Below are 113,464 nucleotides of genomic sequence, written 5' to 3' on the forward strand. Positions count from 1 at the left end.
TTCCAGTTTGTAGGGTACCTATGAGGATTGGAAACCTGTTGGTATCCACCGCCCCGCCGGTCGCGTTGGCGATGTTTGTAGGGTACCTATGAGGATTGGAAACCCACGAATGCCGTGGCGATCTGGGGCGCTGAGTCCGTAGGTTACCTATGAGATGGGAAACTGTCCATCGAGGCGTTTGAGACAAGCTCTTTAATCTACAGTACCATAGATTCCAGTGTACGCGGCGAGGAAGCCTGCCAAAACGGCGCCACCCTCCCGTGTGGAGGGGGCGTGTTTACGCGTTATGGAACGTCCTTTCGATAGCGAGTTTGCATCGCTTCGATTTCCGCTTGCATCTCGGCACGCAACGCGGCGGGCTCCAAGACCTCCACATTCGCGCCGTATTGGAGCAAGAAACGTTGAAACTCGCGGTTCCAGTGAGTGCGCACCCACACCTCGTAACTTCCATCCTCCCAGTCTTTGGTGGCCAGTACCCTTTCCCCATGTATCTCCTCCCGGGCGTAGCGGGCCGCCTCTGCATCAAATCGGAGATGAATGTCCCATTGCTCTCCAGATTGGTCAATTCCCCAGGCTGAGTCGAGAAACTTCCGCAGGGAAAAGTCTCGCCGACGGGTGAACGTCTGACGAAGGCATTCGGCGCTTTCGATTCGGATTACCTTGAAGGTGCGAAAGGCCTGACGCAGGTGGCAGTAGCCGACAATGTAGAGCGAGTTCTGATGAGGAATGAGTGCGTACGGATCGACCAGACGGGTCTCACTCGCGGATGCGTCGATCTTGCGGTACACCAGGCGGAGTGTCTGGTTACGTCGAATCGCCTGTAGAATCTCAAACATCACCGAATCCTGGCGAGAGGCCGCATCCACAACATCGATAGCTGTGGCAGAGGAGTGATGGACGCTGGGAAACGCCTGGTGGAGCAGTTTCTCCATCGCTCGTTGATATGCGCTCACAAGCGGGTGCACACGCCCGTTCACGAGGGAACCAGCGAGCAGGGAAGGCATGATTTCCAGAACCATCCGCTCGGTGTCGTTCAAAGGCATCGGCATGCGGCGTAGATCCTGAAGGATGAAATAGCCGCCGCCTGGCTCGGATTCAACGCGTATACCTATGTCTTCCAGGGTGCGGATGTCGCGGCGGATGGTCCGCACTGAGGTATGAAAATGCTCGGCCAGACGCACCGCCGTGTACTCCTTTGGGTGCTGCCAAATCAGGTGGACAAGGTCAAACAATCGCCCAGCCAAGCGGGTGCCCTTCGAATGGGACATGGCATTCACCTTGTATGGGAATATACCAAATCTATACAAGATGATAGATTCAAACCAACCTGGCGTCAAGCTGGAAGCTTATCATACTCGTATAGGCTGGGGGACTAGGCGTCTTTGTTTGGGCGATCCGCCCACAATGATTACCACAGCCACGCTCCCAGCTTCCAGGTGGCGCGGGTAGGGGTGACGACCTCGGGTAGTCGGCGCAAATCGAAATGCCCCACCAGGTCAGCGGGACGCACGTCTTCCACGGTATCCGTGATACCGGCCCAATAGGCTAACTGGCCGATAACGCGCTCCGACGTAACCCCGGCCTCGCGCAGGGCGGCTAGAGTGAGGGACTTATGGCGCTTGGATAAGCGCTGCCCGTGGCCGTCCGTCACAAGGGGGACGTGGGCAAACCAGGGTTTTGGCAGCCCAAGGGCTTCGTACAGCCAAACCTGGCGCGGCGTCGAATCGATGAGGTCGGCGCCGCGTAGGACGTGGGTGATACCCATGGCCGCGTCGTCCACCACCACCGCCAGCTGGTAGGCGGTGATGCCGTCCGCGCGCTGGATGATAAAGTCGCCGCCCCAGCCGGGTGGAAAGTGCTGCTGGCCGAGGACCAGGTCTGCGAACTCGACGGGTTCATCCGGGACGCGAAAGCGTAGGGACGGCCGTTTCCGGCGCGCCTTTTCCTCCCGCTCCTCCGGGGTCAAATCGCGGCAGGTGCCCGGATACACGGGACCCTCCGCAGCCAGACCATGCGGAGCCGAGGCCGCGCGGAGGAGGTCGGATCGACTGCAGTAACATGGGTAAACCCGGCCGTCACGGACCAGGGTCCTGATGGCGTCGTCATACTTCTCTTGGCGATCCCGCTGGCGATATGGCCCAAAGGGACCGCCGACGTCTGGGCCCTCGTCCCAGTCCAGGCCCAGCCAGCGGAGATCAGTCAGGAGGGCGGTGACGAACTCTTCGCGCGACCTCGGTCCATCCACGTCCTCGATGCGCAGGATAAACTGACCGCCCAGCTGGCGAATCTGCAGCCAGGCGAGCAGCGCCACCCACGCGTTTCCCAGGTGCATCCGTCCGGAGGGGGTGGGCGCAAAACGGCCCCGGGGCGGCTGGGGATGGGTGGGCTTGAGATGCTGGGTTTTATTCGAGGAGAAAAGACATAACTCTTGTAAAACTCGGCTCATCGGTCTGCCCTTGTCCGTTCTGATTTGTTAGACTGGTCTTAGGCACCAACCTTGGGGTCACTCCCTGCCTGCGCTGTGGGAGGGGGTGAGGCCGTGAGCACAGCCAGTGCGCTGTCGTTGATGATTCAGTTTGGGTCATTCATCGTGGCGCTCATTTCGCTTGTCCTGGCCGTGGTTCTTGCCCTGAAAGACAAGTAACCGCCCCCATGTGGTTGAACGCCGTGGGGCGGTTACTTGCACGCTACTTAGCGGGCGGGGACGCCTGAGGCGTAGTGCCCGAGGGTCGAAGGTTGCCGCCTTCGACTCTCTTTTCATATTTAGTGTAACATAGCCGGATTATACGTCAACCGACAAGGAGGCCAAAACCGTGTCCGTTTACGACTTCTCGGTGGAACGCATCGACGGGGCCACCCTGTCGCTGCGGATTTACGCCGCGTGAACTGGAACCGGACGTGGTGGCCGAGCTAGAGAAACCGCTCTCCTCATCTGACTCGGTGTGACTCCATGAGCCTTCCGCTTCCCAGCCCTGTCCTTGCCCGAAGGTCGCTAACACATCCACCCTCGCCGGGGCATACTCTGGTTATCCAGTTTGCTGTCGACAGGGGGCCCAAGGCGCATGGACCTTCACGTGGGCGACTTGGTCTTTACGCGCGGTGGTTTTTCTCGCCTGGATAAGCCGATGATGTGGTTGACGCGCAATCCGTACACGCACGTGGCGGGGGCGGTGGGGCCGAGGAAGTTGTTGGAGGCGCGTATGTTCCATACCACCGGGTACGTCGAGCTGACCGCGTTTCGGAACATGGTGGACGTGTTTCACTGCCCGCACCTGTCTGCACGTCAACGGCGCATCGTGGCCGAGTACGTGGAAGACGAGATTGGCACTCGCTACGACTACCTGATGCTGCTGTGGCAGGTGTTTCGGTTGCTCACCGGCTACGTACCCCCGTACTTAAAAAATCCGCGCCGCATCTGTTCTACCCTGTGGGCGGACGCCTATAGGGAGGCTGGGATGGATTTATGTCCGGGCGTTCCCTATCCGACCCCAGGCGAACTCGCCGCCTCCCCCTTATTGACGAAGATTGGGGAATACTAATACGCTTGTTCTATATCCGACATAGGGCAGACACTTTTGCTGTCAGTGTCTGTGGATGAAGAGGGGGGCGCCAGGGTGCGCACAATTCGTTGGGGAATTCTTGGCACCGCCAAGATTGCCGAAGGAGCCTTGATTCCGGCGTTGCATCGAGCAGAAGGGGCCGAGCTGGTGGCGGTCGCCAGCCGTCGCCCGGAGAAGGCGATGGCGTACGCCGAGCGCAATCAGATTGAGAAGGCGTACGGATCGTACGAAGAATTGTTGCAGGATGCGAGGATTGACGCGGTCTACATTCCGCTGCCCAACCACCTGCACGCGCAGTGGGCCATCCGTGCGATGGAGGCGGGCAAGCACGTTTTGTGTGAAAAGCCGGCCGCCCTCAACCAGGCGCAGGCGAAAGAGATGGTGCAGGCCGCGGAGGAATGCGGCGTGGTCTTCATGGAAGCCTTTATGTATCAGTTCCACCCGCAGTGGGCACGGGTGCGGGAACTGGTGGAGCAGGGGGCGATTGGCCGACTGCAGGTCATCAGCGCGAGTTTCTCGTTTGCCTTGCGTAATCCGCAGGATATCCGCTGGTATGCGGAGGGCGGCGGGGCACTGTACGACGTGGGCTGCTATTGTGTCCACGCGATTCGAACCTTTGCGGGCGATGTGCTGCCGTCATCGGTGCAGGCGGTGGCGGATTTGGACGAGCGTAGGGTGGACAGGACAGTGGCTGCGGCGCTGGCTTTCCCAGGCGGGTTGACGGCGCACCTTGACGCCTCGTTTACTGCGGCAGACAGGCAGCGCGTCGAGTTGGCGGGGGACGAGGGCAGCTTAGTTGTCACCTGGCCGTTTCGCCCGGACAAGGGCAATCCGTCCATCGTCTGGCGCAACCGGTCGGACGAGCGCGTGGAGCGGTTCCCGGTGGACGATATGTATCGGCTGGAGGTGGAGCACTTTGGCGCTTGCGTGCGGGGTGAGGAGACGCTGCGCCAAACTCCGGATCAAACCCTGCGCAACATGGCGATTCTCGACGCGATTTATCAGGCCGTGGGCCGGGATACCCGAGTAAAGGACGCTTGATGGGACACACGGCAGCCCGCGTCGCCTCATCAGCGGCGTGTTCCGACCGCCTCACCGGACCGCGGTTGCTTCCGCGCTGGCGGGATGCGGAAACGGACGGGCTGGGCGAGGCATAGGCTAAGGTGCAGCAACCATGGTGAGGACTGGGTGTGACGCGTCTACAGCGGACCATCCGTCGGGCTTGTGCGCCGCTCATGTCGGCCGATGCTCGGCTCATCGTCCGCTTATACTCGATAGACAATCCGTGTACAAGACGCGTGCGACGGCAAAGGAGGGACAGGACGGGAGGTAGGCTGCGCCTTGCCGAAACAGCGATGAAATCGATTCTCCTTGGGATTTGCGCATCGTTCTTTTTCGCCTTGACGTTTGTCTTCAACCGGGTGATGGCGGATGCGGGCGGGAGCTGGGTATGGAGCGCCTCGCTGCGCTACTTTTTTATGATCCCGCCCCTTGTGGCGGTGGTGGCGCTGCGGCGGGGGCTGCGGCCGTTATGGCGCGAGACGGTCCTGCATCCGTGGTTGTGGCTGTGGTGGAGTTTTGTCGGCTTTGGGCTGTTCTACGCGCCCTTGTGCTTTGCCGCCGCCTACAGCCCGGCTTGGCTGACCGCCGGAGCGTGGCAGTTCACCATTGTGGCCGGATCGCTCGTGGTACCGTTGTTCAAAGAGGTGGTCGAGACCCCGTTTGGTCCCGCACTGCGGCGTATGTGCATCCCGTTTCGCCACATGGGCATGTCCTTGGTCATCCTTTTCGGTATCGGGCTGATGGAGTGGTCACAGGCGACACGGGTCTCGGCTCGGGATTTATGGCTAGGCGCGCTGCCGATTATAATCGCAGCTTTTGCCTATCCGCTCGGCAACCGCAAGATGATGGAGGTGTGCGGCGGACGGCTGGACGCGTATCAGCGGACGCTGGGGATGACGGTGGCCAGTCTACCGTTGTGGCTGGTCCTGTCCGCTTGGCAATGGAGCCACGCGGGTGGGCCCAGCGTCGGTCAATGTCTGCAGTCGCTGGTGGTCGCCCTGTCATCCGGGGTCGTGGCCACGGTGCTGTTCTTTTCGGCCACCGATTTGGCCGAGGGAAACCCGCGGCAGTTGGCCACTGTGGAGGCGACGCAATCGGGTGAGGTGGTCTTTGCCCTGATTGGCGAACTGCTGCTCATTCCCGGCACACATGTGTCGGCCCAGGGGCTTTTGGGGCTTGGCTTGGTCGTCGTGGGCATGGTGCTGCACAGTTGGTTCTCGGTGCGGCGGAAAGGCGCCAGACTAGCGGCGCAGGAGTCGGTGCAAGTGACGCAATAGAAGGAGTTGTCAGGGGGTCACCAACTTTTGTAAAACGCTGGGATGGCCCCTGCCCTTGAAGACAAGTAAACCCCCAATTGGGTTTCGCGCCAGCGGGGCGGTCACTTGTCCGTCTACAACGCGGATGGAGACGCCTGAGGTGTGGTGCTCGGGAGTCGAAGGTTGCCGCCTTCGGCTCTCTTTTTATGTTTCGTGTAGCATAGCCAAATCATACGTCAACCGCGTGACCGCTGGGCTAGTTTACGCCCTGAAATCAAATACTTCCAGATTATTCCCCCTATCCGAAAGCTTGATAAATTGTTCTGTCTAGCCATATAATGATGAATATCATATATTGATATAGAGATATCATTCTGTGATATGGAGGTGGTGCAAAAATCATCCGTGGAAACGGATCGTCCCGTCGTGGCTGCTCGGTACAGCCCGGGATCTCCGTGCGATCCGTAATGAATACGCTTGCAAATCGCTGTTGCTGGATTGAGGGCGTGTATGCCTCTTGGACGAAATCATTTTTTTAAAGGGGAACGGCATCATGAGTGAGACGCAAACGAATGGATTTTTGGTCATTGGCGGTGGGATTGGTGGCCTGAGCACGGCCTTAGCTTTGGCTCGTTCTGGCCATGAGGTATGGGTGTTCGAACGCGCCGAAGAGTTTCGAGAGATTGGGGCGGGTCTACAGCTCGGTCCAAATGCGGTGCGGGTGTTGGACTGGTTGGGGGTATACGATGCCTTGTGTGAGGTAGCCTTCTTCCCGCATCGGTTGGTGGCTTTGGACGCCATCGCGGAACGCGAACTCGGCGCGTTAGACTTGGGCGAATCGTTCCGAGCGCATTTTGGGTATCCCTACCTCGTGATTCATCGCTCCGACTTGTTGGATGTCCTGCTCCATGCCTGCCGGGAGTCGGGGCGCGTCCACCTGTTGGCTAATCATCTAGTGAGCACTGTGGAGAACGTCACTGACGGGGTTCGACTGGCGTGCCAGAATGGCAGTGAATTTACAGGCAAGGCCGTGATTGCAGCAGATGGATTGTGGTCAAAGACCCGGGCGCTCATTCAAGAGGACAGTCCGGTATGCAAGGGGTACGTGGCATACCGTGGCACACTCCCTACCTCGCAGGCCACTGAACACCCATGGCTGGATGACGTTGTGATGTGGATGGGTCCTGGTTTGCATTTCGTCCAATACCCGATTCGCCGTGGAGAACTGTACAACCAGGTGGCTGTTTTCGAGAGCCAGAAATTCCTGGCTGGGGAAGCAGAATGGGGCACGCCGGACGAGCTGTTTGACCACTTCCAGATGTGCTCGACTCGGGTTCAAGACTCGTTGCGCTACATTCATGTGGACAGGCATTGGATTATGTACGATCGCGATCCGATTTCCAATTGGACGGATGGTCGAATCACGCTGTTGGGGGACGCAGCCCATCCGATGTATCAGTACATGGCGCAAGGGGCTTGCCAAGCGATTGAGGACGCCGCGTGTCTTGCCCTTTCCCTGAAAGCGGTTGATATGGATATTGAGAAAGCGTTTGCGATCTATCAACAAGAGCGGATCCCGAGGACGGCACGGATTCAAACCAGCGTTCGCACCTGGGGAGACATTATTCACACGCACGACGCGACGGCTGCCTTACTTCGAAATACCATCATGAGCAACCGCTCTCCAGATGACTTTCAGTTTGTCGACTGGATTTACGGATACAACGCCTTGACTTCAGTGGCACCCGTGCCGCCGGCAAGGGTTGTCGGATAGCAGAAGCATCACTTCTCTCTGGAGATTAACGATGGTATGCCCCATAGTACAGGCGAAAACGACGGACTAGGAATCGAGAAACGAAATTGAGCTACGTGACTGTTCAATGGCGTTCGAGGCTGAACTCGAACGCCATTACCTTGAGGAGGGTATCTGGATAGTTGAGGGCCTATCTCGACCATGTCTTGGCGGGACTATACTTGCGATTTTCGACCAAATTGTTACGATTGGGTACAAAACCCCTATACGGCTTATCTCGCATGCCAGGCGGGATCGTCCGCAGGGTTATCAATATTGGAGAAGAACATGCGCGAATTACAGATTCAGTTGAATCGTTCGGTTGATCGGGCTATCGAAATTCTGGACGCGTTTACTCTGCAGCGCCCGGCGTTGACCTTGGATGAGGTGACGGCAGCCACTGGCTTACCGAAAGCTACCGTCTATCGCATACTCTATACGATGGAGCGCCGCGGCCTGGTGTTTTATGATTCCACCTCTGCTCGCTATCGTCTGGGTTTTAAGCTTTTGGAATACGGCGGTATCCTAACATCTACCCTAGATGTGCTGCAAGAATGCGAGGAACTGCTGGACGGTTTGCAGCGGGACACGCGCCAGTCGGTCATCATGTCGATGCGTCAGCAATGCGGTATGGTCTACATTTATCGGCGAGAGGTCACGGAAGGGCTGAAGTTCTCGTCCTTCGTCGGACAGCGCCGTCCTTTACTATATGGCGTCCTCGGCTGGGTCATGGCCGCCTACCTATCCGAGGAGGAGCTAAGAAACTGTATAGACGAATTCAATCAACAATGTACATCTTCCGTGGCGGGCGCGGAGACGGCAGAGGCCATGCACGCCCGGTTGGCGCAGATTCGGGCGGAAGGGGTCTACATCGAGTTCGATGAAACGATTGCGGGTGTGGCGGGCGTGGGCGCGCCTGTGTTTGACGCTCTGGGTCGGGTCAACTATGGTATAGCCGTGTTGGGACCGTCGGTTCAAATGTCCGAGACCACGGCGGACGTCCAGCGGCGGGTTCAGGAGACCGCGAAGGCCATTTCGCGCCGCCTTGGATACACGGGCTCTTACCCGCAGGCGGATCGTTCTAATTGAGCTTCGGACTTGATGGATATCGAAATGACTGTGCCGTAGGTTGCCGCACCAAAGGTGAAGGAGGTCTTTTTCATGCATTCCTGTGTCTATCGTGGTTGTACTATCCACCTCGTGCAGGGCGATATCACACAGCAGACGGTCGACGCCATCGTCAACGCGGCCAACCAGACGCTGCTCGGCGGCGGGGGTGTGGACGGAGCGATTCACCGGGCAGCCGGACATGAACTGCTGGCCGCATGCCGGCGGGTGCGGGACGAGGTCCTGCACGGGGCCCTGGCCGAAACCGCCCAGCCCGTGTTGACCCGGGGCTACCGTCTTCCGGCGAAGTATGTTATCCACGTAACCGGCCCGGTGTATAGCGCCGAGACGCATCCCGCCGAAAAACTGACGCTCACCTACTGGAATACCCTACGCCTGACCGCGCGCGCCTATCAGCCGCCGATTGGATCCATTGCGTTCCCTTCCATCAGCACAGGCGCCTTCGGTTTTCCCATTCAGGAGGCGGCTCCGGTGGCATTGAAGGCTCTGTTTTCCTTCCTGGATGGGGTGGACTTATCCCACGCGGCGCCGTCTCCTTTGGTCGATCCGCTCGTGCCCTCCATCTCTCTGGGCGCGCTGTCAGCGCGGACGCGCCTGCGCGAAATCCGCATGGTTTTATTCTCGGATGCAGATTTGCGCGTATACGCGGATGCCCTGCAGGATCTCGTCGAGCAAACGGATGGAACCTAGTGAGAACAATATGAACCGGATCGGACGACTCTTTGCTCTCCGCGTAGCAGCATCGGCATCCACCCCGGATTGAGCCGAATCTTTCCAGCCGCTGACGGATCCAGAGGCGTTTACTTTTCGTTGCCCATAATGTAAAGTCAACTGTATATACAGGTAGAGTGACAAGATCCCAACGGCGGGGCCGAGGCGGGATCGGCAAAAACGGGCAACGAGGTGATTGCCATGCTGGCTTCCGTAGAGGCCGGGTTGGTTGAAGAGATACAGACGCTCAAGCGGGACAAAAACGCGCTGATTCTGGCGCACAACTACCAGCGGCCTGAGGTCCAAGATGTCGCCGATGTCCTGGGGGATTCGCTGGCGTTGGCGCGGGCGGCGGTGAACACAGACGCGGACGTGATAGTGTTCTGTGGCGTCCACTTTATGGCCGAGACGGCGGCCGTCCTCAACCCGGATAAGACCGTTCTGCTGCCAGACTTAGAGGCGGGCTGCTCTCTGGCTGACAGCATCACGGCAGAGGAGCTGCGGGCCTGGAAGGCGGAGTACCCGGATGCCGTGGTCGTGGCTTACGTCAATACAACGGCGGAGGTCAAGGCGCTGTCGGATTACTGCTGCACGTCGTCCAATGCGGTGCAGGTGGTGGAGTCCATCCCGCGCGACAAAGAGATTCTGTTTTTGCCTGACATGTTCCTTGGCTCGTATGTGCAGAAGGTGACCGGTCGCGAGAATATGCACATCTGGATGGGTGAGTGCCACGTACACGCGGGCATTCGGCCGACGCAGGTCAGGACGGTGCTGCAGGAGCACCCGAAGGCCGAGTTGTTGGTGCACCCAGAGTGCGGCTGTTCCACATCCAATATGTACCTGGCCGCCGAGGGGACCCTGCCGAAGGACCGGACGCACATTCTGTCGACCGGGGGTATGCTGAAGTACAGTGTCAAATCGGATGCCGAGGAATTCATTGTGGCGACCGAGACGGGTATTTTGCACCAGATGCAAAAGCAGAACCCAGGCAAACGGTTTCTCGCCGCGAACCCGGACGCGGTGTGCCCATTCATGAAGATGATTACGCTGGAGAAGGTCCGGGATGCCCTGCGCGAGACCCGCCATGTGATTTCGGTGCCAGAGGACGTGGCCCGTCAGGCACGCACCGCGATTGAGCGCATGATTGCCATTGGCTGAGGAAAATAATTCGCATCGGCCGATGACTTCTAGAACACCTGCCGCCCCAATTCCCCGTGGAAAGGGGGCGGTTTTTTCTTTTGCGGCGACAGTAGAACCCCCAGTACCTTTCGTTGCAAAGGCTATGTCCGCGTTCTAGGCCACGTTTAACAATCTGTTCTGGCCATGACCAAGAGATTCTGATCTCCGGTCGCTCTAGGCCCGATAATGCCCTATCCTCACCGCTGCCTTGGCAGCACCCAGGCGTTTTCCGCCTTGTGAAACCCGATGTGTGGGTAGTAGGTCATTGCGCGTTCGGAAGACAGGAGAACGAGAGACACCTCTTCACCCAACTCACGCTGCACCGTCTGCAGCAAGCCCTTGCCGATGCCTTGTTTCTGGTAGTCCGCGTCCACGGCCAAGTCGGTGATAAAGCAATAAAAGCGAAAGTCGGTCAGCGCGCGGGCAATGCCCACGAGACGCCCGTTGTCCCGGGCGGATACAAGCAAGTCCGCGTGGTTGAGCATAAACTGAATCCGTTCCGTATCCTCGCACGGTCGCCGCAGTCCCGAAGTGCGATAGACGCAAACCGCTTCCTCAGCCGTAACCGGGGCGTTGACCTGATACTCGATGTGGGTCATGCCCGCTCACCTCCATTGCCTTGTGGTAGTCCGGAAAGGGGTCAGAACTCCCCGGCGCATTGCTTCGTCAGCGCCCAAAATGCTCCGGGGCTATCGCCCGGCCTAAACGGTCGCCACTGGCGACCAGGCCCCCTCACGTACCGAAAAACGTACGCTCGGATCGCATTTTGGGCTAGCCTCCTCGCACTGCTTGGGTCTTACCTGACCCCTTTCCGGACACATATTTAGAGTTGTCCGGAAAGGGGTCAGACCGTTAGCGATTCGCTGAACTGCCGGGATCGCTCCGCAGCCGCTTGGAGAGCCTTGCCCAGTACCTGGTGCACCTCGCCGGTTCGCATCACTTCCAAGCCGGCGAACGTCGTGCCCCCGGGCGACGTGACGCGGCGCCGCAGCTCGCCCGGACTGAGGCCCCACTCGGCGAGCGTACGCGCGGTACCGACCAGGGTCTGTAGCATCAGACGGCGGGCCAACTCGGCCTCAAACCCCATGTCCACGGCTGCTTCTTCCATAGCCTCGAGCAGGTAGCAAAGAAAGCCAGGTCCGCTGCCCGACACGGCCGTGGCCGCGTCCATAAGAGACTCGGGGATCTCGGCCACGTCGCCCAGCTGCTGCAACAGCAGGAGCACCGCTTGTTTATCCGCGTCCTGAATGCCCTCGCCAAAGGTCACGGTGGTCATGCCGGCCAACACGGAGACCGGAATGTTGGGCATGGTGCGGATGGGCCAGGCTTTCCCCTGGCTGTATTGGCGCAGGCGTTCAATCGGGATGCCGGCGGCAAACGAAAGCAGCAGTTGTCCGTGCAGGTGCGGAACCACCCCCTGCAGCGCTCGTTCTACGTCCACCGGTTTGGTCGCCACGATGATAAGCCTCGCCGTTGCCGCCTCGCTGGGTGAGGTGGCAATCCGCACCCCGTATTCCTGAGCAAGGTAAGCCAATCGTTCCTGCCGACTGCGGTTGGTGACCACAATCTGATGCGGCGCCACCGTGTGCGTCTCCGTCACGCCACGGATAAACGCCTCGGCCATCGATCCAGCCCCAATCATGAATATCTCTCCGCTCCACCTCTTCATGGCTCTCCCTCCGTTTCTCTGTATCCCGGCTCGGACGGCATCAAAAAAGCCCTCGCCGCCTGCCGGTTTGGCAGGGGCGAGAGCTGTTCTCCCGCGGTACCACCCTGATTCGCGCCACCCTATCCTCCATGTCCTTCAAACAGAAAGCCACAAACGCGGCTGCTTCCTGGACACGACCCGGATTTTGGCGGGCGCCTCATTGTCGCAGATATCGGTGCGATCCGGACACCTTCAGTCGGTGTCAGCTCGGAAGGTGGGTTCGTTCCGGTCCGTGACAGGACGGCTCACAGCCGCTGACCGTCCCTCTCTGCCGTCCGGTTGCCGAAACTACTGGCCTTCGTCGTTGCCGTAGCGATTCGATTGTGGATGATTATACACGCAGTTTTGACACATGGCAAGACGGTTTTGAGAGCACACTCGAAGGGGCCTTCGAGGCCTGGGAAAGGTCGTTCAACAAAGGGGGTTCAAGACTTTCTCGGGCGCATTCAAACGGGACGGGAAAAGCACATGCAAAATTTCATCGGCATGATTTGACTTTGGACGGATTTCATGGTAATCTACACACGTCGACGCGGGGTGGAGCAGTTGGCAGCTCGTCGGGCTCATAACCCGAAGGTCGCAGGTTCAAGTCCTGCCCCCGCAACCATAACAATTGCAAATCGGCCGTTTTGAGTTACGGCGTTCAAGGTCAAAATGGCGTTCGAGTTTAAGATGGAGCGGTCCAGGCGCGTAGGCGAGCTGGGCCGCTCATGTTTTTCTAGGCGACGTGGGTGTTTTGGGAAGCGTTTGCATTCTGGACCGCTTTTGCGTTACGGTTGTTTCGCTACAGGGATTTGGCCTTCAGGCCATGACCGGTGAGACGGGGTCAGAGGGGCCGTTGCAGGATGGCTGGTCTTCCGTCTCGTTCCACATGGCAAATCACCAGCTGCATCTCTCCATTCAGCATAATCGGGCGGCCGGCCAGCACGTCGCCGCGGGGCATGATGGATAGGGTCCAGCCCTTCGGGAGCCTTGCCTCCAGTTCTTCTAACTGCGGATCGTCCAATTCCGTGCCCGTCACGGGGGATATGTATCCTTCCGCATAGGAGTACCAGATTTGCCGAAGCGTCTCCAGGGTCTCCGAAACCTCAAGCACATGGGAAACCGGCAGCATTGGGATACCTCCAGGTGGATGTTTTCGCGGTGCCATGCAATCCAGCGATGCAATCCATAGAATGAAAACGCCAAGTCATGCTCGGAGAAGCATATCCTCAGTCTTGACCGCTTTTCAGTGATTCAATCAATTTGCCAATCGATATGTGGAAGAAAGTGCGAGATTGGGAGATTGGGAGGGGACGCGAAGCGCTTGCGGGCGAAGAAAAATCCGCGGCCTGTGTCTCTACCGCGGATTTTTACAGCGGGTTCTCGTCTGGGTCTTTTGCATCGACCAAATCACCATTCCTTCTTTTTGTCATTCGGATACAGCCGCCGCACAAGGTGCCAGCCGCCAATCGCCACGGAGGCGGTCAACAGTCCGTTGAGCAGCAGCACCACCCACCCCACGGTGGTTGAGGGCAAAGGCGACGTGATGGCTAGGAACAACGCTTCACCAACGACAAGTGCCAAAAACTTCGTCGGTATCCGGCGAACACCGGGCAAGTCCTTTAAGAGTTGGACGATAAGGAGAACGGCTGCGCTGGCGCCGCCGATGGTGTGAATCGAGTCTACGGAGAACAGCGACACATCGTACATACGCACCACCTTCTCGATTTGGTATCCCTCTTTCGTATCCCCTGAGCGGGGTAGAAAAGAGGGGCAAAAAACGCCCTGGTCAAAGACGCGGGCGTTTCTGCGCAGGCACCGACGAACGGTTGCGTCGATTTTTTTGAATTTGTAATTATTATAGATTGGGAATTTCGGATGTACAGCCATGCTGGAGTATGATTCATAGGGAATACCCCGGGTTTTCCCAACCGTTCTCGGTCCGCAGAAGGTGTGGCCAGGCAAGTGAAAAACGCCCCAGGGCAATCGCCCTATGAATCATAAGTGTGTCGATTTATCGACTCTGATGCCCATTGCACGGGTGTGGCTGCGCTAGAACTCCGCTTGCTTCTTCCTCGCAGAGGAGGGACACCAGGGTGCGGCCGTTCCGGGTGGAAATGCAAAAACGCGCACCCGCTTGGGAGGTATAGACTCCCATTACGGGTTCCCCACTGGTTAGGGCCAAATCGTTTTCCATCTTTGCCACCTCGTCCAAATCACCCCAGTCGCCCCGAATGAATCGCGAAAACGCCCATACCAGGTCATCCGTTGTAATCTTATCATGTGTCAGGACGGCCCGTGTCCAACGTATCCGTCCAGTCGGGAACAGCAACCTTACCCCTCCAACCCCTAGCAGTTCTACGCTTATCAGATAGGGATTCGCCGCGGGTTTTGGTTTCCCTGCCCGCAACCGCTCTGATTTGTATGGAATCGTCGGGGATTTTGTCCAAAGGATCCGTCCCACCGTGAGGAGTGGTAGACACTGCCGTTAAGCGGATGGGGTGATGTTATCGCCCGCAGCCAGCGCAGATTGATGGCGCGGTTGCAGCGCGATGACCGCCAGCGCCAGGCCGGTGATGAGTCCTATCATACTGACGACTTGCATCACCAAGCGAACGCCGACGGCGTGGACCGCAAAGCCCGCGGCGAGGGTGAGGCCGACGTTGAGCGCCTGCTGCGAGCTGGTAAGCAAGTTTTGCACGCGTCCGGCGAGTTCGCGGGGCAGCGCGGCCTGCTGGAAGGTTGCAAAGCCCGATCCGCAGATGGAAAAGCACACGCCGAGCAAAATGAGATTGATGGTGGCCATAAGGAAGGACGTCGAACACGCGTAGCTGAGATACGCGGCATTTGAAGGCCGAAGCGCCTGCGTCCGGGGCGGGTTCGCTCGATGTCCGGCGTTTCCGTCTGCATCTCCATCTGCGATCACCTACCCGATGGGGATTTACCGCAATTGTACCTCAAGCAGGGTCAATCCGCCTTCCCGCAGCCAGCCGTCCAGCGCCCGCGTAAAGGATGCCGCGTCCGCTGCGCGTCGGTATGAAACGCCAAAGCTTTCAGCGTAGAGACGAAAGTCCGGGTTGTCAAAGGCCACGGCAGTGACCGCGAGGCCCGCGTCCTGCTGCTTGCGTTCAATCAGGCTGTAGCGCTTATCGTTGAACACAATCGCCAGGAAATCCGTGCCCAGGCGTTTGGCCGTCTCCAACTCCTGCGAGTTCATCAGGAAGCCGCCGTCCCCGGACAGGATGACGACGGGGGCGTCCGGGCAGGCGAGCCGGGCGGCCACTCCACCAGGAAGCGCCCCTCCCATCGCCGCCAAGCCGTTGAAGATGAGCGTCCGCCCGGCCTGCTTCGGCTGGTACCAGCGCGCCGTCCATACTTTGTGCAAACCCACGTCCGAGATGACGACGGCGTTCTCGGGCAGGCGTTCCGTCAGGGTCCACATCACATGATGCGCCAAGGCTTCGTTGGGGCTGGGCGGGTTGGACAACGCGTCCAGTCGGCGGGCACGAATAGCCAGGTGGGTATGTGGATCCGGACGGTGCCCGACCATATCGGCGAGGGCACGCAGGGTATAGCGCAGGTCGCCCACCAAATCCAGCTCGACGGGGAAGTGGGCGTCCGTCTCCGCCGGCACGTTGTGGATGTGCAGCACGCGTCGGCGCCCGTCCGCGTTCCAGGTGGCGGGATCATACTCAACCAGGTCAAACCCGATGGCGATGACCAGGTCCGCCTCGTGGAGTGGGCGCAGCCCGGTCGGATACGGCTTGCCGCCGACGGTGAACAGGTTGAGCGGGTGGGCAAACGGCAGAATCCCTTTGGCCATGAACGTGTTGACGAGGGGGACGTTGGCCTCCTCCACCAGCTGCTGCACCTCGGCGGCGGCATGGTTGCGGATGACCCCGTTGCCGGCGAGGATGATGGGCCGCTCGGCGTTCATGATGAGCCGCGCCGCCTCGCGCAGACTGTAGCCGTCCGGGTACGGATCGGCAAAGCGGCCGATGGGCAAGGGCCTCCCCTCCACCTCGGCCCGGGCCACGTCTTCGGGCAGTTGCAGGTGAACGGCGCCAGGGTTATCCGAGGCGGCGAGGGAGAACGCCTTACGCACCACCTCGGGGATAATGCGGGGGGAGAGAATCTGCTGGTCGTACTTGGTGATACCTTTAAACAGTTGAATGGTGTCGACGTTTTGGTGCGACTCCTTATGCAAGCGCGTCCGCTCCGCTTGGCCGGTGATGGCGACCAGCGGAGAGCGGTCGAGGTGCGCGTTGGCGACGCCGGTGATGAGGTTGGTCGCGCCAGGCCCGAGCGTGGCCAGGCAGACGCCGGGGCGGCCGGTCAGGCGCCCGTACACATCAGCCATGAAGGCGGCCGCCTGTTCGTGGCGGGTCAGGATGAAACGGATGGAAGAACGGGTGAGCGAGTCCATCAAATCGATGTTTTCTTCGCCCGGGATGCCGAAGATGTATTCCACACCTTCCGCCTCCAGGCAACGGACAAGGAGATCGCTGGCTTTCACGGGTTGAACCTCCTGTAGTCGGGGTTTGCTGCCATAATCGTCTGCATTTATTGTACGCTGTTGCGACCGTTCGATAAAATATATCTATTCGATAGTATCGTTCTTGATTTGAGATGAAAGAACACTCGCCTCGGGACGGGAGGGAGTTTGTTGGACGTTCAACAGTTGCGCTACTTCGTCACGGCGGCCCGCCTCGGCCATGTCACGCAGGCAGCGAGGCGCCTGCACGTGGCCCAGTCGGCGGTGAGTCGGCAGATTCACCTGCTGGAGGAGGAAGTGGGGTCACCCTTGTTTGTGCGCGAAGGCAAGGGGGTGCGGCTGTCTCCGTTTGGACAGCGTTTCCTGCCGCAGGCGGAGCGCATCTTGCGTCAGGTGGAGGCGGCGTACGAGGAGGCCCGCCGTTTTCACGATCCGCACGCGGGCGTCATCCGGCTTGGTTTTCCGCACAGTGTCGGGGTGCATGTGGTCCCGCAGCTGTTGGCGGCGTATCGCCGGGTGGCGCCGGCGGTAACGTTTGACTTGGTGCAGGACAGGGTGCGGCGGCTGGTGGATGCGCTGCTTGAGGGGGCGCTTGATTTGGCCATTGTCGCGCCGTGGAAGCCGCTGTCCGGCGTGCCGGTGGAGGGGCGCCGGCTGTTCGAGGAGGAGCTGGTGGCGGTGCTGCCGCGGGACGCGCCGCTGACGCGGGGGACGGAGGAGGACGGGACGGCGCTGGATGGAATGATGCAGCCAGGGGTGGCGGAGGATGTGGGGCCTTTTCGGGACGCTGCTCGGGCTGAGGCCGAAGATGCAGCGCCGCCTAGGGCCGCGGGCACTGCACCGGGGCGGGGCCTGCACCTGGCTGTGTTGGCGGAGCAGCCGTTCATCCTGTTTAAGCAAGGCTATACCCTGCGCGAGTTGGTCTGGCAGGCCTGTGTGGAGGCGGGGTTTGTCCCGCGCGTGGCGTTTGAGGCGGAGGAAACGGATACCATCCGCGCCTTTGTCCGCGCGGGTCTAGGGGTCAGTGTGCTGCCGCCTCTGGGCGCGGGGGTCGATGCGGGTGTCGTTGAGCGGCCGATAGTGAGTCCGCCCATCCGCCGCACGGTCGGCATCGTTTGGTGGAAACAGACAGAATTATCCGCTGCGGCGCGGGCGTTCGCGGAGTTTACGGTAGCGTGGATGGGGGAGCAGGATGGGCGAGCGGATCGAGCGTAGTGGGGTAAGAATGGCTGAGTCATGGCGATATAGGTAGTAACATCCCTACGTCTGTTGCGTGCCCGTCCGCCATGCGAATAAATCCGTGCCAGTTCATACACGGCACACTCTTTCTGCTATAGGTTCCGCGGCTCGCGCCGATTCCAGGTTCCACGGTCTGCGTAGAAAAGGGAACATCGATTTTGAACGGTTTCACGATCCTGGATGTGCAGGAATCTATTGGGCCGATAACGAACTCCTCCTAGGCATTGCATGTCAACCGTATTCGACAAATTTCCCGACGGACGGTGAGTGAGCGAGTATGACGAAACGGAACAGTACCAGCGTGTCTGCGAGGTCTGTCAGCAGGGTACCGAGTCAACGCGCGAATGTGTGGCAACTGAAAGTGACGCAGAGCGATTGGCAGGCTCGGGTACGGGGATACCCCTACCGCGTAATCGAAATGTTGGGCTCTCAGAGTCTCGCAGAACTGGCTGCCGCGATTCTCGACAGCTTTGAATTTGAGCACGATCACGCTTACGGCTTCTACGACAACTTGAAAAGTTGGACGAGATCTACGCAAAAGTACGAGTTGTTCGCGGATGACGAGGAAAGCATGCTAGATCCGTTGTTCGACCAGGACGCCCTCAGTGTCCACGACACCAAAATATCCAGTGTCTTTCGCGAACCGAAGCAAAAGATGCTCTTTCTCTTCGATTATGGGGACGAGCACCGTTTCATCGTCCAGTTCCTTGGGACCGTTCCGGACGATGGTGAGTCCGTTTATCCCATCGTCGTGAAGTCGGTTGGCGATCCGTTGCCGCAATATCCAGATTGGGAGGATGAGGAGGATGAATGGAAGCCATGATTCGGCAGGCGCAGGCGGAGGATTTGCAGGACATATTGGACATTTACAATGACGCGATTGTCAACACCACGGCGGTCTATGATTACGCCCCGCGTACGCTGGAGAAACAGCGGGAATGGTACGAGCAAAAGGTTCAGGCGGGGTGGCCGGTGCTGGTGTTTGACGACGGCGGCATCGCGGGCTTTGCCACGTATGGCCCGTTTCGGGCTAGGCCGGCTTACAAGTACACAGTGGAACATTCGGTCTATGTACATAAAGACTGGCGTCACCGCGGGATTGCCAAGGCCTTGCTGGAGGTGTTGATACGAGTCGCCGATGAAGCGGGGTACAAAACCCTCATCGCGGGAATTGACTCCGAGAACTTGGCCAGCATTCGCTTGCATGAATCGCTTGGCTTCACACTGTGTGGCACCCTGCGCAATGTGGGCTTCAAGTTTGGGCGTTGGTTAGACCTGCAGTTTTATCAGCTGAATTTGCAGGGCCCGGAGAATCCGACAGAAGGCTGATGACACATAGGCGAGGGCAGTGAACCAGTGAAGGACTTACTCCAGACCGGCGAACACCGTGCTGACGTCCACAGACAGGTCCGGAAACCGGGTTGGGCTCACGGATTCGCCCGGCTTGTATTCTGCGGTCCAGCGTAGCGTTTGTCCATCATGCAGGTAGACGTTGATGATTTTTTCATCCGGCTCGACAATCCAGTACTCGGGCACGCGCATGCGCTGATATAGGTTCAACTTGCGGATTAAGTCTTGGGCCGCCGTGGACGGGGACAGAACTTCAATCACCCACACCGGTACACCCACAATTCGCTTATCACGTCCGTATTCGCCACACATGACGAATAAGTCGGGCTGGACAACGTGTCGGGTTTGCAGGCTCGGTTCAAAGCAAAGGTCCATCGGGGCGATGTATGCTTGGCAATTCGTATCGCGTAGATGGCTTCCGATTTCTAGAAACAGCTGCCCGAGAACGAGTTGGTGCTCGGGGGTCGGACTGGCCATCAGGTATGGCACCCCATCGACCAATTCCCATCGATCCGGTCCGTTCCACGTTAAATAATCGGCATACGTGTAGCGAATTGTACGGTCCCGTTCGGGTTTCGCCATAGTATTCACCCTTTCGCCGATGGGTCTTCTGAATATCAGTATACCTCTCCGAGGCGCGGACAGAAGGAAAACGCACGCTGGAAAACGAACGGCTTTTCGAGGCCTTACACGTTTGTTCCCAACTGCACCGTACGCGTACAGGCCGCAACCACGGCCGGATCGTGCGTGGCGATGACGATGGTTTTGCCGGCGCGGTTCAGGCTCTTGAGGATTTCCAAAGTGGCGTCCCGGTTGTCGGCGTCCAGTGAGCCTGTGGGTTCATCGGCGAGAATGAGGTCGCAGGGTTTCAGCAGAATTCGTGCCAGCGCCACTCTCTGCTGCTCCCCGCCGGAAAGTTCATAGACCTTGCTGTGGAGCGGAATCTGCAGCCCGACCTGCGCAAGCGCAGACTCTTTGAGCCTCTGTTTCTCTTTCCTGGGTTTCCTGGCGTACAAGAGCGGAATTTCGAGATTCGCGTCCACGCTCGCCTCATCTATCAAAGCGTAGTTCTGAAACAGGTAGCCGATGCGGGTCCGTAACAGGCGACTGGCATGACGGGAACCCACTGGTGGGCTTTGTTCACCAAACAACTTCACTAGACCCTTATCCGGTTTCTCCAGTAATCCCATGAGATTTAATACCGTGGTCTTTCCGGCTCCGCTCTTGCCCGTGATGGCCGTCATTTCCCCTTCTGCGATGGTCAGACTGTAATCATCCAGTACGGCACGGCTGCCGTAGTATTTGTGAACACGAACGAGTTCGCAAACAGGTTTCATGTTATCAAGTCCCTTCTTTCAAGCCCTGGGCGATGTTTTGCCGCTCCATGCGAATTAACATCCCTAGCGAAGCAATCAGCTCGATGCCGATGAGTATAGCCAGGACAACCACGATTGGAACGATTGCAGCGACACTCACTCGGTTCACCCCGGACGATCCGTTTGAAATCGCTCCCCAGGCCAACATCAAGCTGACGAGGGACTGTCCTAACCAGGAGCAGGAAAACAACAGGAGATACTCCTTGTACGTGCGGACGAACCCGGTTCCGAACAAGCGGCGCACGAGGAACTGTCGACCGTATTTCGTAAAGAAAATCACCAAGTTTTGCGCAACAAGAAAGAACGAACTGACCAGCAGGCCAAGGACAACGAGGAGTAGTACGTTCATCTCAACCTGGAGTCGGTAAATGCTCAACTGGATGGCCTGGTTGATGTCTACGAGACTCCGCAGTCGGTCATCCAGGCGTAGCTGGTGCAGTTTGGGCTCCAGGCTTTTTAAGGTCAGAGTCGGATTCCCTTGGATAAGCGGGACCTTGAGCGGGGAGGATTCGGTCCCATCGACGTAACCTAACCCATCCGTCGAGACGGTGTTTTTCAGTGTAGCCACTTGAATGATGGGATCGACGATCTCGTTGTGCTCCTGCGGGAAGACTTCCGGATCGAAACTGAAGATTTTCTGGTTGTTAGCCAACCAGACGATGCGAATCGCCTGATGCTTAACACGATAGGGAACAGGGAACGGCTTCTCGGCCTGATGGCTCGCCTGTCTCTCGCTTCGGAAATAGGCGAGAATGTTGTCCTGTTGGCTCCGGTATTTTTCCGGAACGAGCAAAATCCAATCGCTTGTCTGATCAGATATTCGCACGGGCTTACGATGCACGTCGTAGATTAGGAAACGGCGCAGGTAGTTGGGGTTAACCGTGATGGAACGGATAAAGCCGGGCGGCTCGGGCAAGCGCAGGACAGATTCCTCATACTCCTCCGCATTGATAAAGAGAGCTCCGCGTTGATTCAGGTAGGGATACAGCCATTGCGTCTCGACGTATTGGGCGCTGTCGTCTCCTTGGGCGGTGCCAAGGAAGTCATGTCCGACCGACATCGGATAGAATATACCGTAGCCACTCGCTTTTGGATTCGCTTGCCAACTGGAGAGCAGCGCCTGTTGGGAGCGGCGTAGCGCGTATTGATTCCAGGTGGAGAAGATTAAGAGAACCAAGGCGATGGACCAGCCCGCCTTCACTAAAGTATTCAAAACCAACACGCTGGTCGTGTGCTTGCGTTTTTTAATCGCATCGCTGATGCGGATTCTCGCGATGTACAGATAGGCAATGAGCGACGTTGCTGCAATCAGGGCATACATTTCGCATTGCGTGAGGATAATCTGGGCCAGAAATTGCACGGTGGTACCTGGAACTGCGAGGCCCGCCAACAAGCAGGCTGCCGATAAAATCAAGAAACAAAGTAAGACAAACCGTCCAACCAGAAGAAACCATATCCGGGCGTTCGATATTCCATGCATCTTCATGATGCCGATCCGTTTCGCGGCGTGAAAGCCGTAGTATATCAGCAGAATAACTGTGATAAACATGACCAGGAATCGAATCTCTTGGACATAATGCAACAAGCCGTAACCAGGTGTGCCGAATCCGCTCGGTCTGCTTACCGGTGCTTCTCCTGCAATGAAATCCCGCGCGGTGTACGGATGCGTTAGACGGCCATGAAAACGATGGTTCACCTCGGCCGCGAGTTGGTTGACAAACCTCTCATATTCACTCTGGGTTGCGGCTTCGACTGAAAACTGCCCAGCTAGCGGCAGGTAGGCTTCTGCCTCCCACAGCGGACGAATCTCGATGAGTACCGAGCCGCTGAACGTTTTTAAGGTTCCCACTTGATGCGCGTTGCCGGTGTGGGCAGAGGAGATAAACGCCTCGCCTTGCTCAGTTTCCGTTGAGGTTAGAAAACGGCCGCTTTCCAGGGTATAACTGGCGTAAAGGTTAGAGGGACCGGTAAGCAAGACATATTGGGTGACTTCCGGCTGATTCTGCCTAGTATAGCCGATACTGATGCGAAACAGGTTGACGCGAGACCGCTTGGCCGCTCGAACCAACAAGGGATAAACTTCTCGCCAACTGTTGGGGGAAGAGAAGAGAGGTGCGTCTGGAATCCAGAGTGGCCGGCTGATGCCAAGGTCTGCATTCTCCGCCTTTTCTATGGCGGACTGCTGAACTTGGGAGTACGTGAGTGCAAATGAAAATGCTGACGCGAGTAGAAAAAATAAGGCAAGGAGTTTTTTCAAAATGCTTTCGTCTCCCTTATTGGGCGAATGAAATCAATAAGGTCGCAGGTGTATGGCTGTGCATTCAAGGGCAATCACGACGGCCGCAAACACAACTCCGACAACTTGAAGCTGTCTGTCGTGAAGCAAGACCCACTCTGGCTTTCCTCCCTTGTCTCCAGCAAGCGTCAACTGCATGTAGCGAAATACCCCGTACGCGACCAACGGCACGGTGACAGTGAGCGCATGTCCATGACCAGAAGACAGGGTGAACATGGAATACGTCAGAATCACCATGGTCGCCGTCACACCGCTCATCTGGTTGAGAAACTCCAGTGAATATTGGGGAATCACGCGGCGTGCCATGATCCCGTACTTCTGCCACAGTACAAGCTCATACCGGCGCTTTCCGATGGCGAGAAACAGAGACAGCATCATGGCACAAATCAGAAACCACGAAGTCAATGGAACACCTATCGCAACGCCACCCCCGACTGCACGCAGAACAAATCCCGACGCAATGGCGAATATGTCCAACAGCGCTACATGTTTGAGACGCCAAGAATAGAGGACATTGACCAAAAAGTACGCTCCCAGCACCGCAAACAACCAGGGAGAGACCTTCCATCCGGTCGCGAAAGACAGTACAAGAAGGAAGCCCCCTACAAAAGCGGCAAAGTCCGGTCTTATCCGACCTGACGCAATAGGCCGACCCGCCTTGTCCGGGTTCAGCCGATCCACCGGAAGATCGAGAATGTCATTCAGGACATACACGCAGCCGGAGACCAGGCAGAAAAGCATAAAGCATACAATTTCAAGGCCGACCATGCGAACGCTGACGTGCGGGACGGTGAACAGAAGGGCTGCCCAGACAAACAGGTTTTTCATCCACTGAGCTGGTCGAAGCTCAATCGCCATGTCCCAAATCAGCTTCCGCCATGAACTCCACCCGGTAGACGCGGTAGCCGCTTCGGGCGTAAACTTTTCTGAATAGGCTCGGGCGTTGTTGAATCCATCGTTCATAGTGATTGTCACATCCCGTCATGAGATACTGGATACGCCTGTGGACCAAAATCGAAAGGAAGGTGTCGTAGTCCTTGGTTTCAATCGAGATCAGGGAGTTGCGCGCGCCCTCTCCAAAGAGGGCATAAGGAAAAGGCACGTCCTCTGTATAGCCAATCACCGCGGGCCTTTGCAGATGGTCTACCCAAGCGTATTCGGGGAACACGAGGCCGACGGTCCGCTCGTCCTCCGGGGTGCGCACCGCGCTGACGATGGTCCGGGATACCAAACTTGACTCGTGGGTTCCGCCTGCGTGTGAAAAGAGATAGACAACCCCGCCCACGTAAAGGCCGGCTACCGACAGCAATAGCAGGAAGTGAATCCCTCGACGAACGGTCTTCCAGGAGATGGCGCCGACGACCAGCATGCACGCCCAGGCCCCCCATGCCGCCATGAACAACGTGTACCTTGCCCACCAATTGGCTGGCTGCAAGAGAAAGATGAGACCTAGTGGAACCATCACAGTCCACAGCCGGAACCTGTTTCGCACCCTCCAGAGGAACGGTAGAATGACGAGACATGGAAACTCGGCAAAAGTCCATTGTGGCCCAAAGCCTCCAACGTACATGTCATACGAATAAAAATTGGGAATCGTTGTCCAGGAGATCCACACCTTGTCCAGCCAGCTTTTGTGTTGCAGGTCCTCTGGTGTATTCGGATTGATAATCATCTCCTGCATGGAACCCTGGCCAGGGAACACCACATGGTGTCGAAACGCCACTGTGAACGGATAGATAGGATTCCCGTAAGTTGCCCAAGTATGAACATACCAATAGCTTCCGAAGAGAACACACATGCCGGTGAACACGGCGATGTGTTTTGCCAACTGCGCACCATGCAAGCGGCCTTGACGAAGCCCTCGCAGGGCGAAGACCAACATCACCAACGCGCATGTCCCCACATAGAGCATGGCGGACGACTTTGTTCCCAATGTCAATCCCGCGCTCAAGCCGCAGAGACAGGTCCAACGCAGGTCGAAGGTATCGAGAAGGCGAAGGTAGAAGTAGAAGAACAGCAGAAATACGGAAGTGAAGGCCAGATCGGTATACGCCGTGGTCGATTGCAAGAAAACAGTGGGCCCCGCCAAAAACAGGACGCCACAGGCAATGGACGCAGGCCGCTCTATACCCATTTCCCGTGCACAGCCCATAGTCGCCAGAACACCCGCAACGGCAAACAGCCACGGGCCGAGGTGCACCCAGTGGTCAGTATCATCCACCAGGTAGAACCAAGTGTAGAGGAGTTCGGCATTCTTTGGGTACACGTTTGCCCACAGCGAAATGGGTGTGTCCTGCAGCCTCCCTGTATGGATCCAGTTAGCCACGGCGAGCAAGTGATAGCTTAATTCGTCCGATCCGTACGGAGGCAACAGCCAACCGACAAAACCGGACAGCGCGAGCAGGCCCAGCAAAAGCGCGCAGGACAGCCAACCGAGCCAGCCGAGGCTCATGATGCCGCTCTTCCAGGATGAAGGCTCAAGGCGCTGGGGAGGGTGGCCCGCACCGTGTCGTCGCCCATGATAGAGAAGGGGCAGTGACGACAGGACGCAAACCGCCAGCTCGATTGCCGAAACGGTTAACGTGTTCAAGGAACTAATCGCACCTGCGAGAAAGACGGACAGGTCTGCCTCCGCGACGAACAACAGCACCCACGTCAAGCCATTATCGCGCCGTGTGCTGAAACCAAAAAACTGGGCCTGCAACCGTGTGCCTATCAAAAGGCACGTCAGGCCCACCATCCAAGTGAGAACAGTCATTGTCGGCAGCTCCCAGCGACTAATGAGATTTCTCGGAAGTTTACTCTACATGTTTCCACCTGTTCGTGCAATAAAAAGCCTTCACGTGGGGGCCACCAATTATGTGTAATGGATATACCCATTTCCGTATACTGTCGCTGTACCTATGTTTTTGAGCTGAAGATGATACGTACCCTTAAGCATATCAGTGAAATAAATAAAAGTTGCGGAACTTGTATAGTTTCCAGATACTGTGTGCCAGCCAGTTGTTTTGCCTGATGAAGATACTAGTCTATATTCTACTTTCGCAGTTCCAGAATTCTGCCACTGTACGACATTCACTGTGATAGTCTCTGTTTTACTTGTGGTTACAGAGAACGGCGTATCATAGTAATTGTCCGGCTCCGTGCCGCCGAAATTAAAATTCGGAGAAACGCTATCATTGGGTAGGATTGATATTTTAGGATCGGCCGTTGACGTATCATGTACGGGTTGGGCCGAGCTCGAGAGTGTTGCCGCCGATGCAGTTGCCGGTAACGACATCACTACGCTCCCAGACATGGCCATAGCAACTCCAAAGATGATTGTTTTCTTCGCTTTCATCTTCATCACCCTATCTAACTTATTCCTTGGATGCAGCCAACAGTTCCAACAACCCGTAATTTGTACCATACATTTACACTTTAGAACACCTTTAACGCAAGTTTCACGTCCCTGATGGGGTGAGTATCCGTTGATTTCGCAGGGATTCTAGACGATAATAGCAGTCATACCATTGTATGCAAATTTTGGGGCTGGTGAAGCGCTTATTCAATAAGGAATAATGCAACTGACACTGACGAAAAAGCGATTTGAGGATTTTAGATCGTACCTTCACTTTCACTGCTCCCGTTTACGAACGTTTCCGTTCGTGAGCTCCAAAAATGCACGGGTACTGAATACTAGTCAAACTGCGCAAGGGTTGGCGCCCTATCAGGCTCAGGAAGTCCAAGACCGGATGGGGCGATAAAGAGCGCCGCAATTCCGATTCCGACAGCGGCTGCAATGGTTTTGATCTCCATCAATCGCCTCATTTAATCCCTCCCCTCACAATTCCATTTTTATAGAATACTTGTATAACTACAAGGGGGGATTTGGTATAATATAGATAAACTTTGGGTTAGTGTGGTGGGGAAGGGCTATGAATGTGGGGGAGAAAATTCGCGCTGCCCGCAAGGAACTTAAGATGACCCAGGCGGAATTGGCTGGTGAAGACTTATCCAAATCCATGATCAGTCATATTGAGACTGGCCGTGCCCAGCCGTCTATCAGGGTATTATCAATCATAGCAGAAAGACTTGGGAAGCCTCTCAGCTATTTCCTTGGGGATGTCGATGGTTCCGAAGAACTGAATAACATTCTTCATAACATTCTTCGAACCACACAAGCACTGATTGACGCCGGATGTCTTGCCGATGCGATTGCACGTGCCCAAGCGGGCCTGAAGCTTGCGCGCGAGAGTGGGGAATTGCGCAATACGTTCGGGCTGTTGATGTCCCTGGGCAAAGCTCTCTATAAGAGCAGGCGATTTATGGATGCCTATGACCAGTTCGAGGAAGCGTATGAGGCCAGCCTTCATGTGGGGAAGGCCTCCGAAATTGTAGAGGCTCTGTTTTGGCTGGGAAACACCTACTACAAACTCGGTGAACACCGGTCTGCATTTCGTTGCTACAGACGCCTTGTGGACCGTGCACAAACTTGTTCATCTTGTGCTGCACTGCGTCAGGAGGCGATGATTTACTTAGGCACGACGGCCTATTACCTCGGAAACCTTGAGGAGGCGTGCAAGTGGTATAAAACGGCCTTTGAAAGCTGCACTTCAGAAACACATCCTAAAATTCGTCTCAAGGCAGGTGTGGGTTTCGCCTGTTCTCTAAAGATGACTGGGCAGCTCGAAAAGGCATTGTCATTCATGGAGGACTTACACGAGATAAGTCTTCAAAATAGTAATTATTATCTTGGAAAAATCGAGCTTGACATCGGAATTTTTCTTCGTGATCTGAACCAGACGGAGGGAGCACTGAGCCACTTAAAACGGGCATACTTCATTTTTGACCAGACGAACGATCCAGTCTCCATGGCCTCCGTTGAAGAAGAAATTGCCTTACTGTATCTGAATCAAGGGGACGTCGCCCAGGCGGAAAGGCACTGTTTGGCGGGGATGGACCTCGTCCACGATTACGGTGCATCGTTCCAGCACGGAAGACTCTGTCGAGTCATGGGGAAGATTGAGTTATCGAAGGGTGACGCAGGTCGCGCATACGAATTTCTCCGTCTGGCAGCTGAGCGTTTCACAACTCTACACGCGACCCGGGATTTAAACGAGACATTGAGAATCATGGTTGAAGGCCTGCCCGAATCGATGGACTGAAGCATTCATGGCTGGCGCTGAATTGCCCCATCCCCATGCGACATCCCCTCATTTCCTACCCACACCACCCGTGGTAAAATAAACGCAATCGACGCTCTTGTGAGATTTACATATAGGGTACGGATTCAAGGGGGATGGGTGATGGCAGCGAAGCCACGGCGACGTTGGCCATGGGTGTTGCTTGTGGTGCTCGTGGTATTCATCATCTTGAACGTCGGGCTCAACCGGTTATATGAATACCGCTTGCACGAGGCGCTCGGCTATGGCGCGGTGTACGCGAAAAACATGTGGTTGGTGCTCGGTGCCCACTATGTCGGCGCCATCATATACATGTTCCTTATGCTGTGGGCGGCGCGGCCGCTGACGCGGTTGTGGCCGGGTTGGGGTCGACGGCTTATCGGCGCGCCCATCGCCGTTATCGGGTGGGCCATCGGCTATGGCATCGGATCGATCAATCCGACGGAGTGGTACCTGGCCTTCTCACACGTTCGCTTTGGCCGGGCCGATGCGCTGCTGCACATGGACTACTCGTTCTACGTCTACATCTGGCCGATTATCGTCGCGGTTTTGGGGCGGCTGGTAGGGACGCTCGTGCTGTTTGCCGCCATCCGCGCCGCCTGCCTGGCGGTGTTGTGGCTGCGCCAATATGTGGTCACGCGTGCGAGCGATCCGGTCGAGGTTTCGGTGCGCGGCCAGGCACGGGTGGTGCTCGGCATCCTCTCGGCCGTCTTTGTCGTGCTCGCCGCGCTGGCGTATTTGCAACGGTATGGGCTCATGCTCTCCAGCGGCAATCAGTCGTTCGTCTACGGGCCCGACTTTGTGGGCGCCCACCTGGTCATCCCGATTTTCACTTGGTTTCACGCCTTGACGCTGCTGCTCTTGGCCGCTGCGCTGGCGCTGGCCGCCCGCCGCATCGATACGGTGCTGCCGGCGGAGGACGGGTTTGTCCGCCCCGCCGGACGCGCCTGGAAACGGGTGGTGCAGGCGAGTGTTCTGACCGTTGGCGGCTATGTGTTCACCTGGATTGTGTCGGCGCTGGTCAACGGCCTCTACGTGCACCCGAACCAGAGCACGGCGGAGTTACCCTACATCCAGGACACCATCGATGCGACTCGCTACGGCATGAACATCGAGCGGGTCGACGCTAAACCGTTTCAGGCGGCGGCCAGTTTGACCAAGGCCGCCGTGGCCAAGGACAAGAACGCCCTCGACAACGTGCGCGTCAACGACCAAGGGCAGACGACCAGCATCTACAATCAGCTGCAGAGTTTCAAGAGCTACTTTACCTTCGCCAAGGCAACGGTGGACCGATACGACGGACATGAGGTCTACGTGGCCGCCCGGGAGCTGGATTCCTCCCAGTTGCCGGTGAAGACCTGGGTCAACACCACGCTTGTCTACACCCACGGTTATGGCCTGGCGGCGAGCCCGGTCAACCAGTTTGACCAGGATGGGTTGCCCACGATTCTCGCAGGCAACACCCCGCAGACCACGACGCCGCCGTTTCCGAAGATCACCCGGCCGCAGATCTACTTCGGCCTGCGCGGGCAGAATGTGATTGCTCCGTCCAAACAGCCCGAGTTCGATTATCCGGTCGGATCGACCGATAAGTCGTCCCATTATCAGGGCGGCTATGGCCTGCCCATCACCGGGAATCGGCTGCTGCTCACGATTGAGCAAGGGACGCTGAGATTCTTTACGAGTGACCAGCTGACGAACAAGTCGGAGTGGCTGTTTGACCGCAACATCTATAAGCGGGTGCAGGACATTGCGCCATTCTTACGCTACGATCACGATGCCTTCCCCTTTGTCGACAGCCACGGCCACATCCTCTGGATGCTTGACGCCTATACACAGGCGGACAACCTTCCGTACGCGCAGCCGTTCATGGGGGCGGATTACATCCGCAACTCAGTCAAGGTCGTAATCGACGCCTATACCGGGCAAGTCACCTTTTACGCTGTGGACACGTCCGATCCGCTCCTGCAAAGTTTGATGCGTGTCTACCCGCGGTTATTTACGACCCGGGTGCCGGCCGACGTGCGCGCCCACTTCCGCTACCCGCAGGACCTGTTCGCGGCTCAGGCGCAGGCGTTGACGCGCTATCACATGACCGACGCGTCCGCCTTTTACAACCGGGAGGACCAATGGCAGCTGGCGAAGCAGATATACCATCACAACCAGACGACCACGCGTCCCCCGGTCTACCAGATGATTCGCATGCCGGGTGAAACGCGGCCGCACTTTGTGCTGAGCGCCCTGTTCACGCCAAACGGCAAGGATAACCTGAACGGCTGGCTCATCGCTCACAACGAACCGGGCAGCTATGGCCGTTTGACGCTCTACCAGTTCCCGCAGTCGCAGCTGCAGTTTGGCCCGCTGCAGGCGGAAAACCAGATTGATTCGGACCCGTCCATCTCGCAGCAGTTGAGCCTCTGGAACCAGCAGGGGTCACACGTGGTTCGCGGGGACCTGCTCCTGGTGCCGGTGGGGGATTCGCTGGTGTATATTGAACCGGTATACCTGGTGGCCAACCGGCAAAACTCGCTGCCGCAGCTGGAGCGCGTGATTGTCGATTACAACAAGCAGGTGTACATGGGCACATCCCTGGCGGCGGCGATGGATAACCTGTTATCCGGGAGCGCAGGCACGACTCCGCAGCCGAATGCGCCTGGAGGAACCGGTGCCAACGGCGGTGGAACCGGCGGCGCAAGCGGCCACAGAGGGAACGGCAGCGGCGGCCAAGCGACCGGCGGCGGGGCCGGGAGCAGCGGTGCGGGCGGATCGACAGGCGGCGCCGGCGCAGGTGTAGGGGGCGCGGATGCGGCATCCTTGGCGCAGCAGGCCAATCAGTGGTTCCAGCGGTACACGCAGGATACGGCGAAGGGCGATTACGAGGCGGCAGGACGGGACCTCAAGGAGCTGGGCGCCGTGTTGGCGCGGTTGCAGGCGTTGACCCAAGGCGGCGGGGGCAGGAAGTAAGTGGCCTCTGTAAGGAACAGCGCCCTGGTCTCGGCACAGGGCAATCGTGCGGGGCAACGGCGACTGCACCATAGGGGGCTGTCTTCACTGTGGTGGGGACAGCCCCTGATGCTTTACAAAACGTGAACGAATTCGGACAACGTGGAGGTGCCCAAGCCGAATTGGCTGGGAAACGCCGTTTCATCCCCGATGTATCCGGTTTAACCGCGTTTTTTGGCCTGAAATCCCCGATTTTGCGGTTCGCCAATTCCCCTGCGTACGAGGTACAATCCAATTTGTGTCTATTTCGGATCCCGAACTTATTCATGCTCGAAATATCTCGACATTAACATCAGCGGATGATACGCGGGAGGAGGATGACTGTGAGTCGTTTCCCTGCCGCCGTGTGGGCGACTGCCTTCGCGGCGTTGATTGCGTTTATGGGTATTGGTGTGGTCGATCCCATCCTGAGTGAAATCGGTAAGGAGATGGGCGCGACCCAGTTTCAGGTGGAGTGGTTGTTCACCAGTTATATCGCAGTAATGGCCTTAGCGATGTTGATATCCGGCGTCTTGGCGACCCGGTTTGGCGGGCGCCGCGTGGTCTTGATTGGGTTGGCGATGGTGGTGGTGTTTGCGACGCTGTCCGGCTTGGCCCCCAACATCGGCGTTCTGGCTGTGGTGCGCGCAGGTTGGGGCCTCGGGAACGCCTTCTTTACCTCGACTGCCCTGTCCATCATCGTCGGTGCTTCTTCCGGCAGCATGGCGTCGGCCATCACGCTTTATGAAGCCGCGCTCGGCATTGGGATGGCATCAGGGCCGTTGCTCGGCGGCCTGCTCGGCAGCTTCAGTTGGCGGTACCCGTTTTTTGGCGCCGCGACCCTGATGGCCATTGCTTGGGTTTTGGCCTTTACACTTGTTACCGATCCGAAGCAAAAAGAGGCTCGGCGTACGGCGAAAGACCTCTTCCGCGCGCTTGGGCACAAGGCGGTTTTGTCCAATGCTTTGATTGGCCTGGCCTATAGCTTCAGCTTCTTTACCATCTTGGCGTACTCTCCCTTGACAATGAAGTGGCTGGGCGCGATGTCGCTGGGCTGGACGTACTTTGCTTGGGGGATTTTGGTTGGTATCTCATCTGTATTCGTCGTCAACTGGCTGCGGCCGTTGCTCGGGCCCATTCGCCTGCTGCAGTTGAACCTGGTTGGCTTGATTCTGGTGTTTGTCGCGGCTGGACTTATCCACGGCAACGGTATGCTGTACGTAGTCGTCATCTCTGGTTTCTTCTGTGGCATTTCCAACGCCATGTTTACGACCTTGGCGATGGAGGTTTCGCCATTCTCTCGCTCCATCTCGTCGGGCGCATATAACTTCCTGCGCTGGTCGGGGGCGGCGGTGTCGCCGATTCTCTCTGGCTGGGTGGGGGATCACTTCGGTGAGTCCATCCCGTTCTTCATTGCTGGTGCCCTGTTGCTCTTGGCGTTGGTAGGCCTGTTTGTGGTGCGCGGCTGGTTGGAAGCGGGGCTGCGGGAGAGCGGCCATGGCGACGAGGTGCACGGTCACGGGTCCGGCGGGGGTGCGGGCAGCGGCCAGGCTACGGCCGCACCCACTCGGTAAAACTCGGGCAACGCGTATCCCTTCCACTACGGTTATCCAGCATGCTTATGGTTCTCAGCACGGCCCCATCGCCGCCGGGCAAAGTTCACCCTGGCGGGATGGGGCCGTTAATGTATGTTATCGGCTGCCGAATCCCATTCGGACTGGCCGCCGTTAACCACAAACTTCCTCAGACGATGCGCACCTTGTAATCGCGCAGCCAGCGGTCAACCTGAATTAGGTAGTGGAACATCTGGGCGGTCCCAGCGATTTGTCCGAACCAGGGCCGGTGTTCGCCCTTCCTATAGCTGGACTCGGCCAATTCGCGAACGGCGGTTGCGTCAATCAGCGGTCGAATGGGCGCGTTCGCGTCCTCCAGCATGGCCAGGGCTAAAGAGCGAGTCGCCTCTAGGTAGCGTGGATTCGGATCGGACGGGTAAGGGCTCTTCTTGCGGGCCCGTACATCATCGGGCAGGTATCCGCGCATGGCTTCGCGCAGGACTCCTTTCACCTGACCGCCGGTCGTCTTGATCTCCCACGGGATGTTGAACACATACTGCACCAGTCGGTGATCGCAGAACGGTACGCGCACCTCAAGGCCCGTGGCCATGCTCATTCTGTCTTTGCGGTCGAGCAGGGTGGCGAGGAAGCGGGTGATGCTCAAGTACCCAATTTCACGTACCCGTGCCTGGCGCGCATCCTCGCCGGGAAGCCGTGGCACTTCGGCCAACGCGTCGCGGTACCTATCCGCCACGTACTCCGTAGGGCGGACTATCTTCTGCAACTCCGGCGACATGACGCGAATGCGTTCGTTCAGTTTCAAGGACCAGGGGAAGGTCTTGGCTGTAAGCGCGTCCTCCCGATGGAACCATGGGTAACCCCCGAACACTTCGTCTGCCGCCTCTCCGGATAGGGCCACGGTCGCGTTTTGCTTAATCGCCTTGCAGAACAGGTATAACGACGAATCGATGTCATACATGCCCGGCAGATCGCGAGCCGTAATCGGAGTGAACAGGTGTTGCAGCTGTTCCTCGATACCGAAGACCACCGGGTGATGGGTGCTGCCGATGAATTCGCTAACCCGGCGCGCCCACGGTGCGTCGAGGCCCGTTTGGAAGCTGTTGGCCTCAAAGTTTTCCGCCATGTCGACAAAGTCGATGGAATACGTGTTTAACGGCGGCAGTCCGCGGTTTCGATACGCCTCGGCAGCGATGGCCGAGACGGCGCTTGAATCGACTCCCCCGGATAAAAAGGTGCAAACCGGGACATCGGACACCAGTTGGCGATTGACGATATCGACCAACAGCTCACGGACCTTGGCCACGGTAGTCTCGACATCATCGGTATGCGGCTCTGCCGTCAGCTGCCAATACGGGTGAACGCGCACGTACCCTTTGTGGGCCAGCAGGTAGTGGCCAGGCCGCAGCTCCTGCACCCCGTGAAAGACACCGTGCCCTGGGGTGCGCCCCGGCCCCATCAGGAACACCTCAGCCAGCCCTTCCGCGTCGACGACCGGATCGACCAACGGATTGGCTAACAGTCCTTTCAGTTCCGAGGCAAACAGCACCCCCCGTCCGCGCTGGGCGTAAAACAGCGGCTTGACGCCGAGCCTATCGCGGGCCATAAACAGCGTCTTTTCGGTCTCATCCCAAATGGCGTACGCGAAGATGCCGTTCAGTTTCTCGAGCGCGTCGGGGCCCCAGGCAATGTACGAGACCAAGACGACCTCCGTATCGGAATAGGACTGACAAGGGTAACCCTCGGCAATCAGCTCGGCGCGGACTTCGTCGGTGTTATACAGCTCGCCGTTATAGGTGATGGTGTAGACCCTGTCCCCAAAACGGCGCGTCATCGGCTGCTTGCCGCCTTCCGGATCGACCACGATTAAGCGCCGGTGGGCAAACCCCGCCGATTTGCTCAGCCAGACGTCCGAGGCGTCTGGACCCCGACAGGCCAGCGTCTCTCCCATCGCGCGGATAGTCTCTAGTTCTTGGGTGAGGTCTCGTTCCCAGTCAACCCAACCTGCGATTCCACACATCAAAAGGCCTCCCCGTATCGTGTTGTATGGTCAGGGTAGCCTATGCAGGGGGGACCGAACCGGTGCAAACGCCCATAGTTATGGCGCCGCGTCTTTCGGCGTCGCGTCTGCCCCATCGTCGCTCGCTTCGAACAGGCCGCGCAGGAGCCACTCCACATCTTGCAGCCGGCGCTCTTGGGCGGTCTGGACAATGCGTTCGTAGACCGTCTTGTCAGGCAGTTGGGCGAACAGGTCGTGGCTTGGGCCGCCGCGGGCGTCGTCTGTGTTGACCTCGAACAGCCACAACTTTCCATGGCGATCCAGCCCGTAATCGACACCGATTTCATGAAACCAACGGTATGGGGCGATTGCCTTGCAGACGGCATGGCTGGTCTGGATGACGGACGCCTCTACGCGCTCCGCTCGAAGGGGTTTCTTTGTCTTCTGTCCCGCCAAGGCTGTGGACAAAGGCAGCACGCGGCCTTGGCTGATGGCTACGTTCGAGACAATTGCCCCCGGGCCGCTAACGCGGACCAAGCAGCCGCTGTATTGCCATTCCCCACTGGCCGTGCGCTGCATCAAGGCACGAATATCAAACAGGCGGGCATCCAGGGTTAAGACGGGCGCCTCGGCTTGGACGATACACTCCACGTTGCTGTACAGGGCTTGAAAGTGTTCCACAATGTGAGCGAGGCTTTCCGTTTGCAGGCTGGACCGACCTTGCGTCAACCAGGTATAGACCGTCTTTCCGGAGGCCTTGGAAGGGCGCTGGCGGCGCACACAGGAGATACCGCGTCCTCCAAAGCTCTGCACGGGTTTGATATAGACGCCTCTGTGGCGCTGTAGCATCCCTGATAGAGAGTCTGGGTGCGCTGGGTATGTCTCTGGCAGATGGCAGGGCAAATCCGCCTGTGTGAGGGCGAGATGCATTTGCCACTTGTCGAGCGTTTGCAAATCGGAATGAAGCACCGGACGTATCCGTTCCGATGAACCGACCGGTTCCGGTTCCTTGTTCATAAGGACGCCTCCTTTTTCCCAGGGTATGTGGCGGCCAGGAAAAAGGGACTTACCAATTCGTATCAACAGGTATACACTAGGGGAATGAGGGTATAGACTTCGGTCTGGGTTGGGGGGAACGACGAATGGCGTTACTCAACGTGACGGAAACGCTAGCGCGGATGTTGTTTGACGAGACCCTGGCTAGTGCCGGAAAATTGGTTTGTGATTGTCCGCGCTGTCGTGACGACATTTTGGCGTACGCGTTAAACCGCCTGCCGGCACATTACGTGACCAGCGATTTGGGAGAAGCGTACGTTAAGGCGCAATTCCTCAATTCACAAATGCAACTTGACCTATTACGGGAGTTGACCATTGCCGCCGATGTGGTCGGCAAGCATCCTCGTCACAATGCGGCTGACAATCTGCCTGTAGATGACCTGGTGTTGCCAGAGCCACGGTGGCAGAACGAGGCGGGCGAGGTGTGACAGAGAGTCGAGATGAGCATTTTATGGCGCTGGCCTTGGCCCAAGCGCGCGAAGCGCAAGCCCTCGGCGAGGTGCCGATTGGCGCGGTGGTCGTACGCCAGGACGAGGTGGTTGCAGCCGCCCATAACCTGCGGGAAACGTGGGCTGATCCGACCGCGCACGCGGAAGTGTTGGCGCTGCGGGCTGCCAGCCGTAGACTGGGCACCTGGCGGCTGGCGGAATGCGACCTTTACGTGACCCTGGAACCCTGTCTGATGTGCGCGGGGGCCATGATGCTGGCACGCGTGCGACGCCTCGTTTACGGAGCGAGCGATGCCAAGGGAGGAGCCATCGAATCAAAATTGGCCGTCCTGCAGCCGGGATTGTGGAACCACCATCCGGAAATTTCCTCTGGCATTTTAGCGGGGGAGTGTGGTATGATACTGAAGGATTTTTTCCGTAGACTCCGCGACCGAAGCGGGTCGGAGTGAGACGGATAAAGTCCCAATACGACGCACAAGGCAAGCATCGGCATGGAGAGATGTCCGAGTGGTTGAAGGAGCTCGCCTCGAAAGCGAGTAGCCCTGCAAGGGGCTCGTGGGTTCGAATCCCACTCTCTCCGCCAGAAGCTGTTGGCGAATTCCGGGTTGCCGCCACAGCCGAATCCAAAGGGGTGCAAACGGGCGCTGTGCCTGTTTGTACCTTTTCCTCCTTGATACGATTCATAATCGCAACAAAGACTGACCACAGGCAAAACACAGCGCGCCTTGCGGTCAGGAACCAAATTGGGTCCCATGCGGCGAAACCTTCCGAACCGTGTCAGGTCCTGGCGGAAGCAGCACTAAGGAAGTGCTTTCGGGCGACGTGGGCGCTCCTGATTTGGTTCCTGGTCGGAGGGCGTGCTTTTCGTTTGCCGCCAGGCGGTCGCCGAAACGCGGTCGGGCTTTGTCGGATGCGGTCGAGTGGCGAGAGGTTTTGTTAGGCCTGCAGGAATTTTTCCTTTTGGCGCGGAATAGCTACTCATGTTCAGCCTGCAGGAGGGGACTCCAATGAACGACGACATGGGGCGAGGACCGTTATGGACGGAGGCGCTGTCCAGCCTGGTGGACACGATGCCGGTATGGGCGCGCGCGTTGAACGCCGGCGTGCTCTATGTGGACGAGGACCTGCGCGTCTTTGTCTTGAATGAGCTGGCGCGCGAACTCTTGGAAGATAAAGTGGCAGTGGGGGCGGCTGCATCCCTGTCCGATTGCCTCCCTTCCGAACGGGACAGCTACCGATTGCTGCTGGATACGGCGGTAACCCGTGAGACCGTGCGGGATCGGGTTGTGGCTTGGGAGACGCACGGTAAAATCCGCCACGTTTTGGTGGACACCTACCCGCTGCAGAGCTACGGGGACAGGCCGGGCGGCATGTTGGTCATGATGAAGGACCTTGGCAACCTGACCAAACTGGAACAAAACATGCAGAAGACCGAGAAGCTCGCCACGGTTGGCAAGATTGCGGCGGGCATCGCCCACGAAATCCGCAATCCATTGACCACGGTGAAAGGGTTTCTGCAGATGTTGGGCGAGTGTTTAACCGCCAAGGGCCTGCAAGAGGAAACGGCGTATATTCAATTGATTATGGATGAGATTCACCGTGTCAATAATTTAGTGACTGAGCTGCTTTTATTAGCGAAACCGCGGCAGACGCAAAAAGAGCGATGCATGATTGTCAGCATCTTAAAAGACTTGGAACCGATGATTGCGGCGGACGCCCTATTACGCGGCGTAGAATTCACGCAAGATTTGGGTGTTTCGTTGAAGGATGCCTGGATCTGGGCCGACGCGGCCATGCTCAAACAATTGTTTATGAATCTCGCAAAAAACGCCCTTGAGGCAATGGAATCTGGCGGTCGGCTGGGAATCCGGGCAAAGGTCGAAGGGCAGTGGCTGCGCGTCGATGTGTCCGATACCGGGCCTGGGATTCCCTACTACCAGACGGATAAAATCTTCGACGCGTTTTTTACCACCAAGGACAAGGGGACCGGACTCGGGTTGCCCATCTGCCAGCGCATCGTGAACGACCATGGGGGGACTATCCGCGTGTTTTCGAAAGGGTTTGGCGCCACCTTTTCCGTCTTCCTCCCCATCCAGCAGGAGTTGTCAGAGAGTGAAGCGTCGGCCCCCGCGCTTGAGCAGGGGATAAGACGGCCGCTGCCGAAGTCGCAACAAGTCAGCGCGGGTAAAGGTGGTATGCGGATAAAAACGGCACAAGCGAGGTAGAACCCCTGTCGATTTGGGGTTTGTCCCCGCCCGCTACCTGTGCTACCTTTAAGGGGTTATCGCGGTAAACCAGGATTAGCTCACCACAGCGTCCCCATGGAGCGGAGGGTTGCGGGTTGTCGTACCAGGCTATTTATCGCGCGTGGCGGCCGCAGACGTTTTCCGACTTAGTCGGCCAACCGCATGTGCGGCAAACGTTGACCAATGCCATCCTGCGGGGGCAGGTGGCTCATGCCTACCTGTTCTGCGGTCCGCGTGGAACCGGAAAAACCAGTGCCGCCAAAGTGTTGGCCAAGGCGGTCAATTGTTCGAATCGACAAGGTGCTAATCCGTGCAACGCGTGTGAGGCGTGTCTGAGCATCAATCAGGGTGCCAATGTGGACGTCGAGGAGATTGACGCGGCGTCCAACCGCGGGGTTGACGAAATCCGCCAGCTGCGGGATAAGGTCCAGTACGCTCCGGCGAGCCTTGAAAAAAAAGTGTACATCGTCGACGAGGTGCACATGCTCACCACGGAGGCGTTCAACGCCTTGCTCAAGACGCTCGAAGAGCCGCCCGGACACACCTTGTTTGTCCTCGCCACCACAGAGCCGCACAAGATTCCCGCGACCATCATCTCGCGCTGCCAGCGGTTTGAGTTTCGCCGCATCGCGCCCGAGGCGATTGTGGAACGGTTGCGCGAGGTCTGTACGGCCGAGGGATGGCAGGCGGAGGAGGCCGCGTTGTGGCGGATTGCGCATGCGGCGGACGGGGGTCTACGCGACGCCCTGGGGTTGCTGGAACAGACGGCGGCGTTTGCAGAGAACGGCCAGATTCGCGCCGCCGATGCGGCGCACGTCATGGGCGGGGTCGACAGCGAAGGCTTGTTGCGCTTAGTAGCGGCGCTGGCCGCAGGGGATGTCGCACAGGTCTTATCCGACCTGGCGGCCTGGTACGCGTCAGGCAAGGACGCGGCTCGCATCGTCCACGACCTGCTGCAGACGCTGCGGGACGTGTTCGTGGTCAAGGTGTCTCCGGATGCCCTTGACATTGGGCCGCTTTTGCCCTTGTACCAGCAGGCGGCCGCCGATTGCCCCGAGGAGTGGCTGCTCTATGCCGTCGAGAAGCTGGGCGAGACGTATACCGGTTTGCGTTACGTGGAGCAGCCCCGGTTGGCACTGGAGACGTCGCTTTTGGCCGTAGCTGTCAGCGCCCAGGCACGAAGCCGCACAGCGATTCTGGACCCCATTCAGACCGCGCATCGACCCGGGGCTGCGGGCGGCGCGGCCCTGGCTTCGTCCGGTCTAGAAAACCGAGCTGGGTCAGCACCCGCCGCAGCGCCCAGTCATATGAACAAGAAGCCGGGAACTTCGGCTGAAATGGGCACCTCCACCGGCACAGCGGGAAAACCGGCGGCGGTCATGCCGGAAGGCAATCCGCCCGCGCCCAGCTCCCCTTCGGCTCCGACGCGGCGCCGAGCAGAGCTGGGAAAAAACCGCAAGATGCAGGTGCTGGCGCAGCTGGCAGACGCGGCGAACGCGGACGTCCTGGCGCGCGTACAACACGTTTGGCCCCAGGTCCTGGAACGGGTGCGCAGTCAGGAGATTCAAACCCACGCTTGGTTGATGGGTGGGGAACCTGTCTTGGCCACCGACGACACGGTCGTCATTGCCTTTGCCAGCCGCATTCACCGCGATGCGGTGATGAAGCCGCCCATTCGTGCCTCGATCGAGTCGGCGCTGTCGGAAGTGTCGAGCATTCCTTTGCGGTTTCTGGCGTTGCACCGGCCGGATTGGGAGGCGTTTGTGGCGGAACAAGGGGCGCCCGACAAGGGGACTCCTGTCGACGATGACCGGGAGGCTTTATTGGCCAAGGCGGTCGAGGTGTTCGGCGAAGATGTGGTAGAGATTATGGACGGAGAGTGATTGTGTGAAAAACATGAATCAGTTGATGCGCCAGGCGAAGAAGCTTCAGGATGAGATGATGAAGGCGCAGGCGGCCCTGGCCGAGCGGGAAGTCGAGGGCACGGCCGGCGGCGGGGCGGTCAAGGTCCGGATGAACGGACACAAACAGCCGCTGGCGGTGGAAATCACTCAAGAGGTGGTCAATCCGGACGACGTGGAAATGCTGCAAGACTTGGTCTTGGCCGCTCTGCAGGACGCGCTCAAGCAGGTGGATGAATTGACCGAGGCGGAGATGGGCAAATACACGCGTGGACTGAATCTCCCTGGACTGTTTTAAGCGATGCAGAGTTACCCCGCCCCCATCACACACCTGGTTGAGCAGTTTATGAAGCTGCCCGGCATTGGCCCGAAAACGGCCAGCCGGCTGGCTTTTCATGTCCTGACCATGGATATCCAAGACGTCGAGGAGTTTGCCGCCGCGCTGCGCGAGGTGAAGTTGGGCCTGCGCGAGTGTTCCGTATGTTGCAATATCACGGACGTCAATCCCTGCCGCATCTGCGCGGACACCTCGCGCGACAAGACTATCCTGTGCGTGGTTCAGGACGCCCGCGACGTGGCAGCCATGGAGCGGACACATGAGTACAACGGCAGGTACCACGTCCTGCACGGCGCCATTTCGCCCATGGAAGGGATAGGCCCCAACGACATCCGCATTCGCGAATTGGTGCAACGCCTGGCTGACTCGGAGGTACAGGAGGTCATTCTGGCGACCAATCCCAATGTTGAGGGAGAGGCCACCGCAATGTACATTTCCCGACTGCTCAAGCCGTTTTCCCTCAAGGTCACCCGCATTGCGCACGGGCTTCCCGTCGGTGGCGACCTGGAGTATGCCGATGAGGTGACTTTGGCCAAAGCGCTGGAGGGGCGCCGCCAGGTCTAGCCCGGCCTGCGGCGCAAAAGCCCTATCGCAGTGGCGTTCCGCTCACGGTTTTGACCCCAGGTTTGCGGCGAGTCATATTGTCCCACTCTCTTGCCTATGATCTAGTAATTTCGAAGGCAAGGAGATGGGAGCGGCATGAAGGAGAATACACACCACCCGGTAGCGCGTGGGTTTCGCCGCACGCGTCCGTTGACGGATGCGGACGGGCAGCTCGATGCCGGCACCCTCATCCACGAACTCGTGATGGCCAAACGGGAGATGGAGCTCGCCCAAAGCCAGTTCGATCACGTTGTCGATCCGTGCCTGATTGACCATACGGTGTTCCGCATGGGTGCGGCGGAACAGCACTTTCGCTACTTGTTGAATCTCGCTCGGGAGCAGCAGATTCACGTGGGTAGCCTGCAGTGGCTGTGGGCGGAGAGTGACACCTCGGGCCCGTAAGACGGACGCCTTGCCTTAGAGATGATGGGGAAAGGAGCAAGGTCCAGATGTCGCACACGCCGTTGTATCTGTGGGGAGCCCTGGGTGTGGTCGCTATCATTGTCTTGGCGCAGGCGGCGCGCCACCCCGCACAGGTCGTGGGCAAGCTGGTGCGCAGCGCTATTGCCGGGTGCCTGTTTATTCTCGCCATCAACTGGCTCGGCGGCTACATCCAGTTCCACCTGCCGTTCAATCCGTATACGGCCTTGACCGCCGGGTTGTTGGGGATTCCAGGCGTGTTGGCGTTGGTCGTGTTGCACTTATGGATGATTCCGACTTAGGTAGTTCGGAAAGGGGTCAGAACTCCGGGCTATCGCCGGCCTGAACGGTCGCCGCAGGGGGACCAGGCCCCACAGGGGACACAGGCTCCGGAGCTATCGCCCGCCCGAAACAGGTCTCCGAGCACAAATTTCCCGCAGCCGAGATGGGATGCTGCGGTTTTTTTGTGCGGCTCGCTCTGTGGTCAACGCGGCTCGACCTGGGGCCAACGCCGCTCTGTTCATGGCCAACGCGGCGGCCGGCGCAACTTCACCTGCGGCCAGCGCGGTAAGCCTACCGGCGGCGGTAAGTGCGGGCGTCGGCTGCAGCGGCCGGCTGAATCCGGCGGGCGAGCGGCATCAGACGCCGGCCGATGCCCGGGAGACTGGCCAGTTCGTCACTGCTTACGGCGCCCAGGCGAATCCCGGCCAACAGGTAGGCCACACCCCCGATAGGCAGCGCCACGATCAACTCTACCCACGCCAAAGCAATTGGATGTTCAGCCGCCACGGCCTGCCCCAAGGCATGGCCCAGCCACGCCCCGATGGCCAGGGCTAACGAGCAGACGACGGATGCGGCCAACGCCGGCAAGACTTTCTGCAGGACGGAGAACTGCACATTCCCATACTTTTTGACAGCCAGCACATTCAAGCAGGAAGAGAATAGGTACCCGATGGTCGATGCCACTGCAGCGCCGATGATGCCAAACGGAAGAATCAGCACGAGGTTGAACAGGGTCTTGATGGCGATGCCGACAAACATGTTGCGGACCGGGCGGTACATCTCCCCGATGCCTTGCAGCATGTACGTGGAAATCAGCTCGAGACCGCTGAGCACACTCATCAAGGACACACTGGCGATGATGACCCAGCCGTTGTGCGTGAGGTATAAGGCCATGTCAATCGGGCGCGCCAGCACCAGCAATACCGCCGCCGTCGGAAAGGTGATGAACATCATCGAGCGGATTGTGCCGAGAATGTGTCGTTCCACCGCCCGCGTATCGCCCACGGTGCGGGCATGGGCGATGGCCGGCATGACGGAAGCCCCAATCGCGTAGGCGAAGGACAGCGGAATGTTGATGAGCGGCAGGGCCTGCCGAGTCAGGATGCCAAACTGAGCAGCCGCCGTGTGAAACGTGGCCCCGCCCCACATGAGAAAGTTTTGTACCGTCAGGGAGTCGATTTGCCCGGAGATGGGCACTACGATCGCGCCCAGGCTGGCGGGCAGCGCGTATTGGTACAAGGCGCGCAGCGACTGTTTGCGCGATTCGTGCACCCGCCAGTCGCCGCGTTCCCTGTGAAAGCGACGACGTTGCGGAATCACGGCTGCGACCAGTAAAATCAGTCCGGCCAGCGCGCCGGTAAACGCCCCAAACGTGGCCGCCGCTGCCCCGCCGGCGATGTTGCCCGGATCCCACACGTCCACGACCAGCCAGGCCCCGACGACAATGGTGAGAACCCGTACCAGCTGCTCCACAGCCTGAGAATACGCGGATGGAGCCATGTTCTGAAACCCCTGCATGTACCCGCGCAGCGCGCTCAGGGTGGGGACCACCAACAGGCTCGGCGCCAGTGCCCGGACCGACCAGACCACCTGGTTCACGCCCACGTCCTGCGCCTTCAGCGCCACCAGCCGGGCGTACCACGGGGCGCCAAACCACATCAGGAAAAACGATACGACGCCGAACACCCCGACGACCAAGAGAGTGGTCGAAAACATCTGTTCCACGTCCTGATACCGCTTTTTGGCCCGCCGCTCCGAGATCAACCGGCCGAGGGCGGTGGGAAACCCGGAGGTCGAAACCACCAGGAGGATGTTGTAGAGCGAGTAGGCGACGGAGTAAATGCCCAAGCCTTCCGCCCCAATCAGGTAATTGAGCGGAATGTTATAGATAAGGCCCAAAAACTTCGCAATCGTGACGCACACCACCATGATGGCGGCGCCCCGGGCAAGGTTCGATGCGGCCGTGGGACACACCTCCAATTGCAAAGCAACTGCATTATAGCACAAGCCATCGGTGCCGACGGATGCGCGAAAACCACGTCGCTGCGGAAACACCGACAAGCTGCGGTTCATAAGGTGTATGGCAGACCGGAGGTGTCTCGCCATTGCATTTCAGCTGGCTCACAGTGGTCGTGATTGCGGTTGCGTCCAACCTTGATAACGCCGGCGTAGGCATCGCCTACGGCGTGCGCGGGATTCGCATCTCCTGGTTGGCCAACCTGGTCATTTCGCTGCTTTCCGGGGTGATGACGTACGCCGCCGGGCTGGCCGGACACGTGCTCAGCCGCTACCTGCCCGTACGCGTGGCGGCCGCCATTGGCGGCGGCATCATCATTCTTGTTGGGATGTGGATTTTGCTCGAACCCATCCGCAGTCACCGCGTGAAAAACGGTGGTCACACGATGGTCACACAAATCCTGCGCGATCCGGTCAAGGCGGATTTGGATAAGTCTCAGACCATCAGTCTGCGCGAGGCGTTGATTCTCGGGGTCGCCCTGGCCTTAAACGCGATTGCGGGCGGATTCGACGCGGGCATCTCCCAGATTGGGGTCTTGACGACCGCCGTCGCCGTGGCCATCGCCGGTTTTCTCCTGTTGGCCGTATCTGCGTGGGTGGGTAGACGATTTGCCGCCCAGTACCTAGGGGGATACGCGGCCTATCTGGCGGCGATTCTGCTGGTCGCCGTCGGGATTCATCAGATTTGGTAGCGTATATTTGAGCCTTGGGGTTCCCATAATGGTAGGAGTGGTTGCGAGAGACTCGAAAAAACCTTGCGCCAGGCATACAGGCGTCTTTGGGGGTCTGTCAGTCCAAGAGCGTAGTGCGAGGTTGGTGAGAGACGGTGTCAAACCAGAAAGCGCGGATTCGGCGCTGCATTGTCTGCGACCAGCCGCGCGAAATCGGCATTACCGTGTTTGGTCAGTTCATCTGTGGCGAGTGCGAGAAGGAGATAGTCTCAACAGACACCTCCGAACCCCGCTATCAGTATTACGTGCAGCGGTTGAAGCGGCTGCGCCTGGGCCAGGGTGACCCCCTGTCTTCCAAGGCGCAGCGCACCATTTTATGATTCGCGGACGATCCGCCAGTCACACGGCATCCGCTAGCGCTCAGCGTTGCGCGGCCTATTCGGCGCCTTGCAAGGCGAGCGGCGATTCGCGGCGGGCGACGCCCGACTTGTAGGCGGCCTCCGCGACGGCGCGGCTGACCGCTTTGACGACGTGGCGGTTAAAGACGCTCGGAATGATGTACTGCTCATTCAGCTGGTCGTCGCGCACGCAGCTGGCAATCGCCTGGGCCGCCGCCAGTTTCATCGCTTCGTTGATGTCGCTGGCGCGGGCGTCCAGGGCACCGCGGAAGATACCGGGGAAGCACAAAACGTTGTTGATTTGGTTGGGATAGTCTGAACGTCCGGTAGCGAGGATGCGCACGTAAGGTTCCGCTTCCTCCGGTGCAATCTCCGGGACCGGATTCGCCATGGCAAAGACAATCGGGTCTTTCGCCATCCGCTTGAGGTGTTCGACCTTGAGCACCCCCGGCCCGGAGACCCCGATGAACACGTCTGCCCCGGTAATCGCGTCGGACAAATCGCCCGTCCGGCGCTCGGGATTGGTGTGTTCCGCGTACCAGTTCCACATCGGGTTATCGTAGGTTCGCCCGGCTTCGATGATGCCGGCTCGGTCCACACCGATAATGTTTTGCACGCCGGCGGCCTGAATCATCTTCGTGCAGGCGATGCCCGCCGCGCCGATGCCGACTACCACCACTCGCAAATCTTCCATTTTCTTGCCGACCAACTTCACCGCGTTCAACAAGGCCGCCAAGAGCACGACCGCAGTGCCGTGCTGATCGTCGTGGAAGACTGGGATGTCCAGTTCTTCCCGCAGGCGGGACTCAATCTCAAAGCAGCGCGGCGAAGAAATGTCCTCCAGGTTGATGCCGCCGAAGCTGGGGGCAATCGCCTTCACCACGCGAATGATTTCCTCCGGGTCTTTGGTGTTCAGGCAGACGGGGAAGGCGTCCACATTGGCAAATTGCTTGAACAGCATCGCCTTGCCTTCCATGACTGGCATCGCGGCCTCGGGGCCGATGTCGCCCAGCCCCAACACGGCCGTGCCGTCACTGACCACGGCGACGGTGTTGCGTTTGATGGTGAGTTGAAACGCCTTCCCAGGGTCTTCTTGAATTGCGGTGCAGATGCGCGCCACATCCGGGGTATAAACGCGCGAGAGGTCGTCGCGGTTTTTTACGGGCACTTTGGCATGGACCTCAATCTTTCCACCCAGGTGCAACAGAAACGTGCGGTCGGACACGTTGATAATCGAGATGCCATCCTGCGCCGACAGTGCGCGAATGACGCGCTCGCGGTGAGCCTCATTGTGAACGTTGACCGTCACGTCGCGAATGACGTATTCTTTTCCAACGTGAATCACGTCGACGGCGATGATGTCGCCGCCCGCTTCACCGATGGCCGACGCAACCTGACTGAATCCAGAACTGGAGTGAATTTTCAGCCGCAGGATGAGGCTCAGACCCGCATTCTGCTGGATAGACATGCCCATACCTCACTTCCGTTTTCGCAAGATTGTTTGTGCTGACCCTTTCCGGACAGACTTCTAGGGTTGTGGGTAACATTGTATCATAAGAGAATGATGATGTTTGTCTAATTCCGCTGCGGTTACGAAGATATGACACGCTATAGGGGTCGTTCGGAAAGGGATGAGAATCACGAACCCCTTTCCGGACACTTATCGATGTGGTTAGGAGTGGATTGACATCGCAGAAACCCCGATTCTGGATGCGCTCATCCGCCATATTCAATACGAACGCGGCAGCTTGCATATCCCTGGCCACAAACAGGGGCGCGTCGGACTGGAGCGGTTTTTCTCGTTTCTCGACCGGGGGCTGGCGCTCGATTTGACCGAGCTGCCCGGACTCGACAACTTTCACCACGCCCAGGGATGCATCCTGCGTTCCCAGCAGTTGGCCGCCGCCGCGTACGGATCGGACACGTGCCTGTATAGCGTCAACGGATCGACCGCCGCGGTGATGGCCGCTATCAAGGCGGTGGCCGAGGAAGAGGACGTGGTGGTCATGGCGGGACCGTTTCACGCCAGCGCCTGGCGCGGATTGGTATGGTCGGGCGCGCGTCCGCGGTTGGGGCAGACCCGCTTTGACGCCCGGCGGCAGGTGACGCTGCCGCCGACCCCGGCCGAAGTGGGGCGTTGGCTGGACGAAGCCGGCGACGCGGTCAAGGCGGTCTTTCTGACCTCGCCCATCTATCAAGGGCTGGCGGCCGACGTGGCGGCCATCGCTGAGGTAGTGCACGCGCGCGGGCTGCCGTTGATTGTGGACGAGGCGCACGGCGCTCACTTCGGCTTGCCGGGGATGCCGCCCAACAGCGTGGCGGCGGGGGCAGATGTAGTCATTCACAGCGTGCACAAAATGCTGCCTGGATTGACCCAGACCGCCTGGGTGCACGTCCAAGGTGGGCGCGTTGACCCACATCGACTGGCCGAGGAGCTTTTGTTTCTGCACTCGACGAGCCCTTCTTATCTGCTCTTGGCGTCGATTGACGCGGCGCGGGCCTGGCGTGAGGAGGAAGGGGCGGCCGCCGCGGAGGCGACGCTGGCGCGCTTGGCGGAGTTCGGCCTGCTGCCGGATGACAGCCGCGCACAAGACGCCTTGACCGAGGACCGCTTTTGGGTCGATCCGCTCCGCCGCTGGCTCCCGACGGGTGAGATGGCGGCCAGCCGCCGTCTAGCAGACCACTTGGCCACGCGCGGGCTGTTTGTGGAGTACGCGGACGCGCAGGGAGTGCTGGCCGTCTTTGGCCTGGGCGTGCGTGAGCGCACCCTGGCCCGCTATTGCGAGGCGTTGGACGAGTGGCAGGCGGAGGAGGCTGCGGCGACTGGGGCCCATGTGGAGCCGTTCAATGCGCAGAGCGTGGCGCTGAGTGAACCGGTGCTCGTGCTGTCGCCACGCGCGGCCGCTGCCGCAGCCGGCACCACTGTGGCAGTGTCTCAGGCTGCCGGACGGATCGCCAAGGGACTCATCGTCCCGTATCCACCCGGGGTGCCGCTGATTTATCCCGGACAACGGATTGATGTGGAACACTGTGAGCGGCTGGCGGCACTTTTGGCATCCGGATACGATGTACAAGGGGTCACGGATGCGGGGGAAATTCCAGTGGTTTGCTGACGAGGAAGGAGCCCGTAGGATGGGGAGATTCATCAGTTTTGAAGGCATCGATGGGGCCGGCAAGACCACCCAGTGGCGGCGCTTGGTCCAGCGGCTGGAGGAGCTGGGATGGCCGGTCAAGGCGGTGCGGGAACCAGGCGGCACGCCGCTTGGGGAACGGATACGGGGACTCCTGCTGGACACTGACACATCCCCCAGCGCGGTGACCGAGGCTCTGTTGTACGCGGCCTCTCGGGCCGAGTTGGTGGCGCAGGTCATTCGCCCTGCTCTGGCGGAAGGGGTGACGGTCGTCTGTGACCGGTTTGTCGATGCCAGCCTCGCCTATCAGGGGGCTGGGCTTGGTCTCGGTGTGGATATGGTCGAACAGATGAACCGCGTGGCAACCGGCGGCTTGAAGCCGGATTGCACGTTTTTGTTCGACCTGCCGGTGGACGTCAGCCTGGAGCGTTTGGCCCAAGCAGGGCAGCCGGCGGATCGGATTGAACGGAGGGGCCGGGCGTACTTTGAACGGGTGCGCCAAGCCCTGCTCGAGATTGCCGAAAAGAACCCGGAGCGGGTGCGGATTATCGACGCGACCAAGCCGGTTGAGACGATTGAGCAGGAGATATGGAACCAAATCGCGAATTGGTTTGTATAGCTGAATATACCGGAAATCGCGAAGTTTGCCCGCTGCGTCCGAAAGCAATGACGCGGGCGTTAAGAGAAGATGAGGATGGGAGGGGCGCGTCCATGAAGATGGTGATTGCGGTGGTGCAGGACAAAGACAGTCCGAAGCTGGCGCAGAATCTGGTGAAGCACGACTTTCGGGCCACGAAACTCGCCAGCACAGGTGGGTTTTTGCACGCCGGCAACACGACCTTTCTCATCGGTGTGGACGACCATCAGGTCGAGAACGTTTTGGATGTGATTCGCCACAGCTGCCGCTCGCGGGAGCAGGTGGTGACCCCGATGGCGACCCTGGGCAGCCAGTTAGAATCGTACGTGCCGTACCCGGTGTCCGTGCAGGTAGGCGGCGCTACGGTGTTCGTACTTGACGTAGAGCGGTTTGAACAGTTTTGATAGTGAGGAGTGGGCGATGAGCGTGCTGGCCCCGTTTGACCAATGGCCGGTGCAAAACCCGGCGCTCTACAGCCTATACCAGCGCATCGCAGAAGGGCGCGTGCCGCACGCATTACTCTTCATCGGGTGGAGAGCCGCGACCGGGCATTTATCCGAATTTTTGGCGAAAACCCTGTTGTGTACGGGCGAAGCGGCTCCCTGCGGGAGATGCGAGTCTTGCCGGCAGTTTGCGGCGGGCAGCCACCCCGATTACACGGTCATCGACGGGGGAGAGGACGGAATTCGCACCGGTCACGTAGAGGCGTTGCAGCAGCAACTCATGGTCCGCGGTCACGGGCGGCGGATTGTCTATGTCCTGCGGGAAATCGACTTGGCGACTCCGGTGGCCGCCAACCGTCTCTTAAAAACCCTGGAGGAGCCAGCGGCTCCCATCATCGCCATCCTTACCACGGCGTACCCGGAACGCGTATTGGCAACCATTCGCTCTCGGTGTTTCGCCTTTCCGGCCGTTTCCGAAGCAGAAGCGGCGCAGGATCCGTGGCCGGCCGCGCTGGCCAGTGCGGGTCAAGACGGAGAAACGTTTGCCACCCTTCTGCCGCGAGTGATACAATGGACCCAAGCATGGCTGGACAGGGAAGAACCAGCACTGCTGTTGGCAGAACGTTTGCAGAACATGACGGCGGATGTGTCTGAAGAGGACGCATGGCCGCAGGTTTTATGGATGCTTTCCGCCTGGTGGCAGGACATCCTGCATACCAAGGCGGGCCAAGGCCCCATCCGGTTTGCGGACCACCACGGCACGCTCCAGCGGCAGGCGGAGTCCGCGGACCTCGGCCAGCTTACGCAAGGGATTCAGCTTCTGCTGGATGCACAGACACGGCTTCGGTCGCACGTGGCAGCCGCGCTCAACGCGGAGCAGCTATGCATTCGCTTGCGGCGCTTGCGGCCGTAGCCTACCTTCATCGGGTTGGCCCGCGGCCGGGTGACGGCACCGGGGGGCGAATCACATGTATACGGTTATCGGTGTCCGGTTTAAACCGGCCGGGAAGATCTACTACTTTGACCCCGGGGATTTTTCGATTGTACGTAACGATCACGTCATCGTGGAGACTACGCGTGGTGTCGAATACGGCGAAGTGGTGGTGGGGCCGCAACAGGTCACCGCGGACGACGTGGTGTTGCCGTTGAAAAAGGTTCGCCGCGTGGCGACGGCAGAGGATGCCATGCAGGTGGTTGACAATCAGCGGCGGGCGAAAGAGGCCATCGCGGTGTTCAAGCAAAAGATTGCGGCGCACGGTTTGCAGATGAAATCGGTCGACGCGGAGTATACGTTTGACCGTGCGAAGCTCATTTTCTACTTCACTGCCGACGGGCGCGTGGATTTTCGCGAGCTGGTCAAGGACCTGGCGTCCGTCTTCCGGGTGCGTATTGAGTTACGACAGATTGGTGTGCGAGACGAAGCCAAGATGCTTGGTGGCATTGGCCCTTGCGGCCGATTGCTTTGCTGTAGCACATGGATGGGAGAGTTTGATCCCGTTTCCATTCGGATGGCGAAAGACCAAGGCCTTTCGCTCAATCCGACGAAGATTTCGGGCCTGTGCGGCCGGCTGATGTGCTGTCTGAAGTTCGAGAACGATGTCTACCAGGAACAGGGGACGTTGATCTAACCACCATGGACAAACAGTCGCTGTTTGTGCAGGTCGCAAACCTGGAGGAACGGATTGGCGAGTTGTACGTCGAACTGGGGTCGTTGAAACAGAAAATCCAGACCCTGATTGAGGAGAACCAGCACCTGGAGCAGGAGAAGGAACGCTGGAAGCGTTTAGCTACCGGCGAGACACAGGAGCCGGGTTCAGGTCTGGATAACCTGTACCGGATTTACCAAGAAGGGTTCCACATCTGCAACGTCAAATACGGGAGTTTGCGTACGGAAGGCGAATGCCTGTTCTGTATGGGTTTTTTGAAAAAGAGTTAGTGAACAGGGGGACGGCAGGCGGCCGTCCCCTTCGTTGTCAGCACAGCGCTCGCGCTGGGACAGCCGCATGGATGCCTTCAGGAGGGTAGCATGATATCGGTCCAGGACAGTTTTGTATCGGAGGCGCCTTGTCTCTGGGTGTGCAGTACCCCTATCGGCAATTTGCAGGACGTGACGTTTCGTCTGCTCGACGTGTTGCGGCAGGCGGATGTGATTTGCGCCGAAGACACACGTCAGACGCGCAAATTGCTCGCTCGCTACGAGATCCCGGGGAAGACGCTGGTCAGCTATCACCAACACAACCAGGCTTCGCGACGGGACGACCTGCGTGGGTGGTGGGCGGAAGGCAAACGGATTGCGTTGGTGTCGGACGCGGGCACCCCGCTCTTGTCCGATCCGGGCGAAGACGCGGTAGCGTTGGCTGTGGAGGAGAAGATTCCGGTCATTCCGGTGCCGGGGCCGAGCGCCCTCTTGGCTGCCCTGGTCGCAAGCGGCTGTTCGATGCTGCCGTTCACGTTCATCGGATTCCTGCCTAGGTCCAACCGTGAGCTGAATGCGGTGCTGGAGGATGTCGCCACGCTGCCGGGCAGCGTCGTCTGCTACGAAGCCCCGCATCGGCTGGAGGGGACGTTGCAGCGCTTGGCGGAGCGCTTTCCGGGACGGCGGGTGGTGCTTGGACGGGAGCTGACCAAGCGGCATGAGCAGTTTATCCGGGGACCGGTGGAGGACGTGCTGAAATTCGTGCAAACCGAAGGCACGCGCGGAGAGTACGTGATTGTACTTGACGCAATTCGGCGGCTCGGCGAACGGGCTGCCGGGGCGGCGGGTCACGGTAGAGAGGTGCCGGCCGCTAAGGACGACCATGCCAGTGCAGTCCGTGGTGAGGGTGTGTCGGCCGCATCGCAGTCTGAGTCGCCCGCATCGCGGTTCGAGTCTGCCATGGCGGAGGTTCAGGCGCGCATGGTAGCCGGAGAGACGCACACCCAGGCGGTGCGCGAAGCGGCGAGAGCGCATGGTGTGCCGAGGCGGCGGTTATATCAGGCCACGCTTCCGGAGACAAAGGCTTAAAAACATCAGACACAGCTCGCACGGCGCGATTGGCGGGCCGGGCGGCCCGCCAACGTAGGACACGTCAGATTTCAGGAGCTCATTTCCGCGATGCAGGATGGGCAGATGTTCTTACCTTTAAAGTGAATAATCTCGTCCGCTTGACCGCAGAAGATGCAAGCCGGCTCGTATTTCTTCAGGATGATGCGGTCTCCGTCCACGTAGATTTCCAGTGCATCCTTTTCGGCAATCCCGAGTGTCCGTCGCAATTCAATCGGAATCACAACGCGTCCAAGCTCGTCCACCTTGCGCACAATGCCGGTCGACTTCACTTTCATCACTCCTTAACATTGTTCCGAAAAGTCATTCAACCTCGGTGGGCCAGACTCCCAGGGTCAGATCCTTTTCGGGATGTCAGTGAATCGCTCACTGTTTTGCCAGTTGGGCGGGCATAAACGTGATATTGTTTATTCCCAGGCTGTCGGTTCAACCAATGCCTATCAGCCCAAATGACGCTTGGAATTACTGTAACTATACATGATAGCAAGATATTTGCATAGATCTTTTTGAAAAAGAACCTTGAAAAATTCCAGGTCTCCCGCTTTTCACTCCTTCTGGACGCTGAATTCGCATTCGAAACGGCAGGACTTCCAGCGAAAAAGCCGATCCTGGGCTGGATGCGTGGTGTTTATTCCTCATCCTTGTCGGACGAAATTGGATGGTACATACATAACTGTAATTGGAGAACCTCGATTCTTAAGATACGACCAGATAGGAGTACCAGTCAATACAAACCTTTACGTTCGCGCCTGTCATTTGACACCTTGTGGAGTTCCTGCTATATTTCAAGCATTCAATTGAACACGAACGTCTGTGAAGGAATGGAGCTTCGGGGTGTCCGCACGCCAGCGAGTCGGGAGGGTGTGAGCCGATGTGCGGTCCCGCAGTGGTATGGTTCCGGAGACTCGCGCGTTGAGCCGCGGCCCTAGGGTGGCGGGGTAGGCGCGCGCGGGGATTCCCGTTATCAAAAGGAAGGCGCGTGCGCGGTTTTGCCGCGTCCAGCGCAAAGTTGGGTGGTACCGCGGGTTTAGGCTCGCCCCAAGCAGGGGCGGGCCTTTTTGTAAGAGCCCGCCTTACACAGCGCTCCGCCTCTTCGCTACAAATCCACACAAAATTCCATACAAGGGAGGTTTGGACATGGGGAAGCCAACGTTCTACATTACGACCCCCATCTATTATCCGAACGACAAGCTGCACATCGGCCACGCGTACACCACCGTGGCGGCCGATGCGCTCGCCCGCTATAAGCGGCTGCGCGGCTTTGATGTCATGTACCTGACGGGGACGGATGAACACGGCCTAAAGATTCAGCAGCGAGCCGAAAAGGCCGGGCAGGAGCCGTTGGCCTACTTGGACAACATCATCGCCTGGATCCGCGACTTGTGGGATAGGCTCGACATCTCCTACGACGACTTCATCCGCACCACCGAGCCGCGCCATACCAAGGTAGTCGAGGAGATCTTCGAGCGCCTGATTGACCAAGGGGATATCTATCTCGGTCAGTACGAAGGCTGGTATTGTACCCCATGCGAATCGTTCTGGTCGGAGCGCGAGCTCGTGGGCGGCAAGTGCCCAGACTGCGGCCGGGAGGTCCAGTACGTCCAGGAAGAGAGCTATTTCTTCCGGATGAGCAAATACGTGGACAAACTTTTGGCTTACTATGACGCGCACCCCGAGTTCATCCAGCCCGAGTCGCGCAAGAACGAGATGATTAACAACTTCATCAAACCGGGTCTGCAGGACCTGTGCGTGTCGCGCACCTCATTCAATTGGGGGATTCACGTCCGCCGCAATCCAAAGCACGTGGTCTACGTGTGGCTGGACGCCCTGACCAACTACATCACCGCGCTCGGCTATCTGTCGGACGATCCGGACCAGCGCGCTCGTTTTGATCGCTACTGGCCGGCTGACGTGCATTTCGTCGGCAAGGACATCGTCCGTTTCCACGTCATCTATTGGCCGATTATCCTCATGGCGTTGGGATTGCCCTTACCCAAGCAGGTCTATGGTCACGGGTTCTTCATGATGAAGGACGGCAAGATGAGCAAGTCCAAGGGCAACGTGATCGATCCGAAGTTGCTCATTGACCGCTACGGCAGCGATGCCATCCGTTACTACCTGCTGCGCGAAATTCCGTTTGGCCAGGACGGGGTTTTCACACCGGAATCGCTTCTGCAGCGGCTAAACTTTGACCTGGCCAACGACTTTGGCAACCTGGTCCACCGCACGGCGGCGATGCTGCACCGGTTCCACCAAGGCGTCATTCCGCAGCCGGGATCGCGGCAACAACTGGAGGAAGACCTGGCGCGGCTGGCGGCTGACACCATCCCGGCGGTCGAGGACGCGATGGACCGGCTGCAGTTCTCGGTCGCCTTGGAGCACATCTGGCGCCTGGTGCGGGCGGCCAACAAGTACATCGACGAAAGCGCCCCGTGGGCATTGAACAAGGCGGGCGAAACGGAGCGTTTGGGGACCGTACTGTACACCATGTGTGAAGCCATCCGCATTGCGGCGATTCTGGTGCAGCCGTTCCTGCCGCAGGCGTCCGCCCGCATCTTTGCCCAATTCCACCTGAACGAGGCGGAAACCACCTGGGACAGCACGCGCGACTTTGGCCGCCTGACCGCCGGTAAGACGGTAGAAGCTGGGGAGCCGCTGTTCCCACGCCTCGACGTGGAGGCGGAGGTGGAGGCGCTGGCGAAAGCCACCCAAGGTGCACCGCAAGCTCAGGGAACAAAGGCAACAGAAAGGGCACAGGCGAATGCGGCCAAGGAGGCTGCACCGGATAACGCGATACAAGGAGGGTCTGCTGTGAGCGAGACGCAGGTGAAAGAAGGAAAACCGCAGATTGGCATTGACGTGTTTGACCAAGTGGAGCTGACCGTCGGTCAGATTCGGGTCGCGGAACGGATTGAGGGGGCCGACAAACTCCTGCGCCTGGAGATTGACCTGGGCAGCGAGGTGCGGCAAATCGTCTCAGGAATTGCCCAGTACTATCAGCCCGAGGAGCTGATTGGGCAGAAAACGGTCGTGGTGACCAACCTCAAACCGGTCAAGCTGCGCGGGGTGCAATCCAACGGCATGGTGCTGTGCGCCTCTGAGGGCAATCAACTGAAGCTGGTGTCCGTACCGGATTCAATCCCGAACGGCGCGGTGGTGAAGTGATGCTGTTTGACAGCCACTGCCACCTGTTTGACGAGCGGTTTCGCGACGACCTGCCGGCGGTCGTCGAACGGGCGCGTCAGGCTGGGGTAGAGGGGTTTGTGGTGCCGGCGGTGGACTTGGCCACCGCCGAGGAGGCCATCCGACTCACCCGTCAGTTCCCGGATGTGTATGCCGCAGTGGGGCTGCATCCAGAGTCGTTGAATACGCACACCGTGGCGGACATCCCCGCCGTACGCGCCTTGGCGGAAGACGCGAAGGTGGTGGCAATTGGCGAGATTGGCCTTGATTACTACTGGAACACCGCGCCGCCGGATGTCCAACAGGCGGTGCTGCGGGCACAGCTGTGCCTGGCTAAGGAACTCGGACTGCCGGTCATCATTCACAATCGGGACGCGACGGAGGACACCGTGCGGTTGTTGGAGGAGGAGGCGGGCCCGACGCTCTGCGGCGTGATGCACTGTTTCAGCGCCGACTGGGAGGCGGCCGCACGCTGCCTGGCCATCGGGTTTTACATCTCGTTTGGCGGGCCGGTGACGTTCAAGCGCAACGAGGAGCTGCGCCAGGTCGCCGCCCGCGTCCCGGCTGACAGGCTGTTGATTGAGACGGACAGCCCGTACCTCTCCCCGCACCCTCTGCGTGGCAAGCGCAACGAACCGGAGCGGGTCCGTCTCGTCGCCGAGACACTGGCCCAGGTCCGCGGAGAGACTGTGGCCCAGGTGGCTGCGCAGACGACCGCCAACGCGCGCCGGCTGTTTGCCCTGCCCGCAACTGGGACGGACGAGGAGGACACGAAATCCCGTGGCTGAGGTCGGACGTGATGAGGCGCTTTACTGTGCGGCGCGGCTTGATGAGGCAGAGCACAACACTACGCAGCGCAACAACGGGCGCCCTGGTGAATCGAGGCGCGGCCAGGCGGTGCGCGGCCGGCCAGCCCGCCAACGGCCGCGGTTTGCAGAGGTCATCGTGGTCGAAGGGATGCACGATAAGCAAAAGCTGGAGAGCGTCGTGGACGCGGATGTGTTCGTGGTCGGCGGTGACCGTGTCGGGCGCCGCGTACTGGACCAGCTGCGCCGAATTCGCGAGCGCCGGGGTCTCATCATTTTGACCGATCCGGACGGTCCTGGGGAGCGTATCCGCCGTCGCATTGACGCACACGTTCCAGGTTGCCGGCACGCCTTCATCCCGCGACGAGAGGCGACCGACGGCCGCCGCGTGGGCGTGGAGCTGGCCAGCCGAGACGCCATCGTACGGGCGCTGGAGGGAGCTCGGGCTACCCGTATAAACAGCGCAGGTGGAAGGGAAGCTGAACCTGCCGTCGGCGAGGCACCCGGGCTGAACCTCAGGAACCAGGCCGCGGCCGGCACGGAGTTGGAACCGCCCCGGTTTACCCTCGCCGAGTTGACCGCCTGTGGGCTGGCTGGCAGTCCCGGTGCGGCTGTCTATCGGCAGAGGGTCGGCGAGGTTTTGGGCATCGGGGCCGGCAACGCGAAGTCGTTCGTCAAAAAGCTGAACCTCTTTGGCGTCACGCTTGCGGAGTGGGATGCGGCGCTCGCCGCCGTGCAACTTCCCACTGCGAAACTCGCCGCCGAGAAAGGGGATGAGGCGGGTGTCTGAGACCCTGGAATTGGTCAAGGCGGCCGACCTCAAACGGTTCTTGGCTCGACACGGGTTTACGCTGAAAAAGGGCCTGGGGCAGAACTTTCTCATCGACGGACGGGTACTAAACGCGATTGTCGAGGCGGCGGACATCGCCGAGACAGACGGAGTGTTGGAGATTGGTCCGGGCGCCGGGGTGTTGACACAGCGCTTGGCGACGAGGGCTAAACGGGTGGCGGCGGTGGAAAAGGACCAGGCGCTAAGGCCATTGTTGGCCGAGTCGCTGGCTGAGTTTCCGCACGTCCGCGTGCTCTTTGCCGATGTCCTTGAGGTCGACTTGGCCGGGCTTTGGTCCGAATTTACCGACTGCGCGCGGGTGCACGTGGTGGCTAATCTGCCCTATTACGTGACTACACCGATTTTGTTCCACATCCTGGAGTCGGATGTGAATGTCTCCAACATCCTCGTCATGGTGCAGAAAGAGGTGGCCGACAGGCTCGCGGCGCCGCCAGGGGGCAAGGCTTACGGGGCGCTGTCGGTGATGGTTCAGTACCGGGCCGAGGTGGAGCGGGTGGTGACGGTGTCGCCCTCCAGTTTTTTGCCTCCCCCGGGCGTCGATTCGGTCGTCGTTCGTTTGACCTGCCGTCCACCCGTTTGTCCGGCCAAGCGCCTTGCCGACCTCCGAAGCGTGGTGCGGGCAGCCTTTGCCACCCGCCGTAAGACGCTGGCTAACGCCCTGTCCGGAGGGTTGGGTCTTAGCCGCGACGGCGCGCGGGAATTGTTGGAGACAGCCGGGATCCAACCGGATCGACGTGGGGAGACTTTGGGTTTGTGCGAATTTGTTCGACTTGCCAACGCCTATACGGATAACCTGGGCCAGAACCGTTGATTCTGGCCCAGCACGATTTCTGGCCCCAGTACCGTTTCGAGCGCCCGCTGCCTTTCAACCGGGGTGGTGTGCCTTTCTTCACTGCGGTTATTTGACATATACTGTTGACAAGGATAATTGCCCGACTGTTCATGCAGGAGGTGCGCGCGGTGTGGAGGTTCTTCAATCCGACGCACGGCACGATGGACATCCAGGAGGTTGTCGAGGAACTGATTCATGAGGCGAAGAGCCATCCGCACGACGCGTTCCGTGTGATTATCGGCACGGATTCGCAGCCTAAGCCCCAAGATCAGTCCGTCACCTTCGTGTCGGCGGTCATTTTTCATCGCATCGGCAAAGGCGCCCGCTATTTCGTTCATCGGGATCGCCAGCCTTTCATGCGTTCTCTGCGGCAGCGGATGTTCGCGGAGGCTGGGTATTCCCTGCAGCTGGGCGCGCAGTTGTCGGAGGCGCTCAAGGCGCAAGGCTGCGATTGGCAGATTGAGGTGCATCTGGACGTTGGCGAAAAAGGAGCGACCAAGCAGTTGATTCGCGAGATTGTGGCCTGGATTACCGCCAGTGGCTACGAGGCGCGCATCAAACCCGATTCCTACGGGGCCTCGAAGGTGGCAGATCGGTACACGAAGGTGTGAAAACCGGTCTGCCACTTTGCATCTAGCGGGTCATCCGGATTTCCGCTGTGGCCGCCAGCCGGGCTAGCACATCGAGCCGTCGCGTGCTTGCCAACCCAACGTGGCTGCGCCCGCGCCAGTGCCGGCCTGGCGGACGGGCGAGCAAGAATCGTGCCGCCTCGACGGCATCGCCCAGTAAGGTCTCACGCATGCGTGCCTGGTGGGCGGCCCCACGGGTTTTATCGCCACGGATGCGCACATTGAACACGAGCCTCGGCACGACCGCCATCGGGACGCCCTGACGCAGGCAGTGCGCGAAGAACAGCCCAGGCTGGTGCAGCCACCACGGCGATACGCGGGTGAACGCCTCGCGCCGGATAAAGAGGGGCAGTTCAGGCACTGCCGCGCCCTGCAGGTGGGGGGCGAAGCGGTGGGCCAAATCCCGATAGATGCGCGCGTCGGTCCGGAGCGGACGGTGCCGGCTGTCGGCGTAGGCCACCCAGGCGCCACTCTCCCGGGCGGCCTGTAAAAAGGCGGCCAGCTGAGGTCCGAAACCGCCGCCCCAGTCGCCGTCCACAAACACGTATGCGGCCGCCCGAGGGAAATCGCGCAGGCCCACGTAGGCGCCATACGCCCGTCCAACATCCGGCCCCAGTGGTTCCGCCACTTCGAGCACCCGCAGCGTTCTCCCAGTGGCTGCCCACATCAGGGCGGTCGCGCGGGCCAAGGCGGCGGTCTCGTCCTGGGACCCGTTGTTGATGACGATGCAGGCCCCGACGCCCGCGCGCATGAGCTGCCCCAGGACATGGCGAATTCGGCCCGCTTCGTTGCGCGCGGCGACCACGGCACAGACCGCGTGCTCCGACTCCCTTCCCACCGTATCACCTCTCTCCTTCCCGCGTGTATCCCGCCTGTGTCCCGCGTGTCACGGCACCGCCCGCGCGACATATCCTGAAATCAGTACGGCCCCGATACGGGAGGGGGATTCGCGTGGTACAGGCGGGAGATTACGTCGCACGCAAATCATATGGAAAAGACCTGTGTTTTGTCATCGTCGAAATCGACGAGGAAACCCAGACCGCCATTCTCAAAGGCATCGACGTACGACTGATGGCCGACGCCCCACTGGATGACCTGGAGGTCGTCAGTGAAGAGGAATTACGTCAATACGAGGCCTATCGGCACCACCTCGAAGACCAGTGTGTACGGCTGATTCGATCTCGGCGGGAAAAAGAATCGGAGAAGCTGTCCCTACGCAAGGAGGCGCGGTTTGAATCCAATCCTGATTTTTTTGAGCGGCCCGGACGGGTTCTCCACCTCGATGGCGACGGGACGTATTTGCAGAAGTGTTTAGCGATGTACCAAGAACTCGGTATCCGGGCCTTTGGCGAACACATGTCCGAGTCGCGCATGCCCGAAGCCGTCCGGTCCCTGTTAGAGAAATATGAACCGGATATCCTCATCATCACTGGCCACGACGGTGTCATTCGGAAGGGCAAAGACCTGTCGGATATCCGCAACTACCGCAATTCGCTCCATTTCGTGCACACCGTACAAAACGCCCGCAGGCACTCGCGGAGCATGGATGATTTGGTCATCATCGCGGGGGCGTGCCAGTCCCACTTCGAGTCCCTGCTGGACGCGGGGGCGAACTTTGCCAGTTCGCCGCAGCGCATCATGATTCACGCGCTCGATCCGGTCTTTATTGCGGAGAAGGTGGCCTACACGCCGATTAACCAGACGGTGAATGTGTACGATGTCGTGCAGTCGACGTACACAGGTACCGATGGCATCGGCGGTCTTGAGTCGCGTGGAAAATATCGATTGGGACTGCCGAAATCGCTGTATTGACCCATTGACAACGAAAATCGAGCCCTGATATAATGTTTAACCTGGTTGACTTATATCCTCCTTCCATGGTATAATCGCCCGTGGAAAGAGGTGGTGTGTGTTGGCCAGAAATGCGCTCCACGACATCAAGAGTAGTCTCGATGAACTCATCGGGGAGAAGGTTTTGCTGCGGGCGAACGGCGGTCGCCGGAAAACCATTGAACGCAGCGGGGTTCTGGAAGAAACATACCCGTCCGTGTTCGTGGTTCGCCTAGATCCATCCGACGGTTCATTCGAACGGGTCTCGTACAGTTACGCGGACTTGTTGACAGAAACGGTCGAGTTGATGGTCTGTAAAAACGGGGATAACGTCAAGGTTACGTATACACAGTCGCAATAAATCATCCTGGGCGCCTGTAAGCGTCCGGGTATGCGAAGACGGCCAAGGGCCGTCTTTTTTTTGTCAAGATTTGCGAGTTTGGAATCGGTTGGGGCTACGGAGACTACGACTGGCCGTCAATCACGCCGCGCTTCGCAGTCGCGAAGCGTAAGTGAGAAGGGGGCAAAACGATGGGTCGACGCAGAGGTACCATGTCGGATGAGCTGAAGCTGGAACTGGCGAAGGAACTCGGTTTCTACGACACGGTTCAGCGTGATGGCTGGGGGGCTATTACCACCCGCGACGCCGGCAATATGGTCAAGCGCGCCATCGAGATTGCGGAGGAGTCTCTGGCCGAGCAGAAACGCTAGCCACAGACAGACGAAACCTTCATCTGCGATATGACGGCCGCCGGGGGCAGACGCCCCCGGTTTTCTGCATACTGGATTTTTTGCGCGGACAGACTAGCACATGTGTTGTTTTCAGCTAAGGAGGGACCGAATGTCGGATATGCCTGGCCCATTGGTCATCATCGGCGGCGCCGAGGATAAGCAGGGGGAATGCCGCATTTTACGCGAGTTTATGCGGCTTGGTGGGGATAGGCACGCACACGTGCTCGTCATGACGGTGGCCACCGAGCTGCCGGTTGAGGTGGGGATGGAGTACGTGGACGTGTTTCGCCGCTTGGGGGCGGCGGACGTCCGGACATTTGACGTGTCTCATCGCAACGCCGCGAATACAGACAGCGCGGTGCAGTTTATCGAAGACGCCACCTGCATCTTTTTCACCGGCGGCGACCAGATGCGCATCACCAAGCTGCTCGGTGGGACCCGCGTAGACGCGGCTTTGCACAACGCGCTCGCTCGTGGCGTTCCACTTGGCGGAACCAGCGCCGGCGCGTCGATGATGTCAAGTACGATGATTGTTGATGGGGAAGGGGAGACCAACCCGCGCATTGCCGTCGTCGATATGGCGCCGGGAATGGAATTCCTCGATGGGGTTGTCATCGATCAGCACTTTGCCCAGCGCGGGCGGTTGGGGCGATTGGTTTCGGCGGTCGCACAGTACCCTCACCACCTGGGTCTTGGCATCGACGAGGACACGGCAATCGTTGTGGAAAACGGCGTCTTTCGCGTGATAGGCCGGGGTGCGGTCAGTGTGGTCGACGCCGGCGGTGTCACGTATTCCAACCTGGAGGCGGTGGAATCCGACGAGGCGTTGTGTCTGTGCGGCATTCAGCTGCACATTCTGCCGCAGGGATACGGGTTTCATCTGCGCGACAGGAGACCGATAACCGACTGGAAAGCGTACCAGTCTGGGGCTGCAAGGAGCTGAATCCATGAGGATTTGTTCGGTGCGCCATATCGACGGGCCCAACTTGTATATCTATCGGCCGATTCTCATTGCCGATGTCGATCTCGAAGATTTAACCGAGCGGGAGAGCCGCGAATTTCCGGGCTTCAACGAGCGGCTCCTGGCCGAGTTCCCTGGGCTTTGCGAGCATCACTGCGCGAAGGGGGAGCCGGGCGGATTTGTCGAACGCCTGCACGGAGGGACGTATTTCGGACATATCGTCGAACACCTGGCGATTGAGTTGGCCTGCTGCGTGGGCATTGACGTTCATTACGGCAAGACCCTGTACGCCGGCGGCCCTGGCCAGTACGAAATTGTCATGGAGTGTAAGGCCTACCGCTGTCAACGCTATCTGCTCGAGGCGGCGATGTGGATTGTCGAGTCCATCCTGGCCGGGAAGTCGTATTCCCTCGACGACATCATGGCCCGAGCGGAAGAGATCCTGCGCGAGACGGCGCTGGGCCCTAGTACCCAGGCGATTGTCGATGCCGCCACGCAGCGCGGCATCCCGGTGCGGCGCTTGAACGAAGGGAGCCTCGTCCAGTTGGGGCACGGGAAAAAACGAAAGCTGGTCCAGGCCACGCTCACCGATAACACCTCGGCCGTGGCGGTGGACATCGCCTCCGACAAATCGCTGACCAAAGAGATCCTGGGGAGCGCCGGCATTCCAGTCCCGCATGGGGGATGGGCGGACGATGAGGAGGAAGCTGTCGCCCAGTTCCGCCGCCTGCGCTCTCCGGTGGTCATCAAGCCTTATAACGGGAATCAGGGCCGCGGCGTCAGCCTGAACCTGGTCAGCGAAGAGGAGGTCCGCCTCGCCTATCGCTTTGCCAGCCGCTATAACCGGCGCGTGATTGTCGAGCGATACGTAGAGGGGAAAAACATCCGCCTCCTGGTGGTGGCCGGGAAGCTGGCAGCAGCCAGCGAACGCATCCCCCCGACCGTACGCGGGGACGGGTATCAGAGCGTCCGGCAGCTGGTCGCCGAGGTCAACGCGCACCCAAACCGGGGAGCGGATCATGAAAAACCGCTGACCCGCATCCCAATGGATGAGGTGGCGGAGCAAGTCTTGGCCCGGCAGGGATTGTCGCCAGACGATGTACCCGCGTCCGGCCGCGTCGTCCTCCTGCGCGACAGCGCCAACCTGTCCACCGGGGGCGAGGCGGTCGATGTCACCGGGCAGCTGGACGAGACGTATCGACTCATCGCCGAGCGGGCCGCGCGTTTGGTGGGCCTAGACGTATGCGGCATCGACATGATTGTGCCCGCGATTCACCGACCGCCGCAGGAGGACGAAGAATGCGCCGTCGTCGAGGTCAACGCCGCCCCCGGCATCCGTATGCACCAGCATCCCTCCTATGGGGTCACCCGCGACGTGGCCCAGGCAATTGTCAACTCGCTGTTTCCCGGCCGGGACAACGGCCGCATCCCGTTAGTTTCCGTGACTGGCACCAACGGCAAGACGACCATCACTCGCCTCATCGGCCACGGGCTCGCGGCCACCGGGCGCACGGTGGGCATGACCACAACCGGCGGGGTGTTTATCGGCGGCAAACAGGTGCTCTCCGGAGATACCACCGGTCCTGCCAGCGCCCGCCTTGTCTTGTCCGATCCGTCCGTGGAAGCGGCGGTTTTGGAGACGGCGCGGGGCGGCATCGTCCGCGGGGGGCTGGCGTACGACCGGGCGAATGTGGCGGTATTGACCAATATCACCCTGGACCATATCGGGCAGGACCACGTGGAGACGATTGAAGACTTGGTGCACATCAAGTCGTTGGTGGCTGAGTGTGTGTCTGAGGATGGTACGGTGGTTCTCAACGCGGAGGACAAAAACCTGGTCGAGCTGGCGCCGCGGCTGTCATCAAAAATCGTCTTCTTCGCGACCAGCCCGGATAACCCGGTGTTGCGGCGGCACCTCGCGGGCGGCGGTGTCGGGTTCTTTCTCCAGCGCGGCTGGCTGACGGAAGGCCGCGGGAACCTGAACTGGGAGATTGCGTTTGCGCGGGACATCCCGGTAACCATGGACGGGAAGGCGCGGTTCCAGATTGAAAACTGTCTGGCGGCGGCGGCCGCCCTGCGTTCTCTCGGCTTAACACGGCGGCAGGTGGCGGACGCGCTGCTCTCGTTCCGACCTGAGCAGGACAACCCGGGACGCCTGATGACCTATCGAATGCAGGGCGGTTGTTTCGTGGTGCTTGACTATGGGCATAACCCGGACGGGTTTCGCCGCGTCGGCGAGTGGTTGAAGCGGATTGGAACGAAACGGATTATTGGCGTCGTCGGTGTTCCGGGGGACCGGGCCGATGAGGTCATCCGCCAGGCCGCGGCGGAGCTGTCGCAGTGGTTTGACGCCTTCATCGTCAAGGAAGACGCGGACAAGCGGGGGCGCCGGGAAGGGGAGGTTGCGCACATGGTGGCGGGGGAAATCCGCCGCCTTCACCCGGAAAAGCCGTGCGCGGTGGTACTCTCGGAGCCCGATGCATTGCGGCAGGCCATCGCCGCGGCAAAGCCGGGCGAGGTGGTGGTCGCGTTTTACGAGAAACTGGACCCATTGCAGCAGGTCATCGAGAGCTTGGGCGGGATGACGGTATCCGCCATTTCCGCGCACGCCCCAGACCGCGCCGTGGCCACGGTGTGACAGGAATGTGACGGGTACAACTTGACGCAGCGCCCATTCTCGACCATGCTAAAAGGGTCGAGGTGGGGTAGTTGCTGGTGGAACGGGCGTACGCCAAGATCAACCTGACGCTGGACGTGCTAGGCAAGCGCGCGGACGGGTATCATGAGGTCGACATGGTTATGCAGACCATCGACTTGTCCGATTCGGTGTTTCTCGAGCGGACGGACGGCGCAGGGATTGAACTGGATTGTAATGTCAGTCAGGTGCCGCTGGATGAGCGCAACCTCGCCCATGCGGCGGCCCGCGCGTTTTTTCGTCGTACAGGCCATGAGGCCGGGCTGCGCATCAAGATCGACAAACAGATTCCGATTGCGGCCGGGCTCGCGGGCGGATCGGCCGATGCGGCAGCCGTCCTGCGGGGGATGAATCGGCTGTTTGGTACGGGGCTCACGCTGGCTGAGTTGGCGGAGATTGGTGCTGAGGTGGGCTCGGATGTACCGTTTTGCGTGCACGGAGGCTGTGCGGTAGCAACCGGGCGGGGCGAGCGGCTGCGCCCCGTGGAGCACAGCCTGCGTGCATTTGTCGTACTCGTGCACCCGTTGATGCACGTCTCGACCGCCGCCGTCTATCAGGCGATAGAGACTTACGTAGAACGGGCTGAGCCGAGCAGTCGGGCCATGATGGAAGCGCTGGCGAAGGCCGATGTCGATGCGGTGCGTGAGCGTGTGACAAACGACCTAGAGCCGGTGACGATGCGCCTTTACCCCGACTTGCAGGAATTGCGGCGACGGGTGGAGGCAGTCGCCCGGATGCGGGTACATATGTCGGGCAGCGGCCCGACCCTGTATTGCCTGGTTGGGACGCAGACGGCCGCGCAGCGACTGTACAATGCTTTGCGCGGGTTTGTCCGCGAGGTGTATCTCAGCCGCATGGTGTAATTACCCAGTGAGGTTCGGGAGGAGGGGTTCCGGTCGATGCGGCGGTCGGAACGGTTGATTCGGGTAACCCAGGCCTTGATGGAGCACCCCAGCCAGGTGTGTTCGCTCTCCGAGTGGGCGGCCCGCTGGGAGGCTGCCAAGTCTTCCCTCAGCGAGGATGTGACGCTTATCCGCCAGGTGGTCGAGGAGGACGGCAGCGGTCAGGTTGAGACGTTTCCCGGGGCGGCCGGCGGCATCGTGTTTCGCGCCCAGGTGCCCCTGGCTCAGCAGCAAGCGTTTGTCGCCGCCATGGCCGAACGCCTATCCGATGCGTCGCGGATTCTGGCTGGGGGATTCCTCTACATGTCGGACGTGTTGGGGGAATCCGACGTGCTGGACTTGGTGGGCCGTTGGTTTGCCTCGGTGTACGCGAATAGCCGGGTCAACGTGGTGGTTACGGTGGAAACCAAAGGCATCCCGCTGGCGGTGGCGACCGCCCGATATTTGCACGTGCCAGTGGTCATTGCCCGCCGCGAACACCGTTTGACCGACGGACCCGCCGTGAGCCTGCACTATGTGTCCGGATCGGAACGGAGGATACAGACCATGTCCATCTCCCGGCGCGCGATGCCGGAACAGGCGCGGGCGTTGATTGTTGACGACTTTATGCGCGCCGGGGCAACGGTCAAGGCAGTCTCGACGCTCTTGAACGAATTCCGCGCGCAGGTGGTCGGCACGGCGGTGTTCATGACGACTCGCGAGCCGGCAAAAAAGCTGATTGACGAGTATTTCTCGCTCTTCACGCTGGAAGATTTGCAGGAAGGCGAGTGGGTGAAGGTGCGGCCTTCCCGAGAGGTGCAGATTGGGTAGTTGACACACATCCACAAGCAAACAAAGGGGGACACATCGGATGCGTACCATTTCAACGGAGAAAGCGCCAGCGGCGATTGGGCCGTACGCGCAGGCGGTGGAAGTCGGTGGCTTCGTTTACACCTCCGGGCAAATCCCGCTGCGGCCAGACGGGACGCTGGTCGAAGGCGGTGCAGAGGAGCAGGTGAAGCAGGTGCTGGCCAACCTGGACGCGGTCCTGACCGCGGCTGGGGTACGCCGTACCGATGTGGCCAAAGCCACCATCTTTCTCACCGATTTGGCCGACTTTGACACGGTGAACGCGGCCTACGGCGCCTTTTTCGGTGACCACCGCCCGGCCCGGTCCTGCATTCAGGTGGCTGCGCTGCCGAAGGGGGCCAAGGTGGAAATCGAGCTCGTTGCGGTGAGGGCAGGCTCGTAAACGGGCCAAAGCGATACGTGAGTGCGCATGAGGTGCACGGCGTATGCATGACGCAAAAACGGCGCCTTTTCATTCCGTCCGCTGCTCGGGCGGGCGGGACAAGGCTTCATGTAAGCGCATCCGTGCGCGTTAGGATGGCATGCTAGCCCTGGCGAGGAGGGAGAGATTGCTATGGAGATGGAAGTTCGTTCGACGGCAGCGACACCGGACCGGGAGGCGGACACGGTGACCGTGTACATCGACGGGGAGGCGGTGACCGCGCCCGCAGGCAGCCGCCTGCTGGACCTCATTTTGCAGGTGCAGAAGGACTTCCCGCACATCTGTTATCATCCGGCGCTGGGTCCGATTGAGACGTGCGACACCTGTCTGGTGCAGGTAGACGGGGAACTGGTACGGGCGTGTGCCACGGAAGCGACGGCGGGGATGATGGTGCGGACCAAGTCGCCGGCCGCGCGCTTTGGTCGCAAGCAGGCGATGGACCGCATTTTGGTCAATCACGAGTTGTACTGTACGGTCTGCGACAATAACAACGGCAACTGCGTCGTCCATAACACGGCCATGGCGATGGGCATCAACGAGCAGGCGGAGCCGTTTTCGCCGAAGCCGTACGCCGTCGACGACAGCCACCCATTTTATCGGTACGATCCGAACCAGTGCATTCTCTGCGGCCGCTGCGTGGAGGCATGCCAAAACCTGCAGGTCAGCGAGGTGCTCTCCATCGACTGGGCCCGCGAGCGCCCGCGCGTCATCTGGGACGACGATGTGCCCATCAACGAGTCCTCCTGCGTCTCCTGCGGCCATTGTGTCACGGTGTGCCCCTGCAACGCCCTGCAGGAAAAGTCCATGCTGGGAGAGGCCGGGTACCTGACTGGCATCTCGAAGCCCACCCTGCGTGGCATGATTGACCTGACGAAACAGGTGGAGCCCGGTTATCAGCCGATTTTTGCGGTGTCGGAAGTGGAAGCCAAACTGCGTGAGGCGCGCATCCAGCGGACCAAGACGGTTTGCACCTACTGCGGCGTGGGCTGCAGCTTTGACGTCTGGACCAAAGGCCGCAAAATCCTCAAAGTGGAACCGCAGATGGAGGCGCCCGCCAACCAAATCTCCACCTGCGTCAAAGGCAAGTTTGGCTGGGACTTCGTGAACAGTCCGGATCGCCTGACGCGACCGCTCGTACGCCGTGGCGACGCATTCTATGAAACCTCTTGGGAGGACGCGTTGGACTATATTGCGGAGCGCCTCACCGACATCCGCCGCAAGCACGGCGACGACAGCATTGCCCTCATTTCCTCTTCCAAGTGCACCAACGAAGAAAACTACTTGATGCAAAAGCTGGCCCGGGCGGTCCTGCACACCAACAACATCGACAACTGCTCGCGCTATTGCCAAGCGCCGGCGACCGAGGCCCTGCGGAGGACGATGGGGCTTGGCGGAGACACCGGATCGATCTCGGATTTATTGTTGGCGGACTTGGTTATCGTCATCGGCGCCAACCCGGCCGAATCGCACCCGGTGCTGTCGACGCGCATCCGGCGGGCCAAAAAGAAATACGGGCAGAAGCTGATTGTTGCCGACTTGCGGAAAAACGACTTGGCGGAGCGAGCGGATTTGCACCTGCACCCGCGGCCGGGTACCGACCTGGTATGGTTGAACGCGGTGACCAAGCTGCTGATTGACTCCGGCCGCTATGACCGGGAGTTTGTCCGCCAGCGGGTGGACGGGTTTGACGAATTTGTCAAGTCGCTGGCTCCCTATACGCTGGAGTATGCCGCGCGTGTGACGGGGCTTCGCATCGAACAACTGAAGGAGACGGCCGACCGGATTGCCTCGGCAGAACGGTTGGCCATCTGCTGGGCGATGGGAGTCACTCAGCACCGGGGCGGCACGGATACCAGCACGGCGATTTGCAACCTGCTCTTGGTGACGGGGCAGGTCGGCCGTCCCGGCACAGGCGCCTACCCCCTGCGCGGTCATAACAACGTTCAGGGCGCGGGGGATTTTGGCTGCGCGCCGAGTTTCCTGCCCGGTTACGAGCGGGTGGATGATGAACGGGTGCGTGCGAAGTGGGAGGCGGCTTGGGGTGTAAAACTGCCGACGGAAAAGGGGCTGGACAACCACGAGATGGTGGACGCCATCCACCAAGGGCGCGTAAAGGCAATGTATCTGGTAGGCGAGGAGATGGCGGTGGTCGACTCCAATGCCAACTACGTCCAGGCGGCGTTCGAAAAGCTGGAGTTCTTTGTGGTCCAGGACGTGTTTTTCAGCAAGACGGCGGAGTTTGCGGACGTCATTCTGCCTGCCTGTCCAAGTCTCGAAAAGGAAGGGACCTTCACCAACACGGAGCGGCGCATCCAGCGGCTCTACCAGGCCTTGTCGCCGGTTGGCGACGCCAAGCCGGACTGGGAGATTATCCAACTTGTCGCCAATCGTCTCGGCGCCAATTGGAATTACTCGTCTCCGCGCGAGGTGTTCGAGGAGGCGTGCGGCATCACCGAGTTGATGAAAGGCGCCACGTACGAACGGCTGGAAGGGTACAAGAGTTTGCAGTGGCCGGTGAACGAAGACGGGCAGGACACGCCGCTGTTGTACACGGACCGCTTTGCTCTGCCCGGCGGGCGCGCCTTCCTCTATCCGGTGGATTGGCAAGAGCCGCTCGAATTCGAGGAGACCTATGACCTGCACTTAAACAACGGCCGGATGCTCGAGCACTTCCATGAGGGCAACCTGACCTATCGCGTGGAGGGACTACGGCAAAAGGTGCCCGGCACGTTTGTCGAGGTCTCGCCGGAGCTGGCGGCGGAACGAGGGATTGCGGACGGCGCCTGGGTACGGCTGACCTCGCCGTATGGCAGCGTCAAGGTGCAGGCCGTGATCACCGACAGGGTGCAAGGCCATGAGTTGTATATGCCGATGAACTCAGCCCGGGATGAGGAAACGGTGAATCGGTTGACCAGCAGTGAAGCGGATGTCGCCACGCACACCCCGGCCTACAAGGAGGTACGGGTGCGTATGCAGGTGCTCGGCGACAAGAGCACTTCGCCCATTGGCAAGAACAACCCGCGCCGGCACCGTTCCCGTCCGCGTCCTGGCGTGGAAGTGGAGAAAAAGTGGACGCGTCCCGACTACCGGCCCTTGGTCGGCAAGCTGGCGGGCGCGACGGACGATGCAAATTCGGTCGACAAGGAGGCGTAAGGATGGCCAAACCCCTGACCCATGTCATTCCCATCGTGGCGGATGAGACCGCTGACACAGGGAAGTTCGAACGGCCGCAGCTGACGGCGGAAGACAGGGAGGCGCTCGGTGAGCTGTTACGGCTCGTGCGCGCCCTGCACGCGCGAGGGGTGCTCAGCCTGGCCAGCGCCCTGCTGGAAAAGGGAGACGAGGTGCTGGACATCCTCGTGCACCTGGCTAATCAGCCTCGAGCCGTCCGTGGGTTGAAAAACCTGATGGTAGCCGCAGAGACGCTGAGCGCAGTCGATTTGAGCCGGCTCAGCCAGGTCGTCGAGGGCGCCGCGGTCGGCCTCCAGTGCGCCGAGACGCAGAGAGAAACCCTGGCCGAACCCGTGGGCCTGTTTGGTCTGCTCTCCACCCTGGCCGATCCGGACGTCAGCGCGGGCATTCGTCTGCTGATATCCGCCCTGCAGGGAGTAGGGCGGGCCGTGCGCGGTGAGGCGGGCGGCGACGCCTTTGGCGAGTGCAGGCCAAGCGGCGAATGAATGAGACGCAGGTAGGCTGATGGGTGGACCGGGTCCAATGAGGGCGCACTCATCCACCTGCCGCGTTTGCCTGCGATTCGTGGATTCGTGAAAATTCCCAAACACCTAGCAGGATTTTACCCGAACATGTGGAATTAGCATGTAAGTTCTCCACGGGTCGACAAGAGGATGGTGAGAAGGATGCAGATTACCGATGTCCGACTGCGCAAGGTCAGTACGGAAGGCCGCATGAAGGCAATAGCGTCCATCACGATTGACAGCGAGTTCGTAGTCCACGATATCCGCGTCATCGACGGAAACAATGGGATGTTTGTGGCAATGCCGAGCAAGAAGACCCCCGATGGAGAATTCCGTGATATCGCACACCCAATTTCCTCGGTGACTCGGCAAAAGATTCAAGAAGCGGTACTGCGTGAGTACTACCGCAGTGATGCGCTGCAGGAACCTACGGCCTAAGATTTCGTGAGCCGATAGAGGACAAAGAGGGTTCTTGCTCTTTGCAGCCGCTCGGGTTCCTCGTGTCGTTCGTCGGGGAGGATGACGCGCTTTTTCACCTCCCCGCAAGCGCTTTCCTGCGGCCGAGCGCACTTTCCTCGACCACGGCTTCCCTCCTTCAGAATTCCAGATTCCGACGCAGATGGCGAAGAAAATCGGATTGAACCCCTGCATTCCTTTGGTTACACTGGGATTGCACGAATATGGAGGCGATGTTGTGGGTCGAACCGCCATTGTCTTGGCTGCGGGTCTAGGCACCCGGATGAAGTCAAAGAAACATAAGGTATTGCACGAGGTATGCGGGAAACCGATGATCCTGCACATTCTCGATGAGCTCAAGCAGCTTGATTTGGACCAAATCCTTGTAGTGGTCGGACAAGCGCGCGAGTCGGTGATGCAGGTTGTAGGCGGTCGGGCGGAATTCGCGGTGCAGGAGGAACAAAAGGGGACCGGGCATGCGGTTCTGTCTGCTTGGCCGCAGTTGCGCCCGGACGCCGACACGGTGCTCGTCCTGTACGGGGACGGGCCTTTGATTCGTGCGGAAACCTTGCGGCGTATGTGCGATGAGCGGGAGCGCCGGGGGGCGGCCGCAGTCCTCTTGACGGCAGAGGTCAATCAACCGAAGGGACTGGGTCGGGTCATTCTGGCCGAGGACGGCACGGTGGAACGGATTGTCGAAGAAAAAGATGCCACGCCAGCGGAGCGGCAGATCCGACGGATTAACACAGGTTTGTATGCGTTCGCCGCGTCGGATCTTGGCGAAGTCTTGGGGAAATTGTCGCCGAACAACCAGCAAGGCGAATATTACCTAACCGATGCAGCCGCACTTCTGCGCCAACAGGGCAAGCGGGTCTATCCGTTGCAGGTCGCAGACGTCGAGGAGATTGCCAGCGTCAATGACCGGGCCCAGCTTGCCACCGTGGAGCAGATTATGCGCCGGCGGATCTGTCAGCACTGGATGCTGGAAGGGGTCACCCTGATTGATCCCGAGCGGACTTATATTGGCGCCGATGTGGTGATTGGGCGCGACACGGTCGTCTATCCGGGGACCGTCCTGGAAGGGCGCACCGTGATTGGCGAAGAGTGCGTGATTGGTCCGAATACCCGTTTGGTCGACGCGGTCGTGGAGCGCGGCGCCCGGGTGGAGTCCTCCGTGGTGCTGGAGAGCCAGGTGGGAAGGGAGACCAATGTCGGCCCCTTCGCTTATATCCGGCCTGGAAGCATCATCGGTTCGCGCGTGAAAATCGGGGACTTTGTCGAAATCAAAAAATCTATTGTGGGTGACGATACAAAGGTCAGCCACCTCACCTACATCGGCGACGCCGAGATTGGTCGTCGGGTCAACGTCGGCTGTGGTGCCGTGACGGTGAACTACGACGGGGAGAAGAAGCATCTCACCCGTATCGGAGATGACAGCTTTATCGGCTGCAACGTCAATCTTGTCGCCCCCGTAAGCGTGGGTGAGGGCGCCTATGTCGCGGCCGGATCGACCATTACCGATGCGGTCCCGGATGATGGGTTTGCGATTGCGCGTGTTCGTCAGGTGACGAAGCCGGAGTATGTACGGGCATGGAAACAGCGGCATGCCGGAAAATCGCGGCGGGAGGATACGAAGTAGAGATGGCACGTGACGGAGATCTAAAACTGTTTACAGGCAACGCCAATCCGGCATTGGCGCAGGAGATTGCAGACCACATCGGTGTGGCCTTGGGAGATTGTTACGTAGGCCGGTTTAAGGATGGAGAGGTGCACATCAAGCTCGGCGAGAGCGTGCGCGACTCCAACGTGTTTGTCGTGCAGCCGACCTCCGCGCCGGTGAATGAACACCTGATGGAACTGCTCATCATGGTCGATGCGTTAAAACGTGCGTCGGCGCGCAGCATCAACGTAGTCATTCCCTATTACGGCTACGCCCGCCAAGACCGTAAAGCCCGCGCCCGCGATCCCATTACGGCCAAATTGGTGGCCAACTTGCTCGAGAAGGCGGGCGCCACACGCATCATTTGTATGGATCTGCACGCCGGTCAGATTCAGGGCTTTTTCGACATCCCGCTCGATCACCTGATTGGTATGCCCATATTGGCCAACTACTTCTTGAAGAAGCACCTTGACAACGCGGTCGTGGTGTCGCCCGATATGGGTGGGGTGACCCGGGCTCGCCAGCTAGCGGAGCGCTTGGGGGCGCCGCTGGCCATCATTGATAAACGGCGTCCGGATGTGAACGTAGCCGAGGTGATGAATATTATCGGCGACATCGAAGGCAAGACGGCCATTCTCATCGACGATATGATTGATACCGCTGGCACCATCACCGCCGGCGCGCGGGCGTTATTGGAGCGTGGCGTGAAAAAGGTCTACGCCTGCTGCATTCACCCGGTGCTCTCCGGCAACGGCGTGGAGCGGCTGCGGGATTCGGAGATTGAGGAGGTCGTCGTCACCAACACGATTGCTTTGCCGCCTGAGAAACGAATTGATAAAATAAAGGTATTGTCGGTTGCAGAATTGATTGCCGAGGCCATTTTGCGCGTTCATACGCGCCGTTCCATCAGCGAACTGTTCAACTGACTTCCGAGTTTGACGCTTGTCCGGGCGCGAGGAGGTTTACTTTTGTCCGCGGATGGCCAAGCGGTGAAAGAGGCGATTTTCTCGCTTCGGATGCAGTGGAAAGGGGATGCTTGATTTGGAACAGATTGTGCTGGAAGCCACCGCGCGGGATACTTCCCATCACAGTACGGTGAGCCGTCTGCGCCAGGCCGGCCAGGTTCCGGGCGTGGTCTATGGGCGGAACAAGGATCCCATGGCGGTTTCCGTTTCGGAGAAGATGTTTCGGCAACGGGGGGCGCTGGCCAAATCGTTGGTTGAGCTCCGCCTGGACGGGGAGACGGTGCACGCCATTGTTCAGCAGATCCAGCGTGATCCGGTCTCGCGCCGGATTCTCCATGTGGACTTTTACCGGGTCGAATTGGACAAGCCGGTGACCGTGAGCGTGCCGCTGCACGTAACCGGCGTCGAGGAAGTTGAAAAACGCGGCGGTGTCGTACAGATTCAGACACGCGAGATTGAGATTGAAGCCAGGCCGGTGGATCTGCCTGAGACGCTGGCGGTCGACATCAGCAGCCTAGAGCCGGGTGAGCATCTGGAGGTGGGGAATATCAACCTGCCGACCGGTGTCACGTTGCGGTCCGAACCGACCGAGGTCGTGGTTACGGTCCTCGCCGGGAAACAATCGGGCGAGGCGGATGCCGACACGGATGTCAGCGACGGCGCTGAACAGACGACCGAATAACGCCGACCCAAAATTCGGAGGGCGGGCCGCGCTTTCCGGCCGTTTCGGAGGGCGCGGCTTTTTCGCGCGGTTTTCGTACGGTTCACCCTGCAGCGTACGGGCTCAGTTCATCAACTTAGGCGGACGAGTGGCTCTGCGAGCAGTCAGAGAAGTGGTTGTCCGGAAAGTGGCACATCCATCAAGCGGCTGGGGGCTTTTTACGGATGAAGCTGATTGTCGGTTTAGGGAATCCTGGGGAACTGTATGCCGAGACACGTCACAACGTCGGTTTTTGGGCGATTGATAAGCTGGCCCAAGCGGTCGGCACCAGCTGCCGCCGCCAGAAATGGCGAGCCTGCATCGCCGAGTGCCGGATTGGCGATGAAAAGGTCATCCTCTGCAAACCACAGACGTACATGAACGCCAGCGGGGAATCGGTGCGGGAAATCCTCGACTTCTATCCCGAGTTGGACCCAGAGAGCGACTTGATTCTGATTTATGACGATCTCGACTTTGCTCCTGGGCAAATCAAGCTGCGTCAGAAAGGCAGCGCCGGCGGGCACAACGGGGTGAAGTCCATCATTCAACACGTGGGTGGAGAGGTGTTTCCGCGCATTCGTGTCGGCATCGGTCGGCCTGAGCACAGGGATCTCATCTCATACGTCTTGGGGAGGTTTTCTCCTGAGGACAGGGCAAAGGTGGACCTGGCCGTGGGGGCGGCGGTCGAAGCCGTGCAGTACGCGCTCGAAACCTCGTTTGAGCAAGCGATGAATCGGTATAATGCCGTCCATTGAATATGCCGCCTGTGGCCCGCATTCGGCTGTGGGTCTGCGTATGAGAAATTGAAATCTCCCCCATACTGGATAGAAGGGCTGAAAACAGCTGTCATCCGGGAGGGGTTTCATGCGCGTCGAATACGTATGTCGGCATTGTCACCATCAGGTCGGGGAGCTGGACAACCCGCTTTGGAATCTGTCCGACCTCGAGCGGGTGTTAGGGCTTGCCTCCCTGGACGCGGTAGAGCGCAGGGAGCATATCGCATATAATGAGGATTGCAGTGTCGTCTATGTGCAGGTAGTTTGCGATTACTGCCAGCGGGCGGTGGAAACGCACCCAGAGTTGTTGGTGGAAGGAAAACTCCTCCAGTAGCCGCGGCACGTGTTCAGGAGTCTGGAAGATGGGAACATTCACTCAATGACAAGCCTTGGCGATTGCGCTAAGGCTCTTTTCGGCGTAGGACGAGGAGGGGTAGCGTGATAGAACTGGTTCGCCGACTGGCAGCTGATGACGAGTTCCGCGCCGTAGCTGAAGGACTGAAGGCGGACGGCCTGGACCGCTTGGTGAGCGGTCTGGGGGGCAGCGCCCGCCATGCCTATTATGCGGCCTTGTACGATTTTCACAAGCGAGAAAAGGGATACGCAGTCCCTTTTTTGATTGTTACACACACCTCTACGCAGGCGGACGCGATTGCGGATGACCTGCGGGAACTGTTACCGAATGAACCCGTGTTTGTGGTGCCGGAACGGGAGCTGGCGGAGATGGACGTGATGGCCGCCAGTCCGGACCTTGTCAGTCTGCGCCTGTTGGCGCTGGATCACCTGGCGGCTGGCCGCGCCGGCATTGTCGTGGCGACCCTGGCTTCTGCGGTTCAGCCGTTGACCCCGCGCCAATTCCATCAGGACGCGGCGTTGACGCTGCAGGTCGGGGATACGGTTGACCTTGGAGATGTCGTGGAACGGTTGCTCGCGGCCGGGTATGAACGCGTCGATATGGTGGAAGGGAAAGGACAAGTATCGGTGCGTGGCGGCATTCTCGATGTCTACCCGCTCACCGTGCAGCATCCCCTACGCATCGAGTGGTTTGACACGGATGTCGATTCCATTCGCACCTTTGACGTCAGTACGCAGCGCTCGCTGGAGAAACTCACTTCCGTGGAAATCGGGCCGGCTACGGACGTGTTGCTGTCGCGTTCGGTGATGCAGACGGTCGCGGAGGAGTTGGAGCAACGCTTAGAGGCCCGGTTAACGACCGTCACCGAGGTGGACATGCGAGATCGCCTGCAGACCCATGTGGGAGCGGATGTACAGCGGTTCAAGGCCGGTTTCCCGTTCCCGCGGCAGCTCCGCTACGTGCAACTGTTTCAGAGTTACGTACGCAATCTATTCGACTATTTTCCGCGCGGTTCCATCCTCTGTATTGATGAACCCTCGCGCCTTCAGGAACGGCAGAAAACGCTCATCCAGGAATGGTCCGAGTGGATCTCGCAGGCGTTGCTGCGCGGAGAGCTGGTTTCAGGGTGTCTAAAGACGCCTGACTTCGACGCCGTCTGGCAGCACCCGGGCCTAACGGCGCTGCACTTTTCGATGTTTACCCGGGCCGCGGGCGGACACCGTTTTGCCCAGTCCACGAGCGTGACGGCGAAGTCGATGCAGAACTTCCACGGGCAAATGAATGTGCTCCGGAGTGAGGTTCAGCGCTGGCAGCACAGCCACACCGACGTGGTCCTGCTGGCGGGGGACGAAGAACGGGCGGATCGGCTGCAAAGGGTGCTCTCCGACTACCGGATTGAGACGGTGCGCAGTGATACATTTATCCGCTCGGATAAGCCGGTCATCTTGACGGCTAGCCTGTCGGCCGGGTTTGAGCTGCCGCTGGCGCACCTGGCGGTGATTGTCGAGAACGAGGTATTCACGAAACGCAAAAAGGGTCGCCGGGCCCGTATGCAGATGTCGAATGCCGAGCGCATCAAAAGCTACCAGGAGCTCAAGCCGGGCGATTACGTGGTGCATATCAACCATGGCATCGGCAAGTACCTGGGCATTCGGACGCTCGAAATCGATGGCCGGCACAAAGACTATCTGCACCTTCAGTACGCAGGCAATGACAGCCTGTACGTCCCGGTGGAACAGATTGACCAGGTGCAGCGCTACATCGGCGCGGAGGATAGGGAACCGAAGGTCTATCACCTGGGCGGCGGGGAGTGGAATCGCGTCAAACAGAAGGTTTCCAAGTCGGTCCGCGACATCGCGGAAGACCTGGTGAAGCTGTACGCGGCTCGGCAGGCAACGCCTGGGCACGGATTTTCCCCGGATACCCCCTGGCAGAAGGACTTCGAGGCGCGCTTCCCGTATGAGGAAACGCCTGACCAAGAACGGGCGATTGCGGAGATTAAGCGCGATATGGAGAAGCCGCGGCCGATGGACCGCCTGCTGTGCGGGGATGTCGGGTATGGCAAGACGGAGGTGGCCATCCGTGCTGCGTTCAAAGCGGTGATGGACGGGAAACAGGTGGCCGTGTTGGTCCCGACCACGGTTTTGGCGCAGCAGCACCTGGAAACCTTTCGCGAGCGGTTTGAAGGGTTTCCGGTGACCATCGAGGTGCTCAACCGCTTCCGGACCCGGGCCGAGACGCAAAAAGTCTTAAAGGGCCTGCGTGACGGTAGCATCGACATCGTGATTGGCACCCACCGGCTCTTGCAGAAATCGGTCAAGTTTAAAGACCTGGGGCTCCTGATTGTGGACGAGGAGCAGCGGTTTGGCGTGACGCACAAGGAGCGTTTGAAGCAGCTGCGCACGAATGTCGACTGCTTGACGCTGACGGCGACACCGATTCCGCGTACCCTGCACATGTCGCTCTTAGGCGTGCGTGATTTGTCGGTAATTGAGACGCCGCCGGAGAACCGTTTCCCGGTGCAGACGTACGTGGTGGAGTTCAACGAGGGCCTCATCCGTGAGGCTATCCAGCGGGAGTTGGGGCGTGGCGGGCAGGTATACTTTGTCTACAACAACGTGAAAGGTATTCGCACCATGGCCGACCGGGTTGCCCAGTTGGTGCCCGAGGCGGCGATTGGCGTGGCGCACGGCCAAATGTCGGAGGACGAGCTGGAACGCGTGATGCTCGACTTCCTTGAGGGTGAGCTGGACGTTTTGGTGACCACCACCATCATCGAGACCGGACTCGACATTCCCAACGTCAACACGCTTATCGTCTACGATGCGGACAAACTGGGCCTCGCGCAACTGTATCAGCTGCGCGGACGCGTCGGGCGCTCCAACCGGATTGCCTACGCCTACTTCACCTACCAACGGGACAAGGTTCTGACCGAAGTCGCTGAGAAACGCCTGCAGGCGATTCAGGAGTTCACGGAGCTGGGGAGTGGGTTTAAGATTGCCATGCGGGACTTGGCCATCCGTGGGGCCGGCAACCTGCTCGGAGCGGAGCAGCATGGGTTCATCAACTCAGTCGGTTTTGACCTGTACAACGACATGCTCGCCAAGGCGATTCAGGAGCTAAAGGGCGAAAAGGAACCCGAGGTCCCTGAACCGACGATTGACCTGTCCCTCGAGGCGTATCTGCCGGACGAATTCATTCCGGATGCGGCGCAAAAAATTGCCATGTACAAGAAGTTTCGTCACGTGCAAACGTTGACCGACGCGGACGATTTAGAGGAAGAACTGGAAGATCGGTTTGGGGATTTACCGGACTCAGTGCGCAACTTGCTGGACATCACTCGCATGAAAAGTTATGCTGTCCGATATGGGCTGGAGTCCATCACGGCAGCGTCGGGAGAGGCCACGCTGCGTCTGCGCCCGGATGCGGTCACCCATATCGACCCCGGGAAGCTGTTTTTGTTGTCCAAGCGGTATAGCGGTCAGTTTAGCAAGCGTGGGAACGGATCGCTCCAGGTGGTCCTGCGCATCAAAGGGCTGTCAGACCGGGATGTTTGCGCCCGCCTGCTGGAGTTTCTGCGCGATTTTGCGGACGTGGTCAAGGCTGGCGAGGAGGTCGAGCAATTTGCGAGGTAAAAAATGGGTAACAACAGCGGCGGCAGCGGCCGTCGTGCTGGCGGCGGTGGTCGGTTGTGGTTCCGGGACGACAGGGAACCAGACGAACACGACGTCCAATCAGACGGCGGTCAAACTGCCGCCTGAGCCGAAATACAGCGGGCCGATTGTGGCCACGTACAACGGCGGGAAATTGACCAAGCAAGAGTTGGACAAGCAGTATAACCTGCAGGTCGTCTTGCCGAAGCAGCAACAGAACGAGTCGAAAAAGCAGTTCGTCAGCGATTACATCCTGTATTACAAGTATCTGTATAACAAGGCACTGAAGGATAAGAAGGCGACTCCGGACGCGAGCACGGCCGAGCAGTATGCCAACGAGGCGATTTCTCAGCTCTATTCGGCTCAAGGAGCGCCGTACAAGTCGAAACAAGCGGTTCTGGACGAGATGAAAAAACTCGGCCTGACCAAAGACGACCTCATCCTGTACTTTGCTCGGTATGAACGACTGCAAAACTACCTGAACGACCAGATGCAACAGGTCAAGCCGACCACCAAGCAGATGCAGGATTACTACAACAAACACAAGTCGGATTACATCCAGGTGACGGTGGACACGATTCTGTTTAACAAGTTGTCGACCGCAAAGGACGTCGAGAAGCAGCTGAAAAGCGGTGGAGACTTCAAGAAGCTGGCGGACAAGTATTCGCAAGACCCGTCCGTGTCCCAGAATCATGGCCACCTGACCAATCAGCTGGTGTCGCAGTTTGTGCCGCCTTTTGCCAATGCCTGTAGGACCTTGCCGATTGGTCAGATCAGTGATCCCATCAAGAGCCAATACGGCTATCACATCGTCAAAGTGGACAAGCGCACGCAGCTTTCCTTTGCTCAAGCGAAATCTTCCATTGAACAGCAGCTCACCCAGCAGATGCAGCAGGAAAAGCAGCAGCAGATTCAGCAGGACGCCACGAAGAATGCGAATGTGAAGATTGTCGTCAAGGACCAAGAGCTGTAAGGTAGTCTGGCGGTCAGGCATTCTATAGTCCCGTCAGACAAAGAATTCCCCAGCGAGGAAGCCGTCCCCTCGCTGAGGGAGGAGGACCGCATGGGGGAATCCCGTGCGGCCTTAATGATTCTTGAACCCCTTTTCCGGACACTCATGTCTTTGCCGCCGATGCCGGATTTTCCGCTCCGTTGGCCCCGCCTTCCTAAGTCTGGTGCATAGAGGAATCCCAGCCGTAACATAATAGGTGCGCGTACCCCCGGGGTCTTTACACAAAGCAAGGCAAGCATGGTGGAAGGTTAGCTCTCTGTCGGTTGATTCCTGCTTAGTGGGGTGTTGAAACGTAAGGCGTACGATCACACATGAGGGTGAGGGTCAAACGTGAAAGCAACTGGCATCGTGCGTAGAATTGATGACCTCGGTCGTGTTGTCATTCCGAAAGAAATTCGACGGACGCTGCGGATTCGCGAGGGAGATCCCCTGGAAATCTTTGTTGATCGAGACGGCGAGGTGATACTTAAGAAGTATTCGCCCATCGGTGAACTGGGCGACTTTGCTCGCGAGTACGCCGAGTCTATCGCCGATACGACCGGACACATCGCGATGATTGCCGACAGGGACGTCATCATAGCGGTCGCGGGCGGATCGAAAAAAGATTTTCTCGAGAAGCCCATCAGCGAGGATATCGAGCAGGCGATGGAAGAGCGCAAGACCATCGTTGACGCAACGCCTGGGGATACGTCCATCGTGCGGGATCGACCGGAGCGGTTTACGTCCCGCGTCATCGCCCCGATTATTGCCGCGGGCGATCCGATTGGCGCCGTAATTTTGGTTTCTCGTGAGGAACATGCCCGCATGGGGGAACTGGAACAGAAAATCGCCGAAACGGCAGCCGGTTTCCTGGGTAAACAGATGGAGCAATAATTCCGTTACAAGCGCAGCCTTGGCCGTCCGGTGGCATATCGCCGCCGGACGGTTTTTTCATGCCCGCTAGGCGCACACAGCTGACCCCTTTCCGGACTGCCTCTAGGACTATTTGCCCCCCATCCTCCATAATTATGGGTATCAGGTTGTCCGTACGGGTCAAGCTTTGGCGTTGGGGGGAGAGGCGGTTGTCTGAGACGCGCAGCTTTGTGCACGGTGCCATCCTCCTGGCGGGTGCCGCTGCGGTATCGAAACTGCTGGGTTCGGTGTATACGATTGTGCTACAGAATATCATCGGCGATCACGGTATGGGGCTGTTTCAGATGGCCTACCCGATTTACGCCACGCTGCTGGCCATCGCGACGGCTGGCTTTCCGGTCGCCATCTCGAAATTGGTCTCGGAGCGGCTGGCCCTCGGCGACGCGGATGGGGCTCGCACGGTGTTCCGCGTGGCTTCCGGCATGCTGAACGCAGCCGGTGTGGCCTGTTTTCTGATTCTCTTTTTGGGCGCCGGCTGGCTGGCCGATAGGGTCGGGGATGCGGACGCGGTCTGGGCCATCCGGGCGATTGCGCCGGCCTTGTTGTTCGTCCCGATGCTTAGCGCCTGGCGCGGCTATTTCCAAGGCTTTCAGTGGATGGAGCCGACGGCGTCCTCACAGGTGCTGGAGCAGTTGGTCCGGGTCATCACCATCATTCTTCTATCCGTTTGGCTGACTGCGGCCGGCTACGGCCAGGCCCTGGCGGCCGCCGGGGCCGCCTTTGGCGCGGTGACCGGGGCGGTCGCCGCGTTCCTGCTCCTGCTCTACACGTGGTGGCGCCGCCACCCAGATGTCCCCGCCCTCAGAGACGCGCCGCGCGCCAGCGCGATTGGTCTGTCCAAGCGGATTCTCTATTACGCCTTCCCCATCAGCCTGGGAGCGATGGTTGTCCCACTGATGAACAACATCGACGTGGTCACCGTCGTCAACCTGCTCAAAGAAGCGGGCGTCAGCCAGGCGGAGGCGACCACCCAGTTTGGGCTGTTGACCGGACGTGCGTTCAAGCTCATGATGCTGCCGACCACGCTGGCCTCCGGGATTGGCATCGCGGTCATGCCGGCCGTCTCGGAAGCGTTCACGCTCGGTTTTCGCCGTCTGGTCTGGGACCGCATGGATATGGCCATCCGCTTAACCACTTTGCTCGCCCTGCCGGCTGCGGTCGGGCTGACTTTATTGGCCGTCCCCGTGGATATCACCCTGTTCAAAGACGCCACCGGGAGCCCCGTCATCGAGGTCATGGCGGCCGCGACGGTGTTCGCCAGTCTGCAGACGACCGTGGCGGCTGTCTTGCAAGGCTGTGGTTGGGTTTACGTCCCAGTGTTCAACCTGCTCGGCGCTGCGGTGGTGAAACTGGCCGCCAACCTGTTGCTGGTCCCCCTCTATGGCATCCGTGGCGCCGCGCTGGCGACAGTCATCAGCTACCTGACCGCAGCCATCCTCAATTTTTGGGCCCTGCGCGCCTGCCTGCGCGAAGGGGTCGATTGGCGTCGCTGGTTTTTGCGTCCAGCCGTCGCAGTGTTTATCATGGGAGCGGTGGTCTATGCTGCCGTCCAGCAGTGGCTGGCCTGGGACGGGCTGGCCTGGGGGCGTGTACAGACGGCGGCAGCCCTGGCTGTGATGATGCTGCTTGGCGGTCTGGTGTATGGATTGGCGCTCTTGTTGACGGGCAGCCTGGAGGAACAGGAACTCGTGGCTATCCCGAAGGTGGGGCCGATTCTTGTAGATTGGTGCCAGCGCCTGGGGATGATGCGCTAATACGGTCCGTTCCCCCTGCCTGTGGCAGGCGCGTGAAGGGTGGGAGAGATGTGGCGACCATTTATGTCATCGGTTTAGGTCCTGGCGACGTTTCGGGCCTGCCGCTGGGGGCCTGGCAGCGCCTGAAATCCGGCCTGCCGATTGTGCTGAGAACCCGATTTCACCCCGTCGTTCCGATGTTGGACAAGGAGGGGCTGGTTTACCAGACGTTTGATGAGGTGTATGACACCGGCGAGAGCTTCCCGGAGGTTTATCGGGAAATGGCGCAGCGCCTGCGTCAATTGGCGCAGGCGGCCGGGGATATCGTTTATGCAGTGCCTGGCCACCCGCTCATGGCGGAACAATCGGTCCAAGAGCTGCTGGCCTTAGACGCCGACGCGGAGATTCACGTCCAAATCGAAGCCGGCCACAGCTTTTTGGATCCCGTCTGTACCGCGCTCGGGGTCGATCCGATTGACGGTCTATGCCTGCTCGACGGCACGCTCCTCTGCCAGGAACAGATTCGGCCAGATTTGCATTTACTGATTGCCCAGGTGTTTAGCCGCGCCGTGGCTTCCGAGGTCAAGCTGACGCTGATGGAGGTGTACCCGGACGAGTACGAGGTGACCGTGGTCCGCGCCGCCGGCGTGACTGGAGAGGAACGCATTGTCCGCGTCCCGCTGTACGAACTCGATAGGCTGGACTTTATCGACCACTTGACCAGCGTCTTTGTGCCCCGGGCAGAGGCGGAGCCCGCGCGTCGGCGCGATCCCTGGCACGTGGCTGGCCTGGTCCGTCGCCTACGCGAGCCCGGCGGGTGTCCGTGGGACCTGCAGCAAACGCACGACAGCCTGCGCCCGTACGTGATTGAGGAGGCGTACGAAGTCGCCCACGCTATCGACGAGGGCGATCCGTACGCCCTCATGGAGGAACTGGGGGATTTGTATCTGCAGATCCTCTTGCACGCCCAGATTGCCAGTGAAGTGGGCGACTTTTCCTTGCGCGACGTCTACCAGACGCTGGCGGATAAACTGGTCCGGCGCCACCCGCATGTGTTTGGCGAGGATAAGGCCTCGTCCGCGGCGGAGGCGGAGGCGGCATGGCGCAAGGCCAAAGCCGCAGAGGGCAAGAGCCTGGCGAAAACGAAAGATGCAGGTGGCACCGAGGAACGAACGCAGACGTGGCTCTTGGACGACGTCCGCATGGGGCAGCCGGCCCATACCATCGCGCGAATTTACCAGGAGCGGGCCGCCAAGGTCGGGTTCGACTGGCCGAGCGTCAACGAGGTGTACGCCAAACTCCGCGAGGAAGTGGATGAACTCGGACAGGAGCTGGGCGGAGAATGCCCGCCGAAGGGGGCGGATCGCCGGCGGGCCCTGTCGGAACTGGGGGACGTGCTGTTTGTGATTGTAAACCTCGCCAGGTGGTTAGACTTGGATGTGGAGGAAGCCTTAGCGGCTGCCAACCGGAAGTTTTATCGGCGATTTCAGCACGTTGAGCGGCGGGCGCGCGAGCGCGGGGGATGGACGAAGCACACGCTGGCAGACCTGGATGCTTTCTGGGACGAAGCCAAACGTCAAGAAAGCGGATCAAAGAGGGCGTCGCGGGCATCGGCGGAGAGTTAAGCTTACCTCGAAATCCGCGGTATTTTACGGCGGGGTTAGCAGGAATTCGGTGAGGAAACACGAATATCTCAACGGACATTGCCACAAAGGGGGCTACCAATTTGAACAAAATGGAGCTGATTAACAAGGTCGCGGAACGCGCCGAGTTGAAGAAGAAAGACGCCGAGGCGGCCGTCAACGCGGTCTTCGATATCATTACCGAGGCGCTTAAGGATGGCGACAAGGTTCAGGTCATCGGGTTTGGAACCTTTGAGACGCGCGAGCGGTCGGCGCGTTCGGGTCGCAACCCGCAGACGGGCGAAACAATTTCCATTCCGGCGTCGGTGGTGCCGGCGTTCAAACCGGGCAACCGCCTGAAGGAAGTCATCCGGTAATTGCGGCTCGATAAATTCCTCAAGGTTTCCCGCCTCATCAAACGGCGGACGGTCGCCAAGGAAATCTGCGACGCGGGTCGGATTCAGCTGAACGGCCGCGTCGCCAAGGCTTCGTCCGAAGTCAATGTGGGCGATGTTCTGACCATCCACTACGGGCAGAAGACGACCGAGGTGCGCATTATCGGGTTGTCTGAGACCGCCCGCAAGGAGGCGGCGGGTGACCTGTACGAAGTGGTTCGCGAGAGCGTGCGTGAAACGCAATAACGCTGTGGGTCCGGCCAAGACGGGCCATGCGGATGCCTTGGGAGAGGCTTGATGCCTCTCCTTTTTTCGTGAGCCCAAACACCCCCGGTTCTACGCACCGCGCCTCGCGCATACATTGGCATTGATACCGGGACAGGTTTGGGGGGAAATCCATGGCGGGCATGGATGGGCACGACATTACCATTAAAGGTCGTAAGTTCATCGAAGTAAAAGGGGTATCCAGCGTGGAGAGCGTCGATGTGAACGAGTTTATGCTGACGACCACCGGCGGACCGCTGCATATCCAGGGCTCCAATCTACATATGAAGCACCTCGACCTAGAGGCCGGGGTGGTGCTCATCGAGGGAACCCTCACCAGCCTCGCGTACGTGCCGGAGAAGGGGAAGAAAAAGATGAGTGTCAGTCGACTCTTTCGTTAGGTGTCGCCGATGAACCCGCTTGGTTACCTCGAATGGCTGGTGTTGTGCGGGGCTCTGATGGGCGCGGTGTTCGACATCTATAACACGGTACTTGGCTCTTCCCGCTGGCTGCGTTGGCTGCGCCCTCTGCTCGACCTGTTGTTCTGGCTGGTGTCCGCAGCCGCCGTGTTCTACGTAACGTTTGTCACCGATCTCGGCCGGTTCCGGGTCTACACGTTCGGACTCCTGCTGCTGGGGTGGCTGTTATACCGGGTGACCCTACACCATACTGTGGTCGGCAGCGCGTTTGCCATCATGCGGATGGTGCGTGCGGTGGTTCTCTTTTTTATCCGCATTGTGGACTGGCTCTTGGTTCGTCCCCTGTGGTTTGTCTGCCGCACCCTATGGATGATCGCGAAACAGTTGTATTGGTTGTTGTGCCGTTTGGAGGATGGCGTATTTTGGGTGATACGCTTTTGGTTGTCCATCCTCGCCTGGCCGCTCAGGGGACCGTGGCAGGGAACCGCGGAAATGCGTGGACGAATTCACACACGCTGGGAGGGAATCTGGGAGCGGGCGTCGAATTGGATACTAAAAGACCACTCGGAACATTTGTGAGAGGAGTTACGCTTGTGCCCCAGAGTGCCTCTTGGCGGTCGTCGGTCAGTGTGGCGCCGCGAGCGGCCAAACGGCCCCGCCGTCGACACATCTTCAAGCTGCGCTATATTGGGTTGGCCTGCATTGCAGCGTGGGGTGCATTTGATTATTTTCATGTGGAAAAACCCCGCCTCGATGCCCTATTGCAGAAGCAGTCTCAATTGGAAGCGCAGTTGAATGACCTGAAGCAGCAGCGCACAGACTTGAAACAGCAAATTCAAGAGTTGCATGACAAAGATTATATTGCGCGCTACGCGACCCATGAGTTTCATTTGGTATCGCCGGGCGAGGTGCCGTTTTCCGTGCAACATTGACAAATTCGCCGGATTTGCTTATATTATATAAAGGCATTTTCAAACTCTAAGGAGGCAAATGTGCTGTATGTCCATTGAGGTCGGCAGCAAATTGGAGGGCAAGGTTACAGGGATTACCCACTTTGGGGCGTTTGTTTTGCTGCCGGGTGGCGTGACAGGACTCGTTCATATTTCCGAAATTTCGGATGAATATGTAACGGACATTCACGAGCACCTGAAAGTGAACGACCAGGTCACGGTGAAAGTCATTAACGTGGACAAGGATGGGAAAATCGGGCTGTCTATCCGCCAGGCGGACCCGAATTGGCAGCCGCGTCCTTCGCGCGGGCGTGGGCGGTCGTACGGGGGCGGATCGAGGCAGTCGTTTGAGGATAAAATGTCGCGCTTCCTCAAGGACAGTGAGGAGCGCTTGCAAGCGTTGCGCCGCAGCGAAGCCAAGCGCGGCGGTCGCGGCGGTCGTCGCGGTTGAGAGCCCTCCCAGACTGCGGTGGTCGGATATTGTCCCTGTGCTGGACGGGCCACACGGTCATGCGATATCGAATCAAACAGGCAGCCCGGTTGTCGGCTGCCTGTTTTTGATCCGCCCGGCATAGGCGATTCGCTTCATGACCCAACCGGATATCTCAGCGCCCCACAGCGCTCTGCATGTACGCCAGTACCTGTTTGTCGATCACCGCGCCTTCCTGCCAGCGCTCTTCGAAGTTTTCGGTTTGATAGTAGGCACTGAGCGCCTGCTTGTCCGCCTCGCTATACTCGGACCCGGTTCCGGGCCGGTACCCCGCGCGTTGAAGCAGCTCTCGGACCTCATCCAACGTCTCGCCAGACAGTGGCACCAGGTCTTCCTCGCGGGGACGCTCAAAGTACAGTCGGTGCAGGTGCAGCAGACGCCGAAGCTCCTGAATCGGTTGGGCGTGGTCATCGACGCGCAAGTCGATGAAACGGTCATTAAACCCGCCATACCCCCCATTTGGCTTGGCAATGTAGAGGGCTGCCGATTGCATCCCGCGCCGGTCGCCGCCCGCGGTCTGTCCAGCGGCCAGGGCCGCCAGCAGCCTGTCAGCGAGCCGTCCGGTCGTGGCCAAGAACGTCGCCTCCATGTCTTTGACCACGTTCTCGCCCGCCAGGATGTTGCCTTGACAGGCGTAGCCGGGCCCACACACCCCGCCGGCCCAGTCAAAACACTCCTTCCCGGTGAAGGTCGCGCTGCGACCCTGCAGGTCGACAATGCCGACCTGGCGCGATTCGCGGTTCGCATCATCCGCGAGCAACCGCTCCAAGACCTCCTCTGGGTGCAAGCCCTCGCGCAGGAGCGCCAAACCCCTCGGACCAAAGCTGGTGTTGGCCCAGGATTGGGTGGCTACTGCTCCCGCGTCCGCCGCTACCCACGGCACGGCCGATCCGACCGCTAAAAACTTCGATTGCACTGCGACCCCGATTTCCTGTGCCTCTGTGTCTACGGCGACGATGGAAAAGGTCGAGATGGCAGGAATGCCATTGCGGTAGATGTACTTGGTCATTCGCTTCGCCTCCTCGCTCAATTATATCCGTTGGTGCCACAGCTGAGCGCTCTGGCGCCAAGCATCTGCCTTGGTCAAAGTTGGGCGCCTTGGCGTCACGTATCCGCTGCCGCAAAGTCCCGGCTACGCCAAACTGAACGGCAAGACTCCACTACGGATCAATCTATCTTTACCTTAATAACGCGTCGACGCGGTGCCCTTTTACAGGGTAGTATTTTCATGGCTTCCAAAAATAATGGGTTACGATTTTTTGTTGAATCTTGATATACTTTAGCTTGGCTTATTAACCTGTCGGCGGGGGGTTCATTCTATCAGTACCGCCTCATAGGGTGGGATGCCTCCTCGAGGCGCGGAGAAAGAAGGGACATACGGTGGGGAACATTCTCGAAGTAGAAAACCTGAATATCCAGTTCAGGTTAGACGAGAAATATTACACGGCAGTTCAAGACGTGAGTTTCTCAATTCGTGAGGGCGAAACCCTTGGGTTGGTCGGTGAGTCGGGGTGTGGGAAGAGCGTAACGTCGCTGTCCATCATGCGACTTTTACAGCCGCCCACAAAAATCTCTGGGCAGATTCGTTATCAGGGAAAGAATTTGCTTGATTTACCGGAAAGTCAGATGCGTTCCATCCGGGGCAACGAAATCAGCATGATCTTTCAGGAACCGATGACCTCGTTGAACCCGGTGCACCGTATCGGGGCGCAGATCAGCGAAAGTCTCATTTTGCACAAGGATCTGTCGGCCAAACAGGCGCGTCAGGAATCGATTCAATTGCTACGGTCAGTGGGAATTCCACGGCCTGAGCAAATTGTGGACGAGTTTCCGCATCAGCTCTCGGGCGGGATGCGCCAGCGCGTAATGATTGCCATCGCCATGGCGTGCAACCCCAACCTGTTGATTGCGGACGAACCGACCACCGCCCTGGATGTCACCATTCAGGCGCAGATTCTCGACTTGATGCGTAAGGTCGCGCGGGAATTCCACACCTCCATCCTGCTTATCACGCACGACTTGGGTGTGGTGGCGGAAATGTGCGACCGGGTGGCGGTCATGTACGCGGGGCGCATTGTGGAAGAAGGCCCAGTGCGACAGATTTTCCGCAACCCACAGCATCCGTATACGCAGGGCTTGTTGGCTTCCCTACCAAAAATTGATGGGCCGCGCACACGCCTGCGCCCGATTGAAGGCAATGTCCCATCGCTCAAGAACATGCCGCAAGGCTGCCGGTTCGCGCCGCGTTGCCGGAAGGCGATGGATGTTTGCCGAGATCGTGATGCCAGCTTCCATGAGGTAGAAGAGGCGCATCGGGTCCGGTGCTGGCTGCACGCCAATTAAGGAGGGCAATCATGGCTGAAGCATTACTGGAGGTCCAAGACCTGAAAAAATACTTTCCGATTCGCCGCGGCGTGTTCCAGCGCACGGTGGGCCATGTGCGCGCCGTCGACGGTATCAGTTTTCAAGTTCAGCAAGGCGAGACCCTGGGGGTCGTCGGCGAGTCTGGCTGCGGCAAGTCCACCATGGGACGGAGCATCCTGCGGCTATTGGAACCCACCAGTGGGGTGGTACAGTTTGCCGGCCGCAACATCGTCAAACTAAACAAAGCGCAGATGCAGGCCATGCGTCGGCAGATGCAGCTGGTCTTCCAAGACCCGTACGCATCGCTCAATCCGCGCTTTAGCATCGCGCAGACCCTGATGGAGCCGATGATTATCCACAATCTGCACGGATCGCGAGAAAAGCGGCTGGCCGAAGTGCGGCGCCTGCTCGAGCGCGTCGGCCTGGATGCCGAGTACGCAAAGCGGTATCCGCACGAGTTCTCGGGCGGTCAACCCGAAGCTCATCATCTTGGACGAGCCGGTCGCCGCGCTGGACGTATCCGTTCAGTCGCAAGTGTTAAACCTGCTCGAAGACCTGCAGGAAGAGCTGGGCCTGACCTACATCTTCATCGCCCACGACCTGTCCGTGGTTCGTCACATCAGCGACCGCATCCTGGTCTTATACCTGGGTAAGATGATGGAATTGGTAGAAGCCGAAGAGCTGTTTGTGGATCCGTTGCATCCGTATACGCAGGCGCTGCTCTCAGCGGTTCCCATTCCCGATCCGGACGCCAAGCGGGAGCGCATCATCCTGCAGGGGGACCTGCCGAGTCCGGCCAACCCTCCAAGCGGCTGCCCGTTCCACACGCGCTGCCCAGTGGCCAAGCCCGTCTGCCGCGAGCGTGCGCCGCAGTGGAAGGAAGTCAAGCCGAAGCATTACGTCGCCTGTCACCTCTACGAGTGAGACAGGTGGAGAGGAGAGACATGGATGGCAGCCATGCAGTTTGAGACGCCGCCGGTTACGCCGACAGCGGCTCCCGCGGCGAAGCCGTTTTCAAAACGATTTTGGAAAAGCGTACGCGAATTCCCGATGTTCTATCTCGGCGCGCTGATTATCGTCCTCTTGATCTTGGCGGCCGTGTTGGCACCGGTTATCTCGCCGCACAACCCGACCACCCAGTTCTCCGACGGCCTGAACGCAAACGGGACGCCCGTGGGACCGAACGCCAAGTTTCCGTTTGGCACAGACAATCTCGGACGCGATATCCTTTCCCGCGTCCTCTACGGGGCACAGGTTTCTTTGCTGGTCGGCATTGTGTCTACGGTCATCAACCTGTTTTTAGGCGTACTCGTTGGCACCGTCGCGGGGTACTTCGGGCGCTGGGTGGATAACGTCCTGATGCGTGTTACCGACATCATCCTGGCCTTCCCGCTGCTCCTGTTCGCGATGGCGCTGGTGGCGGTGTTGGGGCCCAGCCTCTGGAACGTGCTCCTTGCGATTGGGGTCCTCGGCTGGGGCACCATGGCCCGCGTCGTACGTGGCCAAGTCCTCGCCGCTAGGGAGTTCGAGTACGTCCAGGCGGAACGCGCTTTGGGTGCGTCGAACTCGCGGATTATGTTCAAGGTGATTCTGCCTAATATCATCGGCCCGGTCATCGTCTTAGCCACGCTCAACGTCGGCCAGAACATCCTGACCGAGGCGGCACTCAGCTTCCTCGGCATCGGCATTCAGCCACCGACGCCCAGCTGGGGGAACATGATTCAGGCGGGTATGCAGACGTACCAATTTGCCCCGTGGACCCTCTGGTTTCCTGGATTAGCCCTGGTTATCGCTGTGCTAGGTTTCAACTTACTTGGTGACGGCCTGCGCGACATTCTCGACCCGCGCAACACCCAACACTAACTGACAAGGGGGTGCAGACGTGTACGCATATATCATCCGTCGCTTGTTCTCCGCGGTTATCGTGTTGTTCGGAATTTCCGTGGTCACGTTCTTGTTGGTCTACGCAATTCCGGCCGATCCCGCCCGCATGATAGCGGGCCCGAAAGCCCCACATTCGGTCGTGGTAACGATTCGTCACCAACTGGGCCTCGACCAGCCCTTGCCGCTGCAGTACATTCACTACGTCGGCCGTCTCCTGCACGGCGACCTGGGCACGTCTTACACGTTCAACCTGCCGGTGACGACGATGATTCTGCAACGGCTTTGGCCGACGGCGGAGCTGGCCTTGGGCTGCTGGCTGGCTGAACTCATCATCGGCATCCCGCTTGGCATTTATACCGCTCGGCATGCCCGTCGGCTTGGCGACTACATGGTCAGCGCGCTGGCGCTCATCGGGATTTCGCTGCCGGTGTTCTGGCTCGGTCTGCTCTTACTCTACTGGTTTGGGTTTCAAATCCCTATCTTCCCGTTGGGCGGATTTGGCGGCTTTCGCTACCTGATACTTCCGTCGATCACGTACGGAATCACCGGTGCGGCATACTATACCCGCCTGCTGAAATCGTCTATGCTCGAGGTCATGCAACAGGACTACGTGCGTACGGCACGGGCGAAGGGGGCTGGCGAGGCTCGTGTCACCTTCCGCCACGTCGTCCGCAACGCCTTGATTCCGGTCGTGACCTTTGGCGGCATTGACTTCAGCTACCTCTTAACCGGTGTGGTGTTGATTGAGGCGACGTTCAACTGGAACGGGCTTGGCGAGCTGGCCTATACGGCGATTCCGAACTTGGACGTCCCAGTCATCATGGGCACGGTACTGTTGGTCGCGGTGGCGGTCGTGGTGTTCAACTTGATTGTCGATATCCTGTACAGTATCATCGACCCACGCATCCGCTACAGCTGATGATAGACATCGTCGGGAGCCAAGGCCTGCGGGACAGAGCATCCCGCAGGCCTCTTGGCGCCCCTGCTTGAGAGGGGGGATGCGGGCACCGAAAACCGGCGGTGCCGTGGTAGGAATATTTTCATCAGAGAGCACCTGCGTCGTGGGGTGATGTGGATTCACCATCCAGTGCAGGCAGCGTAACGCGCTAGATTTTCAGCAGAGGGGGACATCCATGTGAGCGCGTTTTGGAAGAAGGGCGCAGCCGTTGCGGCTTCGGTAGGCACACTGGCCTTGGTTTTGGCCGGCTGCGGTGCGAGCACCAGCAACAACACAACGGGCGGATCGAACGCGTCTACAGGAACCGGAACGAACACAGCAGCTGGCAAGCCCGTCGAGGGTGGCAAGATTACACTGGACATGCTGCAGAACATCCGCGATCTCGATCCGGCGCTCGACTATGACTCGGCTTCCACCGAGATCGTATCTCAGATGTACGACCAGCTGGTAACATGGAAAGACGGTGGAACAAAGATTGTGCCGATGGCGGCCCAGTCCTACGACGTGTCCAAGGACGGCCTGACCTATACGTTCCATTTGCGCAAGAACATGAAGTTCTGGAACGGAGACCCCGTCACGGCGCAGTCGTTCATCGACGAGTTCTATCGCGTCTTGTCGCCGAAGATGGGTTCCGGTGGTCAGAGTTTCTATGAAATCATCCAAGGGGCTGACAAGTACGCGGCCGGCAAGAGCAACACCATCCCAGGCTTGTCCGCGCCGGACAAATACACCCTGGTCATCAAGCTGTCGAAGCCAGAGGCGTTCTTCCTGCAGACCTTGACGCTGCCGTTTGCCTCTGCAGTGGACAAGAAGTTCATCGAAAGCGTGGGTAACCACAAAGTCTACGAGAAGAACCCGACGTTCGACTCGACGCAGGCGATGGGCAGCGGTCCGTTCGAGCTGCAGACCATCAATTCCAACCAGATTATCTTGAAGAAGAATCCAAACTACTGGCGGACCGACAGCTACGGACAGAAGCTGCCTTACTTAGATCAGGTAACGTTCAACATCAACAACAACGACCAGGTGGACGCGCTGCATTTCCAGCAGGGCCAGACCGCTTTCATTGGTTGGAACTTCGGTGGACAGGGTATTCCGAGTTCGGCCTATCCGCAGTTCATGAGCAACCCCAACCTGAAGAAGCTGACGACGACAATGGTCCAGAACTCGGTTGAGTACATCGGCCTCAACACCACCTACGGTCCGACCAAGAACAAGCTGGTGCGGCAGGCGATTGAGTATGCCATTGACAAGAAGGCCATTCTCAAGCTGGCCAACGGTCGGGGCCAAATCGCCAACCAGCCGTTGCCGCCGGGTGTCGTCGGCTATGACGACAACGTGTCGCCCCAGGCCCAGTACAGCTATAACCCGGCGAAAGCCAAACAGTTGCTCAAACAGGCTGGTTATCCGCACGGCCTGACCATCGACTATTACACAGAGAACAGCAACGACCGGATGAAGTACAGCCAAGCCATCCAGGAGCAGTTGGCCAAGGTTGGCATCAAGCTCAAAATCCACTCCAGCAGCTGGGGGACCTTCTTGAACGTGGCGGAAGCCGGTAAGGCGCCCATCGCCCTGCTTGGGTGGGTGCAGGACTTCCCGGATGCGTCTGACTTCCTGAACGTGCTGTTCAACTCGAGCCAGGCACCGACGAACAACACTACCAACTACAAGAACGCGCAGGTCGACCAGTGGCTGAACACGGCGCAGTACTCGAACGACCAGAACCAGCGCAACCAGCTGTACGCCAAGGTCACCGATAAGGTGATGGAAGACGCGGCCTGGGTGCCGCTCTGGTACGATACGTTCACAGCGGCAGTACAGCCTTGGGTGCATGGGTTCTATATCCCGCAATCCGGGACCGATCCGCTCGTGACCATCTGGGTCGACAAGAGCCACCAGGGCTAAGATGATTTACCCCCTTCATCCGATGGAATCCGGGGAAACACCTACGATAGAAACTTAAGTTTTCCACTGGGGTCAGCCGACCGGACGGGCATCCGTCCAGTTGGCTGGCCCTATTTAATAGGTTGAGTTTATACATACTCATGATAAAAAAACCATTTGCTGAACATATTTACTAGGCGATATAATGTTGATCGACTAATAACATTTGAGTCTTCTGTGAGGGGGAAGAAATGTGAGCATACTGGGGAAGAAAGGGGCGGCCCTGGCGGCGTCCGTAGGTACCCTGGCGCTGGTGCTCGCGGGCTGCGGCGCGAGCACCAGCGGTAGTGGCAATCAGAGCTCCAACAGTGCCAACGGACAGAACCAAACAACGGGGCAAAAGCCGGTCGAGGGCGGTTCTGTGACACTCGACATGATTCAAAACATCCGCGACCTCGACCCCGCGTTCGCCTACGACAGTCAGTCGTGGGAAGTGGTTACGCAATTATATGATCAGCTGGTCACGTGGAAGGGCGACACAACCCAGATCATCCCGATGGCGGCCAAGTCCTATGACGTTTCTAAGGATGGCCTGACCTATACGTTCCATCTGCGCAAGGGCATGAAGTTCTGGAATGGCGACCCGGTTACGGCCCAGTCGTTCATCGATGAGTTCTATCGCGTCTTGGCGCCAAAGCTGGGCTCGGGCGGCCAGGGCTTCTACGAAATTATTCAGGGGGCGGATAAGTACGCTGCCGGCAAGAGCAAGACCATTTCTGGCCTCTCTGCACCCGACCCGTATACGTTGGTCATCAAGCTGTCGAAGCCGGAAGCGTTCTTCCTGCAGACGTTGACGATGCCATTTGCCTCTGCGGTGGATAAAAAGTTCATCGAAAGCGTGGGCAACCACCAGGTCTATACGAAAAACCCGACTTTCGATTCGACACAGGCGATGGGCAGCGGTCCGTTTGAGCTGCAGACCATCAATTCCAACCAAATCGTCCTGAAGAAGAACCCGGATTACTGGCGAACCGACAGCTACGGGCAGAAACTGCCGTATCTGGATAAGATCACGTTCAACATCAACAACAACGACCAGGTGGACTCGCTGCACTTTGAACAGGGACAGACGGCCTGGATTGGCTGGAACTTCGGCGGGGACGGCATCCCCACCTCGTCGTATCCCCAGTTCATGAGCAACCCGAACCTGAAGAAATTGACCGTCAGTGCCGTCCAAAACTCGATTCAGTATGTGGGCCTGAACACTAAGCTCGGTCCGACGAAGAACAAACTGGTTCGCCAGGCGATTGAGTACGCTATCGACAAGCAGGCCATTATCAAATTGAACAACGGCCGTGGCAAGGTGGCCAACCAGCCGCTGCCGCCAGGCGTCGTGGGCTATGACAGCAACCTTTCACCCCAGGCGCAGTACACCTATAACCCGAACAAGGCGAAGCAGCTGTTGAAGCAGGCCGGCTATCCAAACGGCTTGACCATCGACATGTACTCGGAGAACTCACCGGACCAGTTGAAGTTTGACCAGGCCATTCAGGGCCAGCTGTCCAAGGTGGGCATCAAGGTTAAACTGCATACGAGCAGCTGGGCCAGCTTCCTGAACGTGGCCGAAGCGGGCAAGGCGCCGATGTTCTGGCTGGCATGGATTCAGGACTTTCCCGATGCCTCGGACTTCCTGAACACCTTGTTCAACTCGAATCAAGCGCCGACCAACAACAATACGAACTACAGCAACCCACAGGTGGACAAGTGGCTGGAACAGGCGCAGTACTCGAACGACCAGAACGAGCGCAACCAGCTGTACGCCAAGATCACCGATAAAGTGATGGAAGATGCCGCTTGGGTGCCCATCTACTACGACGTGTTCACGGCGGCTGTGCAGCCTTGGGTGCATGGGTTCTATCTCCCGAAAGCGGGAACCGACCCGTTGGCTCTCATCTGGATTGACAAGAGCCATCAGAAGGGTTGATAAGAAAAGTTTAGCTGCGGACGCAGAGGCTCTGATTTTGGGAGAAGCACCGTCTTGCGGCATCGCATTCGCAGTATGTTCTCCATCTTTGCGGAGGCCGAGCCGGCAGATTGCCGCCGGCCTTTTCTGTTGGACGCTGATAATCCGATGCGCCGGTGGAGCCTGGTCGCGAGTGGGGCCCCGGCGCCTTTGCCGGGCAACCTCTAAATCGATATGGTATGATACCAGCGAGCCCGCAAGAACATCCTCAAGAACATCCTCTCGGAAAGGATGGGTTTTGTGTCAGAAGACCGTATAAACGCGCGCTGGCGCGATCGTGTAAACGCGCGTTCGCGCGATCGTGTAAACGCGCGCCCGCGCGATGATGAAACGGCGTACCTAGAGTACGAGCTGTCGGACGGGCGGCGCGTGATGCTGGCGTTTGCCAACATCAATGACCGCGACGGTTGTCATATTTCACTGGATATGTACAAGGTTCAGCTCGGCCCGATTGATGATGAGGTTTTGCATCGTATCCTCGGCAAGTTCCATGGATGGGTGCTCGGCGCATAAGGTTGTCCGGAAAGGGGTCGCCGGGCTATCGCCGGCCTAGACGGTCTCCGAGGCTCTGCCCGTCTGAACGGTCCCCACAGGGGATCAGGCCGCACTGGCGACCAGGCCCTCGGGCTATCGCCACCCCTTTGACCGAAATGACAGACTTGTGCTACTTTGAACGAGAGGCATGACGAACGAGAACCAGCTTGGTCACGACCGAACCGTGCGACAGGAGGGATAGCGTGCGTGGATAACGGAACGTATTTGCATCCGTGGCTCATCGCCATCTTCTTGTGCCTGTTCGCTTTACTGTCACTCATCGGGATGATCCGCCTGCTGCGGGAACGCCGCTACTTTGGAACCTTTCTCTTGTTGCTGTCGACTGTCATTTTCGGCTATAGTACCTGGATTGCGGCCACGTTAAAAGTGTAAGGTTGTCAGGTTATCCTCCCTTGACCCCTTTCTTCGGACACACACGCTAGCAAGAAGGAGCCCGGTTGGGCCCCTTCTCATGGTTTTATCGTCCGATAGCGAAAAAACGCCTGGTTGAGCATCCGCACCGCCTTGGCATCCCGGTTTTTGAATGCCCTGCGTAGTTGGCTGCACAGCCACTCGGGCACGGCTTTCACCTCCCCGGACGGGCGCGCCGCGAAATCCTTTACTCTATCCTATGCGGCACCGGCCCTGGGCGGTGACTGATGAGCTGTTCCATTCGACTGGTAATCTGCCGCACCGGAATGTTTGCGTATGCCAACAGTTGCGCGGCGTACTCGTCCGGGCGGTATTCGGTCTCAAAAAAGACGCGCGCGATGCCGGCTTGGATGATGCTTTTGGTGCAGGCCAGGCAGGGCCGATGTGTCACGTACAGGTCGGCTCCAGCGCATTCGATGCCAAATCGCGCGCACTGCAACAGCGCGTTTTGCTCCGCGTGGATGGCGCGCACGCAGTGCCCATCCACCATCTTGCAGCCCACGTCCGTGCAGTGGACATCCCCGCTGATCGATCCATTGTACCCGCTGGCGATGATGCGTTTATCGCGGACAATCACACACCCGACAGCCAGCCGCGGGCAGGTAGAACGCATCGCCATGACCCGGCTTTGCGAGATAAAAAACTCATCCCAAGACAAACGTGTCGATGGCTCCGTCGACGTGCTCATCAAAATTCCCCCTCACTTCGATTCCAATCGTACAAGTTAGGCATACCGAGGCGCATCTAGGCGCGCATCCTCACGGCTGTCCTCATTGTACCGGAAATTCACCGCCATCCGCTGGCACACCGCGGCGAAGCGCATCCGACCACGCCCGCGAGGCACCCTCGGGTCGCGTCGGCGGGCGGATCGGAGAACGGTTCGGTGTCTGACGGAGGGGGTCGTCCGGCGCGGCACTGCGTGTCGAAAAGGAAAACGATGTCGCAATTTTTTATGGACTTGCCCCCTTGCTTTGACAAAATGCTCGTCCGCCGCTTCTTATAATGACCCTACCAACGATACGAGGCGCACGGGGTGCGTCTGCCTGCCGCCCGCCCCGGTGCTTCGGATTCAGTTAAGGGGGAGTACGGAATGTCGCAGCAGTTTGTCCCAGCCATGGGTACGTCCAAGCCCAGAGCCGTCAAGGAGGGATGGCGGCGCCTGGTCCTGCGGCTGGCCCAAGCCGTCCTTCTCACCGGTCTCGCACTATTGCTCGGGCGGGCGTCCATCGGCCATGTCGTGTATCCGTTCGGGTTGGCGTTTTACGTCGTAGTCAGCGAAGTGGCGGGAAATCGGCGCAGCCTGCCCGCCTATGCGGCCATCGCAGGCGCCTATCTCGGGGCAGGGGTGAACAACGCGCTGCTCTTATTCGTTTCGTTTATGGTTTACCGCCTGCTGCGCAAAGCCCTGTTTGTCCGCCGCCAGCCCGATTTGCACTGGCTGCCGTTTATCGCCGGGTTTGTCGACACCGCCGTCCGCTTGGCGGCCACCGGCGGGATATGGACCCGCTACGACGTGTTTCTGGCGCTCGCCGAGGGGGCATTGGTCGTCATCCTGTCCCTCATTTTCTTGCAGTCGCTGCCTGTGCTGTTGGCGCACGGCAGTTCCGGCAGCCATAAACTTCGCCAGGACCAGGTCGTCAGCCTGGCGATTCTCGTCGGCTCCGTCATCACCGGCATGACGGGGGTCAGTCTGGCGGGTGTTGGCCTGGTCGGGGTGGCCATCGACTGGGTGGTGCTGACCCTGGCGGCGGCAGGCGGCATCGGCCTGGGCACCGCCTCCGCAATTGTCGTGGGCGTCTTGGCTATGCTCGATCACGCTCAGACCTTGGCCCAGGTGGCGGTGCTCGCGTTTGCCGGCCTGCTCGCCGGGACCCTAAAGGAGGCCGGTCGCATTTGGGGCGCGATTGCCTTTGTCGGAAGTCTCAGCCTCCTTACCCTTACCTTCGAGAACCAACTCTCCGCCCTCCTGGCCAGCATCACTGCCGCCGGAGTGGCTTCCATCCTCCACCTCTTGGCCCCGGCCGCGCTGCGTCGGCACATCGCCAGCTACGTGCCCGGTACGGCCGAACACCAGAAATCGGAGCAGGAGCACGTGCGCCGCGTGCGCGCCCTCTTATCCGAGAAGATGAACACCGTGGGGCAGGTGTTCGACGAACTCTCCGTCACCTTTGCCGATCCGGCCGCCAACGAATACCTGTCGGCCCGTCAGCTGCTCGAGGAGGCCGTCGGCCAAGCCGCCAAATCGGTCTGCAGCGGTTGCCCACGGCGAAAAAAGTGCTGGGAACAGGAGGGATATCAGACCTACCAGGCGATTGTCAAGGCGGTCGCCAAAATCGAGACGTCACGCGGTCCGGGTACCCTGCCGCCGGAGGAACTACGCGAGCGGTGCATCCGGATCGATCCGATGATGGGCGTGCTCCGCTACAACGTCGAGTTGACCGACCGGGACGCCAAGTGGCTGGCCAAGCTGCGCGAGCAGTCGCGTCTGGTGTCCGCGCAGATGGCGGGCGTTGCAGCCGTGGTCCGCCAGGTGGCCGAGCGGATGGACAAGGAAAACGAAGCCTCGTTGGGCGGGGAGGAACGCATCCTGGCGGCACTGGAGCAGCTTGGCCTGTACGTGCATCACGTCCACATCGTCAGCCTGGAACCGGGCAAGGTGGAAATCGAGGTGACGCAGCCTTCGCAGGGGGCGTACGAAAACTCGGTGCGCATGATTGCCCCACTGTTATCCGGCATCCTCGGCGAACACATCTCTGTGAGTGAGGTGAGATCGGACACATCCGGGCCCTGCACGGCGGTCTTTACGTCGGCCCGCATGTACAACGTCAAGACCGCCGTGGCCAGCGCCGCCCGCGACGGGCGATTGGTCTCTGGCGACACCTACAGCACGCTTGACCTTGGAAACGGCCGCTTCGCCATCGTCGTCAGCGACGGAATGGGCAACGGCGAACGGGCACGGCGCGAGTCGCGGGACGCCACAGAGCTGTTGAAAAAGCTCCTCAAGGCCGGGTTTGATGAACAGATGGCCATTAAGACGGTCAATTCGACCTTGATGTTGCGCTCGCGCGAGGAGATGTTCACCACCCTCGACATGGCGCTCATCGACCTCTACTCAGCCCGCGCCGAATTCTTGAAGATTGGTTCCGCCCCTAGCTTCCTGCGCCGGGACGGCAAGGTGCGGACCATTACGGCGGCCAACGTGCCCATCGGCATCCTGCAGGACATCGACGTGCAGACCGTGGATGAACAGTTGGCTCCAGGCGACATTCTCATCCTCGTTTCCGACGGGGTCTACGACGCCGCGCAAAGCCTGTACGACAAGGAGGACTGGCTGAAACGACAGATTGAGCACCTGCAGACGGACGATCCGCAGGCCATCGCGGACACGCTCCTGGAGGCGGCGGTCCGGATTAACCATGGCCAGATTCTCGATGACATGACGGTCTTGGTGGCGATGATTGAGCCACATCAACCGGAATGGGCAACCATCCAGGCCGAGGGGGTGGTCGGGTTGCGCCAGCTGCGGCGGCGCGGGGCCTGACGCTCCACCGCTGAATGACTCTCGCCGAGTTCGTCCATACTGCTAAAGATCTGTAAGAACGAAAAAGTATGGAGGTGCGAGAGTTGGCAGAATCGCAAGCGACGCTGCGGCAAATCCTCGTCATCACTGATGGTTGTTCCAACGTCGGTGAGGACCCGGTGCAGGCGGCAGAGCGGGCCCGTCGGCAAGGAATCGCCATCAACGTGATTGGGGTCGTAGACAAGGGAGACATGGGTCAACAAGGACGGGAGGAGGCGATGTCCATCGCGGACGCCGGCGGCGGTCTTTGCCGCATCGTGGAACCGCGGGAGTTGTCCAAAACCGCGCAGATGTTGACGCACCAGACGGTGCAGATGACCCTTCAACAAGTGGTCAATCAGGAGCTGATGCAAGCCCTGGGTAAAACGGTGGACGATTTGTCTCCGGCGGAGCGGGTGAAGGTGGCCCGCGTGATGGAGACGATGGAAGAAGAGGCGTGCCTGGTGCTGGTGGTGGCGGTAGATACCAGCGCCAGCATGCGGGAAAAGATGCCGACGGTGAAAGAGGCCATCCTCGACCTCTCGCTTTCCCTGCAGGCGCGCAAAGGCCCCTCCCAGGTGGCGGTCGTGGTTTTCCCTGGATCCGCCACTGAAATGGTCCGTACGGTGCAGCCCTTTCAGGACTCTGTCGATACCGCGGCCCTGGAGTCGATGCTCGTGGCCCGCGGCGGCACCCCCACGGGCCCGGCCATCGACTACGCGGCAGACCTGATTCGGAGTCGTCCGGATACCCCACAGTCCGAGCGGATCGATGCCTGGCCGGACGAACCCGCCTCTGGAGCGTGACGGGGCTTGAAGCTTCACCCGGGCACCGCCATTCGTGGCAAGTGGACGCAAGAACGGATTACGATTGAACGGCCGCTCGGGGAGGGCGCCAATGGGGCCGTCTACCTGGTCCGTGCCCGTGGTCAGCAGGCCGCAATGAAGGTATGTGCGTCCTCCCAGGACGTGGCCTTGGAGTGGGCCATTCTGGAACCGATGCATGGAGGCGCCTTCCCGCGTCCGTATTTCGTCGACGACGCTGTGGAGGTGCCTGCATGCTTCTTTTATGTCATGGAGTGGGTACCAGGTCAGCCCTTAAGCGACTGGACTGGTCGCCTGGCGCAGCAGGATTGGGACAAAATCCTGCTCCAGTTGCTGCAGGGACTGGCCACGCTGCACCAACGCGGACAAGCGTTTTGCGACATAAAGCCGCAAAACATCCTCTTGCACGGGGCACCGACGCCGGCCGCTCGCTTTGTCGACGTGGGCGGGGTTACCCCCTTTGGCCGATCCGTCCGTCAATTTACCCCCATCTATGACCGGGCCTTTTGGGGGATGGGCCCGCGGCGGGCTGACGCCGCGTATGACCTGTGCGCGCTGGCGCTCATGCTGTGGTTCAGCTGGACGAGCCTGCCCTCGGAAAAAATCCAGACGGCATCGGCCGAGGAGCGACACCGTTTCCTGGAGAAGGAGTTGACCCGCATGCGCCGCACCCCGCGCGGGCAGGTATTGGCGCAAGCGGTCTGTGGCGGGTACCAGAGTGCGCGGGACATGTGGTCCGCCTGGCAAGGGGCGCAGCACGCGACACCACACCGGCAAGCAGCGGCCGCCACCACATTACCGAGCCAGGTATACAAGGGAGGACGCGTCACCCGGGGACGCGCAGGGATCCGCCAGGCACGCGCAGGAACCCGCCAGCTACACGCAGGAAGCTCCGCGCGAGGGCAAGCCAGGGCGCGTGCCGTCGATTGGAGTGAGCGGGTGATGTGGGGCTGCATCGGTCTGGCTATCGTGGTTACGGCGGCAGCTTGGGTCGCGTATCGACCCTGGGCGTAGTTCCATGCTTGGGCGTAGTTCCATGAGCGTAGGGTTGTAGATACAGCGCCGTGGGCATCGAGAAGGGTTTGACTCTGGCAGCACGGCAGAGCCAGGCTGCCGGTGTCAGGCGCCGTAGGTTTCGTCCGACCGGCCACGCATACCGACGGGTGGACCAGGCCCCTTTGGTGTCCTGTCCCGGCTCTGTTATGATGGAAGCAACCCACGTTTGCAACGGCCGCGTGCACTGTCGCGTGGCGGATACAGTGAACTGCGACACGACGAAATGCGCGGGGGAAAGGCGAGGCGTACGTTCCGAAATGGCCAAAGTAGACCCAGAGCACATCCGACAACACTTGTGTGGATGGCTGGAGAACGGGCAAGGTCCCTTGGTGGCGGCCGTATCCGGCGGCGTCGATTCGATGGTGCTGTTGCACGCTTTGCATTCCGTGGCAGAGCGGTACGGCCGGCGCGTCGTGGCGGTTCATGTTCACCACGGGCTGCGTGCTGCGGCCGACCTGGATCAACAGCTGGTCGAAGCCACCTGCAAGGATTGGGGGGTGCCCTGCGTAGTCCGGCGCGTCGACCTGAAAGCCATGCCGAAGCCGCTTCGGCGTGGAGTCGAAGCCGACGCCCGCCGCTTGCGCTACCAGGCGCTAACGGAAGCGGCGCAGCAGGTCGGGGCGCAGCAGGTGTTTTTGGCCCACCACGCCGACGACCAGTTGGAAACCATCCTTTGGCGCTTGCTGCGCGGGACATCGCTCACCGGCATTGGCGGCATGCGGCCGCGCCGCGTGCGCGAGGGGATGGAGTGGCTGCGGCCTTTCCTACAACTCGAGAAGACCTGCCTTTACGCCTATGCCGAGCGCGAACAGGTGCCTTTCCGCGAGGACGAGTCCAACCGTTCGACCGAATATACCCGCAACTATCTGCGCCAGGAGATTCTACCCAGGCTGCGGCAGCTCGAGCCGCAGGCGGCGCGGATGGCCGCTCGCTTTGCCGAAGTGGTCCAGGAGGAGGACGCCTGGCTCGAGGCAGAGGCGCAGAGGGCGCTCGCCCAGTGCGCGTGGGAGAAGGACGGCGTCGCCACGCTGGACGTGCCCGCGTTCTTGTCGCTGGCTCGTCCTTTACAGCGCCGGATCGTTAAAATACTATTGTATTGTTTGGCGCCGAACGACTGGTCGCTGACCCATATTGACGCAGTGCTGCAGCTGGCGCGGGCGCAGAGCCCGTCGGCACGCGTCACGCTGGCGGGGGGATTTGCGGCATGGCGTGAATACGAGCGACTGTACATCGGGCCCCGTGCGGCTGGGACCTCGCGTGAGGGCAGCGCATTCTTGCGCGAGGGCAGTGCGTCCTTGCGTGAGGGCAGTGCACAGGTCGCGGGGGAGGCGCCCGAGCCGCAGATTTGGCCGCTGGCGGAGGGGACTTGCCTGACCTGGGCGGATGGGCCGAGTCGCTGGCGGTTTACCTGCCGAACTTGGACACCGGAAATGGGGCGGATCACGCCAGACGCTTGGACACTGTACCTGCCGTGGTTGCCCTCGGTCACGATGCGCCGGCCGCGTCCGGGAGACCGGGTGCGCCTGTTTGGATTGTCTGGCCGGCGCAAGCTGCAGGACGTTTTTGTCGATGCCAAGGTCCCGCGCAGGATGCGGGAAACTTGGCCGGTGGTATGCGTGGGTGAGGAGATTGTCTGGGTGCCGGGACTGAGACGAGCAGGCACGTACCTGCTGGAGACGGAAAGCCAACGTGGCTGGGTCATCACCTGCACCCCTTCTCATCCGGTCACTTTACATACGGTGGATTCTGGCTTTCCGGATACACACTGAAAGCATGAAACCCAATCGCATCGGGGAGGACATTATGCATCCAGATTTGGAAACTGTGTTATTTAGCGAGCAGCAGATTCTTGATAAGGTGGCTGAACTCGGCCGACAGCTGAGCGAGGACTATAAGGATAAGAACCCCTTGATGATTTGTGTTCTCAAAGGGGCCGTCTTGTTCATGGCGGACCTGGTCAAGCGCGTAGAGATTCCGCTGGAAATGGACTTTATGGCCATCTCTAGCTATGGGGCTTCCTCCAAGTCGTCCGGGATTGTGCGCATTTTAAAGGACCTCGAACGCCCGATAGAGGACCGCCATGTAGTGATTGTCGAGGACATCGTCGACACGGGCTTAACCTTGAAGTACTTGCGTGAGCACCTTCTGCACCGCCGGGCGGCGTCGGTTAAGGTGGTGGCGCTGTTCGACAAGCCGGAGGGCCGGGCGGTGGAGATTACGCCGGATTACTCCGGATTTACCGTCCCGAATCAGTTTATCGTCGGCTATGGCCTGGACTATGCGGAGCGCTACCGCAACCTGCCTTATGTGGGTGTCCTGAAGCCTGAGGTATACCAAAAATAGCCGGGTGCAAGCGGATGTGAAGCCAAGTACCCCACATCCGGGGCAGTCTGTCACATTCCTTTCATTGTATGCCTGGTTGATGCCTGGGCGGACGCTGTTCCAGAGATTTCGCGTATGATACAATAGTTCCGCCAGACCGGGAGGAGGCAAGGCATGAACAGGTTTTACCGAAATATTGTCTTTTACGTATTAATCCTGCTGCTCGTCGTGGCGGTCGTCAACTACCTGACGGGCCAGACCCGTAGCCCTTCGGATCTGTCCTACAGTCAGTTCGTCACCGAGGTCAAGCAGGGTGATGTAAAGAAGGACCCGGGTGTCCTCATCACGCCGGAAGGCCTGACGGCGACGATAGACGGCGAACTGACGGATGGCAAAAAGTTTTCTACGCGAGTCCTCCTCAACCACGACGTGACGCAGTTTCTTGAGGACAATAAGGTAAATGTGACGGTGGCTCCGCAGCCGCGCGGCTCGATTTGGGTGCAATTCCTCGAATCGGTTCTACCGTTTATTTTTCTGTTCATCCTCATGTTCTTCCTGTTCAATCAGGCACAAGGCGGCGGCAGCCGGGTGATGAACTTCGGCAAGAGCCGAGCCCGTCTCTATACGGAAGAAAAGCGCAAGGTCACATTCCGCGACGTGGCCGGCGCCGACGAGGAAAAGGCGGAACTGGTGGAGATTGTCGAGTTTCTGCGAGATCCGAAACGGTTCTCCGCGCTAGGGGCTCGGATTCCAAAAGGCGTCCTGCTGGTCGGACCTCCCGGTACCGGTAAGACGCTGCTGGCGCGGGCGGTGGCAGGCGAGGCTGGGGTGCCGTTTTTCAGTATCAGCGGCTCCGACTTCGTCGAGATGTTTGTCGGCGTCGGCGCCTCGCGCGTGCGCGACTTGTTTGAACAGGCGAAGAAGAACGCGCCCTGCATCATCTTTATCGACGAGATTGATGCGGTCGGCCGACACCGCGGTGCCGGTCTCGGCGGTGGCCACGATGAACGGGAACAGACGTTGAACCAGCTGTTGGTGGAAATGGACGGCTTTTCGTCGAATGAAGGCATCATCATCATCGCCGCGACCAACCGTCCCGATATTCTCGATCCAGCCTTGCTTCGCCCCGGTCGCTTTGACCGGCAGATTATCGTCAACCGGCCGGACGTAAAGGGACGCGAAGAGATTCTGCGCGTCCACGCCCGCAATAAACCGTTGACCTCCGACGTTAGATTGGATGTCATCGCCAAGCGGACGCCTGGATTCACAGGTGCTGACTTGGAAAACGTCTTGAACGAGGCCGCGCTGTTAGCAGCCCGTAAGCGGGAATCACAGATTACGCAGGCGGACGTCGACGAAGCGATTGACCGCGTGATGGCTGGTCCGGAAAAGCGCAGTCGGGTGATGACCGAGCACGAACGGCGGCTGGTGGCGTATCACGAGTCTGGGCACGCGGTGATTGGCTACTTTGTCCAAAACGCCGAGACGGTGCATAAGGTGACCATCATCCCGCGCGGTATGGCCGGAGGCTATACGGTCACCCTGCCGAAGGAAGACCGCTACTTCATGACGAAGCAGGAGATGCTCGACCGCATCTGTGGACTCTTGGGTGGTCGGGTCGCGGAGGAAATTATCTTTGGCGAAATCAGCACCGGCGCTTCCAATGACCTGGAGCGCGTGACCGAGATTGCCCGGCAGATGGTGACGCAGTACGGCATGAGCGATCGATTGGGCTTGATGCAGTACGGCAGCCGGCAGGGTCAGGTGTTCCTGGGCAAGGACCTGTCGACCGAACAAAACTACAGTGACCAAGTCGCCTACGAGATCGACCAAGAGATGAAGTCGATTGTGGAAGCGTGCCACAAGCGGACCCGGCAGATTCTCACCGAGCGGCGCGATCGCTTAGAGGCGCTGGCACAGCTGTTGCTGGAAAAAGAGACGGTGGATGAAGAAGAGATTCGGAATGTGATGGAGGGGGGTTCCGGCGGATCGTCCGATTCAGGTCAGGATGGCGAAGCGACTCAGAAGCGCGATGAGGAAGACCGCTCGGAGTAAGATGGGAGTCAAACCTGCGCGGATGGAATCGGTTGGAGATGCGGGTGTCCGCTCCCGATGCGAAAGATGCGGAATTTGAAAATGGATGCTACCCTCGGGTTCCGACTCGGGGGCTTTTTTCTCAGCGTATGGGGGCAGCCTATCACGCGACCTTATCAGCTGGACTTGATGGAGCACCCGACCATCGACATTGTCGAGTGTGCGACATAGCCCCGGAGGTTGAAAGACATGGCGGGAAATCCGACAAACAACATGATACAGACGAAAGATGTGGCCGTGCGGGGATTGGCCCGATGCGGACGTGTACGGCTCCTGGCATGCGTGACCACCCACTTGGTGAACGAATTGCAGCGCCGGCACGGTACTTGGCCGGTCGCCACGGCCGCGTTGGGGAGAACCGCCTCTGTGGCGGCGATGATGGCGATGCAGTTGAAGGGACAAGAGCGGTTGACGGTGCAAGTGAAGGGCGACGGTCCGTTGGGCGCCATTTTGGTTGACGCGGACTCCGACGGGCACGTGCGCGGCTATGTTCAGCATCCGCATGTTCACTTGCCAGCCAATGCGCTCGGCAAACTGGACGTGGGTGGCGCGGTTGGGCACGGGATGTTGTATGTGCTCCGCGATATGGGACTAAGAGAGGTCTACCGGGGCGGGGTAGAACTGCAGACGGGCGAAATTGGCGACGATTTCACGTATTATTTTGCTGTGTCCGAGCAGACGCCTTCGTCGGTCGGGGCCGGCGTTTTGGTCGATACGGACAACACCGTCATCTGCTCTGGCGGGTTTATTGTGCAACTCTTGCCTGGCCACACCGACGAGGACATCGATTGGGTGGAGGCGCAGATTCGCGGTTTGTCCAGCGTCACAGATTTGCTGCGGGGCGGCATGGATGCCACGGGGCTGGCGGCCACCGTACTCCCGGATGTGGAGATCCTGGAGGAGCGTCCGCTGGCCTTCCGCTGTACCTGCTCGCGGGACCGGTTGCGGCGGATTCTGCTCGGGTTGGGGAAAGAGGAGTTGCAGGCGATGCTTGCGGAGGAAGGGGATGCGGAAGTCGTCTGCCACTTCTGCTCTGAGGTGTACCGGTTTTCTGGGGATGAGCTGGAAGCGATGATTGCGGAACTGGCGGATAAACCAGGGGACTCGAAGCTGGTGCTGGATGATGGGAGAGAGGACGGATGAGCGGTATGACAACGATGACGCAAGCGGACACCCAGGCGCGGTTACAGTCGGATGGGGTCCTGGTAATGGGGATTGTCAACGTGACGCCAGATTCGTTTTCGGACGGCGGACAGTATTTTCATCCGCAAGCGGCCATTCAGCATGCCTATCGCCTGTTGGAGGCGGGGGCGGATATTTTGGATATTGGCGGGGAGAGTACCCGTCCAGGCCATACACCGGTCCCGGCGGATGAGGAATGGCGCCGGTTGGAGCCGGTCCTGACAGAATTAACCCGCCACACCGACGCTGTGATTTCGGTGGACACGTATAAAGGGGCCACAGCGCGGCGCGCGTTGGAGTTGGGGGTACATATCATCAATGACGTGTGGGGTGGACTGGCCGACAGCGACATCCTGCGTGCGGCAGCCGACGCCGACTGTACGTACATCTGGATGCACAACCGTGAACAGCCGGCGGAATCGGACGCGTTTGCGGTCTTGTTGGAGGAGACAAAACGCGGGGTCGAGCGCTGCCTAGAAGCCGGTATTCGCCCGCAGAACCTCTGGATTGACCCGGGCGTCGGCTTTGGCAAAACGTATGAGCAGAACCTGACCGTCCTCAGGCGCTTGCCTGAATACTGTCAGTTGGGCTACCCGGTGCTGCTTGGGACAAGCCGGAAGCGGTTCATCGGGCGTGCGCTGGATAAGGAAGTCGAGGAACGCTTGATTGGTTCTCTGGCCACGGTTTCGTGGGGCGTGATGGCCGGGGTTCGGGCGGTTCGTGTCCACGACGTGGCGGAGACTGTACAGATGTGTCGTATGTTGGAAGCCATCTGCAACGCGGAGTGATCCCGATTATGGAACCGGTACCGGCGTATATCGGCGTAGGGGCAAACTTGGGCAACCGCGGGGAGACCTTGACCGCCGCGGTGAAGGAGCTCGGGCGGCTTGCAAGTGGTGGACAGATGCGCCTCTCTGCGGTGTATGAGACCAAGCCGGTGGGCTACCTGGAACAGCCTGATTTCCTGAACATGGTCGTGGAAATTCCGGTTACGCTGCGGCCGCTGGCTCTACTCGCGCGCCTGCAGGCGTTAGAGGCGGCCTTCGGTCGCGTGCGTACCATTCGTTTTGGTCCGCGTACCTTGGACCTTGATATTCTGTTATACGGGAACGAATACGTCTGTTTTCAAAATCTCCAAGTCCCTCATCCCCGGCTCTGGGAGCGAGCGTTCGCGGTCGTGCCATTGGCGGATTTGGTGCCGGAGAGAAAGGCGTTGGGCGGCGCGAGCATGGCGCGTCTGGCAGAGAGGCTGCGTGGTGAAGGGGGGGTCCGGCGTGTCGGAGACCTTTTCCAGGCGGTTGCGCGCGTATCGAAAGCTTAAGTGCCTGACCCAGATCGAGTTGGCCCATCGCGCCGGAGTCAGCGTGACGGTGGTCGGCCAATTGGAACGTGGAACCCGCGCCCCGACCTCGGACATCCTCCGGCGCATCTGTCGTGCCCTGAGTGTCGATGTCCACGAGCTGTGGCCGAATTCGTCCTGTCGTCCAAACAAATAACAGATTTGGGCATGAATGCGCTGTCGCAGTTCGTTGACTTTGCTCCTGTGGCTCTCTATAATTGCGCGTAGACGCAATCTGGAAGTGCGGTGAAACACTGCGGTGCGGCGCCTAAGTGGCCGGATGCGTGTCGGTCCGGTCATGGCGCGCGCATCGTCAGTGTTTTCTACCATCTTGCCGGGGAATACCGAGGATGCCAACGGGCATAGAGATGGGTATTGCAAATCAAGCCGTAGGTTTGAACAATGGCGGTTTTTAAAGGAGAGACAGGTATGGCAGAAAAGGAAGTCCTGTTGACCCCCGAAGGTCTGCAGAAGTTGGAGGAAGAACTGGAGCACCTGAAGACGGTCAAGCGGCGCGAGGTCGCCGAACGCATCAAGTTGGCCATCAGTTACGGAGATATTAGTGAAAATTCCGAGTATGAGGATGCAAAGAATGAGCAAGCGTTTGTCGAAGGGCGCATCTTGACGTTGGAGAAAATGCTCCGCAACGCGCGCGTCATTCAGAACAATGAAGTCGATACGGACATTGTCAGCATCGGATCGACCGTGAAATTGAAAGACCTGGAGTTTGACGAAGAGGTCGAGTACACGATTGTTGGTTCCGCCGAGGCCGATCCGGCCCGTAACAAAATTTCCAACGAGTCGCCGGTCGGCAAGGCGTTGCTCGGTAAGGCGGTCGGATCGGTCGTCGACGTGGCCGTGCCGTCGGGAACCATTCAATTCCGCATTCTCGAGATTAAACGCTGACTGATGGAATGGCGTGTCCGGACTGCCGCAAAAGGCGTCTGAACGAGGGCTGCTGTCGCTTGACGCCGCTCGGATATGTATAATGAATAGGACAGTGCATGGACAACTGGGGGCGAGGCCAGGCGAGAGTCTGGACCTCGCCTGTATTCGTGAGGTGAATCATGGAGGAACGTGATTTGTACCAAACTCGCCTGAACAAGCTGGAAGAGCTGCGCAAGCGCGGCATCAACCCGTTTGGTACACGCTACGAGGTCACTCACCACGCCGCCGATATCCTCGCGTGGGCTGGCGATAAGTCGAAGGAAGAGCTAGACGAGACAAAGCTGCGGGTTTCCATTGCGGGCCGCATGCTGGTTCGGCGCGGGCACGGCAAGGCGACCTTCGCGGTGATTCAGGACAGAACCGGAACGATTCAAATTTACGCCAAGATTGATGTCCTGGGCGAGGAGAATTACGAGGTCTTTCGCCTGCTCGATCTCGGGGACTTCATCGGTGTGGAAGGCCCGGTGTTCCGGACCAATCGGGGCGAGGTGACCGTGTTGGCAGAACGCCTGACGGTGCTTGCCAAATCGCTGCGCCCCTTACCGGAGAAGTGGCACGGACTGAAGGACGTGGAGGCTCGGTATCGGCAGCGTTACCTGGATTTGGTGGTGAATCCGGAAACCCGCGAGACGTTCATCGCGCGCACCCGTATCATCCAGGCCATTCGGCACTACCTGGACGGGCAGGGATTTCTTGAGGTGGAGACGCCGACCCTGCACAGTGTTGCGAGTGGGGCGCACGCTCGACCGTTTATCACCCACCACAACGCGTTGGATATGACGCTGCACCTGCGGATCGCTTTGGAGCTGCACTTAAAGCGCCTGATTGTCGGTGGGCTGGAGCGCGTGTATGAAATTGGCCGCGTGTACCGTAACGAAGGCATCTCGACCCGTCATAACCCCGAGTTTACGATGCTTGAGTTGTACCAGGCGTATGCAGACTTTCACGACATGATGGACCTCACCGAAAACATGGTGCGGGTCGCCGCCCAGGCTGTTCACCAATCGCTGGTCATCCCGTACGGTGAACACGAGATTGACTTGACGGGGCCATGGCAGCGCCGGCACATGGTGGACCTGATTCGCGAACAAACCGGGGTCGATTTTTGGTCTGTCCGAACCGTTGAGGAAGCCCGGGCCTTGGCGGACAAGCATGGGGTGGCCATCCAGCCAGCGATGGAGTACGGACACATTGTCAATGAGTTCTTTGAGCAGAAAGTTGAACACACGCTGATTCAACCCACGTTCGTCTATGGCCATCCGGTGGAAATTTCGCCGCTGGCGAAAAAGAATGCGGAGGATGAACGGTTTACCGACCGCTTTGAACTGTTTATTGTTGGCCGCGAGCACGCCAACGCCTTCAGTGAATTGAACGATCCGCTGGATCAGCGGGAGCGTTTCTTGCAACAAGCGAAGGAAAAGGCGGCGGGTAACGAAGAAGCCCTCGAGCTGGATGAAGACTTCCTGCTGGCGATGGAGCACGGAATGCCGCCCACGGGTGGCCTGGGGGTCGGAATTGATCGGCTCGTGATGCTTCTGACCAATCAACCGTCGATTCGTGACGTGCTGCTGTTCCCGTTGTTGCGCGAGCGGGTGGACAACGCGGCGGAGACCCCGTCGACGGCGGAGGATCCGAGCACGGCGCAGTCCCAACGGACCTGACGATGTTGGACAAGCGGATGATTTGAGACTGTGAACGGGCGCCTTGGGAAAAGGCGCCCGTGGCACTTCGAGCGTTATTCATTGGATGCGCCCGGTACGAAGGGTATACTCTTTCAAAAAGAGGGAGGAGTAAATATTGAGGCCATTGCAACAAGAAATTATCAAGGCGCTAGGTGTCAAGCCGGTGATTGATCCAGAGCAGGAAATTCGTATGCGGGTAAATTTCCTGAAGGATTATCTTAGGTTCACCGGTTCTGCGGGTTATGTGCTCGGCATCTCAGGTGGTCAGGATTCATGCTTGGCTGGAAAGCTGGCACAAATGGCGGTTTCTGAACTCCGTAGTGAAACTGGCAAGAGCTATAAGTTTGTGGCGGTCCGCCTGCCTTACGGCAGACAAAAAGATGAGGAAGACGCGCAGCGTGCACTTCGCTTTATTAGTCCGGATGAGAGCATTACTTTTAACATCGAAGCGCCTGTGGTAGTCACGGCACTGCAGTATCAAGTCGCGTGTGGCGAGTCGCTTTCGGATTATCATAAAGGCAATGTCAAAGCCAGAATGCGCATGATTGCTCAATACGCAATCGGTGGCCAACAGAACCTGCTGGTCGTCGGAACGGATCATGCCGCAGAAGCGATAACTGGGTTTTATACCAAGTACGGCGATGGTGGAGCAGATATTTTGCCCATCAGCGGACTGAATAAACGCCAAGGCAAGATGCTATTGCAGGCACTTGGAGCAGATCCACTGATTTATAACAAGACACCAACGGCAGATTTGCTCGATGAAAAACCTCAGCAAGCAGATGAAGCTGAGCTGGGCATCTCTTATCAAGAGATTGACGATTATCTAGAAGGGAAAGACATTCCGAAAGAGATTGCCCAAAAGATTGAAGCACGCTATATGCAAACCATGCACAAGCGTCAGATGCCTGTAACGATTTACGATGAGTGGTGGAGGAAGGGCGGAAACAAAAACTTCCAGGTATAATTCGCTTGCATTTTGGGAACCAGCGTGCTATATTAGTCAGCGTCGCCAATCGACCGGCGGCCCTGAAAACCGCAAAACATCGGCATCCAACATCTACCGCTTGCAATTATGGCGTGTGGGTGATACGATGAACGATGCCGCTTGCGACCGGATAGCCCGGTCACTGCGGGAACAGGTG

The 113,464-nt window shown here is 59.3% G+C and carries 109 protein-coding genes, 2 tRNA genes, 1 other RNA gene and 1 pseudogene; 89 read left to right on the forward strand and 24 right to left on the reverse strand.

What is annotated here, in order from left to right; translation table 11 throughout:
• Positions 1-284: 284 nt before the first annotated feature.
• Together H522_RS0110015 and gluQRS are read right to left on the reverse strand one after the other, a co-directional pair.
• Positions 285-1,268, reverse strand: coding sequence for a helix-turn-helix transcriptional regulator (locus tag H522_RS0110015; protein WP_026962209.1), 984 nt, complete (start codon positions 1,266-1,268; stop codon positions 285-287).
• A gap of 140 nt (positions 1,269-1,408) precedes the next feature.
• Complete coding sequence (gene gluQRS / locus H522_RS18755; protein ID WP_081412043.1) at positions 1,409-2,446, reverse strand: tRNA glutamyl-Q(34) synthetase GluQRS; 1,038 nt, start codon at positions 2,444-2,446, stop codon at positions 1,409-1,411.
• 93 nt (positions 2,447-2,539) lie between these two features.
• Between gluQRS and H522_RS22125 the strand changes: the two genes are divergently transcribed.
• The 8 genes from H522_RS22125 to nadA all read left to right on the forward strand — a co-directional run bounded on the left by H522_RS22125 (position 2,540) and on the right by nadA (position 10,667).
• Positions 2,540-2,644 (forward strand): putative holin-like toxin, encoded by a 105-nt coding sequence (locus H522_RS22125; protein WP_245578078.1) that lies wholly within the window; start codon positions 2,540-2,542, stop codon positions 2,642-2,644.
• 418 nt (positions 2,645-3,062) lie between these two features.
• Complete coding sequence (locus H522_RS0110030; protein ID WP_026962210.1) at positions 3,063-3,539, forward strand: hypothetical protein; 477 nt, start codon at positions 3,063-3,065, stop codon at positions 3,537-3,539.
• A 75-nt stretch (positions 3,540-3,614) separates the two neighbouring features.
• Positions 3,615-4,601 (forward strand): Gfo/Idh/MocA family protein, encoded by a 987-nt coding sequence (locus H522_RS0110035; protein ID WP_026962211.1) that lies wholly within the window; start codon positions 3,615-3,617, stop codon positions 4,599-4,601.
• A gap of 314 nt (positions 4,602-4,915) precedes the next feature.
• Entirely contained in the window at positions 4,916-5,899 is a 984-nt protein-coding gene (locus H522_RS0110040) for a DMT family transporter (protein WP_026962212.1), read from the forward strand.
• A 532-nt stretch (positions 5,900-6,431) separates the two neighbouring features.
• Positions 6,432-7,652 carry an FAD-dependent oxidoreductase gene (locus H522_RS0110045; protein ID WP_026962213.1) on the forward strand — a complete coding sequence of 407 codons (1,221 nt, stop codon included), beginning with the start codon at positions 6,432-6,434 and terminating at the stop codon, positions 7,650-7,652.
• A gap of 306 nt (positions 7,653-7,958) precedes the next feature.
• Positions 7,959-8,759 (forward strand): IclR family transcriptional regulator, encoded by an 801-nt coding sequence (locus tag H522_RS0110050; RefSeq protein ID WP_026962214.1) that lies wholly within the window; start codon positions 7,959-7,961, stop codon positions 8,757-8,759.
• 72 nt (positions 8,760-8,831) lie between these two features.
• Entirely contained in the window at positions 8,832-9,488 is a 657-nt protein-coding gene (locus H522_RS0110055; protein ID WP_026962215.1) for a macro domain-containing protein, read from the forward strand.
• A gap of 222 nt (positions 9,489-9,710) precedes the next feature.
• The gene (gene nadA / locus H522_RS0110060; protein ID WP_026962216.1) at positions 9,711-10,667 is read left to right on the forward strand and encodes a quinolinate synthase NadA; all 957 of its coding nucleotides are present in this window, start codon (positions 9,711-9,713) and stop codon (positions 10,665-10,667) included.
• Between the two features lie 218 nt (positions 10,668-10,885).
• Here the strand turns inward: nadA and H522_RS0110065 are convergent, their stop codons facing one another.
• Together H522_RS0110065 and proC are read right to left on the reverse strand one after the other, a co-directional pair.
• Entirely contained in the window at positions 10,886-11,287 is a 402-nt protein-coding gene (locus H522_RS0110065; protein WP_026962217.1) for a GNAT family N-acetyltransferase, read from the reverse strand.
• 245 nt (positions 11,288-11,532) lie between these two features.
• Positions 11,533-12,357 (reverse strand): pyrroline-5-carboxylate reductase, encoded by an 825-nt coding sequence (proC, locus tag H522_RS0110070; RefSeq protein WP_026962218.1) that lies wholly within the window; start codon positions 12,355-12,357, stop codon positions 11,533-11,535.
• A gap of 570 nt (positions 12,358-12,927) precedes the next feature.
• Here proC and H522_RS0110075 point away from each other — a divergent pair.
• Positions 12,928-13,003: transfer RNA gene (locus tag H522_RS0110075), tRNA-Met, on the forward strand.
• Positions 13,004-13,222: 219 nt separating this feature from the next.
• Here the strand turns inward: H522_RS0110075 and H522_RS0110080 are convergent.
• The 4 genes from H522_RS0110080 to H522_RS18765 form a co-directional block, all read right to left on the reverse strand.
• A complete protein-coding gene (locus H522_RS0110080) occupies positions 13,223-13,510 on the reverse strand; it encodes a hypothetical protein (RefSeq protein WP_026962219.1) in 288 nt (95 codons plus the stop codon).
• Positions 13,511-13,788: 278 nt separating this feature from the next.
• Positions 13,789-14,088 carry a hypothetical protein gene (locus tag H522_RS0110085; RefSeq protein WP_026962220.1) on the reverse strand — a complete coding sequence of 100 codons (300 nt, stop codon included), beginning with the start codon at positions 14,086-14,088 and terminating at the stop codon, positions 13,789-13,791.
• Positions 14,089-14,866: 778 nt separating this feature from the next.
• A complete protein-coding gene (locus H522_RS0110095) occupies positions 14,867-15,304 on the reverse strand; it encodes an MFS transporter (protein WP_026962221.1) in 438 nt (145 codons plus the stop codon).
• 15 nt (positions 15,305-15,319) lie between these two features.
• Positions 15,320-16,894 (reverse strand): acetolactate synthase large subunit, encoded by a 1,575-nt coding sequence (locus tag H522_RS18765; protein WP_051344148.1) that lies wholly within the window; start codon positions 16,892-16,894, stop codon positions 15,320-15,322.
• A gap of 150 nt (positions 16,895-17,044) precedes the next feature.
• On the opposite strand from H522_RS18765, the gene H522_RS0110105 reads away from it, so the two are divergent.
• From H522_RS0110105 to H522_RS0110115, 3 genes are all read left to right on the forward strand, one after another.
• Positions 17,045-18,088, forward strand: a complete 1,044-nt coding sequence (locus H522_RS0110105) for a LysR substrate-binding domain-containing protein (RefSeq protein ID WP_026962222.1) — start codon at positions 17,045-17,047, stop codon at positions 18,086-18,088.
• A 301-nt stretch (positions 18,089-18,389) separates the two neighbouring features.
• Positions 18,390-18,935: an IS1096 element passenger TnpR family protein gene (locus H522_RS0110110; protein WP_081412048.1), complete on the forward strand. Its 546-nt coding sequence runs from the start codon at positions 18,390-18,392 to the stop codon at positions 18,933-18,935.
• On the forward strand, positions 18,932-19,441 hold the full coding sequence (locus H522_RS0110115) for a GNAT family N-acetyltransferase (protein ID WP_026962224.1): 510 nt from the start codon (positions 18,932-18,934) through the stop codon (positions 19,439-19,441). The genes H522_RS0110110 and H522_RS0110115 overlap by 4 nt, the downstream gene beginning before the upstream one ends.
• Positions 19,442-19,477: 36 nt before the next feature.
• Here H522_RS0110115 and H522_RS0110120 read toward each other — a convergent pair whose 3' ends face one another.
• The 7 genes from H522_RS0110120 to H522_RS22340 all read right to left on the reverse strand — a co-directional run bounded on the left by H522_RS0110120 (position 19,478) and on the right by H522_RS22340 (position 26,944).
• Positions 19,478-20,044: a Uma2 family endonuclease gene (locus H522_RS0110120; RefSeq protein WP_026962225.1), complete on the reverse strand. Its 567-nt coding sequence runs from the start codon at positions 20,042-20,044 to the stop codon at positions 19,478-19,480.
• 104 nt (positions 20,045-20,148) lie between these two features.
• Entirely contained in the window at positions 20,149-20,799 is a 651-nt protein-coding gene (locus H522_RS0110125; RefSeq protein WP_026962226.1) for an ABC transporter ATP-binding protein, read from the reverse strand.
• Between the two features lie 4 nt (positions 20,800-20,803).
• The gene (locus H522_RS0110130) at positions 20,804-22,909 is read right to left on the reverse strand and encodes a bacteriocin-associated protein (protein ID WP_155836333.1); all 2,106 of its coding nucleotides are present in this window, start codon (positions 22,907-22,909) and stop codon (positions 20,804-20,806) included.
• 219 nt (positions 22,910-23,128) lie between these two features.
• The gene (locus H522_RS0110135) at positions 23,129-23,992 is read right to left on the reverse strand and encodes a decaprenyl-phosphate phosphoribosyltransferase (protein ID WP_051344149.1); all 864 of its coding nucleotides are present in this window, start codon (positions 23,990-23,992) and stop codon (positions 23,129-23,131) included.
• Positions 23,982-25,892 (reverse strand): ArnT family glycosyltransferase, encoded by a 1,911-nt coding sequence (locus H522_RS20540; protein WP_026962229.1) that lies wholly within the window; start codon positions 25,890-25,892, stop codon positions 23,982-23,984. The genes H522_RS0110135 and H522_RS20540 overlap by 11 nt, the downstream gene beginning before the upstream one ends.
• A gap of 99 nt (positions 25,893-25,991) precedes the next feature.
• A complete protein-coding gene (locus tag H522_RS21510) occupies positions 25,992-26,474 on the reverse strand; it encodes a hypothetical protein (RefSeq protein WP_155836334.1) in 483 nt (160 codons plus the stop codon).
• Positions 26,475-26,812: 338 nt separating this feature from the next.
• Positions 26,813-26,944 carry a hypothetical protein gene (locus H522_RS22340; protein WP_281173093.1) on the reverse strand — a complete coding sequence of 44 codons (132 nt, stop codon included), beginning with the start codon at positions 26,942-26,944 and terminating at the stop codon, positions 26,813-26,815.
• Between the two features lie 107 nt (positions 26,945-27,051).
• On the opposite strand from H522_RS22340, the gene H522_RS0110150 reads away from it, so the two are divergent.
• From H522_RS0110150 to H522_RS18785, 3 genes are all read left to right on the forward strand, one after another.
• Positions 27,052-28,281 (forward strand): helix-turn-helix domain-containing protein, encoded by a 1,230-nt coding sequence (locus H522_RS0110150; RefSeq protein WP_026962230.1) that lies wholly within the window; start codon positions 27,052-27,054, stop codon positions 28,279-28,281.
• 141 nt (positions 28,282-28,422) lie between these two features.
• A complete protein-coding gene (locus tag H522_RS20545; RefSeq protein ID WP_051344150.1) occupies positions 28,423-31,263 on the forward strand; it encodes a UPF0182 family protein in 2,841 nt (946 codons plus the stop codon).
• A 362-nt stretch (positions 31,264-31,625) separates the two neighbouring features.
• On the forward strand, positions 31,626-32,855 hold the full coding sequence (locus H522_RS18785; protein ID WP_155836336.1) for an MFS transporter: 1,230 nt from the start codon (positions 31,626-31,628) through the stop codon (positions 32,853-32,855).
• Positions 32,856-33,024: 169 nt separating this feature from the next.
• Here H522_RS18785 and asnB read toward each other — a convergent pair whose 3' ends face one another.
• Both asnB and H522_RS0110175 read right to left on the reverse strand, forming a co-directional pair.
• Entirely contained in the window at positions 33,025-34,872 is a 1,848-nt protein-coding gene (asnB, locus tag H522_RS0110170) for an asparagine synthase (glutamine-hydrolyzing) (RefSeq protein ID WP_026962232.1), read from the reverse strand.
• A gap of 78 nt (positions 34,873-34,950) precedes the next feature.
• A complete protein-coding gene (locus H522_RS0110175; protein WP_026962233.1) occupies positions 34,951-35,868 on the reverse strand; it encodes a YheC/YheD family protein in 918 nt (305 codons plus the stop codon).
• A gap of 125 nt (positions 35,869-35,993) precedes the next feature.
• Here H522_RS0110175 and H522_RS18790 point away from each other — a divergent pair, with 125 nt between their 5' ends.
• The 10 genes from H522_RS18790 (at position 35,994) to H522_RS0110220 (ending at position 42,165) form a co-directional block, all read left to right on the forward strand.
• Positions 35,994-36,335, forward strand: a complete 342-nt coding sequence (locus H522_RS18790; protein WP_051344151.1) for a late competence development ComFB family protein — start codon at positions 35,994-35,996, stop codon at positions 36,333-36,335.
• On the forward strand, positions 36,332-36,805 hold the full coding sequence (tadA, locus tag H522_RS0110185) for a tRNA adenosine(34) deaminase TadA (RefSeq protein ID WP_026962234.1): 474 nt from the start codon (positions 36,332-36,334) through the stop codon (positions 36,803-36,805). The genes H522_RS18790 and tadA overlap by 4 nt, the downstream gene beginning before the upstream one ends.
• 44 nt (positions 36,806-36,849) lie before the next feature.
• Positions 36,850-36,939 (forward strand) — tRNA-Ser (locus H522_RS0110190).
• Positions 36,940-36,989: 50 nt separating this feature from the next.
• Positions 36,990-37,228, forward strand: an RNA gene (gene ffs / locus H522_RS21065) — signal recognition particle sRNA large type.
• A gap of 135 nt (positions 37,229-37,363) precedes the next feature.
• Positions 37,364-38,581, forward strand: a complete 1,218-nt coding sequence (locus H522_RS18795) for a two-component system sensor histidine kinase NtrB (protein WP_051344152.1) — start codon at positions 37,364-37,366, stop codon at positions 38,579-38,581.
• Positions 38,582-38,697: 116 nt separating this feature from the next.
• Positions 38,698-40,485 (forward strand): DNA polymerase III subunit gamma/tau, encoded by a 1,788-nt coding sequence (gene dnaX / locus H522_RS0110200; protein WP_026962235.1) that lies wholly within the window; start codon positions 38,698-38,700, stop codon positions 40,483-40,485.
• 13 nt (positions 40,486-40,498) lie between these two features.
• On the forward strand, positions 40,499-40,801 hold the full coding sequence (locus tag H522_RS0110205) for a YbaB/EbfC family nucleoid-associated protein (RefSeq protein ID WP_420535297.1): 303 nt from the start codon (positions 40,499-40,501) through the stop codon (positions 40,799-40,801).
• A gap of 3 nt (positions 40,802-40,804) precedes the next feature.
• Complete coding sequence (gene recR, locus H522_RS0110210; RefSeq protein WP_026962237.1) at positions 40,805-41,404, forward strand: recombination mediator RecR; 600 nt, start codon at positions 40,805-40,807, stop codon at positions 41,402-41,404.
• A gap of 135 nt (positions 41,405-41,539) precedes the next feature.
• The gene (locus H522_RS18800) at positions 41,540-41,845 is read left to right on the forward strand and encodes a YaaL family protein (protein WP_035453452.1); all 306 of its coding nucleotides are present in this window, start codon (positions 41,540-41,542) and stop codon (positions 41,843-41,845) included.
• 47 nt (positions 41,846-41,892) lie between these two features.
• On the forward strand, positions 41,893-42,165 hold the full coding sequence (locus tag H522_RS0110220) for a pro-sigmaK processing inhibitor BofA family protein (RefSeq protein ID WP_026962238.1): 273 nt from the start codon (positions 41,893-41,895) through the stop codon (positions 42,163-42,165).
• A 271-nt stretch (positions 42,166-42,436) separates the two neighbouring features.
• On the opposite strand, the gene H522_RS0110225 is transcribed toward H522_RS0110220, so the two are convergent.
• Complete coding sequence (locus H522_RS0110225; protein WP_081412052.1) at positions 42,437-44,251, reverse strand: putative polysaccharide biosynthesis protein; 1,815 nt, start codon at positions 44,249-44,251, stop codon at positions 42,437-42,439.
• Between H522_RS0110225 and H522_RS0110230 the strand changes: the two genes are divergently transcribed.
• Together H522_RS0110230 and H522_RS18805 are read left to right on the forward strand one after the other, a co-directional pair.
• The gene (locus H522_RS0110230; protein ID WP_026962240.1) at positions 44,251-44,853 is read left to right on the forward strand and encodes a manganese efflux pump; all 603 of its coding nucleotides are present in this window, start codon (positions 44,251-44,253) and stop codon (positions 44,851-44,853) included. The two genes, H522_RS0110225 and H522_RS0110230, sit on opposite strands and share 1 nt — an antisense overlap.
• Before the next feature lie 134 nt (positions 44,854-44,987).
• A complete protein-coding gene (locus H522_RS18805) occupies positions 44,988-45,212 on the forward strand; it encodes a sigma factor G inhibitor Gin (RefSeq protein ID WP_035453454.1) in 225 nt (74 codons plus the stop codon).
• A 55-nt stretch (positions 45,213-45,267) separates the two neighbouring features.
• Here the strand turns inward: H522_RS18805 and H522_RS0110240 are convergent, their stop codons facing one another.
• Positions 45,268-46,698, reverse strand: coding sequence for an NAD-dependent malic enzyme (locus H522_RS0110240; RefSeq protein WP_026962241.1), 1,431 nt, complete (start codon positions 46,696-46,698; stop codon positions 45,268-45,270).
• A gap of 238 nt (positions 46,699-46,936) precedes the next feature.
• On the opposite strand from H522_RS0110240, the gene H522_RS18810 reads away from it, so the two are divergent.
• From H522_RS18810 to rsmI, 7 genes are all read left to right on the forward strand, one after another.
• A complete protein-coding gene (locus H522_RS18810) occupies positions 46,937-48,343 on the forward strand; it encodes an aminotransferase class I/II-fold pyridoxal phosphate-dependent enzyme (RefSeq protein WP_281173098.1) in 1,407 nt (468 codons plus the stop codon).
• A gap of 19 nt (positions 48,344-48,362) precedes the next feature.
• Positions 48,363-48,980, forward strand: coding sequence for a dTMP kinase (gene tmk, locus H522_RS0110255; RefSeq protein WP_026962243.1), 618 nt, complete (start codon positions 48,363-48,365; stop codon positions 48,978-48,980).
• 92 nt (positions 48,981-49,072) lie between these two features.
• Positions 49,073-49,402: a cyclic-di-AMP receptor gene (locus H522_RS0110260; RefSeq protein WP_026962244.1), complete on the forward strand. Its 330-nt coding sequence runs from the start codon at positions 49,073-49,075 to the stop codon at positions 49,400-49,402.
• Positions 49,403-49,418: 16 nt separating this feature from the next.
• Entirely contained in the window at positions 49,419-50,354 is a 936-nt protein-coding gene (locus H522_RS0110265) for a DNA polymerase III subunit (RefSeq protein ID WP_026962245.1), read from the forward strand.
• A 55-nt stretch (positions 50,355-50,409) separates the two neighbouring features.
• On the forward strand, positions 50,410-51,069 hold the full coding sequence (locus H522_RS0110270) for a PSP1 domain-containing protein (RefSeq protein WP_026962246.1): 660 nt from the start codon (positions 50,410-50,412) through the stop codon (positions 51,067-51,069).
• Between the two features lie 5 nt (positions 51,070-51,074).
• Positions 51,075-51,377, forward strand: coding sequence for an initiation-control protein YabA (locus H522_RS0110275; RefSeq protein WP_026962247.1), 303 nt, complete (start codon positions 51,075-51,077; stop codon positions 51,375-51,377).
• Between the two features lie 90 nt (positions 51,378-51,467).
• The gene (gene rsmI, locus H522_RS0110280) at positions 51,468-52,445 is read left to right on the forward strand and encodes a 16S rRNA (cytidine(1402)-2'-O)-methyltransferase (protein WP_026962248.1); all 978 of its coding nucleotides are present in this window, start codon (positions 51,468-51,470) and stop codon (positions 52,443-52,445) included.
• Positions 52,446-52,516: 71 nt separating this feature from the next.
• Here rsmI and H522_RS0110285 read toward each other — a convergent pair whose 3' ends face one another.
• Positions 52,517-52,756 carry an AbrB/MazE/SpoVT family DNA-binding domain-containing protein gene (locus tag H522_RS0110285; protein WP_026962249.1) on the reverse strand — a complete coding sequence of 80 codons (240 nt, stop codon included), beginning with the start codon at positions 52,754-52,756 and terminating at the stop codon, positions 52,517-52,519.
• An 865-nt stretch (positions 52,757-53,621) separates the two neighbouring features.
• Here H522_RS0110285 and metG point away from each other — a divergent pair.
• The 5 genes from metG (at position 53,622) to H522_RS0110310 (ending at position 58,766) form a co-directional block, all read left to right on the forward strand.
• Positions 53,622-55,649 carry a methionine--tRNA ligase gene (metG, locus tag H522_RS0110290; protein WP_026962250.1) on the forward strand — a complete coding sequence of 676 codons (2,028 nt, stop codon included), beginning with the start codon at positions 53,622-53,624 and terminating at the stop codon, positions 55,647-55,649.
• Positions 55,649-56,455 (forward strand): TatD family hydrolase, encoded by an 807-nt coding sequence (locus tag H522_RS18815; protein ID WP_051344156.1) that lies wholly within the window; start codon positions 55,649-55,651, stop codon positions 56,453-56,455. The genes metG and H522_RS18815 overlap by 1 nt, the downstream gene beginning before the upstream one ends.
• A complete protein-coding gene (locus H522_RS18820) occupies positions 56,448-57,263 on the forward strand; it encodes a ribonuclease M5 (protein WP_051344157.1) in 816 nt (271 codons plus the stop codon). The genes H522_RS18815 and H522_RS18820 overlap by 8 nt, the downstream gene beginning before the upstream one ends.
• A complete protein-coding gene (gene rsmA, locus H522_RS0110305) occupies positions 57,247-58,134 on the forward strand; it encodes a 16S rRNA (adenine(1518)-N(6)/adenine(1519)-N(6))-dimethyltransferase RsmA (protein ID WP_051344158.1) in 888 nt (295 codons plus the stop codon). Before H522_RS18820 ends, rsmA begins: the two co-directional genes overlap by 17 nt.
• A 149-nt stretch (positions 58,135-58,283) precedes the next feature.
• On the forward strand, positions 58,284-58,766 hold the full coding sequence (locus H522_RS0110310) for a ribonuclease H-like YkuK family protein (RefSeq protein ID WP_245578080.1): 483 nt from the start codon (positions 58,284-58,286) through the stop codon (positions 58,764-58,766).
• 22 nt (positions 58,767-58,788) lie between these two features.
• On the opposite strand, the gene H522_RS18825 is transcribed toward H522_RS0110310, so the two are convergent.
• Complete coding sequence (locus H522_RS18825) at positions 58,789-59,622, reverse strand: hypothetical protein (protein WP_051344159.1); 834 nt, start codon at positions 59,620-59,622, stop codon at positions 58,789-58,791.
• A 113-nt stretch (positions 59,623-59,735) separates the two neighbouring features.
• Here H522_RS18825 and yabG point away from each other — a divergent pair, with 113 nt between their 5' ends.
• From yabG to H522_RS0110450, 27 genes are all read left to right on the forward strand, one after another.
• A complete protein-coding gene (gene yabG / locus H522_RS0110320; protein ID WP_026962253.1) occupies positions 59,736-60,596 on the forward strand; it encodes a sporulation peptidase YabG in 861 nt (286 codons plus the stop codon).
• Positions 60,597-60,696: 100 nt separating this feature from the next.
• A complete protein-coding gene (gene veg / locus H522_RS0110325; RefSeq protein ID WP_026962254.1) occupies positions 60,697-60,975 on the forward strand; it encodes a biofilm formation stimulator Veg in 279 nt (92 codons plus the stop codon).
• A 170-nt stretch (positions 60,976-61,145) separates the two neighbouring features.
• Entirely contained in the window at positions 61,146-61,325 is a 180-nt protein-coding gene (locus H522_RS0110330) for a small, acid-soluble spore protein, alpha/beta type (protein ID WP_026962255.1), read from the forward strand.
• A gap of 130 nt (positions 61,326-61,455) precedes the next feature.
• The gene (locus H522_RS0110335; protein ID WP_026962256.1) at positions 61,456-62,289 is read left to right on the forward strand and encodes a cyanophycinase; all 834 of its coding nucleotides are present in this window, start codon (positions 61,456-61,458) and stop codon (positions 62,287-62,289) included.
• A 4-nt stretch (positions 62,290-62,293) separates the two neighbouring features.
• Positions 62,294-64,945, forward strand: coding sequence for a cyanophycin synthetase (gene cphA / locus H522_RS18830; protein WP_051344160.1), 2,652 nt, complete (start codon positions 62,294-62,296; stop codon positions 64,943-64,945).
• Positions 64,946-65,022: 77 nt separating this feature from the next.
• Positions 65,023-65,865 (forward strand): 4-(cytidine 5'-diphospho)-2-C-methyl-D-erythritol kinase, encoded by an 843-nt coding sequence (ispE, locus tag H522_RS0110345; RefSeq protein WP_342664400.1) that lies wholly within the window; start codon positions 65,023-65,025, stop codon positions 65,863-65,865.
• A 36-nt stretch (positions 65,866-65,901) separates the two neighbouring features.
• On the forward strand, positions 65,902-66,714 hold the full coding sequence (purR, locus tag H522_RS0110350) for a pur operon repressor (protein WP_026962258.1): 813 nt from the start codon (positions 65,902-65,904) through the stop codon (positions 66,712-66,714).
• A 40-nt stretch (positions 66,715-66,754) separates the two neighbouring features.
• Entirely contained in the window at positions 66,755-67,135 is a 381-nt protein-coding gene (locus tag H522_RS0110355; RefSeq protein ID WP_026962259.1) for a RidA family protein, read from the forward strand.
• Positions 67,136-67,312: 177 nt separating this feature from the next.
• On the forward strand, positions 67,313-70,327 hold the full coding sequence (gene fdhF, locus H522_RS18835) for a formate dehydrogenase subunit alpha (protein ID WP_051344167.1): 3,015 nt from the start codon (positions 67,313-67,315) through the stop codon (positions 70,325-70,327).
• Between the two features lie 2 nt (positions 70,328-70,329).
• The gene (locus H522_RS0110365; protein ID WP_026962260.1) at positions 70,330-70,851 is read left to right on the forward strand and encodes a helical membrane plugin domain-containing protein; all 522 of its coding nucleotides are present in this window, start codon (positions 70,330-70,332) and stop codon (positions 70,849-70,851) included.
• Between the two features lie 180 nt (positions 70,852-71,031).
• On the forward strand, positions 71,032-71,307 hold the full coding sequence (gene spoVG / locus H522_RS0110370) for a septation regulator SpoVG (protein ID WP_026962261.1): 276 nt from the start codon (positions 71,032-71,034) through the stop codon (positions 71,305-71,307).
• A gap of 256 nt (positions 71,308-71,563) precedes the next feature.
• Positions 71,564-72,964 (forward strand): bifunctional UDP-N-acetylglucosamine diphosphorylase/glucosamine-1-phosphate N-acetyltransferase GlmU, encoded by a 1,401-nt coding sequence (glmU, locus tag H522_RS0110375; protein WP_026962262.1) that lies wholly within the window; start codon positions 71,564-71,566, stop codon positions 72,962-72,964.
• A gap of 2 nt (positions 72,965-72,966) precedes the next feature.
• On the forward strand, positions 72,967-73,911 hold the full coding sequence (locus H522_RS0110380) for a ribose-phosphate diphosphokinase (protein ID WP_026962263.1): 945 nt from the start codon (positions 72,967-72,969) through the stop codon (positions 73,909-73,911).
• Positions 73,912-74,026: 115 nt separating this feature from the next.
• Positions 74,027-74,632, forward strand: a complete 606-nt coding sequence (locus H522_RS0110385; protein ID WP_026962264.1) for a 50S ribosomal protein L25 — start codon at positions 74,027-74,029, stop codon at positions 74,630-74,632.
• Positions 74,633-74,835: 203 nt separating this feature from the next.
• Positions 74,836-75,405 carry an aminoacyl-tRNA hydrolase gene (pth, locus tag H522_RS0110390; protein ID WP_051344161.1) on the forward strand — a complete coding sequence of 190 codons (570 nt, stop codon included), beginning with the start codon at positions 74,836-74,838 and terminating at the stop codon, positions 75,403-75,405.
• A gap of 109 nt (positions 75,406-75,514) precedes the next feature.
• Positions 75,515-75,760: an anti-sigma-F factor Fin gene (locus tag H522_RS0110395; protein WP_026962266.1), complete on the forward strand. Its 246-nt coding sequence runs from the start codon at positions 75,515-75,517 to the stop codon at positions 75,758-75,760.
• 104 nt (positions 75,761-75,864) lie between these two features.
• A complete protein-coding gene (gene mfd, locus H522_RS0110400) occupies positions 75,865-79,416 on the forward strand; it encodes a transcription-repair coupling factor (protein WP_035453461.1) in 3,552 nt (1,183 codons plus the stop codon).
• On the forward strand, positions 79,406-80,407 hold the full coding sequence (locus H522_RS0110405; protein ID WP_026962268.1) for a peptidylprolyl isomerase: 1,002 nt from the start codon (positions 79,406-79,408) through the stop codon (positions 80,405-80,407). Before mfd ends, H522_RS0110405 begins: the two co-directional genes overlap by 11 nt.
• A 369-nt stretch (positions 80,408-80,776) precedes the next feature.
• On the forward strand, positions 80,777-81,319 hold the full coding sequence (gene spoVT / locus H522_RS0110410; RefSeq protein ID WP_026962269.1) for a stage V sporulation protein T: 543 nt from the start codon (positions 80,777-80,779) through the stop codon (positions 81,317-81,319).
• Between the two features lie 188 nt (positions 81,320-81,507).
• Positions 81,508-83,112: a putative polysaccharide biosynthesis protein gene (locus tag H522_RS18840; RefSeq protein ID WP_035453464.1), complete on the forward strand. Its 1,605-nt coding sequence runs from the start codon at positions 81,508-81,510 to the stop codon at positions 83,110-83,112.
• Between the two features lie 50 nt (positions 83,113-83,162).
• Positions 83,163-84,716, forward strand: coding sequence for a bifunctional methyltransferase/pyrophosphohydrolase YabN (gene yabN / locus H522_RS18845; RefSeq protein ID WP_051344162.1), 1,554 nt, complete (start codon positions 83,163-83,165; stop codon positions 84,714-84,716).
• Between the two features lie 101 nt (positions 84,717-84,817).
• Entirely contained in the window at positions 84,818-85,090 is a 273-nt protein-coding gene (locus H522_RS0110425) for an HU family DNA-binding protein (RefSeq protein ID WP_026962270.1), read from the forward strand.
• Positions 85,091-85,354, forward strand: coding sequence for an RNA-binding S4 domain-containing protein (locus H522_RS0110430; protein WP_026962271.1), 264 nt, complete (start codon positions 85,091-85,093; stop codon positions 85,352-85,354).
• A 152-nt stretch (positions 85,355-85,506) separates the two neighbouring features.
• Positions 85,507-85,773, forward strand: coding sequence for a sporulation protein YabP (gene yabP, locus H522_RS0110435; protein ID WP_026962272.1), 267 nt, complete (start codon positions 85,507-85,509; stop codon positions 85,771-85,773).
• Between the two features lie 9 nt (positions 85,774-85,782).
• The gene (yabQ, locus tag H522_RS18850) at positions 85,783-86,370 is read left to right on the forward strand and encodes a spore cortex biosynthesis protein YabQ (protein ID WP_051344163.1); all 588 of its coding nucleotides are present in this window, start codon (positions 85,783-85,785) and stop codon (positions 86,368-86,370) included.
• Positions 86,371-86,384: 14 nt separating this feature from the next.
• The gene (locus H522_RS21745; RefSeq protein WP_051344164.1) at positions 86,385-86,723 is read left to right on the forward strand and encodes an FtsB family cell division protein; all 339 of its coding nucleotides are present in this window, start codon (positions 86,385-86,387) and stop codon (positions 86,721-86,723) included.
• Between the two features lie 67 nt (positions 86,724-86,790).
• Positions 86,791-87,192, forward strand: coding sequence for a S1 domain-containing RNA-binding protein (locus H522_RS0110450; protein WP_026962273.1), 402 nt, complete (start codon positions 86,791-86,793; stop codon positions 87,190-87,192).
• 154 nt (positions 87,193-87,346) lie between these two features.
• Here the strand turns inward: H522_RS0110450 and H522_RS0110455 are convergent, their stop codons facing one another.
• Positions 87,347-88,240: a DUF1028 domain-containing protein gene (locus H522_RS0110455; RefSeq protein WP_026962274.1), complete on the reverse strand. Its 894-nt coding sequence runs from the start codon at positions 88,238-88,240 to the stop codon at positions 87,347-87,349.
• Positions 88,241-88,611: 371 nt separating this feature from the next.
• On the opposite strand from H522_RS0110455, the gene H522_RS0110460 reads away from it, so the two are divergent.
• From H522_RS0110460 to H522_RS0110500, 9 genes and pseudogenes are all read left to right on the forward strand, one after another.
• A complete protein-coding gene (locus tag H522_RS0110460) occupies positions 88,612-89,574 on the forward strand; it encodes an ABC transporter ATP-binding protein (protein WP_026962275.1) in 963 nt (320 codons plus the stop codon).
• Between the two features lie 11 nt (positions 89,575-89,585).
• Positions 89,586-90,519 (forward strand): annotated as a pseudogene (locus H522_RS18860) (ABC transporter ATP-binding protein).
• A 24-nt stretch (positions 90,520-90,543) separates the two neighbouring features.
• Positions 90,544-91,458 (forward strand): ABC transporter permease, encoded by a 915-nt coding sequence (locus tag H522_RS0110470; protein WP_155836340.1) that lies wholly within the window; start codon positions 90,544-90,546, stop codon positions 91,456-91,458.
• 19 nt (positions 91,459-91,477) lie between these two features.
• A complete protein-coding gene (locus H522_RS0110475) occupies positions 91,478-92,398 on the forward strand; it encodes an ABC transporter permease (RefSeq protein ID WP_026962277.1) in 921 nt (306 codons plus the stop codon).
• Between the two features lie 216 nt (positions 92,399-92,614).
• On the forward strand, positions 92,615-94,345 hold the full coding sequence (locus H522_RS0110480; protein ID WP_026962278.1) for an ABC transporter substrate-binding protein: 1,731 nt from the start codon (positions 92,615-92,617) through the stop codon (positions 94,343-94,345).
• A 232-nt stretch (positions 94,346-94,577) separates the two neighbouring features.
• On the forward strand, positions 94,578-96,308 hold the full coding sequence (locus H522_RS20555) for an ABC transporter substrate-binding protein (protein WP_026962279.1): 1,731 nt from the start codon (positions 94,578-94,580) through the stop codon (positions 96,306-96,308).
• Positions 96,309-96,362: 54 nt separating this feature from the next.
• Positions 96,363-96,515, forward strand: a complete 153-nt coding sequence (locus tag H522_RS21515; RefSeq protein ID WP_155836342.1) for a hypothetical protein — start codon at positions 96,363-96,365, stop codon at positions 96,513-96,515.
• 72 nt (positions 96,516-96,587) lie between these two features.
• Positions 96,588-96,860, forward strand: a complete 273-nt coding sequence (locus H522_RS18875; protein ID WP_035453471.1) for a hypothetical protein — start codon at positions 96,588-96,590, stop codon at positions 96,858-96,860.
• Between the two features lie 228 nt (positions 96,861-97,088).
• A complete protein-coding gene (locus H522_RS0110500; RefSeq protein WP_026962280.1) occupies positions 97,089-97,274 on the forward strand; it encodes a DUF2759 family protein in 186 nt (61 codons plus the stop codon).
• Positions 97,275-97,351: 77 nt separating this feature from the next.
• On the opposite strand, the gene cmpA is transcribed toward H522_RS0110500, so the two are convergent.
• Together cmpA and H522_RS0110510 are read right to left on the reverse strand one after the other, a co-directional pair.
• A complete protein-coding gene (cmpA, locus tag H522_RS21520; protein WP_155836343.1) occupies positions 97,352-97,462 on the reverse strand; it encodes a cortex morphogenetic protein CmpA in 111 nt (36 codons plus the stop codon).
• A gap of 38 nt (positions 97,463-97,500) precedes the next feature.
• Positions 97,501-98,001: a deoxycytidylate deaminase gene (locus tag H522_RS0110510; RefSeq protein WP_026962281.1), complete on the reverse strand. Its 501-nt coding sequence runs from the start codon at positions 97,999-98,001 to the stop codon at positions 97,501-97,503.
• A gap of 402 nt (positions 98,002-98,403) precedes the next feature.
• Here H522_RS0110510 and spoIIE point away from each other — a divergent pair, with 402 nt between their 5' ends.
• From spoIIE to nadE, 14 genes are all read left to right on the forward strand, one after another.
• Positions 98,404-100,854: a stage II sporulation protein E gene (gene spoIIE / locus H522_RS0110515; protein ID WP_026962282.1), complete on the forward strand. Its 2,451-nt coding sequence runs from the start codon at positions 98,404-98,406 to the stop codon at positions 100,852-100,854.
• An 83-nt stretch (positions 100,855-100,937) separates the two neighbouring features.
• The gene (locus tag H522_RS18880; RefSeq protein ID WP_245578082.1) at positions 100,938-101,678 is read left to right on the forward strand and encodes a vWA domain-containing protein; all 741 of its coding nucleotides are present in this window, start codon (positions 100,938-100,940) and stop codon (positions 101,676-101,678) included.
• 6 nt (positions 101,679-101,684) lie between these two features.
• The gene (locus H522_RS20560) at positions 101,685-102,710 is read left to right on the forward strand and encodes a protein kinase domain-containing protein (RefSeq protein ID WP_051344165.1); all 1,026 of its coding nucleotides are present in this window, start codon (positions 101,685-101,687) and stop codon (positions 102,708-102,710) included.
• Between the two features lie 299 nt (positions 102,711-103,009).
• Positions 103,010-104,521 (forward strand): tRNA lysidine(34) synthetase TilS, encoded by a 1,512-nt coding sequence (tilS, locus tag H522_RS0110535; protein ID WP_026962284.1) that lies wholly within the window; start codon positions 103,010-103,012, stop codon positions 104,519-104,521.
• Between the two features lie 34 nt (positions 104,522-104,555).
• Complete coding sequence (gene hpt, locus H522_RS0110540; RefSeq protein ID WP_026962285.1) at positions 104,556-105,095, forward strand: hypoxanthine phosphoribosyltransferase; 540 nt, start codon at positions 104,556-104,558, stop codon at positions 105,093-105,095.
• Between the two features lie 153 nt (positions 105,096-105,248).
• Entirely contained in the window at positions 105,249-107,129 is a 1,881-nt protein-coding gene (gene ftsH / locus H522_RS0110545) for an ATP-dependent zinc metalloprotease FtsH (protein WP_026962286.1), read from the forward strand.
• 57 nt (positions 107,130-107,186) lie between these two features.
• Complete coding sequence (locus H522_RS21525; protein ID WP_155836347.1) at positions 107,187-107,339, forward strand: hypothetical protein; 153 nt, start codon at positions 107,187-107,189, stop codon at positions 107,337-107,339.
• An 18-nt stretch (positions 107,340-107,357) separates the two neighbouring features.
• Positions 107,358-108,311: an Hsp33 family molecular chaperone HslO gene (gene hslO, locus H522_RS18890; protein WP_281173096.1), complete on the forward strand. Its 954-nt coding sequence runs from the start codon at positions 107,358-107,360 to the stop codon at positions 108,309-108,311.
• Complete coding sequence (gene folP, locus H522_RS18895; RefSeq protein WP_245578083.1) at positions 108,308-109,138, forward strand: dihydropteroate synthase; 831 nt, start codon at positions 108,308-108,310, stop codon at positions 109,136-109,138. Before hslO ends, folP begins: the two co-directional genes overlap by 4 nt.
• An 8-nt stretch (positions 109,139-109,146) precedes the next feature.
• Positions 109,147-109,671, forward strand: coding sequence for a 2-amino-4-hydroxy-6-hydroxymethyldihydropteridine diphosphokinase (gene folK, locus H522_RS18900; RefSeq protein ID WP_035453477.1), 525 nt, complete (start codon positions 109,147-109,149; stop codon positions 109,669-109,671).
• Positions 109,625-109,846, forward strand: a complete 222-nt coding sequence (locus tag H522_RS0110570; protein ID WP_035453479.1) for a helix-turn-helix domain-containing protein — start codon at positions 109,625-109,627, stop codon at positions 109,844-109,846. Before folK ends, H522_RS0110570 begins: the two co-directional genes overlap by 47 nt.
• A 272-nt stretch (positions 109,847-110,118) precedes the next feature.
• Positions 110,119-110,595: a transcription elongation factor GreA gene (gene greA / locus H522_RS0110575; protein ID WP_026962288.1), complete on the forward strand. Its 477-nt coding sequence runs from the start codon at positions 110,119-110,121 to the stop codon at positions 110,593-110,595.
• Positions 110,596-110,756: 161 nt separating this feature from the next.
• The gene (gene lysS, locus H522_RS18905; RefSeq protein WP_051344166.1) at positions 110,757-112,298 is read left to right on the forward strand and encodes a lysine--tRNA ligase; all 1,542 of its coding nucleotides are present in this window, start codon (positions 110,757-110,759) and stop codon (positions 112,296-112,298) included.
• Positions 112,299-112,434: 136 nt separating this feature from the next.
• Positions 112,435-113,286 carry an ammonia-dependent NAD(+) synthetase gene (gene nadE, locus H522_RS0110585; protein WP_081412057.1) on the forward strand — a complete coding sequence of 284 codons (852 nt, stop codon included), beginning with the start codon at positions 112,435-112,437 and terminating at the stop codon, positions 113,284-113,286.
• Positions 113,287-113,464 lie beyond the last annotated feature (178 nt).

This window comes from Alicyclobacillus herbarius DSM 13609, from assembly GCF_000430585.1.
Taxonomy (GTDB): Bacteria; Bacillota; Bacilli; order Alicyclobacillales; family Alicyclobacillaceae; genus Alicyclobacillus_G; species Alicyclobacillus_G herbarius.

Excerpts from the sequence above, each read along its gene's own strand:
- H522_RS0110015 (WP_026962209.1), bottom strand. The coding sequence starts at position 1,268 with ATGTCCCATTCGAAGGGCACCCGCTTGGCTGGGCGATTGTTTGACCTT.
- gluQRS (WP_081412043.1), bottom strand. The coding sequence starts at position 2,446 with ATGAGCCGAGTTTTACAAGAGTTATGTCTTTTCTCCTCGAATAAAACC.
- H522_RS0110030 (WP_026962210.1), top strand. The coding sequence starts at position 3,063 with ATGGACCTTCACGTGGGCGACTTGGTCTTTACGCGCGGTGGTTTTTCT.
- H522_RS0110040 (WP_026962212.1), top strand. The coding sequence starts at position 4,916 with ATGAAATCGATTCTCCTTGGGATTTGCGCATCGTTCTTTTTCGCCTTG.
- H522_RS0110045 (WP_026962213.1), top strand. The coding sequence starts at position 6,432 with ATGAGTGAGACGCAAACGAATGGATTTTTGGTCATTGGCGGTGGGATT.
- H522_RS0110050 (WP_026962214.1), top strand. The coding sequence starts at position 7,959 with ATGCGCGAATTACAGATTCAGTTGAATCGTTCGGTTGATCGGGCTATC.
- H522_RS0110055 (WP_026962215.1), top strand. The coding sequence starts at position 8,832 with ATGCATTCCTGTGTCTATCGTGGTTGTACTATCCACCTCGTGCAGGGC.
- nadA (WP_026962216.1), top strand. The coding sequence starts at position 9,711 with ATGCTGGCTTCCGTAGAGGCCGGGTTGGTTGAAGAGATACAGACGCTC.
- H522_RS0110065 (WP_026962217.1), bottom strand. The coding sequence starts at position 11,287 with ATGACCCACATCGAGTATCAGGTCAACGCCCCGGTTACGGCTGAGGAA.
- proC (WP_026962218.1), bottom strand. The coding sequence starts at position 12,357 with ATGAAGAGGTGGAGCGGAGAGATATTCATGATTGGGGCTGGATCGATG.
- H522_RS0110080 (WP_026962219.1), bottom strand. The coding sequence starts at position 13,510 with ATGCTGCCGGTTTCCCATGTGCTTGAGGTTTCGGAGACCCTGGAGACG.
- H522_RS0110085 (WP_026962220.1), bottom strand. The coding sequence starts at position 14,088 with ATGTACGATGTGTCGCTGTTCTCCGTAGACTCGATTCACACCATCGGC.
- H522_RS0110110 (WP_081412048.1), top strand. The coding sequence starts at position 18,390 with ATGACGAAACGGAACAGTACCAGCGTGTCTGCGAGGTCTGTCAGCAGG.
- H522_RS0110115 (WP_026962224.1), top strand. The coding sequence starts at position 18,932 with ATGATTCGGCAGGCGCAGGCGGAGGATTTGCAGGACATATTGGACATT.
- H522_RS0110120 (WP_026962225.1), bottom strand. The coding sequence starts at position 20,044 with ATGGCGAAACCCGAACGGGACCGTACAATTCGCTACACGTATGCCGAT.
- H522_RS0110125 (WP_026962226.1), bottom strand. The coding sequence starts at position 20,799 with ATGAAACCTGTTTGCGAACTCGTTCGTGTTCACAAATACTACGGCAGC.
- H522_RS0110135 (WP_051344149.1), bottom strand. The coding sequence starts at position 23,992 with ATGGCGATTGAGCTTCGACCAGCTCAGTGGATGAAAAACCTGTTTGTC.
- H522_RS20540 (WP_026962229.1), bottom strand. The coding sequence starts at position 25,892 with ATGACTGTTCTCACTTGGATGGTGGGCCTGACGTGCCTTTTGATAGGC.
- H522_RS21510 (WP_155836334.1), bottom strand. The coding sequence starts at position 26,474 with ATGAAAGCGAAGAAAACAATCATCTTTGGAGTTGCTATGGCCATGTCT.
- H522_RS22340 (WP_281173093.1), bottom strand. The coding sequence starts at position 26,944 with ATGAGGCGATTGATGGAGATCAAAACCATTGCAGCCGCTGTCGGAATC.
- H522_RS0110150 (WP_026962230.1), top strand. The coding sequence starts at position 27,052 with ATGAATGTGGGGGAGAAAATTCGCGCTGCCCGCAAGGAACTTAAGATG.
- H522_RS20545 (WP_051344150.1), top strand. The coding sequence starts at position 28,423 with ATGGCAGCGAAGCCACGGCGACGTTGGCCATGGGTGTTGCTTGTGGTG.
- asnB (WP_026962232.1), bottom strand. The coding sequence starts at position 34,872 with ATGTGTGGAATCGCAGGTTGGGTTGACTGGGAACGAGACCTCACCCAA.
- H522_RS0110175 (WP_026962233.1), bottom strand. The coding sequence starts at position 35,868 with ATGAACAAGGAACCGGAACCGGTCGGTTCATCGGAACGGATACGTCCG.
- H522_RS18790 (WP_051344151.1), top strand. The coding sequence starts at position 35,994 with ATGGCGTTACTCAACGTGACGGAAACGCTAGCGCGGATGTTGTTTGAC.
- H522_RS18795 (WP_051344152.1), top strand. The coding sequence starts at position 37,364 with ATGAACGACGACATGGGGCGAGGACCGTTATGGACGGAGGCGCTGTCC.
- H522_RS0110205 (WP_420535297.1), top strand. The coding sequence starts at position 40,499 with ATGAATCAGTTGATGCGCCAGGCGAAGAAGCTTCAGGATGAGATGATG.
- recR (WP_026962237.1), top strand. The coding sequence starts at position 40,805 with ATGCAGAGTTACCCCGCCCCCATCACACACCTGGTTGAGCAGTTTATG.
- H522_RS18800 (WP_035453452.1), top strand. The coding sequence starts at position 41,540 with ATGAAGGAGAATACACACCACCCGGTAGCGCGTGGGTTTCGCCGCACG.
- H522_RS0110220 (WP_026962238.1), top strand. The coding sequence starts at position 41,893 with ATGTCGCACACGCCGTTGTATCTGTGGGGAGCCCTGGGTGTGGTCGCT.
- H522_RS0110225 (WP_081412052.1), bottom strand. The coding sequence starts at position 44,251 with ATGGCGAGACACCTCCGGTCTGCCATACACCTTATGAACCGCAGCTTG.
- H522_RS0110240 (WP_026962241.1), bottom strand. The coding sequence starts at position 46,698 with ATGTCTATCCAGCAGAATGCGGGTCTGAGCCTCATCCTGCGGCTGAAA.
- tmk (WP_026962243.1), top strand. The coding sequence starts at position 48,363 with ATGGGGAGATTCATCAGTTTTGAAGGCATCGATGGGGCCGGCAAGACC.
- H522_RS0110260 (WP_026962244.1), top strand. The coding sequence starts at position 49,073 with ATGAAGATGGTGATTGCGGTGGTGCAGGACAAAGACAGTCCGAAGCTG.
- H522_RS0110265 (WP_026962245.1), top strand. The coding sequence starts at position 49,419 with ATGAGCGTGCTGGCCCCGTTTGACCAATGGCCGGTGCAAAACCCGGCG.
- H522_RS0110270 (WP_026962246.1), top strand. The coding sequence starts at position 50,410 with ATGTATACGGTTATCGGTGTCCGGTTTAAACCGGCCGGGAAGATCTAC.
- H522_RS0110275 (WP_026962247.1), top strand. The coding sequence starts at position 51,075 with ATGGACAAACAGTCGCTGTTTGTGCAGGTCGCAAACCTGGAGGAACGG.
- rsmI (WP_026962248.1), top strand. The coding sequence starts at position 51,468 with ATGATATCGGTCCAGGACAGTTTTGTATCGGAGGCGCCTTGTCTCTGG.
- metG (WP_026962250.1), top strand. The coding sequence starts at position 53,622 with ATGGGGAAGCCAACGTTCTACATTACGACCCCCATCTATTATCCGAAC.
- H522_RS18815 (WP_051344156.1), top strand. The coding sequence starts at position 55,649 with ATGCTGTTTGACAGCCACTGCCACCTGTTTGACGAGCGGTTTCGCGAC.
- rsmA (WP_051344158.1), top strand. The coding sequence starts at position 57,247 with ATGAGGCGGGTGTCTGAGACCCTGGAATTGGTCAAGGCGGCCGACCTC.
- H522_RS0110330 (WP_026962255.1), top strand. The coding sequence starts at position 61,146 with ATGGGTCGACGCAGAGGTACCATGTCGGATGAGCTGAAGCTGGAACTG.
- H522_RS0110335 (WP_026962256.1), top strand. The coding sequence starts at position 61,456 with ATGTCGGATATGCCTGGCCCATTGGTCATCATCGGCGGCGCCGAGGAT.
- cphA (WP_051344160.1), top strand. The coding sequence starts at position 62,294 with ATGAGGATTTGTTCGGTGCGCCATATCGACGGGCCCAACTTGTATATC.
- purR (WP_026962258.1), top strand. The coding sequence starts at position 65,902 with ATGCGGCGGTCGGAACGGTTGATTCGGGTAACCCAGGCCTTGATGGAG.
- H522_RS0110355 (WP_026962259.1), top strand. The coding sequence starts at position 66,755 with ATGCGTACCATTTCAACGGAGAAAGCGCCAGCGGCGATTGGGCCGTAC.
- fdhF (WP_051344167.1), top strand. The coding sequence starts at position 67,313 with ATGGAAGTTCGTTCGACGGCAGCGACACCGGACCGGGAGGCGGACACG.
- H522_RS0110365 (WP_026962260.1), top strand. The coding sequence starts at position 70,330 with ATGGCCAAACCCCTGACCCATGTCATTCCCATCGTGGCGGATGAGACC.
- spoVG (WP_026962261.1), top strand. The coding sequence starts at position 71,032 with ATGCAGATTACCGATGTCCGACTGCGCAAGGTCAGTACGGAAGGCCGC.
- H522_RS0110380 (WP_026962263.1), top strand. The coding sequence starts at position 72,967 with ATGGCACGTGACGGAGATCTAAAACTGTTTACAGGCAACGCCAATCCG.
- pth (WP_051344161.1), top strand. The coding sequence starts at position 74,836 with ATGAAGCTGATTGTCGGTTTAGGGAATCCTGGGGAACTGTATGCCGAG.
- H522_RS0110395 (WP_026962266.1), top strand. The coding sequence starts at position 75,515 with ATGCGCGTCGAATACGTATGTCGGCATTGTCACCATCAGGTCGGGGAG.
- yabP (WP_026962272.1), top strand. The coding sequence starts at position 85,507 with ATGGCGGGCATGGATGGGCACGACATTACCATTAAAGGTCGTAAGTTC.
- yabQ (WP_051344163.1), top strand. The coding sequence starts at position 85,783 with ATGAACCCGCTTGGTTACCTCGAATGGCTGGTGTTGTGCGGGGCTCTG.
- H522_RS0110450 (WP_026962273.1), top strand. The coding sequence starts at position 86,791 with ATGTCCATTGAGGTCGGCAGCAAATTGGAGGGCAAGGTTACAGGGATT.
- H522_RS0110455 (WP_026962274.1), bottom strand. The coding sequence starts at position 88,240 with ATGACCAAGTACATCTACCGCAATGGCATTCCTGCCATCTCGACCTTT.
- H522_RS0110470 (WP_155836340.1), top strand. The coding sequence starts at position 90,544 with ATGGCAGCCATGCAGTTTGAGACGCCGCCGGTTACGCCGACAGCGGCT.
- H522_RS0110510 (WP_026962281.1), bottom strand. The coding sequence starts at position 98,001 with ATGAGCACGTCGACGGAGCCATCGACACGTTTGTCTTGGGATGAGTTT.
- spoIIE (WP_026962282.1), top strand. The coding sequence starts at position 98,404 with ATGTCGCAGCAGTTTGTCCCAGCCATGGGTACGTCCAAGCCCAGAGCC.
- tilS (WP_026962284.1), top strand. The coding sequence starts at position 103,010 with ATGGCCAAAGTAGACCCAGAGCACATCCGACAACACTTGTGTGGATGG.
- hpt (WP_026962285.1), top strand. The coding sequence starts at position 104,556 with ATGCATCCAGATTTGGAAACTGTGTTATTTAGCGAGCAGCAGATTCTT.
- ftsH (WP_026962286.1), top strand. The coding sequence starts at position 105,249 with ATGAACAGGTTTTACCGAAATATTGTCTTTTACGTATTAATCCTGCTG.
- H522_RS21525 (WP_155836347.1), top strand. The coding sequence starts at position 107,187 with ATGCGAAAGATGCGGAATTTGAAAATGGATGCTACCCTCGGGTTCCGA.
- hslO (WP_281173096.1), top strand. The coding sequence starts at position 107,358 with ATGGCGGGAAATCCGACAAACAACATGATACAGACGAAAGATGTGGCC.
- folP (WP_245578083.1), top strand. The coding sequence starts at position 108,308 with ATGAGCGGTATGACAACGATGACGCAAGCGGACACCCAGGCGCGGTTA.
- folK (WP_035453477.1), top strand. The coding sequence starts at position 109,147 with ATGGAACCGGTACCGGCGTATATCGGCGTAGGGGCAAACTTGGGCAAC.
- greA (WP_026962288.1), top strand. The coding sequence starts at position 110,119 with ATGGCAGAAAAGGAAGTCCTGTTGACCCCCGAAGGTCTGCAGAAGTTG.
- lysS (WP_051344166.1), top strand. The coding sequence starts at position 110,757 with ATGGAGGAACGTGATTTGTACCAAACTCGCCTGAACAAGCTGGAAGAG.